108 protein-coding genes, 1 pseudogene and 1 riboswitch (2 of these 110 only partly in view) are annotated in these 115,343 nt (G+C 31.6%); of the genes and pseudogenes, 58 read left to right on the top strand and 51 right to left on the bottom strand.

The genetic code is table 11. The features are described 5' to 3' along the window. The 8 genes from WNY60_RS02475 to WNY60_RS02440 form a co-directional block, all read left to right on the top strand. A protein-coding gene (locus WNY60_RS02475) for a pitrilysin family protein (protein WP_342861395.1) crosses the window boundary here: on the top strand, window positions 1–2,066 show its 3' portion. The gene continues 760 nt to the left of window position 1, outside the view; the window shows 2,066 of its 2,826 coding nt (coding positions 761–2,826); its start codon lies beyond the left edge, outside the window; its stop codon occupies window positions 2,064–2,066. A gap of 177 nt (window positions 2,067–2,243) precedes the next feature. Further along, entirely contained in the window at window positions 2,244–2,567 is a 324-nt protein-coding gene (locus WNY60_RS02470; protein ID WP_339807724.1) for a hypothetical protein, read from the top strand. 3 nt (window positions 2,568–2,570) lie between these two features. Continuing rightward, window positions 2,571–3,002: a PepSY-like domain-containing protein gene (locus tag WNY60_RS02465; protein ID WP_342861394.1), complete on the top strand. Its 432-nt coding sequence runs from the start codon at window positions 2,571–2,573 to the stop codon at window positions 3,000–3,002. Window positions 3,003–3,071: 69 nt separating this feature from the next. Further along, window positions 3,072–3,935 (top strand): YihY/virulence factor BrkB family protein, encoded by an 864-nt coding sequence (locus WNY60_RS02460; protein WP_342861393.1) that lies wholly within the window; start codon window positions 3,072–3,074, stop codon window positions 3,933–3,935. Window positions 3,936–4,111: 176 nt separating this feature from the next. Beyond that, entirely contained in the window at window positions 4,112–4,618 is a 507-nt protein-coding gene (locus tag WNY60_RS02455) for a peroxiredoxin-like family protein (RefSeq protein WP_342861391.1), read from the top strand. A gap of 135 nt (window positions 4,619–4,753) precedes the next feature. Further along, complete coding sequence (locus tag WNY60_RS02450; protein ID WP_342861390.1) at window positions 4,754–6,151, top strand: NAD-dependent succinate-semialdehyde dehydrogenase; 1,398 nt, start codon at window positions 4,754–4,756, stop codon at window positions 6,149–6,151. Between the two features lie 290 nt (window positions 6,152–6,441). After that, window positions 6,442–7,701, top strand: a complete 1,260-nt coding sequence (locus WNY60_RS02445) for a DUF2130 domain-containing protein (RefSeq protein WP_342861389.1) — start codon at window positions 6,442–6,444, stop codon at window positions 7,699–7,701. Between the two features lie 136 nt (window positions 7,702–7,837). Beyond that, a complete protein-coding gene (locus WNY60_RS02440; protein WP_145001677.1) occupies window positions 7,838–8,029 on the top strand; it encodes a cold-shock protein in 192 nt (63 codons plus the stop codon). A gap of 194 nt (window positions 8,030–8,223) precedes the next feature. Here WNY60_RS02440 and WNY60_RS02435 read toward each other — a convergent pair whose 3' ends face one another. From WNY60_RS02435 to WNY60_RS02400, 8 genes are all read right to left on the bottom strand, one after another. After that, window positions 8,224–9,021, bottom strand: coding sequence for a type 1 glutamine amidotransferase domain-containing protein (locus WNY60_RS02435; RefSeq protein ID WP_342861388.1), 798 nt, complete (start codon window positions 9,019–9,021; stop codon window positions 8,224–8,226). Window positions 9,022–9,133: 112 nt separating this feature from the next. Continuing rightward, window positions 9,134–10,291: an iron-containing alcohol dehydrogenase gene (locus tag WNY60_RS02430; protein ID WP_145001678.1), complete on the bottom strand. Its 1,158-nt coding sequence runs from the start codon at window positions 10,289–10,291 to the stop codon at window positions 9,134–9,136. A 19-nt stretch (window positions 10,292–10,310) separates the two neighbouring features. Beyond that, window positions 10,311–11,312 carry an NADP-dependent oxidoreductase gene (locus tag WNY60_RS02425; protein ID WP_342861387.1) on the bottom strand — a complete coding sequence of 334 codons (1,002 nt, stop codon included), beginning with the start codon at window positions 11,310–11,312 and terminating at the stop codon, window positions 10,311–10,313. A gap of 18 nt (window positions 11,313–11,330) precedes the next feature. Next, window positions 11,331–11,963: an NAD(P)H-dependent oxidoreductase gene (locus WNY60_RS02420; RefSeq protein ID WP_145001680.1), complete on the bottom strand. Its 633-nt coding sequence runs from the start codon at window positions 11,961–11,963 to the stop codon at window positions 11,331–11,333. A 16-nt stretch (window positions 11,964–11,979) separates the two neighbouring features. Further along, window positions 11,980–12,645, bottom strand: a complete 666-nt coding sequence (locus WNY60_RS02415) for an NAD(P)H-binding protein (protein ID WP_342861385.1) — start codon at window positions 12,643–12,645, stop codon at window positions 11,980–11,982. A 1-nt stretch (window position 12,646) separates the two neighbouring features. Then, on the bottom strand, window positions 12,647–13,231 hold the full coding sequence (locus tag WNY60_RS02410; RefSeq protein ID WP_342861384.1) for a TetR/AcrR family transcriptional regulator: 585 nt from the start codon (window positions 13,229–13,231) through the stop codon (window positions 12,647–12,649). A gap of 117 nt (window positions 13,232–13,348) precedes the next feature. Continuing rightward, a complete protein-coding gene (locus WNY60_RS02405) occupies window positions 13,349–14,650 on the bottom strand; it encodes a Na+/H+ antiporter NhaC family protein (RefSeq protein ID WP_342861383.1) in 1,302 nt (433 codons plus the stop codon). Between the two features lie 47 nt (window positions 14,651–14,697). Continuing rightward, window positions 14,698–14,796, bottom strand: a riboswitch (SAM-I-IV-variant riboswitch). A gap of 194 nt (window positions 14,797–14,990) precedes the next feature. Further along, entirely contained in the window at window positions 14,991–15,704 is a 714-nt protein-coding gene (locus tag WNY60_RS02400) for a hypothetical protein (RefSeq protein ID WP_342861382.1), read from the bottom strand. A 329-nt stretch (window positions 15,705–16,033) separates the two neighbouring features. Between WNY60_RS02400 and WNY60_RS02395 the strand changes: the two genes are divergently transcribed. Next, window positions 16,034–18,358, top strand: a complete 2,325-nt coding sequence (locus WNY60_RS02395; RefSeq protein WP_342861381.1) for a tail fiber domain-containing protein — start codon at window positions 16,034–16,036, stop codon at window positions 18,356–18,358. Window positions 18,359–18,464: 106 nt separating this feature from the next. Then, the gene (locus tag WNY60_RS02390; protein WP_342861380.1) at window positions 18,465–19,220 is read left to right on the top strand and encodes an amino acid racemase; all 756 of its coding nucleotides are present in this window, start codon (window positions 18,465–18,467) and stop codon (window positions 19,218–19,220) included. A gap of 7 nt (window positions 19,221–19,227) precedes the next feature. On the opposite strand, the gene WNY60_RS02385 is transcribed toward WNY60_RS02390, so the two are convergent. Continuing rightward, complete coding sequence (locus WNY60_RS02385) at window positions 19,228–20,124, bottom strand: AraC family transcriptional regulator (protein WP_342861379.1); 897 nt, start codon at window positions 20,122–20,124, stop codon at window positions 19,228–19,230. A 249-nt stretch (window positions 20,125–20,373) separates the two neighbouring features. Between WNY60_RS02385 and WNY60_RS02380 the strand changes: the two genes are divergently transcribed. From WNY60_RS02380 to WNY60_RS02325, 12 genes and pseudogenes are all read left to right on the top strand, one after another. After that, entirely contained in the window at window positions 20,374–21,888 is a 1,515-nt protein-coding gene (locus tag WNY60_RS02380) for a BCCT family transporter (RefSeq protein WP_342861378.1), read from the top strand. 1 nt (window position 21,889) lies between these two features. Then, entirely contained in the window at window positions 21,890–22,231 is a 342-nt protein-coding gene (locus tag WNY60_RS02375; RefSeq protein WP_342861377.1) for a hypothetical protein, read from the top strand. Between the two features lie 12 nt (window positions 22,232–22,243). Continuing rightward, a pseudogene (locus WNY60_RS02370) lies at window positions 22,244–22,519 on the top strand (alpha-ketoglutarate-dependent dioxygenase AlkB); the annotation flags it as partial. Window positions 22,520–22,737: 218 nt separating this feature from the next. Further along, window positions 22,738–23,397 carry an oxygen-insensitive NAD(P)H nitroreductase gene (gene nfsB, locus WNY60_RS02365; protein WP_342861376.1) on the top strand — a complete coding sequence of 220 codons (660 nt, stop codon included), beginning with the start codon at window positions 22,738–22,740 and terminating at the stop codon, window positions 23,395–23,397. 21 nt (window positions 23,398–23,418) lie between these two features. After that, on the top strand, window positions 23,419–24,426 hold the full coding sequence (locus WNY60_RS02360; RefSeq protein ID WP_342861375.1) for a zinc-binding alcohol dehydrogenase family protein: 1,008 nt from the start codon (window positions 23,419–23,421) through the stop codon (window positions 24,424–24,426). A 20-nt stretch (window positions 24,427–24,446) separates the two neighbouring features. After that, the gene (locus WNY60_RS02355; protein ID WP_342861374.1) at window positions 24,447–24,920 is read left to right on the top strand and encodes a cupin domain-containing protein; all 474 of its coding nucleotides are present in this window, start codon (window positions 24,447–24,449) and stop codon (window positions 24,918–24,920) included. 34 nt (window positions 24,921–24,954) lie between these two features. Further along, window positions 24,955–25,794, top strand: coding sequence for a DUF4437 domain-containing protein (locus tag WNY60_RS02350; RefSeq protein ID WP_342861373.1), 840 nt, complete (start codon window positions 24,955–24,957; stop codon window positions 25,792–25,794). Window positions 25,795–25,908: 114 nt separating this feature from the next. Further along, a complete protein-coding gene (locus tag WNY60_RS02345) occupies window positions 25,909–26,772 on the top strand; it encodes an AraC family transcriptional regulator (protein ID WP_342861372.1) in 864 nt (287 codons plus the stop codon). 133 nt (window positions 26,773–26,905) lie between these two features. Then, window positions 26,906–27,751 carry an enoyl-CoA hydratase/isomerase family protein gene (locus tag WNY60_RS02340; RefSeq protein WP_339807740.1) on the top strand — a complete coding sequence of 282 codons (846 nt, stop codon included), beginning with the start codon at window positions 26,906–26,908 and terminating at the stop codon, window positions 27,749–27,751. 39 nt (window positions 27,752–27,790) lie between these two features. Beyond that, complete coding sequence (locus tag WNY60_RS02335) at window positions 27,791–28,774, top strand: zinc-dependent alcohol dehydrogenase family protein (RefSeq protein ID WP_342861371.1); 984 nt, start codon at window positions 27,791–27,793, stop codon at window positions 28,772–28,774. Between the two features lie 204 nt (window positions 28,775–28,978). Next, on the top strand, window positions 28,979–29,941 hold the full coding sequence (locus WNY60_RS02330; RefSeq protein WP_342861370.1) for a 2OG-Fe(II) oxygenase: 963 nt from the start codon (window positions 28,979–28,981) through the stop codon (window positions 29,939–29,941). Between the two features lie 136 nt (window positions 29,942–30,077). Continuing rightward, the gene (locus WNY60_RS02325) at window positions 30,078–30,869 is read left to right on the top strand and encodes an SDR family NAD(P)-dependent oxidoreductase (RefSeq protein ID WP_342861369.1); all 792 of its coding nucleotides are present in this window, start codon (window positions 30,078–30,080) and stop codon (window positions 30,867–30,869) included. 53 nt (window positions 30,870–30,922) lie between these two features. Here WNY60_RS02325 and WNY60_RS02320 read toward each other — a convergent pair whose 3' ends face one another. After that, window positions 30,923–31,306 carry a helix-turn-helix domain-containing protein gene (locus WNY60_RS02320; protein WP_342861368.1) on the bottom strand — a complete coding sequence of 128 codons (384 nt, stop codon included), beginning with the start codon at window positions 31,304–31,306 and terminating at the stop codon, window positions 30,923–30,925. Window positions 31,307–31,531: 225 nt separating this feature from the next. On the opposite strand from WNY60_RS02320, the gene nfsB (WNY60_RS02315) reads away from it, so the two are divergent. The 19 genes from nfsB (WNY60_RS02315) (at window position 31,532) to WNY60_RS02225 (ending at window position 49,353) form a co-directional block, all read left to right on the top strand. Beyond that, window positions 31,532–32,185, top strand: a complete 654-nt coding sequence (gene nfsB / locus WNY60_RS02315) for an oxygen-insensitive NAD(P)H nitroreductase (RefSeq protein ID WP_342861367.1) — start codon at window positions 31,532–31,534, stop codon at window positions 32,183–32,185. Window positions 32,186–32,208: 23 nt separating this feature from the next. Further along, entirely contained in the window at window positions 32,209–33,990 is a 1,782-nt protein-coding gene (locus WNY60_RS02310; RefSeq protein WP_342861366.1) for an alpha/beta fold hydrolase, read from the top strand. Between the two features lie 29 nt (window positions 33,991–34,019). Next, on the top strand, window positions 34,020–34,643 hold the full coding sequence (locus tag WNY60_RS02305) for an antibiotic biosynthesis monooxygenase (protein WP_342861365.1): 624 nt from the start codon (window positions 34,020–34,022) through the stop codon (window positions 34,641–34,643). Between the two features lie 32 nt (window positions 34,644–34,675). Next, window positions 34,676–35,533, top strand: coding sequence for an acetolactate decarboxylase (gene budA / locus WNY60_RS02300; RefSeq protein WP_342861364.1), 858 nt, complete (start codon window positions 34,676–34,678; stop codon window positions 35,531–35,533). A gap of 7 nt (window positions 35,534–35,540) precedes the next feature. Beyond that, window positions 35,541–37,112, top strand: coding sequence for a carboxymuconolactone decarboxylase family protein (locus WNY60_RS02295; protein WP_342861363.1), 1,572 nt, complete (start codon window positions 35,541–35,543; stop codon window positions 37,110–37,112). Window positions 37,113–37,131: 19 nt separating this feature from the next. Further along, window positions 37,132–37,842: an NADP-dependent oxidoreductase gene (locus tag WNY60_RS02290; RefSeq protein ID WP_342861361.1), complete on the top strand. Its 711-nt coding sequence runs from the start codon at window positions 37,132–37,134 to the stop codon at window positions 37,840–37,842. A gap of 2 nt (window positions 37,843–37,844) precedes the next feature. Next, window positions 37,845–38,069: a zinc-binding dehydrogenase gene (locus WNY60_RS02285; protein WP_342861360.1), complete on the top strand. Its 225-nt coding sequence runs from the start codon at window positions 37,845–37,847 to the stop codon at window positions 38,067–38,069. 25 nt (window positions 38,070–38,094) lie between these two features. Beyond that, a complete protein-coding gene (locus WNY60_RS02280) occupies window positions 38,095–39,585 on the top strand; it encodes an aldehyde dehydrogenase family protein (RefSeq protein ID WP_342861359.1) in 1,491 nt (496 codons plus the stop codon). A gap of 181 nt (window positions 39,586–39,766) precedes the next feature. Further along, window positions 39,767–40,387 (top strand): MarC family protein, encoded by a 621-nt coding sequence (locus WNY60_RS02275; protein WP_339807753.1) that lies wholly within the window; start codon window positions 39,767–39,769, stop codon window positions 40,385–40,387. Window positions 40,388–40,430: 43 nt separating this feature from the next. Continuing rightward, window positions 40,431–41,027 carry an NAD(P)H-dependent oxidoreductase gene (locus WNY60_RS02270; protein ID WP_339807754.1) on the top strand — a complete coding sequence of 199 codons (597 nt, stop codon included), beginning with the start codon at window positions 40,431–40,433 and terminating at the stop codon, window positions 41,025–41,027. Window positions 41,028–41,030: 3 nt separating this feature from the next. Further along, window positions 41,031–42,923 carry a monovalent cation:proton antiporter-2 (CPA2) family protein gene (locus WNY60_RS02265; protein ID WP_342861357.1) on the top strand — a complete coding sequence of 631 codons (1,893 nt, stop codon included), beginning with the start codon at window positions 41,031–41,033 and terminating at the stop codon, window positions 42,921–42,923. Continuing rightward, a complete protein-coding gene (locus tag WNY60_RS02260; RefSeq protein WP_339807756.1) occupies window positions 42,923–43,804 on the top strand; it encodes a helix-turn-helix domain-containing protein in 882 nt (293 codons plus the stop codon). The genes WNY60_RS02265 and WNY60_RS02260 overlap by 1 nt, the downstream gene beginning before the upstream one ends. 102 nt (window positions 43,805–43,906) lie before the next feature. Next, entirely contained in the window at window positions 43,907–44,794 is an 888-nt protein-coding gene (locus WNY60_RS02255) for a nuclear transport factor 2 family protein (protein WP_342861356.1), read from the top strand. 82 nt (window positions 44,795–44,876) lie between these two features. Beyond that, window positions 44,877–45,074, top strand: coding sequence for a hypothetical protein (locus tag WNY60_RS02250; protein ID WP_339807758.1), 198 nt, complete (start codon window positions 44,877–44,879; stop codon window positions 45,072–45,074). A 7-nt stretch (window positions 45,075–45,081) separates the two neighbouring features. Next, window positions 45,082–45,459, top strand: coding sequence for a nuclear transport factor 2 family protein (locus WNY60_RS02245; RefSeq protein ID WP_339807759.1), 378 nt, complete (start codon window positions 45,082–45,084; stop codon window positions 45,457–45,459). 92 nt (window positions 45,460–45,551) lie between these two features. Then, complete coding sequence (locus WNY60_RS02240; RefSeq protein WP_342861355.1) at window positions 45,552–46,403, top strand: SDR family oxidoreductase; 852 nt, start codon at window positions 45,552–45,554, stop codon at window positions 46,401–46,403. A 197-nt stretch (window positions 46,404–46,600) separates the two neighbouring features. Then, complete coding sequence (gene egtB / locus WNY60_RS02235; protein WP_342861354.1) at window positions 46,601–47,749, top strand: ergothioneine biosynthesis protein EgtB; 1,149 nt, start codon at window positions 46,601–46,603, stop codon at window positions 47,747–47,749. A 3-nt stretch (window positions 47,750–47,752) separates the two neighbouring features. Continuing rightward, a complete protein-coding gene (locus WNY60_RS02230; RefSeq protein ID WP_342861353.1) occupies window positions 47,753–48,700 on the top strand; it encodes an L-histidine N(alpha)-methyltransferase in 948 nt (315 codons plus the stop codon). After that, on the top strand, window positions 48,697–49,353 hold the full coding sequence (locus WNY60_RS02225; protein WP_342861352.1) for an aspartate/glutamate racemase family protein: 657 nt from the start codon (window positions 48,697–48,699) through the stop codon (window positions 49,351–49,353). Before WNY60_RS02230 ends, WNY60_RS02225 begins: the two co-directional genes overlap by 4 nt. Before the next feature lie 32 nt (window positions 49,354–49,385). Here the strand turns inward: WNY60_RS02225 and WNY60_RS02220 are convergent, their stop codons facing one another. Further along, window positions 49,386–50,285: an EamA family transporter gene (locus WNY60_RS02220; RefSeq protein ID WP_342861351.1), complete on the bottom strand. Its 900-nt coding sequence runs from the start codon at window positions 50,283–50,285 to the stop codon at window positions 49,386–49,388. A gap of 430 nt (window positions 50,286–50,715) precedes the next feature. On the opposite strand from WNY60_RS02220, the gene WNY60_RS02215 reads away from it, so the two are divergent. After that, the gene (locus WNY60_RS02215) at window positions 50,716–52,578 is read left to right on the top strand and encodes an OmpA family protein (RefSeq protein ID WP_342861350.1); all 1,863 of its coding nucleotides are present in this window, start codon (window positions 50,716–50,718) and stop codon (window positions 52,576–52,578) included. Window positions 52,579–52,672: 94 nt separating this feature from the next. Here the strand turns inward: WNY60_RS02215 and thiE are convergent, their stop codons facing one another. After that, window positions 52,673–53,317: a thiamine phosphate synthase gene (thiE, locus tag WNY60_RS02210; RefSeq protein WP_342861349.1), complete on the bottom strand. Its 645-nt coding sequence runs from the start codon at window positions 53,315–53,317 to the stop codon at window positions 52,673–52,675. A gap of 228 nt (window positions 53,318–53,545) precedes the next feature. Between thiE and WNY60_RS02205 the strand changes: the two genes are divergently transcribed. Both WNY60_RS02205 and WNY60_RS02200 read left to right on the top strand, forming a co-directional pair. Continuing rightward, window positions 53,546–54,556, top strand: a complete 1,011-nt coding sequence (locus WNY60_RS02205) for an LLM class flavin-dependent oxidoreductase (RefSeq protein WP_342861348.1) — start codon at window positions 53,546–53,548, stop codon at window positions 54,554–54,556. A 55-nt stretch (window positions 54,557–54,611) separates the two neighbouring features. Next, on the top strand, window positions 54,612–55,658 hold the full coding sequence (locus WNY60_RS02200; RefSeq protein ID WP_342861347.1) for an ArsO family NAD(P)H-dependent flavin-containing monooxygenase: 1,047 nt from the start codon (window positions 54,612–54,614) through the stop codon (window positions 55,656–55,658). A 128-nt stretch (window positions 55,659–55,786) separates the two neighbouring features. Here the strand turns inward: WNY60_RS02200 and WNY60_RS02195 are convergent, their stop codons facing one another. Continuing rightward, entirely contained in the window at window positions 55,787–56,650 is an 864-nt protein-coding gene (locus WNY60_RS02195) for an outer membrane beta-barrel protein (RefSeq protein ID WP_339807768.1), read from the bottom strand. A gap of 302 nt (window positions 56,651–56,952) precedes the next feature. On the opposite strand from WNY60_RS02195, the gene WNY60_RS02190 reads away from it, so the two are divergent. The 3 genes from WNY60_RS02190 (at window position 56,953) to WNY60_RS02180 (ending at window position 59,007) form a co-directional block, all read left to right on the top strand. After that, window positions 56,953–58,293, top strand: coding sequence for an ATP-binding protein (locus tag WNY60_RS02190; protein WP_342861346.1), 1,341 nt, complete (start codon window positions 56,953–56,955; stop codon window positions 58,291–58,293). Window positions 58,294–58,443: 150 nt separating this feature from the next. Beyond that, a complete protein-coding gene (locus WNY60_RS02185) occupies window positions 58,444–58,608 on the top strand; it encodes a Lacal_2735 family protein (RefSeq protein ID WP_145001693.1) in 165 nt (54 codons plus the stop codon). A 42-nt stretch (window positions 58,609–58,650) separates the two neighbouring features. Further along, entirely contained in the window at window positions 58,651–59,007 is a 357-nt protein-coding gene (locus tag WNY60_RS02180) for a DoxX family protein (RefSeq protein ID WP_342861345.1), read from the top strand. Window positions 59,008–59,010: 3 nt separating this feature from the next. Here the strand turns inward: WNY60_RS02180 and WNY60_RS02175 are convergent, their stop codons facing one another. Further along, window positions 59,011–59,373, bottom strand: a complete 363-nt coding sequence (locus tag WNY60_RS02175; RefSeq protein ID WP_342861344.1) for a DoxX family protein — start codon at window positions 59,371–59,373, stop codon at window positions 59,011–59,013. Window positions 59,374–59,471: 98 nt separating this feature from the next. Here WNY60_RS02175 and WNY60_RS02170 point away from each other — a divergent pair, with 98 nt between their 5' ends. Both WNY60_RS02170 and WNY60_RS02165 read left to right on the top strand, forming a co-directional pair. Further along, entirely contained in the window at window positions 59,472–60,710 is a 1,239-nt protein-coding gene (locus tag WNY60_RS02170; RefSeq protein WP_342861343.1) for an NAD(P)/FAD-dependent oxidoreductase, read from the top strand. Between the two features lie 116 nt (window positions 60,711–60,826). After that, a complete protein-coding gene (locus WNY60_RS02165) occupies window positions 60,827–61,426 on the top strand; it encodes a DUF6642 family protein (RefSeq protein WP_292945418.1) in 600 nt (199 codons plus the stop codon). A gap of 172 nt (window positions 61,427–61,598) precedes the next feature. Here the strand turns inward: WNY60_RS02165 and WNY60_RS02160 are convergent, their stop codons facing one another. Further along, window positions 61,599–62,921 (bottom strand): serine hydrolase domain-containing protein, encoded by a 1,323-nt coding sequence (locus WNY60_RS02160; protein ID WP_342861342.1) that lies wholly within the window; start codon window positions 62,919–62,921, stop codon window positions 61,599–61,601. A 214-nt stretch (window positions 62,922–63,135) separates the two neighbouring features. Between WNY60_RS02160 and WNY60_RS02155 the strand changes: the two genes are divergently transcribed. Further along, the gene (locus tag WNY60_RS02155; protein ID WP_342861341.1) at window positions 63,136–64,113 is read left to right on the top strand and encodes a sensor histidine kinase; all 978 of its coding nucleotides are present in this window, start codon (window positions 63,136–63,138) and stop codon (window positions 64,111–64,113) included. Further along, the gene (locus WNY60_RS02150) at window positions 64,114–64,812 is read left to right on the top strand and encodes a LytTR family DNA-binding domain-containing protein (protein ID WP_342861340.1); all 699 of its coding nucleotides are present in this window, start codon (window positions 64,114–64,116) and stop codon (window positions 64,810–64,812) included. Window positions 64,813–65,569: 757 nt separating this feature from the next. Here the strand turns inward: WNY60_RS02150 and WNY60_RS02145 are convergent. Continuing rightward, window positions 65,570–66,454 (bottom strand): AraC family transcriptional regulator, encoded by an 885-nt coding sequence (locus WNY60_RS02145; RefSeq protein WP_342861339.1) that lies wholly within the window; start codon window positions 66,452–66,454, stop codon window positions 65,570–65,572. A 180-nt stretch (window positions 66,455–66,634) separates the two neighbouring features. Here WNY60_RS02145 and WNY60_RS02140 point away from each other — a divergent pair, with 180 nt between their 5' ends. The 6 genes from WNY60_RS02140 to WNY60_RS02115 are packed head-to-tail and all read left to right on the top strand — an operon-like array spanning window position 66,635 to window position 71,485. Beyond that, window positions 66,635–67,696: an L-dopachrome tautomerase-related protein gene (locus WNY60_RS02140; RefSeq protein ID WP_342861338.1), complete on the top strand. Its 1,062-nt coding sequence runs from the start codon at window positions 66,635–66,637 to the stop codon at window positions 67,694–67,696. A 27-nt stretch (window positions 67,697–67,723) separates the two neighbouring features. Continuing rightward, window positions 67,724–68,014 (top strand): putative quinol monooxygenase, encoded by a 291-nt coding sequence (locus tag WNY60_RS02135; protein ID WP_088696690.1) that lies wholly within the window; start codon window positions 67,724–67,726, stop codon window positions 68,012–68,014. A gap of 56 nt (window positions 68,015–68,070) precedes the next feature. After that, the gene (locus WNY60_RS02130; RefSeq protein WP_342861337.1) at window positions 68,071–68,856 is read left to right on the top strand and encodes a glycine betaine ABC transporter substrate-binding protein; all 786 of its coding nucleotides are present in this window, start codon (window positions 68,071–68,073) and stop codon (window positions 68,854–68,856) included. 18 nt (window positions 68,857–68,874) lie between these two features. Next, on the top strand, window positions 68,875–69,888 hold the full coding sequence (locus tag WNY60_RS02125; RefSeq protein ID WP_342861336.1) for a zinc-binding alcohol dehydrogenase family protein: 1,014 nt from the start codon (window positions 68,875–68,877) through the stop codon (window positions 69,886–69,888). An 18-nt stretch (window positions 69,889–69,906) separates the two neighbouring features. After that, window positions 69,907–70,377 (top strand): cupin domain-containing protein, encoded by a 471-nt coding sequence (locus WNY60_RS02120; RefSeq protein ID WP_342861335.1) that lies wholly within the window; start codon window positions 69,907–69,909, stop codon window positions 70,375–70,377. 1 nt (window position 70,378) lies between these two features. Continuing rightward, a complete protein-coding gene (locus tag WNY60_RS02115) occupies window positions 70,379–71,485 on the top strand; it encodes an L-dopachrome tautomerase-related protein (protein ID WP_342861334.1) in 1,107 nt (368 codons plus the stop codon). A 935-nt stretch (window positions 71,486–72,420) separates the two neighbouring features. Here the strand turns inward: WNY60_RS02115 and WNY60_RS02110 are convergent. The 34 genes from WNY60_RS02110 to WNY60_RS01945 all read right to left on the bottom strand — a co-directional run bounded on the left by WNY60_RS02110 (window position 72,421) and on the right by WNY60_RS01945 (window position 113,954). Beyond that, on the bottom strand, window positions 72,421–73,293 hold the full coding sequence (locus WNY60_RS02110; RefSeq protein WP_342861333.1) for a DMT family transporter: 873 nt from the start codon (window positions 73,291–73,293) through the stop codon (window positions 72,421–72,423). Window positions 73,294–73,372: 79 nt separating this feature from the next. Next, the gene (locus WNY60_RS02105) at window positions 73,373–74,041 is read right to left on the bottom strand and encodes a bifunctional 4-hydroxy-2-oxoglutarate aldolase/2-dehydro-3-deoxy-phosphogluconate aldolase (RefSeq protein ID WP_145001704.1); all 669 of its coding nucleotides are present in this window, start codon (window positions 74,039–74,041) and stop codon (window positions 73,373–73,375) included. Window positions 74,042–74,052: 11 nt separating this feature from the next. After that, window positions 74,053–75,075 carry a sugar kinase gene (locus tag WNY60_RS02100; RefSeq protein ID WP_145001705.1) on the bottom strand — a complete coding sequence of 341 codons (1,023 nt, stop codon included), beginning with the start codon at window positions 75,073–75,075 and terminating at the stop codon, window positions 74,053–74,055. Between the two features lie 127 nt (window positions 75,076–75,202). Further along, window positions 75,203–75,967 carry an SDR family NAD(P)-dependent oxidoreductase gene (locus WNY60_RS02095; RefSeq protein WP_342861332.1) on the bottom strand — a complete coding sequence of 255 codons (765 nt, stop codon included), beginning with the start codon at window positions 75,965–75,967 and terminating at the stop codon, window positions 75,203–75,205. 52 nt (window positions 75,968–76,019) lie between these two features. Next, window positions 76,020–77,321, bottom strand: a complete 1,302-nt coding sequence (locus WNY60_RS02090) for an MFS transporter (RefSeq protein ID WP_342861331.1) — start codon at window positions 77,319–77,321, stop codon at window positions 76,020–76,022. A gap of 141 nt (window positions 77,322–77,462) precedes the next feature. After that, on the bottom strand, window positions 77,463–78,164 hold the full coding sequence (locus tag WNY60_RS02085) for a FadR/GntR family transcriptional regulator (RefSeq protein WP_342861329.1): 702 nt from the start codon (window positions 78,162–78,164) through the stop codon (window positions 77,463–77,465). Window positions 78,165–78,306: 142 nt separating this feature from the next. Then, entirely contained in the window at window positions 78,307–79,212 is a 906-nt protein-coding gene (locus tag WNY60_RS02080) for a polysaccharide lyase family 7 protein (RefSeq protein WP_342861328.1), read from the bottom strand. Window positions 79,213–79,248: 36 nt separating this feature from the next. Next, window positions 79,249–80,106: a PKD domain-containing protein gene (locus tag WNY60_RS02075; RefSeq protein WP_342861327.1), complete on the bottom strand. Its 858-nt coding sequence runs from the start codon at window positions 80,104–80,106 to the stop codon at window positions 79,249–79,251. A 13-nt stretch (window positions 80,107–80,119) separates the two neighbouring features. Beyond that, window positions 80,120–81,550 carry a RagB/SusD family nutrient uptake outer membrane protein gene (locus WNY60_RS02070; RefSeq protein ID WP_145001711.1) on the bottom strand — a complete coding sequence of 477 codons (1,431 nt, stop codon included), beginning with the start codon at window positions 81,548–81,550 and terminating at the stop codon, window positions 80,120–80,122. Window positions 81,551–81,570: 20 nt separating this feature from the next. Continuing rightward, complete coding sequence (locus tag WNY60_RS02065; RefSeq protein ID WP_145001712.1) at window positions 81,571–84,669, bottom strand: TonB-dependent receptor; 3,099 nt, start codon at window positions 84,667–84,669, stop codon at window positions 81,571–81,573. Window positions 84,670–85,042: 373 nt separating this feature from the next. After that, on the bottom strand, window positions 85,043–85,414 hold the full coding sequence (locus tag WNY60_RS02060) for a cupin domain-containing protein (protein ID WP_145001713.1): 372 nt from the start codon (window positions 85,412–85,414) through the stop codon (window positions 85,043–85,045). A gap of 21 nt (window positions 85,415–85,435) precedes the next feature. Then, entirely contained in the window at window positions 85,436–87,724 is a 2,289-nt protein-coding gene (locus tag WNY60_RS02055) for an alginate lyase family protein (protein ID WP_342861326.1), read from the bottom strand. A 6-nt stretch (window positions 87,725–87,730) separates the two neighbouring features. Beyond that, window positions 87,731–90,016, bottom strand: coding sequence for a heparinase II/III family protein (locus WNY60_RS02050; RefSeq protein ID WP_342861325.1), 2,286 nt, complete (start codon window positions 90,014–90,016; stop codon window positions 87,731–87,733). Window position 90,017: 1 nt separating this feature from the next. Next, window positions 90,018–92,321 carry a chondroitinase-B domain-containing protein gene (locus WNY60_RS02045; RefSeq protein WP_342861324.1) on the bottom strand — a complete coding sequence of 768 codons (2,304 nt, stop codon included), beginning with the start codon at window positions 92,319–92,321 and terminating at the stop codon, window positions 90,018–90,020. 34 nt (window positions 92,322–92,355) lie between these two features. Then, entirely contained in the window at window positions 92,356–93,276 is a 921-nt protein-coding gene (locus WNY60_RS02040) for a polysaccharide lyase family 7 protein (RefSeq protein ID WP_342861322.1), read from the bottom strand. A gap of 195 nt (window positions 93,277–93,471) precedes the next feature. Continuing rightward, window positions 93,472–94,782, bottom strand: coding sequence for a DEAD/DEAH box helicase (locus WNY60_RS02035; protein WP_342861321.1), 1,311 nt, complete (start codon window positions 94,780–94,782; stop codon window positions 93,472–93,474). Between the two features lie 3 nt (window positions 94,783–94,785). Continuing rightward, window positions 94,786–96,126: a DEAD/DEAH box helicase gene (locus WNY60_RS02030; RefSeq protein WP_342861320.1), complete on the bottom strand. Its 1,341-nt coding sequence runs from the start codon at window positions 96,124–96,126 to the stop codon at window positions 94,786–94,788. A 176-nt stretch (window positions 96,127–96,302) separates the two neighbouring features. After that, on the bottom strand, window positions 96,303–96,899 hold the full coding sequence (locus tag WNY60_RS02025; protein WP_342861319.1) for a DUF6515 family protein: 597 nt from the start codon (window positions 96,897–96,899) through the stop codon (window positions 96,303–96,305). A gap of 185 nt (window positions 96,900–97,084) precedes the next feature. Further along, window positions 97,085–97,816 (bottom strand): LytTR family DNA-binding domain-containing protein, encoded by a 732-nt coding sequence (locus WNY60_RS02020; RefSeq protein WP_339807796.1) that lies wholly within the window; start codon window positions 97,814–97,816, stop codon window positions 97,085–97,087. A 3-nt stretch (window positions 97,817–97,819) separates the two neighbouring features. After that, window positions 97,820–98,857 carry a histidine kinase gene (locus tag WNY60_RS02015; protein WP_342861318.1) on the bottom strand — a complete coding sequence of 346 codons (1,038 nt, stop codon included), beginning with the start codon at window positions 98,855–98,857 and terminating at the stop codon, window positions 97,820–97,822. A gap of 7 nt (window positions 98,858–98,864) precedes the next feature. Then, window positions 98,865–100,085: an ABC transporter permease gene (locus WNY60_RS02010; protein WP_145001722.1), complete on the bottom strand. Its 1,221-nt coding sequence runs from the start codon at window positions 100,083–100,085 to the stop codon at window positions 98,865–98,867. A gap of 2 nt (window positions 100,086–100,087) precedes the next feature. Further along, a complete protein-coding gene (locus tag WNY60_RS02005; RefSeq protein WP_342861317.1) occupies window positions 100,088–100,831 on the bottom strand; it encodes an ABC transporter ATP-binding protein in 744 nt (247 codons plus the stop codon). Between the two features lie 5 nt (window positions 100,832–100,836). Further along, entirely contained in the window at window positions 100,837–102,045 is a 1,209-nt protein-coding gene (locus tag WNY60_RS02000) for an efflux RND transporter periplasmic adaptor subunit (RefSeq protein WP_342861315.1), read from the bottom strand. Window positions 102,046–102,056: 11 nt separating this feature from the next. After that, window positions 102,057–103,376: a TolC family protein gene (locus WNY60_RS01995; protein WP_342861314.1), complete on the bottom strand. Its 1,320-nt coding sequence runs from the start codon at window positions 103,374–103,376 to the stop codon at window positions 102,057–102,059. A gap of 194 nt (window positions 103,377–103,570) precedes the next feature. Continuing rightward, a complete protein-coding gene (locus WNY60_RS01990; protein ID WP_292945299.1) occupies window positions 103,571–104,629 on the bottom strand; it encodes an NAD(P)-dependent alcohol dehydrogenase in 1,059 nt (352 codons plus the stop codon). A gap of 2 nt (window positions 104,630–104,631) precedes the next feature. Next, the gene (locus WNY60_RS01985; protein WP_145001727.1) at window positions 104,632–105,057 is read right to left on the bottom strand and encodes an OsmC family protein; all 426 of its coding nucleotides are present in this window, start codon (window positions 105,055–105,057) and stop codon (window positions 104,632–104,634) included. A 26-nt stretch (window positions 105,058–105,083) separates the two neighbouring features. Continuing rightward, window positions 105,084–106,178 carry an alkene reductase gene (locus WNY60_RS01980; protein WP_342861313.1) on the bottom strand — a complete coding sequence of 365 codons (1,095 nt, stop codon included), beginning with the start codon at window positions 106,176–106,178 and terminating at the stop codon, window positions 105,084–105,086. 83 nt (window positions 106,179–106,261) lie between these two features. Further along, window positions 106,262–106,840: a Crp/Fnr family transcriptional regulator gene (locus tag WNY60_RS01975; protein ID WP_342861312.1), complete on the bottom strand. Its 579-nt coding sequence runs from the start codon at window positions 106,838–106,840 to the stop codon at window positions 106,262–106,264. Window positions 106,841–106,980: 140 nt separating this feature from the next. Continuing rightward, window positions 106,981–107,862, bottom strand: coding sequence for a carbohydrate kinase (locus WNY60_RS01970; RefSeq protein WP_342861311.1), 882 nt, complete (start codon window positions 107,860–107,862; stop codon window positions 106,981–106,983). Between the two features lie 10 nt (window positions 107,863–107,872). After that, complete coding sequence (locus tag WNY60_RS01965; protein WP_342861310.1) at window positions 107,873–109,357, bottom strand: mannitol dehydrogenase family protein; 1,485 nt, start codon at window positions 109,355–109,357, stop codon at window positions 107,873–107,875. Window positions 109,358–109,370: 13 nt separating this feature from the next. Next, the gene (locus tag WNY60_RS01960; RefSeq protein ID WP_339807806.1) at window positions 109,371–110,339 is read right to left on the bottom strand and encodes an ABC transporter permease; all 969 of its coding nucleotides are present in this window, start codon (window positions 110,337–110,339) and stop codon (window positions 109,371–109,373) included. A 19-nt stretch (window positions 110,340–110,358) separates the two neighbouring features. Continuing rightward, window positions 110,359–111,882, bottom strand: a complete 1,524-nt coding sequence (locus WNY60_RS01955) for a sugar ABC transporter ATP-binding protein (protein ID WP_342861309.1) — start codon at window positions 111,880–111,882, stop codon at window positions 110,359–110,361. 18 nt (window positions 111,883–111,900) lie between these two features. Beyond that, on the bottom strand, window positions 111,901–112,965 hold the full coding sequence (locus WNY60_RS01950) for a substrate-binding domain-containing protein (RefSeq protein WP_342861308.1): 1,065 nt from the start codon (window positions 112,963–112,965) through the stop codon (window positions 111,901–111,903). An 89-nt stretch (window positions 112,966–113,054) separates the two neighbouring features. Continuing rightward, window positions 113,055–113,954, bottom strand: a complete 900-nt coding sequence (locus WNY60_RS01945) for a hypothetical protein (RefSeq protein ID WP_342861307.1) — start codon at window positions 113,952–113,954, stop codon at window positions 113,055–113,057. Window positions 113,955–114,184: 230 nt separating this feature from the next. Between WNY60_RS01945 and WNY60_RS01940 the strand changes: the two genes are divergently transcribed. Next, on the top strand, window positions 114,185–114,922 hold the full coding sequence (locus WNY60_RS01940) for an NUDIX domain-containing protein (protein WP_339807810.1): 738 nt from the start codon (window positions 114,185–114,187) through the stop codon (window positions 114,920–114,922). A 78-nt stretch (window positions 114,923–115,000) separates the two neighbouring features. On the opposite strand, the gene WNY60_RS01935 is transcribed toward WNY60_RS01940, so the two are convergent. Then, on the bottom strand, window positions 115,001–115,343 hold the 3' portion of the coding sequence (locus tag WNY60_RS01935; protein ID WP_090841006.1) for a cold shock domain-containing protein. 113 nt of this gene lie beyond the right edge of the window; only the last 343 of its 456 coding nucleotides appear in the window; its start codon lies beyond the right edge, outside the window; the stop codon is at window positions 115,001–115,003.

Here is a 115,343-nt window from a genome sequence, read left to right as displayed (position 1 = left end):
AGCAAAACTTTGAACCTGTTGTATTAAACGAAACTAAGTCGTTATACTTTGAAGACAATTTTGCTAAACTACCAGAAATAAGACTAGTGTATCCTACAGTTAAAAACTATCATGAAGACACTTATGCTTTGGATATTTTAGGTCAATTACTTAGCGGAAGCAAAAAATCACCTTTATATAATGTGATTGTTCAAGAACAAAAATTAGCACCTAACGTTGGCACTTACCAAAATAGTAGTGAATTAGCAGGCGAGTTTGTTTTTAGAGTACGTGCTAATGCAGGAACAGATTTAGATCAAGTTAAGTCTGCTATTGACGATGGTTTAAAACGCTTTGAAACTACAGGAGTTAATTCGGCAGATTTAAAACGCATTAAAGCTCAATTAGAAACAGATTTATATCAAGGTGTAAGTACTGTGTTAAATAAAGCATTTCAATTAGTTCAGGATAACGAGTTTAATGGTGATCCTAGTTTTATTACAGAACGTGCCAAATTAACTAATGCTGTTACAGAAGCAGATATTATGCGTGTATACAATACTTACTTAAAAGGTAAACATGCTGTAATGACTAGCGTTGTACCTAAAGGGCAATTAGATTTAGCTGTAGCTGAAAGTAAAGAAGCAACGGTTTGGATTGAAGAGGTTAAACAAGACGTCGCTAACGAAGAGGTGAGTCAAGGTGAAGAAGCGGTTTACGAGAAAACACCTAGTAAATTTGATAGAAGCGAACCTGATTTTGGTAAACTTCCGGTATTTAAAGCACCTGCAATTTGGAAAGGTGAGTTAGAAAACGGAATGGCTTTATATGGTATAGAAAATAACGAAGTACCTTTAGTGCAGTTTGATATTACAATTCCTGGTGGACAATTATTAGATCCAAAAGGAAAAGAAGGTGTGTCTAATTTATTTAGCGATTTGATGATGCAAGGGACAAAAACAAAAACTGCTGCAGATTTAGAAGAGGCTATTGGTTTATTAGGTGCTAATATTAATATGTATAGTGCAAATGAGGATTTTCATATTACGGGATCGTGTTTAACTAAAAATTTAGACGAAACTTTAAAACTAGTTAAAGAGATTATTTTAGAACCTCGTTGGGATGCTAGTGAGTTTAGTAGATTAAAACAAGCATTAGAAACCAGTTTAAAGGGTAGCGAAGCTAACCCAAATGCAATTGCATCTAATGTATTTGACCAATTAATGTATGGTAAGGATAACCGTTTTGGAATTAATAGTTCTGGAACCTTACAAAGTACCAAGGACATTACAATGGAGGATTTAAAAACTTATTATAAAAATTTATCTCCTAAAAAGGCATCATTCCATATTGCTGGAGCGATTAACAAAACGCAAACCATAGCTGCTTTAAGTCCTTTAAAAGCATGGGAAGGAGAGACTATAAATGTACCAACATTAGCGGTTCAATCAACTAATACAGGCGGAACACTATATTTTATAGACGTACCTGATGCTAAACAATCGGTATTATATATTGGTAAATTAGCGTTATCTGGAAAAGACGAAAACGCTAACAATCTTGATTTTGCAAACGAAATCTTAGGTGGTGGATCAAGTGGTCGCTTATTTCAAACCCTAAGGATAGGTAAGGGTTATACTTATGGTGCGTATTCTGGTATTACAAATCGTGAAGCTGTTAGTCCTTTTGCTATTAGATCAAGTGTTCGTGCCAATGCAACTTTAAAGTCTCTAGAAATCATTAAAAACATGGTTAAAGACTATAAACAAAGCTTCACAGACACTGAAGTCGAGTTAACCAAAAACAAAATTCTTAAAGGTAATACTAGAGCTTATGAAAGTTTAGGTGCACAATTAGGTATTTTAAGACGTATTAGTAAATACAATAAAGACGACAATTTTTTAGACACAGATCAAGACGAATTATTATCTATGAATCTGGAAAACTACCAAGCAATTATAGACCAATATTTAAACGAGTCTGAAATGGTATATCTAGTAGTTGGTGACAAAGCTACTCAATTTGAGGAAGTTAAAAAATTAGGTAAACCTGTGGTGCAATTAGATATATACGGAAACAAAATATAACCACTCACTATATATAGTTCTTAAAAGCACAATGTAATCATTGTGCTTTTTTTTATGCTTTACAATTACTGTATATGTAAATATTGTAAAGGTCTAAGATAATTGTATAATGGATTTAGTAGTGTTTATATCCATCTTTGTAGTATAACAATTAGTAACCCATTAAACACTAAAATTATGAAGCTAATAAGCATATTATTCAGTCTATTTTTTGCTTCCACAATAGTAGTAAACTCTAATGCTGTTAACACTATGGATGATAGAGGTATTACAAAACAAGTCGTTTATGATGGCTATGATGGAAGAATTTTTTACTTCACAGATATAAAAGATAACACAATTATTATTGAAGATATTAACGCAAGTAAAACCTTAAATAATTATAATCTAGAAGCCAATAAACACGTTGGTAAAGCCTTTAATTTAACTGTAAAACAAAGTACAGAGGATAACATCTACAGCGAAATTGAAGTCGTATCTATTAACCTAATAAATCAATAAATTATGAAAGCATTTAAAAACATAAAATTTGCCCTAATCGCACTTATCGCGTTTAGTTGTCAAAACACAGTTAAAGGACAAACTCCAGAGGTTGTTAAACAAGCATTTGAAGCTAAGTATCCAAACGAAAATAATCCAGATTGGGAAGTTGATGCTAACGGAAACTATGAAGCTCAATTTAAACAAAATGGCGAAAAATATAGAGCAGATTTTAGTCCTAGCGGAAATTGGATTGAAACCGAATCTAGCATTAAAATAGACGACTTGCCTAAAGCTATAAGAGACATTATTAAAAACGAATATGGTAGTGAAGATATTAACGAAGTAGAGCATGTTGATAGTGCGTCAAAAGGCGAATTCTATGACGTAGAGTTTAAGCAAAAAGGTAAAAATAAGGATGTCGAGTTTAGAGCAAACGGAACAATCATAAATTAGTATTGCCTTTAGTTAATAAAGCCCAACTAACCATGTTGGGCTTTTGTAGTTTTATAACCATATACCATCATGACAACCACAATAACATTTAATCTTTCAAGTTTACCAAAACTGTTGTTTACCACAGCTAAGTCTTGGTATAAAAGCGAACCCTTCCAACGTAGCGCAATCGTTGCGTATTACGCCATTTTATCCTTACCAGCTTTAATTATAATTATATTAAATTTAGTAGGATCTGTTTGGGGACGTGATATCGTACAAGGTGAATTGTTAGATGAAATCGCTAAAGCCATAGGTCCTGACACTGCCGAAACCATTCGATTAATGATAGTTGGTCGTGGTAATGAAACCACATCATTGTTTACAACAGTCGTTGGTATAGCAACCTTATTATATGGTGCAACAGGAGTCTTTTTTCAGCTTCAAGCTGCTTTTGACAAAATTTGGGATAATGAAGCGGATTATGCCAATGGATTTATAGCAACCCTTATTAGTCGTTTAAAAAGCTTTGGTTTTATATTAATTATTGGTTTCTTACTGCTAACTAGTTTTTTACTAACTTCATTATTAAGTACGTTTAGCAATCAATTACAACGCTTTCTTCCGGATAATGTCGTGGAATACTTGTTTGCTTTTGATTTTGTAATTTCTATTGGATTTATATATGTATTATTTGCTGCTATGTTTAAGTTTTTACCATCTGCAACCATTTCATGGAAGTCGGTTAGGGTAGGTGCATTGTTAACCACGCTACTTTTCTTATTAGGTAAATATCTATTAGCTATATATTTTAATACCATGCAACCAGGATCCACTTATGGAGCAGCAGGTTCTATAATATTAATCATGCTTTGGGTGTCTTATACTAGCTTGATACTATTGTATGGAGCACATTTTACAAAAACCTATGCTAATACTTTTATTAGGGATTAATATTAGGTATTTAATATTTATCTCATGTGTCAATATTGTAAAGGACAACAATAATTGTGTAACAGGTAAAGCTACCTTTTTTCTGACCTTTGTTTAAAACAAATTCAAACCAATTAATTATAAAACGCTATACAAATAGCAACACGTTTTTGATTAATTATAAAACATAAAAAGCTGTGATTAAACCAAGAGAAAAAGCACCAGAATTACAAATCAAATTAGTAAACAATACAACATGGAAATTAAGCGATCAGTCGCCAGAAAATTTCACTTTAGTATTATTTTATAGAGGTAAACATTGTCCTGTTTGTAAAAGTCAGTTAGAAGAACTTCAAAAAAAGTTAGATAAATTTACAGATAGAGGCGTAAATGTTATTGCCATCAGTTCTGATACAGAAGACGTCGCAAAAGCAACACATAAAGAATGGGACATTTCAAATATTCCGTTAGGCTACGATTTTTCAATTGACGAAGCTAGAAAATGGGGATTATTTATTTCTTCAGGAATTAAAGAAGAACCAGAATTATTTACAGAGCCTGGATTATTTTTAATTACACCAGATCAAACCGTGTATTGGGAATCTATCCAATCCATGCCATTTGGGAGACCAAGTTTTAACGATGTCTTAGGTGGTATTGACTACATTTTAAAAGCGGATTATCCTGCTAGAGGAGAAGCCTAAAACCTTAGGATTAAACAAAATTTGATCCTACAACACGATTAGCCTTTCATTAAAGGCATTTCAAAACACGCTTATTCATATTAAAGTCCGACTTGGACATTGCTAAGCGTATCACTAACTTAAATATAAATTTACATGAGTAATACCACAGATAAAGGATTTACAACTATAAATCCAGCAACAGAAAAAACAATAAAACAATACGATTACATGACAGAAGACCAAGCCATTAAAGCTGTGGACAATTGTCATGAAGCTTTTTTAGAGTGGAAACTAAAACCGTTAGAAGAGCGCGCAACCATTATAAAAGCAGTTGGTAAAGCATTAATGGATGTAAAGGACGAGTATGCCGAATTAATGACTCAAGAAATGGGTAAATTAGTTAGCCAAAGTCATGACGAGATCGAGCTTTGTGCTGGAATTTGCGAATACACAGCAACTGAAGGTATCAAACAACTACAAGACGAAGTACGTACCATGGAAAATGGAGGAAAAGGAATCATCCAACAAGCACCTTTAGGCGTTATTTATGGTATTCAACCATGGAATTTTCCATTATACCAAGCCATTCGTTATGCGATAGTAAATTTAATGGCAGGAAACGGAGTGTTATTAAAACATGCTAAAAACGTAACAGGATCTGCATTAAAGCTTAAAGACGTTTTTGAAAAAGCAGGATTACCTAAAAATCTTTTTACGGTATTAATTATAGATCACGAAACATCTGATAAAATTATCGAACATAAAGCAGTTAGAGGTGTTACGCTAACAGGAAGCTCCAAAGCTGGTGAGTACGTAGCACAAAAAGCAGCTAAAGCATTAAAAAAGACAGTCTTGGAGTTGGGTAGTAATGATGCTTATTTAGTATTAGACGATGCAGATATTGATTTAGCAGTACAAACAAGCATACAAGGACGTACGTATAACAACGGAGAAACTTGTGTAGCAGCAAAACGTTTTGTGGTAGTAGACAAAGTGTACGAGCAGTTTAAAGATGCGTTTGTTAAAGGAATGAAAGACATTAATTTTGGCGATCCTATGGACAAAGACTCAAAATTAGGACCTATGGCTAGAAAAGATTTAAGGGACAAAATTCACCAACAAGTAGAAGACAGTGTTTCTAATGGAGCAACCATATTATGTGGTGGTACAATACCTGAGGTTACAGGATATTATTATCCTTCAACCGTTTTAGGTGACGTAAAACCAGGACAACCAGCATATAGTGACGAGCTATTTGGACCTGTTGCTTCACTAATTAAAGCAAAAGATAACGAAGATGCTATGCGAATAGCTAACGACAGTCGTTTTGGACTTGGAGGCGGAATTTTTAGTAAAGATGAAGACAAAGCCATCCAATTAGCAAAAGACCATTTTGATACAGGAATGATAAACATTAACTCTTATGGATTAGCACATCCAAACATGCCATTTGGAGGAATTAAAGACTCTGGTTATGGACGAGAACATGGTGGATTTGGTATCAGAGAGTTTGTAAATTCTAAATCTATAATGTTGAATAATAGCAAATAAATTATAATAGCGTTACAGCTATTGTATATCAAAGATCAAGTTGAAAAGCTTGGTCTTTTTTTTGTTTTATAGTGTAATTTAAGATAGCATGAATCACTCTCATTTAAAAATTAGAAACAATTAGTTTAAAATTTAATTCAATCCTTTTTGTTTAAATCCCTATGTATTTTGTAGTTTTAATTTTTCTAAACAACTGTAATTATTGTATCATAATTATAGTCTTTTTTAGTGGTTTATAAGTAGAAAAAAATCTCTTTATAGTTCTATTTTAAGAGAAAAATTGAATTAAAATGAAAAACGAAAATCAAATAAAATGTCCTAATTGTGGGACTTCCATAGATGTTCAAGATATTTTATCACATCAATTAGAAGAGGAAATAAAACAAAAGTATCAGTCGCAAATTGCTGCGGAGAAGAAACGATACGAGAGTCAGCAAGAGCAATTAAAACAAGAGAAGTTAGATTTTGAACAAAAGAAAAAGCGCGAGAATGTGTTATTTCAAGAACGTTTAGAAAATCAGCTTAAAGAAGATAAAAAAGAAATTGAAGCGAAGTTAAAGCTTAAGTTAAAGGAAGAGCAATCTGACCAGTTTGCAGCTTTACAAAAAGAGTTAAATGAAAAGTCTGAACAAGTTAAAGAGTTAAACCGCTCTAAAGCTGAAATTGAAAAGCTTAAAAGAGAAAAAAGCGAACTTAAAGAAGCTGCTGAGGCGGAAGCACAAAAAAAGCTTAACGAAATTCTAGTGGCTGAAAAAGAGAAGATTAAAAAATCTGAGGAAGACAAAAACGAATTGCGTTTTAAAGAAATGCAAAAGCAATTGGAAGACCAGAAAAAGCTAACCGAAGAAATGAAACGTAAGCAGGAGCAAGGCTCTATGCAACTACAAGGTGAAGTGCAAGAGTTAGCAATAGAGGAGTGGTTAGCAGCTCAGTTTCCGTTAGATACTATCGAGGAAATTAAAAAAGGTGCCAGAGGTGGAGATTGTATCCAAATTGTACATACTAGAACAGAACAAAACTGCGGTACTATTTACTACGAGAGTAAACGTACAAAAGATTTTCAGCCTAGCTGGATAGAAAAATTTAAAGCAGACATTAGAGATCGTGGAGTCAATATTGGTGTGTTAGTGACTGAGGTCATGCCATCAGATATGGACCGAATGGGTTTAAAGGATGGTATTTGGATTTGTAATTACGACGAGTTTAAAGGGTTGTGTGCTGTGTTAAGAGAAGGAATTTTACAAGTTAATAACGCTATTATCACACAAGAAAACAAAGGTGATAAAATGGATTTACTATATGATTACTTAACTAGTAACACCTTTAGAATGCAAATTGAAGCAATTGTGGAAGGTTTTACACAAATGAAGTCTGATTTAGAGAGTGAAAAACGATCGATGCAACGTATTTGGAAGCAAAGAGAGAAGCAAATCGAGAAAGTGGTGACTAATACCATAGATATGTATGGCTCTATTAAAGGAATTGCTGGAAATGCTATACAATCGGTAAAAGCATTGGAATTGCCTGGTTTTGATGAAGATGACGATTAATTATTTCGTTTTTTTACATAAATATTAAATTTTATTTCACTGAAAATCAAATAATAAATGAGAATTATAACTCATTATCTAATTAATGGCACTATACTTGCATAATATTAAGTATTAATAAATAAATTACATTACAATGAGTAGAGGTACAGTAAAGTTTTTCAACGACACAAAAGGATTTGGTTTTATTACTGAAGAAGGAGTAGACAAAGATCATTTTGTACACATTTCTGGATTAATCGATGAGATTAGAGAAGGTGATGAGGTTGAATTTGACTTACAAGAAGGAAACAAAGGATTAAACGCAGTTAACGTAAAAGTTATCTAAGATATATATTCAGTACAATTCAAGAAAAAGGTTGCCTAAAAAGGCAGCCTTTTTTTATGCGCAAAATTTAAGATCTATTAAAACTAGGGACTGAAAAGGTTTAGACATCTAGGATATTTATTTTGGCATAAAATTACAAACAAAAAAAGGTTGTCCAAATGGACAACCTTTTTTATTAATATATAAAGCGAAGCTTATTTTAAGCTTTCTAATAATTTTTCTGCAACTAACTCAGATGATGCTGGGTTTTGTCCAGTAATTAAATTACCATCTTGAATAGCGTAAGCTGTCCAATCTTCTTTTTTAGAGTAGATTCCACCATTTTTACTTAACATGTCTTCCACTAAAAATGGAACAACCTGTGTTAAGCCAACAGCATCTTCTTCTGTATTTGTAAATCCTGTTACTTTTTTACCTTTAACTAATGGTTCTCCATCTGTTCCTTTTACATTTTTTAATGCAGCAGGAGCGTGGCATACAAATGCTACAGGCTTATCTTGAGTATTAAATTTTTCGATTAAAGCGATTGACGTTATATCGTTTGCTAAATCCCATAATGGTCCATGACCACCTGGATAAAATACAGCATCAAAATCGTCAGCATTCATGTCTGATATTTTATGTGTATTAGCAATTAATGCTTGTGTTGCTTCGTCTTTGTTGTAACGCTCAGTATCTGCAGTAGCAGCATCTGGTGAGTCACTACTTGGATCTATTGGAGCTGCACCTCCATTTGGAGTGGCAATAGTAATTTTAGCACCTTTGTCTAGTAATGTGTAATATGGATTTGCGAATTCTTCAACCCAAAATCCTGTTTTTTTCCCTGTATCTCCTAATTTATCGTGAGATGTTAATACAAATAATACGTTCATAGTTTTTTCTTTTTTAGTTTCTGTTTTTACTTCTAAAACGCTTTCAGAAGTTGTTTTATCTTTACAGCTAGTTGCTGTAACAATGGTTAGCGTTAAGGCTAATGTTTTTATTAAATTCATTTTAATACTACTGAGTATATTTAATAATAATAATATCAGTTTGAGTGCAGTTAAAAACCTTAGAATTTTTGCTGTTATAGCACTTTAACTACACCCAAAAATGATAATATGTTTAGTATGCCATTTTTACAATTTTTTCTGCATCTTCAGGCATTAAAGCTTGACGTTCGCCTAATTTCCAACCTCTAGCTTTAAAACGTTTAGCAACTTCTTCAGCAGTACCTTCATAATCTTTAGTATAGTCAGATAATTTAGTATCAATACCTAACTCATGGAAAAATGCTTCGGTTTTAGCAATAGCTTCATAGGCTTTATCGTCTGTACTACCTTCAGTAATATTCCAAACACGTTCTCCATATTGTGCTAATTTTTCTTTTTTAGCTTCAAAATTATATTTGTAATGACTTGGTGCAATTACAGCTAAGGTACGTGCGTGATCAATTCCGAATAAAGCTGTTAACTCGTGACCCATCATGTGGATTGCCCAATCTCCAGGTACTCCTTTTTGAATAAGTCCGTTTAATGCCATAGTGCAACTCCACATAAAGTTAGAGGCTGCTTGGTAATTTGTAGGATCTTTTAATACTGTTGGAGCTACCTCTACTAATGTTTGTAGTATACTTTCTGCAAAACGATCTTGTAATAAAGCTCCAATTGGATATGTCATATACTGTTCTAAAACGTGTGTGAAAGCATCTGTTAAACCATTTGCTAATTGACGTTCTGGAATAGACGTTATTACTTGTGGATCTAATATTGAAAACACTGGAAATAAACCAGGTCCTCCCATTGCTAATTTTTCTTTAGTTTCTTCACGAGTAATTACTGCTCCAGAATTCATTTCGGATCCTGTTGCTGGTAATGTTAACACAGTTCCAAAAGGCATTCCTTTTTCAGTTCTAACATTTTTAGTTAAGATATCCCAAGGTGTATCACCATCGTAAACAGCAGCTGCAGATAAAAATTTAGTTCCGTCAATTACTGATCCACCACCAACTGCTAGTAAATACGTAATGTCTTGATCTTTAATAACCTTTAAAGCGTCCATTAATGTTGCGTATTCTGGATTTGCAGGAATACCTCCAAACTCAGTAACATTAACGTCTGCTAGAGCGGTTTTTACTTGATCGTAAATTCCGTTTTTCTTAATACTTCCTCCACCATAAAGTAATAATACTTTTGCATCTGCAGGAATTTCATTTTTTAATTGTTCTATTGTATCCTTTCCAAAAATAATTTTGGTTGGGTTTTTAAATTCAAAATTGTTCATCTTCTTTTTCTTTTGGTTATTATATTTTTACTATCATTTTCCCTTTGTTTTTACCTTCAAATAAATCGATAAAAGCTTGAGGAATATTATCGAAACCATCAACGATAGTTTCGGTATAGGTTAATTTGTTTTCAGATAACCAACCTGATAATCTTTGAATGGCTTCTGGGAACTTTTCGGCATAATTACTTACTATAAAACCTTGCATTAACGCACTGTTTTTAACTAAAAACGGTTGTACGCTTAATCCTGTAGGCAATTCAGTATTATTATATACCGAAATGGCACCACAAATAATGATTCTCGCGAATTGATTAATACTAAACATTACAGCATCCGAAATTGGTCCTCCAACATTATCAAAATACACATCAACTCCGTTTGGCGCAGCTTCTGCAATTGCAGATTTCATGTCTTTTGTGGTGTTGTAATTGATACCTTCATCAAAACCGAATTTACTTTTTAGCATTTCGATTTTTTCATCTGTACCAGCAATTCCAATAACGCGTAAGCCTAATATTTTAGCTATTTGTCCAACAACACTACCAACAGCACCTGCAGCTCCTGAGACTACTATGGTTTCGCCTGCTTTAGGCTTTCCTATTTCGGTTAATCCTAAATAAGCAGTTAAACCTGTCATACCTAAAATACCTAAATAGCTACTTAAAGGTGCTTTTTCCGGATCTACTTTATTTAAACCTTCACCATTAGACACTTGTTGTGTTGACCAATTTAGCATGCCAGAAACGTAATCTCCAACTTGGAATTTATCGCTTTTAGATTCTAAAACTTTGGCAACAACACCAGAATGTACAGGCTCATTTAATTTAAAAGGTGGAACGTAAGATTTTGCATCATTCATTCGTCCTCTTAAATAAGGATCTACAGAAACATAAGCTGCTTCTAATAAAATCTCTCCATCAGCTATGGTTAATGTTTTGTCTTCTTCTACAAATTCAAAATTAGAAAGTGTAGGTTGTCCTTCAGGTCTGATTTTTAATACTATCGTTTTCATATTCATTTTCATTTAAGTTTTATACTATTCAATAACGGTTACAATCTCATCCATAGGTCTTCTAACCTTAACAAGATTTACTAACCAATCTTCATCTTCTTTTCTGTAACCAATTGGTAATAATACAGCACTACGTAATCCTTTTTCGCGTAATCCTAAAATTTTGTCTACAGCATCTGGCTCAAAACCCTCTAAAGGCGTTGCATCCACACCTTCAAAAGCTGCAGCAGTTAAAGCCTCTGTAAAAGCTATGTAAGCTTGTTTTGATGCGTGAATAAAGTTTTCTTCTGGATCTTTTTGAGGATACATACCTAATAACATTTGTCGGTAATTTTCCCAACCTTCGTTTTTAAAACCACGAATGTCATTGGTTAAATCAAACATATAATTAATACGCTCTGGCGTATAATGGTCCCAAGCAGCAAAAACTAACAGGTGAGAACAGTCTGTAATTACAGATTGATTCCAAGCAATTGGTTTAATTTGCTCTTTAATATCTTGGTTTTTTACCACAAATATTTCAAAAGGTTGTAATCCTGAAGACGTGGGAGCCAAGCGTGCAGCCTCTAAAATACGTTCTATTTTATCTTCTGCTACTTTTTCGCCATTCATGGCTTTAGCTGCGTATCTCCAATTTAATTTATCTAATAATTCCATATATTTAATGTTTGTTTTAGTTGTTTTTAGTAATGCGTTGAATGGCATCTGATGCTATTATAGTATTAGCATGATTGGTGCTATTAGCTAGGTTTAACATAGCTTGAGCAATAGTTTCTGGTTCAATAATTTTATATTTTTTTAAGGAACCTATAAATAGCGGTTTTAATGCTTCAAAAATTGAGATTCCTATTTTTTCAAGCGTACGTCTTTCTTCACGTTGGCCTCCAATTAATGAAGGTCTTAAAATAAAGGTTCGGTTGATGTCTTGATTTAGGACATCTTGCTCCATTTCGCCTTTAGTTTTATTGTAAAATATGTTGCTTTTTGCATTGGCACCCATTGCAGATATAACTACAAATGTATCTATGCCATTAGCTTTAGCGAGCTTTGCAGCAGAAACCGGAATCCCGTAATCTATTTTTTTGTAAAGTGATTTATCTGGTGTTTTACTTTTAGTTGTACCAATGCAACAAAACACTTGATGTGCAGTAAAATCGTCTTTAAAATCTTCTAGTTTTAATAGATCTCCAATGTATTGAGTTACCTTACTAGGTAAGCCTTCTATTTTAGATCGTGAAAACAATTTTATGCTGGAGTACTCTTTGTCTTCAATTAATTTTTGAAGTAAAAGACCTCCAGTTAAACCTGTTGCACCTAATATAATTGCTGTTTTTTTCATTTTATTTACAAACTTTTATGCTGCTCCAAGCAGATTGATAGGCTTCTTCTAAATGGGCTTTATCTAATTGAAAAACACCACGTTTTTGTGTAATCATTAAAAACGATAATGGGTTTATAGCATAGGCGTACAATAAATAATCAGATAAAGGTTTTATAATACCTTCTTGTCTTCCGCGTTCCCATAGGTCCAGCAGTGGTTGCAAGTGTTTTATACCTTCTTGTCTGCTTATCTCGTCAATCATTGGTGTGTTATCACATTGTGCCAAAAACATAGCGTTTTCACTTTCTTTTAATTTAAAATCTGCAATACGGTTCCAGATTAGTTTAAAGCCAGCTTCAATAGGCATATCTTCTTTATAAGTTTCAAAAGCATATTTTGTGTAGTCTGCTTTAACTTCGACGTAAGTCTTATTTACTAAATCTTGTTTATTTTCAAAATACAAATAGATTGTAGCAGGTGAGACGTTAGCCATTTTTGCTATTTTACTCATTGGTGTCGCATGAAAACCGTTGTTGTTAACCAACTCGATTGTCGCCTTTACCAATGCGTTACGTTTATCTATACTTTTTTGAAGTTTTGCCATTTTTGTTCTAATTCTGATGCAAAGATATACAAAAATGAATGTTCATTCTTTTTTTTAACAAAGATTTAATTTATGATGATTTTATTACAAAACCATAAGATTAAATTATAGTGAACACTAGCGTAAACGTAAAGGCTTAAAGCTAATATAAATGATAGTGTAAATGAACAATAGTGCTAAATACCATGTGTTTGCAACTAAATCTAGATAATCAATTTTACCATTTGCAAAACTTAGTATCATTAAGACTTGTGCACCATAAGGTAAGATTCCTTGAATAATACATGCAAAAATATCTAAAATAGAAGCTGTTTTTTTGTTGTCCAACTGATATTGATCGTTGATTGTTTTTGCGATTGGACCAGCTATTATAATAGAAACTGTATTATTAGCAATTGCCATATTAATTGTACCCACCAATGCTGCGATACCTAGTTGTGCAGAGCGTTTACTTTGAATTAAATTTTTAATTTTACTAAGAATATAGTTTATCCCTCCATTTTTTTCCACTAAAGCAGCTAATCCACCTGTTAATAGAGATAACAAAAAGATTTCAGTCATACTGGTGAAACCGTTGTATGCGATTTTAGTAGACTCTATTAATGTGAAATCTCCATAAATAATTCCTAAAAGTCCACCAGCAATAACGCCTAATAACAATGTTACAAATACATTTATACCAATAATAGATAGTAGGATAACCAATAGATAAGGCGTGATTTTTATAATGGAGTAGGTGTAGCTTACAGCATCTGTCGGCACAGCTTTTAATCCAAAACCTTGTATAATTAAAATACCTATAGTGATTAAAGCTGCAGGCAAAGCGATTTTAATATTTTGCTTAAACTTGTCACTCATTTTACAGCCTAATGACTGTGTTGCTGCAATAGTTGTGTCTGATATTACGGAAAGATTATCTCCAAACATACTACCACCTAGTAATGCACCACATAATATCCCTAAATCTACATTGCTTTTATCTGCAAAACCAATAACAATTGGAGCTAATGCAACTATTGCACCAACAGATGTACCTGTAGATACAGATAAAAAACCTGCTATTATAAACACGCCAAAATAGATGTATTGTATAGCAATATAATCCAGTCCAAGATTTACAATAGCGTCTACACTTCCAGTAGCCTTGGTTATAGTTGCAAATGCACCAGCCAATAAATAGATGAGGCACATGGTTAATATTTTATCATCACCACAACCTTTAAGCAGCGTATTTATTTTAGAGGTTATGGATTGTTTAAACATTAAAAATGCCACAATTATACCTACTATAACAGCAATTGGAGCTGGTAATGCGTAAAAATCGTTTTGATAAATTCCAACACCTAAAAACGTAAATACAAATACGAATAATGGTATTAATGCTGAAAATTTTGGAGTAATTGTTTTTGAATTTGCCATGTTTCCTTTTCATTTTTAAAAGGAAATAGCAGCAAATAAAAGACATATGATTTAACATTTGTTCCAATTACTTGGCTTATCTATTTAGCACCTTGCTTGTTATTGCAGGTTGCTATCTCCTTTTATTGAGATTCTTGATAATTTATTTAAGTCGGCAAATGTATAGCATAAAGCCATACCAAAATATTAAAATACGTTAAAATTTGTAAAAATTTGTAAAAATATAAGCGATAAATTATGTTGAATACCTGATTAAAAACTACTGTTTTTACACGTCCGATTACATGAAGCGATTAGTTAAATAGAATTACATAACAGTTTTAAAAACAGACTATTGCAATTAGAAATATTTACTAGAGATGTCATTGTCTTTGACAACTTTAGTTTTCAAAATAAAGGTCATAAAAAGATAAAGCGACAAATAATGACAAAACAATATTAAAAAGGTGAAAATTTCGTTATACAGAAAATATTCATTGATTGGAGATAAGCCAAGGTTGAAAATTGTGGCAACACCTGAGGCTAACAAAATAGTACCAGTAGCGTAATTATCACTAATATATATCATAGCAAAAGTGATCGCATAAATAAATAAGCACAACGCACAAATAAACATGAATATTATGTTATAATTCGGTATTTGATCAATCAATAAATCTACCACTGCATAAATAACATATCCAACTAAAAAAACGCCAAGTATAACAGATAATGATAGAAAAGATTTTAATTTACTTTTTATTAAATACTTTTTCAAAATCAAGGTAAAAAGTATAAGGTATCCTGAAGTTAATAGGCTTATAGCATTAAAATATTCATTATAATCGTAAAAACTTATTATATTAAGAATGAAAAAAGCTAATAAAGCTAGTAAAAATTTAGGATCGGCTTTCTTTTTAGTTATACTTAAATATTTAAAAATTAATATTAGGATAACTATAGGAGAGATATAAATTAAATCTTTTCTAGACGTAAGTGAGACACTCATAATCAATGCTGCTATTACAGCAATAAAAAAAAGGATATCAAAAAAGGAAGATTTAATTTTAAACATTACAAAATGTAATAGATTACACACAAATATACTTAAATGTTAATCAGCATATACATGTTAAGTTTATTTATAATCAGTCTAAAATTAAATAATTTTAGAGTTTGTTATATTTTTGATGTCAATTACTTTCAAAAATAATGGCAATCAAAGTATGCAAGTCAATGTTATGGGTTTGAGCTATACTATATTCATTCGTATCAATTTCATTTAAACTTAAATTTATATTTTAATTGTTAATTATATTGTAAAATACAAGCTTTAAAATAGATAATCGTTGTATTGTAAATTTTAACGTTTAAATTCGCGCTCTTAAATAATTATCACTAATAATGAAAATCTTAACCTTTTTAATGCTTTTCTGTACCCTAATTTCTTTCGGACAGGTTGGTATAAACACTACAACACCAGATCCTTCATCAATATTAGATGTAACAAGTACAGATAAAGGTCTATTAATACCTAGAATTGCCTTAACATCAACTTCAGATGTTTCTACAATAACTTCACCAAGTATTAGTTTGTTAATATATAATACTGCAACAGTTTCTAGTATAACTCCTGGCTATTTCTATTGGGATGGAACAGAATGGTCAAAACTAGCTACAACTAAAACTGTAAATAGTGCTTGGTCTACTATTGGTAATGCAGGAATCGATGATACCGTTAACTTTATAGGTACAACAGATAACCAAGATTTGGTTTTTAAACGAAACAACATACAAGCAGGTTTGCTAAATTCTAATAATACTTCATTTGGTGTTAACAGTTTACCACTTGCAACAACAGGTACAGATAATGCAAGTTTTGGTGTAAATGCGATGTCTTCTAATACATCTGGAGGACAAAATACAGCTGTTGGACAAAACGCTTTAAGAGATAACCTAAGTGGAGGTAGTAATACCGCAGTAGGTTTTAATACGCTTATTGCAAATACTGCGAGTTCTAATACAGCTATTGGGTCTAGTTCTCTAGTAAATAATACTTCAGGTGCTAATAATACGGCTGTTGGTTCATTAACGTTGAATCAAAACACTACAGGAGGAAATAATACTGCAATAGGTATGCAGTCACTTACTAAAAATACAACCGGAACTAATAATACTGCTAGTGGGCTTTTTTCATTGTTTGATAATACAACAGGAACCCATAACACAGCTAGTGGATCTGAATCTTTAACTTTTAATACCACAGGTGATTACAATACAGCGGTTGGAACTAATGCTTTGTATTCTAATACTGCAGCTAATGAAAACACAGCTGTTGGTTCAAATGCTTTATATGCTAATGTTACTGGGTTTAATAATACTGCTTTAGGCGCAAATTCGCTTAAAGACAATACTGCAAGTAATAATACAGCCATAGGTAAGGATGCATTATTATTAAATACTACAGGAAGTAGCAATGTAGCTGTAGGAGGAAGAGCATTGGCAACTAATAATGGTCATTATAATGTAGCTACAGGAGTAAATGCTTTAGTTGCTAATACGACCGCTAGTTTTAATACTGCAAACGGTTATAATTCTTTAAATGCTAATACAGAAGGAGGTAGAAATACGGCAACAGGCTCAAATTCTTTATTTAAAAATGAAACTGGAGCTGGTAATACAGCTGTAGGATCAAGTTCGCTGTATGAAAATATTCTTGGAGGAAATAATACTGCAATTGGTAGTGGTGCACTAAATAAAAATATAGCAAGTAGTAACACAGGTTTGGGTACTAATGCACTTCATAATAATACAATTGGACAACATAATATAGCTAGTGGTGTAAATTCATTACTTTACAACACTGAAGGATCCGGTAATATAGCTAGTGGTGTAAACGCATTACTTAACAATACTACGGGTAATTATAATACAGGGTTAGGCTTTGGTTCTATGTCAGCAAATACTGAAGGTAATTACAATGTTGGATTAGGTGTTAATTCCTTGAATTCTAATACATTAGGTGGTTTTAACACCTCTTTAGGTGGTTCTTCATCAAATTCTAATACTTTAGGTATATATAATACAGCTGTTGGGTATAATGCATTTCCTTCAAATACAGAAGGAAATAGAAATGTTGCATTAGGTTATAACTCTCTTACCGATAATACTACAGGTGATTATAATATCGGAATAGGATTCAATGCGAATAATTCGGCAAGTGGCAGTGGAATTGGTGATAATAATATAGCTATTGGTTATAATGCTGTTGTTCCAAATACAGATCTTAGTAACCAAGTACGTATAGGTAATACTGCAATAACATACGCTGGCGTACAAGTAGCTTGGACAATAACATCGGATAAACGTTGGAAAAATACTATTGAAGATTCTGATTTAGGTCTAGATTTTATTAACACATTACGTCCCGTTTCATATTTTAGAAACAATGATGAAAATCATAAATTAGAATACGGATTTATCGCTCAAGAATTAAAGGAAGCTTTAAATAAAAGTACTTCAAAAACAAATGGTATTATTACAGAAGACAGCGAAGGCATGCTAAGCGTAAGATATAACGATTTGTTTTCGCCAATAGTTAAAGCTATACAAGAGCAATCTACAGAAATTGAACAATTAAAAGCAGAAAACGAAGCCTTAAAACAGAAGCAATTAGCTTTTGAAAACGAACTTAAAGAGCTTAAAAAGTTATTGTTAAATAAAAAATAATAGCTTCTAAATTTTCTCAAAAAGATTAGTAAAACATTAAGATTAAAAACCAATTAATCGCCTTTAATTTGGCATCTTATTCTTTTATAATTTATAGGAAGAACTTATGATGACAAACAAAATGATTGGTATAGTTGGTGGTGTAGGTAGTTACGCTGGTATTGACTTAATTAAAAAGGTATACGATTTAACAGAAGCAACGTCGGATCAAGACCATTTACCAGTTTCAATGCTTTCTGTGCCTCATAAAATTATTGATAGAACTAAGTATCTTTTAGGTGAAACTGAAATAAATCCTGGTATTGCTATAGCAGAAATTATATCGTCTTTAATCGCTAGTGGATCGTCTATTATTGCTATTCCGTGCAATACAGCTCACGCTAAACCGATTTTAAGCTTAATTGAAAAAAGTATACCAGAATCTTGTGTTTTGGTTAATTTAATAGAAGAAGTTGGGCTATATATTTCTACAAAACATCCAGAAATTACTAAAGTTGGTGTTTTAGGAACTACAGGAACTATTTTAGCAAAAGTCTATCCTGAAGTTCTAGCAAAATACAATATCGAAGTCATTCAACCTTCCGAAGATATTCAGGATTTATTTGTACATCCTTCCATATACGATACATCTTACGGAATTAAAGCATTTTCAAATCCGGTAAACGAAAAGGCGAAAGAAAACCTGAGTATGGCAGCGACCTATTTGTCTAGAAAAGGCGCACAAGCTGTTATTTTAGGGTGTACCGAAATTCCGTTAGCAATCCAATACCAAAAAATTGAAGACAGCTTAATTATTGATGCAACAACCGTTTTGGCTGCTGCTTTAATACGCGAATCTAAAAAAATGGAATTAATAGCTTAATTACTCGTTAAGCTCTAATAGTTGGTGCACAACTTCCACGTTTTAACAACATATACTCACCATTATTTTTAAACTCACGTATAGAAGTCCCAGCATAACGCTTAAACGTTTTAGATAAATGACTTACGTCTGTAAAACCAAGCTCGTCAGCAATTTGTGTTAATGTAAAATCGGAATTTAGCAATCGAATTTCTACAAGTTTCAGCTTCGCTTTAATAATATATTCTCGAAGAGACATATTTACTTGTTTCTTAAAATATTCACTTACATAAGTCGCAGACATCATAAAAACATCAGCTAAATTTTCAACTTTAAGCAATTCGGTTTTATCAATGTTTTCATTAATATAAGTTAGCATTTTTGTTATTCTATCATCCGAATTATTTTTTGGAACTTCAAAATAACTTCCTTTTTTAATATTTCGAATTAACAACTCTAAAACACTCGTCATTAAACTAGTTACTAGGTTAACAGATTCTTCGCCATAATTTCTAGATTCTTGTAAAATCATAGTTACTAGGCTGTTTAAATGGTCTCTATCCATTTCATTCTTAATAATATCTCCTGGTAATTGGTTATAATTAGAGAGTATATAAGCAGCTTCTTTAAACCATTCGTTTCTATCAATTGTAATCCTATTCACATTCTTAAAAAACGAATCTGTAAATTTTAAAAACACAAAACGCGTCGGTTTTTCAATAGTAAAAGAGTGACATTTTAATGGTGGTAGCAAAAACATGCTATTTTTAGTATAAGTGTAATCGTTGTAATTTATACATTGTGTACCTTCACCTTCTTTAATTAAAACCAATTCAAAAAAGTTGTTTTTAACAGGACGCTGTTTCCATTCTGTTAATTCTATTTCTTGTATTTCAAAAGGTTTATATGCTTCTAATACTTGCATTATCTCGTGTTTTATTTAAAATATTCAAACAAATTTATATAAAAAAGAAATAACAACCTGATTTTTCATACTCATAACCTTTATTTATACATTAATATCCAATTAAGATACATTAAAAGGGTTTGTTTGACTAGTTTATTTTAAGTGAAATGACAGAAACGGTAAATTAGAAAACCATACAGTTATATATTAATTAATAGGGATTAGGATTTAAATTCTAATCACTATTTTTACATAAACACATCCAATTTGATTTTTAAATACATTAAAAAACATTCTATTTTATCTATTTCTGTAGGTATCATTTTTATTTGCACTTTAATGGTGTTTTTTGCTACCGAAGCAAGTTATCATGCAATTGAAACTGCTTCATTATGGGTTAGAAATTATTTTGGATATTTCTATTTATACTTAGGTTTTGGTTGTGTTTTAGCATTGTTATTGGTTGCTTTTTCTAAATACGGAAAAATAAAACTTGGTAAACCAAACGCTAAACCGGAGTACTCACTTTGGTCTTGGATTGCTATGTTATATAGTGCAGGAATGGGATCTGGTATTTTATTAAGAGCTGTACAAGAGCCTGTTTTTATGCAACAAAACCCACCTTTTAAGTCTAATTTACCTAATGAAACGCTTGCGCTGGAATTTACGTTTTATCAATGGGGAATTACAGCTTGGGCATTTTACGGACTATTTGCAGTTATTGTTGGTTATGCTTTGCATGTTAAAAAAAAGAAAGTAAGAATTAGTGCCACAATCGAAGATCAAATTAAAAATAAACCTATAAAAAGTAGCGTAGATATTATCACTATTATAACTACCATTTTTGGACTAATAGCAGCAATTGGTTTAGGTACTACACAAATTAATGGAGGATTAAACCATGTGTTTAATGCTGATTTTGGGTTAACTACAACTATAATTCTATGTGTTTTAATATCAACAATCGCTTGTTATTCCGCTTGGCAAGGTGTAAATAAGGGTATCAAAATATTTTCAAAATTAAATATTATAGTCACTCTAGTAATTTTATTATTTATCTTTTTTACTAGCAATACCAAAGAGATTTTAGTTTCCTTTGTAACTGCAACTTATCACTACATTATAGACTTTATTCCAATCAGTTTAGCATTGGGAGATTACAATCCTGGTTTAGAGTTTTTAACCGGTTGGACCTTTTATTACTGGGCATTTTGGTTGGCTTGGGCACCTTTTACAGGTATTTTTATTGCGCGTATTTCTAAAGGAAGAACAATTAGACAATTGCTATTAGGTGTTTTAATTATTCCGTCTATCGGAACCTTCTTTTGGTTTTCGGTTTTTGGAACTTCAGCATTCAATTTAATTGAAACTTGGGGAACATATAATAACGAATTTGGAAATGTATTCTCATCTATTTTTGTATTCTTCGAACATTATCCCTTTGCTACCGTTTTAAACATAACTTCTATATTTTTATTAATTAGTTTTTTAATCACTTCTGTCGATTCTGCTGTATTTGTGTTAAGCATGTTTACAGATAAAGGTTCTAAAAATCCTAACAAAGCACATCGCGTTATTTGGTCTATTTTCATTCTATTAGCCACTATCGCACTCATTCTTCTAGGTAACATTAAGGCTAATGTCAATGTTTTGGAGGCTGTGCAGCGATTATTAATTATAACGTCTTTACCATTTTCATTTTTTATCATTATAATGTTTGGCTTTTTTATACAGGATTTAAGAAAAGAAAGACCTAATAATGCAAATTTAAAAGAACATTAAAATGGACTTATTTAATCAAACAAATTTATTTTCAACAGAAGGAGTCCGTAAAACAGTATACGATTTACCAGAAGCAGATGTTACTTTATTCGAAAATTTCTTCAGCATAGAAGAAAGCAATACGCTATATAAAAGTTTACTAGAAAACACACCTTGGGAGCAAGAACAAATTATTATTCATGGGAAATTAATTGATTATCCCAGATTAACCGCTTGGTTTGGCGATGTTGAAAAAGATATTACATACGCCGAAACTAAGAGTAAAATGCATTTGTGGAATAATGATTTACTTTTAATAAAAAACCGAATTGAAAAAGAAGTCGATGTCAAATTTACACGTTGATTACTCAATTATTATCGCGACGGAAAAGACAGCGTAGATTGGCATCAAGATTATAAAGGTGAGCAACGCAAAAATTCAGTAATCGCATCAGTAACCTTTGGAGCCACAAGACCTTTTCAGCTAAAACACGTATCTCGTAAAGATTTAAACCGTGTCGATATTCCGTTAGCTCATGGTAGTTTATTACTTATGCAAGCTGCTACTCAGCAATACTGGAAACACAAAATTCCTAAAACCAAAAAACCAATTCAGCCGAGAGTCAACTTAACTTTTAGATGGGTTGGCTAGATTTTAGCCTTGTATTAATAAAGGTTTAACGTTTAGTTAATGTATGTTTAAGTGTCATAAAACAGTGTTTTCTACTTGTTTTAGGAAAATTTTAAGAAAAAACCCTTAAAAAACCTTTTTTTGTACCTGCATTACCTTTTTTTGTACACTAAAAAAAGGAGAATACGTATATATATTTGCAATGTAATTATTAATCAACACATAAAAAATACATACAAATGAATTTAAAAGAAATTTTAAACTGGAGATACACAACTAAAGAATTTGACTCAACAAAAAAAATATCTGAAGCAGATATGGCAGAAGTCAAAAATTTATTAAGAATGAGCCCATCGAGTGTAAACTTGCAACCTTGGCACTTTATAGTTGCAGAAACTGCAGAAGGTAAGGCACGAATTGCAAAAGGAACTCAAGGTTTCTTTCATTTTAATGAGCCTAAAGTAACCAATGCTTCAGCAGTCGTTTTATTCTGTTCAAAAATTGATGCAGATGATGCGTATTACCAACATATTGCTGATACTGAAGATAAAAATGGTAGATTCCCAAGTGAAGACATAAAAAATGGATTCCTAGGAGCTGTTAAAGCGTTTGCAGGGATTCATAAATACGATTTAAAAGACCAACAACACTGGATGGAAAAACAAGTTTACTTAAACATAGGAAGCTTTTTATTAGGTGTTGCTAGTTTAGGTATTGATGCAACTCCAATGGAAGGTATAGACGTAAAAGCATTAGATGAAGAATTTGGTTTAAGAGAAAAAGGTTTTACAGCTTTAGTTGCTGTTTCTATAGGTTACAGAGCAGATTCTGATTTTAATTCAACAGATAAAACACCAAAATCTAGATTAGCAGAAAGCGAAATTTTCACAGTAATATAATTTCAAAAACGATTAAGTAAGATGAAAGCAATAGGATACAAAGAGAATTTACCAATTGAGAATGTAAAGTCTTTACAAGATATAACATTAGAAACGCCAAAAGCAACTGGAAGAGATATTCTTGTTGAAATTAAAGCGATTTCTGTAAATCCAGCAGATTACAAAGTACGTGCAGGAATGCCAGTAGAAGGTGACAACTGGAAAGTTATTGGTTGGGATGCAACAGGTATTGTAAAAGAAGTTGGTGAAGACGTTACCTTGTTTAATGTTGGAGATGAAGTTTGGTATGCAGGAGATTTTACGCGACAAGGGAGTTATGCACAATTTCAAATTGTAGACGAGCGTATTGTGGGTGAAAAACCTTCAAGCTTATCTTATGCAGAAGCTGCTGCTTTACCATTAACCACACTTACAGCTTACGAAATGTTGTTTGATAGATTACAAGTTACTAAGGATGATGCCAACAAGTCGATTTTGGTAATTGGTGCTGCTGGTGGAGTGGGTTCTATATTGGTTCAATTGGCTAAAAAGCTAACAAAATTAAATATTATTGGTACTGCTTCTCGCGAAGAAACCACATCTTGGTTAAAAGAATTAGGCGCAGATACGGTTATCAATCACAGAAATAAATTGAGCGAAGAATTTGAAAAATACAACATTCCTGCTCCGGAATATGTAGTGAGTTTAAATGCTACAGAACATCATGTAGATGAAATTGTAAAACTGATTAAACCTCAAGGTAAATTCGGTTTTATTGACGATCCAAAATCGTTAAACGTGATGCCTTTTAAAGGAAAAGCAGTTTCTACACATATCGAATTAATGTTCACACGTGCTATGTTTCAAACGGAAGATATGATAGAGCAACACCATATCTTGAACAAAGCTTCAGAATTAATTGACAACGGAACCATTAAAACTACTTTAGGTGAAAATTTCGGAACCATAAATGCTGAAAATCTTCGTAAAGCACATGCTTTCTTAGAGACAGGAAAAGCTAAAGGGAAAATTGTTTTAGAAGGATTTTAGATTTAATAAATTTTACAAAAATGAAAAACATACTAACAGTAGCATTAACTTTAATTATTTCTATAATTAATAATACAGCTGATGCACAAGTAACAACAATAGATTCTGTAGCCACATCAAAAGTGCAACATTTTAATTTTGATGATATGGCATCGGAAACCATTGGCAAAGGTATAAAACGCAAATGGTTTCATGGTGAAAAAGGACAAATGACCATTTTTAATTTAGAAAAAGATGCGCATATTCCTTGGCATAAACATCCAAACGAACAAATTACTTACATCATGTCTGGTAAGGTTAAAATAAAAACTATTATAGATGGAAAGGAAACATTTGTAGAAGTTGGAGCAGGAGAAGTTATTGTTTTTCCTGAAAATGTACCACATGAGTTTTGGGCTTTAGAAGAAACCGTAGATTTAGATGTGCATGTTCCAGTGCGTCAGGATTGGTTGTCTAAAGAATTACCAGAGTATTTAAAGAAAACGAAAAAATAAAATTGATCAGTATTAAAACTGAATATCAAACGGCATGAAAAAAAATATTTTAATCGCATTAGCACTAGTCGCAGGTATTTTTGCAAACGCTCAAACACCAAAAACAGACAATATTAAGTCTGTAAACGAAGTAGTAACTGCAGATAATGTAGAATGGGGTTGGTTAAATCCGTTGCGAGGAGACAAAAGTCCAGCTGCAGGAAAACTTTGGGGAGACAGAACCAAAAACGAACCTGCAGGTTTTTTAGTGAAATTCAATAAAGGGTTTTCTTCGCCACCACACATTCACAACATTACCTATCGTGGAGTTGTTATTAAAGGTTTATTGCATAATGATGATGAACAAGCCGAAAAGCAATGGCTACCAGCTGGATCTTATTGGCAGCAACCAGCAGGAGAAGCACATATTACTGCAGCAGAAGGTGAAGAAAATATGGCTTTTTTAGATATACAGGAAGGTCCATATTTAGTACAACCAACAGACGAAGCTTTTGATAATGGGGAAAGACCAATTAATGTAGATAAAACCAATTTAGTATGGTTAAACGCTAAGGATATTGAATGGATTTCAGAAAAAAGTAATGTAGAAACTGCTTTTTTATGGGGAAGCCACGAAAAAAATCAATTACGTGCTACACTTTTAAAACTACCAGCTGGTTTCAATGGGAAAATTAAAAATTTAAGTCCAAATTTTAGAGCAGTTGTAATTTCTGGTGGAATTTCACATCAGTTTTCTAAAAAAGAAGATAAAAAAGAATTAAACGCACCATCTTATTTTGGAGCAGAAGAAAATGCTACTTCCATCATTTCAGCAGAAAAAGAAACAGTGCTTTACATTAGAAGCAATGGGAATTACAAAGTGATATCAAAATAACTTATAAATTAAGAATATAGTTGAATCCCTAATTATTGATTAATAGCAAGAAGAAGTCACCATGTTGTGGCTTCTTCTATTTTAAATATTTAGTACCTTTAAAAAAAGATTTACATGCCAAGAACTATTATCGAAAATATCGTCATTGCGCAATACAAAGACCAAACATTTTTTGAGTTTTGTAAATACACTACTATTCGTTTTTTCGAAATTCTTTATTTTGAAAAAGGTACAGGAACCATAAAAATTAATGGTAAAACGGTAAATTACACACCAAATAGTGTCTTTGTTTTTATTCCAGATGATATTTATATCGTTAATGCAGAATCGGCTACAACTACAGTAGCTATAAAGTTTTTAAAGAGTTTTTTTAGAAAAACAAGTTCGCAAAACTCCAATCTTCCAGTAAACGATTGGTTTCGTAAAATTGAAGAAATTCTAAATAGCGAAAGTCACGAACTTCGTGAAATGCAATTCGAAACCGATGCAGACAGATCGCATTTAGTATCCTTAATTAATATGGTGGCTACCGAATATTTAAACAAACAATCTTTCGATATTTTTATTATTGAAAATTCATTATCGGTAATCCTTCATTTAATAGCTAGAAATATTCAGTTTATAAATACTTCAGATTCGGTAAAGGAAGTAAAGTCATCAAAAATTCAACAAATCATCAATTATATTCATTCTAATATTTATAATTCTGAAGTATTATCCACTAAAAGTTTAGCTGAAGAATTTCATATGGCAGATAATTACATCAGCGAATATTTTAAAAAACATACTGATGTGTCGTTAAAAAAATACATCATTAATTATAAATTAAAATTAGTAGAAACAAGGTTGAAGTATACCGATTTGCAATATTCTGAAATTGCTGCAGAACTCGGTTTTACAGATTCTAGTCATTTAAACAAAACGTTTCAAGCCTATAAAGGCACGAGTTTAAGTGCTTTTAAAGCGAGTTTGAACTAGTTTTTAGCTTAGTTTTTTATAAGAAACCTCTTTTTTTACTAATACCACTTTGTTTTCTACCAAATAAAAGCTTGGTGTCTATTTTAAATTTGCAGTGTAATTAATAAACACACAATAATTTAAAAATAACATCATGAACTACAAGAACTTTCAAACATTTACTGCAACACAAAAAGGCGCAATATTAACCGTTGACATTAATTTCGGACCAGTAAACGTACAGGGACAAGAAATGCTAGCAGATTTAAGCAGTCTTTGCTTACGATTGGAACGCGATAGAAGTGTAAAAGTTGTAGTTTTTGAATCGTCTAATCCAGGATATTGGGTTTGCCATTATGATACCGATTTATTAAAAGATTTATCTACAGAAGCTGTTCCAAGAAATGAAATTCAGCTATTAGATTTACAAGCTGTTTTAGAAAGATTAAGTAATGTACCACAAGCAACCATTGCAAAAATTGAAGGTTTTGCTCGTGGTGGTGGACACGAAATGGCATTGGCTTTAGATATGCGTTTTGCAGCCAAAGGAAAAGCCAAATTCATGCAAATGGAAGTAGGTATGGGTATTTTACCTTGTGGTGGTGGCGCATCACGTATGGCTAGACAAGCAGGTTTAGGAAAAGCATTAGAAATTATTTTAGGTGCTAGAGATTGGGATGCAGTCGAAGCTGAAAAATTTGGAACCATAAACAAAGCTTTAAATGCAGATGAAATTGGTCCTTATGTGGATGCTTTGGCAGAACGTATTTCAAAATTTCCTGCAGATTCTATTACAGCATCAAAGCGCGCTGTATATGCATCTATAGATTTACCAATAAAAGACGCTCTAAAAGAAGAGGCATATCAATTATTTCAGGCAACCAGTAAAACACCAGCAGTAAAACGTTTTCAGTATGCAGATGATAATGGTGCTCAATTTGACCATAACAATCAAAAGAATTGGGAGCAAATGGTAATGGATATTCAAGCAGTAAATTAATAAAAAACAATAATTATAAATTAAAAAAGAAAAATAGAAATGAAAGCAATGTTAATTAAAGAATACGGAGAAAACGGAAATTTCGAAGTTTCAGAAATAGAAAAACCAGAAGTAAAAGCGAATCACGTATTAGTAAAAATAGCAGCATCAAGCGTAAATACTATTGATACGATGATTAAAAATATGGGATCAGATTTACCATTATCACCAGCTGCTCCAGCATTATTAGGTATGGATTTTTCAGGAACTGTAGAAGCAGTTGGAGAAGGAGTAACAGGTTATGCTGTTGGAGATGAAGTCTATGGCTGTGCTGGCGGACTTGCAGATTTACCAGGAACTTTAACCGAATATATTGTTGCAGATAGTAATTTAATGGCGCATAAGCCAAACGGTTTAAGCATGCGAGAAACTGCAGCTTTACCACTAGTAGCAATTACTGCTTACGAAGGTTTAACAAGAGCAGGGGTAAAAGCAGGACAGAAAGTATTGGTGCATGGTGGTTCTGGAGGTGTTGGACACTTAGCTGTACAATTGGCTAAATATTTTGGTGCTGAAGTTTTTGCTACAGGTACAGGCGATAATCAAAAAGCTATTATACAAAAATTTGGAGCAACCTTTATCGATTTTAAAACGGAAAAAGTAGCAGATTATACCGCAAAATATACCAATGGTGGTTTTGATGTGGTTTTTGATACGGTTGGTGGTGCAAATCTTACTAATTCTATTGAAGCAGTTGCTTTAAATGGACATATTTCTACTACAGTTTCATTATGTGAGTTAGACTTAACACCATTACATTTTAAAGGTGCATCCTTACACGTAGTATTTATGTTAATCCCAATGTTGCATAATTTTAATAGAGATAAACACGGAAACATTTTGGAAACCTTAGCTGAAATTTCAAACGAAGGACATTTAACACCAATTGTAGATGAAAATCAATTTTCATTAGAACAAGTTGGAGATGCTTATGCACATTTAGCAAGCGGAAAAGCTATTGGAAAAATAGTGGTAGAGCATTAAAAATAAATGGATTTTTTATAAATCCTTTTAAGTTGATTAGTAGTTAAAATGCCTCTTTTTTAGGGGCATTTTTCATTTACATACTGCAAACCTTGTTTTTTACTAAAACTACCATTTTTACTACCAAACACCATCTATCGTTTAGCCTTAATTTTGCTTAAAACAATTACAATAACAGTAGTTATTATTTAAAATATATAAATCATGAAAACAATAACAAATACAAATGCACTAGAACAAGCACGTGCACTTACACAACCAACTCGTGAAGCTTCATTAAAACGTGAACCTTCTGTATCTCATTTTTGGAATAGCAACAAAAAATTACTGGAAGAAGCATGGGCAACATGGGAAATGGAAAACAAAGACAATTTACTAATTCCTGATGAATCGCTGCTTGATCCAAAATTGCGAAAAGCAATAAATGACGCTTGGGAAAACCCAGAAAAAGAAAATGCTGTTGCCGATTTATGGGAAGAAATTATTCCTGGTGTTTATGTTGCACAGTTTTTTGATGTGGAACGCTTAGCGGAATTCCGTAAGTATTTAGAAGATGCAGTAAATTCTGAAATCCCAAAACGTGCACCTTATGGTATTCAATTAAATCGTTATGGAATGATGTTAGATGAGCGTTCTGAAGGTCATTTAGCTGCACCAAGTTTCCAAGCCTTTTATAACGACATGATGGATCGTTTTATGCGTCCAATTGCACGTTTATTGCTTGGTACTTATGGTTACGATAACCAAACTTTTGGTTTTTCAATTCAATATAATCCAGATAAGGATAAAGATTTACATGCACACACAGATGCTTCAGCAGCTACTTTAAATATTAATATTAACTTACCTGATGAAGTATTTACGGGTTCAGAAGTTGATTTCTATGATAAAGCTTCAGGAAAAACAGTGCAAACCATTTTTGAACCAGGAAAAGCAATCCTTCACAGAGGTAATGTGCCACATGCTACACATCCAATTACTAGCGGACAACGTAGTAACTTGGTAGTTTGGTTATACGGTGATCAAATGCAAATTCCTCGTGGTAGTACTAGTAGCTACGGAAATATCAGCAGTAATACAATCAAAGATGTTGCATTAGAAAGCGTTACAGCGCGTCAACGTTGGAGCTTACCTGATGGACCAAAAGATACAGCTGCACCGTTTTAAAAAGAATAAAAAAAATAGAATACATTGCAATAAAAGCAGAACGTCAGTTCGAGTAATTTTTCTTCAGAAGAATTTTTGAAGAAAAATAGTATCGAGAACTTCTCTCTAATTGACATTTCAATAAAACACAACAAAAATGAAAACCATATTAATCACAGGAAGTACAGACGGTATAGGAAAACTTACTGCTCTTAAACTAGCTAAAGAAGGCCATGAAGTATATGTTCATGGAAGAAGCAAAGCTAAAGTAGACAGCGTTATTGCCGAAATTAAAAAAGCTTCAAACAACGAAAATATAAAAGGATTTGTTGCCGATTTTTCAGATTTAAATGCTGTAAAACAACTAGCAGCACAAATTAAAAATGAAGTATCAAGTTTAGATATTTTAATAAACAATGCAGGAATACTTAAAACACCTTTGGAGAAAACAAAAGACGGATTAGATATTAGAATGTCTGTTAATTATTTAGCGCCTTATATTTTAACGGAGTCAATTGTACCTGTTTTAGAAAAAGGTACAAATACAAGAATAGTAAATTTAAGTTCTGCAGCACAATCTACCATTAAAAAAGGTATTTTAACAGGCGATGTATCTATCAGTGCTAACGAAGCTTACGCGCAAAGTAAATTGGCATTAACCATGTGGAGTTTTCATTTTGCAAAACAACACCCTAATATGACCACAATTGCTGTTAATCCTGGTTCTTTATTGAATACTAAAATGGCTAAAGAAGCTTATGGACAACATTGGTCTCCAGCAGAAAAAGGTGTAGATATTCTTTATGATTTAGCCATGTCTGAGGCAAATAAAAACGAGTCCGGTAAGTATTTTGATAATGATAAAGGTGCCTTTAGTAATGCACATCCTGATGCTTATGATGATAGTAAAGTTGAAGAATTATTAAGTATTACCCAAAGTATCATATAAGTTTATTTAATTCGGTATAGAAAAGGTAGCCTATTGGTTGCCTTTTCTTATTTCTATTCCTCAAATAAAAACTCACCTTTGGTTTCGGCAGCGTGTAATCCCCAATCAACAATTAGGTTTAAAATCGGAACCAATGTTTGCCCAAACTCTGTAAGCGTATATTCTACTTTTAAAGGTGGTTTTTTAGTAAACACTTTTCTGTTTACCATTCCATCAGCTTCCAATTGTTTTAACTGTAAACTTAAAGTACGCTCAGTAATACCAGGGATTTCCTTGCGTAATTCATTATAGCGTTTTTTATCGCCTATTAAATGAGTTAGTATGACACTCTTCCATTTACCGCCAATTAATTCCATTGCTGCGCTTGTTGGGCAAAATGATATTTTATCATTGATTTTAATTTTTGGTTTCTTTTCAAACAGTTCTTTTCTGTCCATTTCTTAAATATTAAATGTCTGACAAAGATATAAAGCTTTACTATAGTATGCAACTATACTTTTTATAGTAAAAATATTATTACTTATTGTGCTGTATTACAATGATTTATGATTAAATTTTTATACTATACTTTGTGACCGTTATTGACACGTATCAACTCTATATCTATATTTGTACTATAATTTTGATAGTATTAATAATCAACAAGTTAAATAAATCATAAAATGAATCTAACAGAAATATTAAACAACCGCTACTCAGCAAAAGAATTTGATGCAACTAAGAAAATATCCGATGCAGATTTTCAACAAATAAAAGATGTATTACGTTTAAGTCCGTCTAGCGTAAACCTACAACCTTGGCATTTTTTAATTGCAGATACCCAAGAAGGTAAAGAACGAATTGCAAAAGGCACACAAGGATTTTTCAAATTCAATACACCAAAAGTCTTAGATGCATCTCACGTAATTGTTATTGCAGCTCGTACAGATGCAGACGAAGATTATATGAACAGCATTCTAGAACAAGAAGACCAAGATGGTCGCTTTGCGGCACAGGAGTTTAAAGATCAAATGCACGGTGGTCGTATGCTATTTGCAAACATTCACCGCTATGACCTTAAAGATTTACCACACTGGATGGAGAAGCAAGTGTATTTAAATATGGGCGCACTTTTATTAGGTGCAGCAGCCTTAGGTATTGATGCTTGCCCAATGGAAGGTGTAGATGTAAAAGCCTTAGATGAAGAGTTTGGCTTACGCGAAAAAGGCTTCACAGCGCTAGCAGTTGTGTCTTTAGGTTATGGAAAAGACAGTGACTTTAATGCAAAATTACCAAAGTCAAGGTTTCCTGAAGAAACAGTTATTACTCAGTTATAATCAAATTTAAACCACTAGAAAATATGAAGACGCTTTTAAAAATAATTGGTGGAATTATTGGAGTATTAGTGATTGCTGTAGCGGTCATATACTTCTTTTTTCCAAAGGTACTTGTAGACCAAACCAATGCCAGTTATGCTCGTGCTGCCGGTCTTGAGAAAAAAACGATTGAAATAAATGGCTACACTGTTCATTTCTATGAAAGTGAAGGAAAAGATGATAAGCCAGACTTTGTTCTTGTTCACGGTATGGGAGATGATAAAAGTAGTTTTTTACAAACCGCTAAATTTTTATCAGAAGACTATCATTTAATTCTACCCGATTTAGCGGGTCACGGTGAAAATGAAAGAAAAGAAGGACTTGATTATTCTATAGACGGACAAGCAACTTTTCTGAAGTCCTTTTTAGAAAAATTTGGCGTGAGTCAATTTAACCTTGTTGGTAACTCAATGGGCGGACATACCGCTGCAGCATATGCTATTAAATATCCCAATGACCTTACCAACTTGATCTTACTTGATGCTGCGGGTATTAAAATAGATGACCACGTGGTGTACAGCGGTTTTGGTAAAGAAATTGAGAATAAAGAAGAGTTAAATGCTGTGCTTTCGCGTGTGTTTTACAAAGTACCGGACCTCCCAGATCCAATAGCAGATTATATGATTGAAACGGTTAACAACAGTAAAGATTTTGTTGACGGTTCTTTAATTCCTGCAATTAAAAACGGAAAATATTTCAATCTCAAAGATGATGTACAATCTATAAAAGTACCCACATTAGTCTTGCAAGGTAGACACGATGAAGTGGTAAAGTTTAATGTGGCAGAGTACTACAGAGATCAAATCCCAAATGCGAAGTTAGTAGTTATTGAAAACGCATCGCACTCTCCACAATTAGAAGTTCCGGAAGAAGTAGCCAATGATATTAAAAAATTCATTTCTAAAACTAAATATATTATGAAAACAAACACAAAAATTATTCACGCAGCTATCGTACAATATCACCGTTGGTATCTTTTTTATGAACGTGAAATTGAAAATAAACAGCGACTAGAAAATCAGTTAGAAATTTTAGCAGATGATATAAAAATGAAATCTGCAGCTGGAGAAATGCAAGGCAAAGAAAATTATCCTGAAAGATTAAAAGTTTATAAAGGATGGAAAAATGCACATCATATTCAAAATATAGAAGTTAATAAATTAGAGAACGGTACTATTAATTTAGAAGCTGATATTATTTATCAAAATTTAAAGTCAGACGGTTCTAATGACAGTTATCCTTTGCATTACAGCACATTTTTAAAAGAGGTTCCTGGTGCGCTTTTACCTGTGTTTACAGAAATTAATATTAACCCTACTGGCGAGATTAAAGATCCAACGTTTGAGGATGCGTATCCAGAAAACCGAATGTTATCTCTTATGCATTACTGGCTCTTAAATATGGAACAGTTAGATGGTAATGTCGCGCCATTTAAAGAGGTATTGGCTGATGGTTTTAAACTTAATTTTTCAACAAACAGCGAACCTATTGTTACCATAGAGCAATTAGAACAATGGTTAAACGGAACGCCAAAGCAATTGAAGGAAAGCAGTCATTTTCCAGAGAATTTTACAGTAAAAGTAATTTCAGAAAATGAATATGAAGTCAATGTAGATTTTGTTTGGAAAGGGATAACAAAAGAGGGACAAAAATTAACAGCAACTACTTCTCACCATTGGATTGTAAAGGATAATCCAAATGACAGATTTGCAAAAATAAAAGAGGTTACAATCATTCAAAAAGTACCACTTACTCCATTAAAATAAAAGGTGCTTCAATTATTAAGAACATTATTATGAAAAGTACAATAGTAAAATTTACAGCAAAACCAGAATACAAAGACACGTTTGCAGCAACGCTTAAAAAAGCACAAGCGGCAACACAAAAAGAGGTTGGTAATAAAGAGATTAGAGTATTTGTGTCTAAAGCAGAAGACAATGTGTTTTTTGTTTACGAACGTTGGGCAGACAAAGCTGCTATTACAGCTCACGATAAGGAACCACATACCAAGAAGTTAATGGAAGTAGGACAGACCGCCTTACAGTCGGCTCCTGATTTCTACTTTTTAGGCGATACAAATCCGCTTCCAGACCATTCTAAATCTGCAAATCCTGAAGATGAAGTATTTATTATTTTCTTCATTTTTAAACTAAAAACTGAATTTAGAGAAGCACTTCTCCAACAGTTTGAAGATCACATTACCCACACAAGAAAAGAGGAAGAAGGCAACATCCTTTTTGATTTATACACAGTAGATGATCAAAAGGGTACCCTAGCAGTTTATGAACATTGGAGAAAAGAATCTGATGTTTGGGACATTCACTTTAATCAACCTTATGCAGTAAAAACAGGCAAACTAATGGAAGAAGCTGTCATAGGTGATTTAAAGCAGTATATGAATTTCGTTAAAGAAATTTAAGAGAAATTAATAATCAACTAAAAAGCACTCTTATGAAAAAAGTAATTCTATTAGTTTCCTTGGCGATTTTAGCAAGCTGCGGAAATCAGGACAAAAAAGAAGCAGTCTCAACTACAGAAACGCAGGATCACGAACATCCGCATCCACACAATGTGGATGAAAACGGATTAGCACCACATACAGAAAATACCATTCATCAATATGCGCCAACGGTTGCATTGTTAAATAGTATATATGAAGGTGATTTTACGCCAGAACAAATGGTACAGCAAGGTAATATTGGTATTGGTACCGTAAACCACCTAGCAGGTGAGCTGGTTGCTGTAGATGGTGTGGTATATACTATCGATGCTGAAGGCGGAATTAAAGAGGCTCCGGAAGATTTAGAATCGCCTAATATGACGATGATTAATTTTCAACCTAAAAAAACGGTAACCGTTGAAAACATTACCTCTTATGAAGAACTAAACAAAGAACTTCAAAAATACTCTACTTCTAAAAACAGTTTTTATGCCTACAGAATTAAAGGAGAGTTTGGATATCTAAAAATGGCATCTGCACATAAAGTAGAAAATGAAGATGTTTCTCTATTTGAATATTTAGATACAAGAGTAATGTATACTAGAGAAAATATCAAAGGAACTTTAGTTGGCTTATTTACGCCAGATTATATTGGAAACGTAGTGATACCGGGAATGCACTTTCACTTTTTGTCTGAAGACATAACACTGGGAGGACATTTAGAAGATATCAAGTTTGATAAACTTAAAGTAGAAATTCAAGAAATAAACCAAGTCAATTTGCAGCTTCCTCAAACTGAAAAATTCAGAAACAAAACGTTAAAGCAAGGTGCAGCTCCAAAAGCTACAGCAAAGCAAAACGGAAAATAAGAAGATTATGAAAAAGTACATCATTTTAGTTTTAGCATTGTCTTTCTCTTTTGCAGGTATTGCGCAAAACACAAAAGAAGACAACTATAAAACAGGCGTAAAAATTGTTAATGAGGTTAATGGTGAAGGTGCTGCAAAAGGATTAGAAGCAGCTTTTAAAAGTGTCTCTCCAGATATGGCAGATTATATTATTCGCTATGGTTTTGGAGAAATTTATAACAGAAAAGGCATAGATTTTAAAACCAAAGAATTACTAATAATAGCTAGTCTTACTACACAAGCTAATGCAAAGTCGCAGTTAAAGTCGCATATAAAGGCTGCATTAAATTTAGGGGCTACGCCAAATGAGATTTCTGAAACTATGATTTTGTTAAGCTTGTATACGGGCTTTCCAGCTGCAAATAATGGCATTTTTACTTTAAAGGAAGTTTTAGAAGAAACAAACTATACTGCATCTAATCACATAAATACAACACAGCAATTAGTTAAAAACTGGGAGTTAGATGGCTTTTCTATGCCTGAGTCTATTGTGGCATCACCAACAGAGAATTGGTTATATGTTTCTAACGTAAATCAAAATAACAAAGGGTATATAAGTAGAATTTCAAAGGACGGAAAAGTTGATAATTATAAATGGGTAACTGGTTTAAATTCGCCAGCAGGCTTGGCATTATATCAAGACAAATTATACGTTGGCGATGGTAAGGAGCTTCATATTATCAATGTTAAAAATGGTAAAGTCGTAAATAGCATTACTTCTCCAGATGTTGTGTCATTAAATGATGTCGTGGTTTCTAAAAACGGACAGGTTTTTATTTCTGATATAGCAAGTGGTAAGATTTTCACATTAGTAAATAACAAATTAGAGGTTTGGTTTCAATCCCCTGAAATTAAGCATCCAAACGGACTTTATATTCAAAATGAAGACTTGGTTATTGCAAATTTTGGTGAAGAATTGACTTTAGAAATTTCACCAGATAAGTTTGGCAGTCTATATAAAGTCAACTTAAAAGATAAAACGATAAAACGGTTTAAAAGCAGTTATCAACTAGGAGCTTTAGACGGTTTAACTGGGGTTAATGATGGTTTTTTAGTAACAGGAGGTACGGTTAGTGACTTATTTTATATAAATGAGAATACGCGACAATTAATTGGAAACTTCCCGAAAGGTTTAGCAGATATTACTATAGAAAACAATGTGTTATTTACTCCAATTCTATTTAGTAATTCAATAGCATCTTACACACTTCCATCAACTATTAGTGAAGCCATACCTGTAGATGAAAATTGGAAACGAATAAACACAAAAGAAGAATATTTAAAGTTGGCTGCCGATAATTTCTATGGTGACAAAGACGGACAATCTGTTGCTACTCACGATGGTCAAATATTTGGAGTTTTTGGAGGTAAAGTTTTGACAGGAACTTGGGATTGGAAAAATAATTTCTTCACAAGAACAAGCAAAATCGGAGATATGGATTTAGGGTATGATGAACTTGTAATTGAAGTTACAGATACCAAAATGCGCTTAACACTTAAGCAAGGCAAAGGAATTACCGTTGTCTACCATAAAAAATAATTTAAAAAATAGACACACTATGAAAGCAATAATATTAGAAAAAGCAGGAGGACCAGAAAACCTTCATTTAGCAGAAGTAGCAAAACCAAGCATAAAAGATAACGAAGTATTAGTAGCGGTAAAGGCTATTTCATTAAACCCGGCAGATGTAAAACCAAAGTATCAAGATAAGATGCTGAATATGATGTACGGAGAAAAACGACCTGTAATTTTAGGCTGGGACATAGCAGGAACCGTAACAGAAGTTGGTACTGATGTCACCAATTTTAAAGTAGGCGACAAAGTCTTTGGTATGGTAAACTTTCCTGGTGTAGGTAACGCTTACGCGGAATTTGTTGCTGCACCAGAAGCACATTTAGCTACAATGCCAGACAACGTCTCTTTTGAAGAGGCTGCGGCTACAACCTTAGCTGCTTTAACTGCATTGCAAATCTTAGAAGGAAGGATTAATAAAGGTGATAAAGTACTAATACAAGCAGGTTCTGGTGGTGTTGGTCATTTTGCTATCCAAATTGCAAAAGCAATGGGAGCTTTTGTAAATACTACTGCCTCGGCAAAAAACAGTGCATTTGTTACCTCTATTGGAGCAGATAACGCAATTGATTATCATACTGAAAAGTTTGAAGAAATTTTATCTGATATCGACTTTGTGTTAGATACGCAAGGTAGTCAAGTATTAGAAAATTCAGTAAAAGTTTTAAAAAGCGGTGGTACAGCTTATAAACAGTAGGTATGGACTTAGATGACTTAAAAGCATCAGCCAAAAAGGAGAACAAAACGGTTTCAGACATTTTAGTACACTCTAGCGCTGAAGATATGAACACCTTAAAAGAAATGTTAGAAAACGGTAGCATTAAACCAAACATTTACAAGACGTTTGCTTTTGAAGATATGGCTGCTGCCCATACCGAAGTAGAAAAAGGAAGAACAGTGGGTAAAGTAATCGTGACACTTTAGTATCAACTATTAAAACACAATGAAAATGAAAACACAAGAAGAATTACCGAATTATACGAGAAAAATATTTGTTGGTGGTGAATGGAAAGACGGAAAGGGACCAGCAATCAAGGATATTAACCCTTGGAACCAAGAGGAGTTATTCTCTTTAAATGGAGCTACTACGGATGATGTAAATGACGCTTTTGAACAAGCAGCAGTTGCGCAGAAAAAATGGGCAGCCGTATTACCTCCTGAAAAGAGTAGAATGATGCTAAAACTAGCCGAAGTAGTTAGAAACCGAAAGCAAGAGTTTGCAGAATGGGCAAGAAAAGAAGTAGGAGCAACCTTAGCAAAAGGGTATTTTGAAGCAGAATTGGTAGCAAGTGTTTTTGAAAGCGCTGTGCATTTACCATTACAAGTAGAAGGTAAAATATTACCACAAGATATTGATGGCAAAGAATCTATTGCAGTTAGAAAACCCTTAGGAGTCATTGGTTTAATTTCTCCTTGGAATTTTCCGGGTCAATTAACCGCGCGTACTTTAGGTCCAGCCTTAGCAGTTGGTAATGCTGTGGTCTTAAAACCGGCATCAACGTCTATAGTAACTGGTGGTTTAATTTTCGCTTCTTTTTTAGAAGAGGCAGGTTTCCCGAAAGGGTTATTAAGCGTTTTACCAGGTGGAGGAAGTACTATTGGTACGGCAATTACAAAGCATCCTATTTCAAAACTAATTTCGTTTACAGGCTCAACACCAGTTGGTCGTCAAGTTGGTAAAAATGCTCTGGAAGCAGATATCATTAAAAATATCGAGTTAGAACTAGGCGGTAATAGTCCGTTTGTAGTTCTAGAAGATGCTGATATAGATCAAGCGGTTGAAGCTGCTGCTTGGGGTAAATTTATGAACCAAGGTCAAATCTGTATGGCTATCAACAGAATTATTGTTGAAGATAAAGTCTATGATGAATTTACAGAGAAGTTTATAGCAAAAGTTAAGACCTTAAAACGATTGGATATGAATGATCCGGATACGTTTGTAGGTCCTATTATTGATCAAAACCAGTTTGATACTGTTAAAGGCTTAATAGACGATGCAAAAGAACAAGGTTACAAAATGGCATTAGGTGGAGAAGCTGAAGGTTTACATATGCCGCCACACGTTTTTGTAGATGTAGACGAAAACTGTCCATTATTTCAAAATGAAATTTTTGGACCAGCAGTGTCTATTGCTAGAGCAAAAGATACAGAAGATGCGCTACGATTAGCAAATGCAACAGATTACGGTTTATCTAGCTCTGTATTTACACAAGACGAAGCAAAAGGAATGGCATTTGCACAAGGTATTGAAGCTGGTATGACACATATTAATGATCAACCAGTTAATGATAGTGCCTATGCACCATTTGGAGGAGTTAAAAACTCAGGTCTAGGTCGTTTTAATGGACAATGGGGCGTGAAATCGTTTACCGTAGCACATTGGATAACCATTCAAAAAACACCTAGGAAATATCCTTTTAAAGCAGCTGATTTTCAATAGTAAACAATATCATATTTATTTTAAATGCTGAGATTAATTTTAATTAGTCTCAGCTTTTCTTATATTATAAATATTTTAAAATAGTTGACTTTTTTAAGTTTTAACAGATTAAAAAAAACGCTAAATTACTTTGGTAAAATAGAAGTAATTCAAGTTCTTGCAAGATTAAATTTTATATTACATGGATAACCTAATTACCTTTTCTATTGCTGTTTTTACAGCATTCTTTGCAATAACAAACCCAATTTCAAACATGACGGTTTTTTTATCCTTAACTCAAGGTGCAGATAAAAAAACAAAGCATGATATAAACAGACGTTCAAATTTTATAGCATTTATTATAGTTGCTGTTTTTGTACTTTTAGGTAAGTATATTTTCGAGTTATTTAATATTAGTATTCCTGCTTTTAAAATTACTGGAGGCATATTAATTTTTTTCATAGGTTTTGATATGTTACAATCAAAAATATCCAATGTAAAAACCATAGATAATGTAGATATAGATGAAAATATAGCTGTTTCACCATTAGCAATTCCAATATTAGCTGGACCAGGAACTATTGTAACTGCTATGAATTTTGTCGCAAATGTAGAAACTATACATATAATTTTAGTGATTTCTATTTTTGGTTTAATGAGTTTATTAACTTATTTCACTTTTAGGTTAAGTGATATAATTGTCAAAATTTTTGGTAATAATGTAATTTCTGTTATTGGAAAAATTATGGGATTAATTATAGCTATAATAGGAACGGGTATGATTATTCAAGGTATAAAGTTGTCTTTCAATTTAATTACCTAAATTATTTTAAAAGTATAATTCTAAATTGAAGATATTTCAAAATATGAAAAAAATTCTAATTCTTTTTGCACATCCAAAATTTGAAAAATCTAGAGCTAATTTGGCTTTAATCAACCATATCAAAGATAAAGAAAATGTGACGCTTCATGATTTGTATGATGAGTATCCCGATTTTCATATAGATGTACCAAGAGAGCAGAAACTTTTACAAGATCACGATATTATTATATGGCATCATCCGTTTTATTGGTATAGTTGTCCGCCTTTAATGAAACAATGGATTGATATGGTTTTAGAATTTAATTGGGCTTATGGTCCAGAAGGAAAAGCTTTGCACAATAAAACGTGTTTAAATGCCATAACAACTGGTGGATCAAAAGAAGTATATTGTTCCGCAGGATATAACAGCTTCACGGTTGAGCAATTTTTAAGACCCTTTGAGCAAACTGCAAATTTATGTGGTATGTCCTATTTACCGCCATTTGCAGTAATGGGAACTCATAATCTTTCCGATGAAAAATTAAATGATTACAAAATTAATTATGGTAAATTAATCGATTTGCTTCAAGCCGATTTAACTATAAACGATTTTGAGAAAAAATCATTTATTAACGACATTCCACAACTTAAAATCATTTAAAATATGACTGGAAGTTTACTTTTTGAAGCCATAGTGTTTTTAGCAGGAGCAATTATATGCGTGTCTATTGCCAAACGATTAGGATTAAGTTCTGTTATTGGTTATTTATTAGCAGGTGTATTAATGGGACCTTATGTATTAGGTTTTATTGGTGAAGAAGGTCAAGATATTTTGCATTTCGCAGAATTTGGTGTCGTAATGATGCTATTTCTTATTGGGTTAGAAATTGAACCTAAAAACTTCTGGAATATGCGTAAAACCATACTCGGAATGGGAGGAATACAAGTAGGTGGTACCATGTTATTAACCCATTTACTATTCACCTTTTTGGGATATGAATGGGAAGTCGCATTAGTAATTGCTATGGCTGTAGCATTATCGTCCACAGCTATTGCTATGCAAACTATAAAAGAAAAAGGCTTGATGGATACGACCTTTGGGACTTCGGCATTCTCTATTTTATTATTTCAAGATATAATCGTGATTTTTATGATTGGTGCAATGCCTTTATTGTCTAATTCTAAAACAGAAGCACAAACCAATAATCACAGTGAATCTTTAAGTCTAATAGAGAGTTTACCACTTGGTTTGCAAACAATAGCTATTATTCTATCGGTAGTTGTTATTATTGCTTTAGGACGCTATATAATTGTGCCAATGTTAAGAAAAGTTGCTAAAACAGAGGTAAGAGAATTACTTATAGCTGCAGCATTCCTAATTGTTTTTGGTATATCTTTTATTATGGAATTAGTAGGTATTAGTCCTGCTTTAGGTGCTTTTTTAGGTGGAGTTGTACTATCTAACAGTGAGTTTAAACATGAATTAGAAAGTACATTAGAACCTTTTAAAAACTTACTGTTAGGTTTGTTTTTTATGGCAGTTGGAGCTTCTATTAATTTTATACTAATAGCAAAAAGTCCGCTTACTATTGGAGGCGTTTTAATAGCAATTGTGGTATTAAAAGCAGTCGTTTTATTTATTACTGGTCGTGTTTTTAATCTAAAAATAGATCAAAAATTACTATTAACTTTCAGTTTAGCACAAGTTGGAGAATTTGCTTTTGTATTGTTATCTTTTGCTTTTGGTCTTAATATTTTGGAGCAACAACAAATGGATATGCTATTAGTTATTACAGCTCTAAGTATGGCATTAACACCAATTTTAAGTATAATTAATGAGCGCTTTATACTCCCAAAAGTAGGTACTAAAGAATCAATTAAACGACCTATGGACCATATTGCAAAATCTCAAAAAATTATTTTAGTTGGGTTTGGTAATTTTGGAAGTACAGTTGGTCGCTTTTTAAGGTCTCATGGTGTGGAAGCTACCGTATTAGATCAGGATTCAAATCGTGTTGATTTTTTACGTAAAATGGGATTTGAAGTGTATTATGGCGATGCAACACGTTTAGATTTATTAGAATCGGCAGGAATTGCAGAGGCCAAAATATTAATTATTGCTACCAACAAATTAAGTGTAACTAAAGCTATTAGTAAAATTGTAAACGAAAAATATCCACATATACAACTCATGATTCGGACTAAAAATAGAGAAGATGCGTACGAATTGTTAAACCTTGGACTAGAAAATTTTTATAGAGAATCGCTGGACACTTCTTTATCATTAGCTAGTGATGTATTGCATAAGCTAGGATTTAGAAAATACACCCTTAACAGACAGGTTAAAAACTTTATTAAATACGACGAAACCAGTTTAAGGCGCTTAGCAAAAGGACCTAAACGTGATGAAGATTATATATTTAAAGCAAGAAAAGAGCTTAAAGAACAAGAAGAATTGTTAGATGCAGATTTTAAAAGAGGTATTGTAGATTTTGATAACCATTGGGACAGCGAACATATTAGAAAAGCATTAGAAAATTTTAATACTAAAATGTAATGCCAAAGGATATTCCTCAAATTGTTTTTAATTCTCAAAAGCCAAATAATAGTGGAATTGAAATTTTATCTATTGAAAGTCTTGCTATTAGAAAGGATAACGCTGTAGATCATCATCCGGAAAAAGCACATCAAGTTGCTTTTAATATGATTGTATTATATACTGAAGGTGAAAGCAAGCAATTGGTAGATTTTGTATGGCATTCGGTAAAGCAAAATACCATTATTCATATATCTAAAGGTCAAATTAATGCGTTTCAGTTTACCGAAAATTTAAAAGGCTATATTTTATTATTCACAGAAGATTATCTAAAAAAACAAATAAATGCATTACCAAAAAACGAATTAATTAGATTGTTTAATGCACATTTGTTTTCTCCAATTATTCAAGTGCCAAAAAACTCTAATGTTATTCATTATTTCGAATTATTATTTGAAGAATATAACAGTCAGAAAGAAGATTATAATCAAGAAAACACATATAAATCCTTACATTCTATAATTTTTTCAAAATTAGAACGCTTAAAACAGCATCAAACTTTTCATTTAAAACCATCAAAACAAATTAATACTTTTTTAGCGTTTAAGGCTTTACTAGAAACGCATTATATTACTAGTAGAAATGCCAACTTTTATGCACAAAAACTAAATATAACTTACAAGCACTTAAACTCTATTTGTAAAGAAACTCTTTCAATTACAGTAAAACAATTTATAGATGAATTTATAGTGTTAGAAGCAAAACGACAACTTGTAAATTCAGAAATAAAAAGTACAGAATTAGCCTATGCCTTAGGTTTTGAAGAACCTACAAATTTTGTTAAATACTTTAAAAAGAATACAGGATTCACCCCAAATCAATTCAAAAAAGAACTAAATTAGTATTTAAGGTTCTATATTTACCATTTTTAAGCACATATTTATCTTTAGTTACTAAGGGTTCTATTTTAATTTTGTACTCACAAAAAACATACATAAATTAAAATGAAGAATTATCTTATCGCATTATCGCTAATACTAACTTTAGCGTCTTGCAAGTCGGAAAAAGAAACAACAAAAGCAACTTTTAAAAAGGAAGCTAAAATGAAAACAATCACAAAATTATCAAATAAAGAAAAAACTATAGCTGTATTAAAAAGTATTGAAACAGGAGACAAAAAAGCAATTTCTTATATAAACCCAAAAAAATATACACAACACAATCTATCTGTTGGAGATGGTTTAGATGGGTTTGGAGCTTTATTACAGTTGGCTCCAAAAGATGGTTTTAAAGTAAATACAATAAGAGCTTTTCAAGATGGAGATTATGTATTTACACAAACCGTTTACGATTTTTTTGGACCAAAAGTAGGGTTTGATATTTTTAGATTTGAAAATGGATTAATTGTAGAGCATTGGGATAATTTAATTCCAGTTGCAGACTTAAACCCAAGTGGTCATTCTCAAACAGATGGAACAAAAAGTATTACAGATTTAGAAAAAACACAAGCAAACAAGACAACAGTTTCTAACTTTGTAAACGATATTTTAGTAAATGGTAAAATGGAAAAATTACAAGGGTATTTTAATGGAGACCAGTATATACAACACAATCCCAACATTGCAGATGGTCTATCAGGTTTAGGTAAAGCTCTAGAAGTTATGGCCAAACAAGGTGTTAGAATGGAGTTTGATACAGTGCATAAAGTATTAGGCGAAGGTAATTTTGTATTAACCATAAGCGAAGGTAAATTTGCAAATCAACCAACCTCATATTATGATTTATTTAGAGTAGAAGATGGTAAAATTGCAGAACATTGGGACGTAATGGAAACTATTATTCCAGAAGCAAATAGAAAAAATACAAATGGTAAATTTAATTTCCCTAATTAATAATTCATTCCTTTTTAAATTTTTAATTAATAGCAGAAAAGGCTACAAGATGTAGCCTTTTTTATTTTAAATAATTAACAATATGTCAGACATAAAAACATGCCCAACTTGTGGTGCAAAAGCAAAATATAAAGTTAAAAACACTGTTGAAGTGTATGAAGCAGTTCAAGATGAAGATGCTTTAAAAAAAATAGAACAACTTAAAAAAGCTATGCAAAAATTTAAGGATAAAGCAGAAGCTTTGCAAAAAGAGATAGAAGCATTAAAATTTAAAAACTAAATAACTTATGGATATTCAAAAAAACAAAGAGAATGCTATTGCTTTCTATAAAATGGCCTATGAAGGCAATCCAACAAAAGCAGTAGAACTGTATGTTGGAGAACAGTATATACAACATAATCCTATGGTTGCAGATGGACCTCAAGCATTTATTGATTATTTTAATCGCATGCAAAAAGAATATCCTGTAAAGTCTATGGATTTTGTCAGAAGTGTTGCTGAAGGGGATTTAGTAGCTTTACATACGCATCAAATTTGGCCAGATAATGACCAATACGTCACTATGGATTTTTTTAGATTTAATGCTGAAGGAAAAATTGTGGAGCATTGGGATAGCATTCAGCAAATACCAAAAACATCGGCTCACAATAATACCATGTACTAATATTTAAAAGTAGTTTTAAAACCTTACAATTACCACGTAATTATTATTTTAAGTAGTAAAATAGTAGAAAGTGTTAGCAAAATAAATGTATAATGAAAATAGCAGTAACAAGCGCAAGTGGTAAATTAGGGACTTCAATAATTAAAAATCTTATTCAATTAATAGGAAAGGACAATATTGTAGGTATTGCTAGAACACCAGAAAAAGCAAAATTTTTAGATGTACCAATCAGAGAAGGCGATTACAACAATCAAAAACAGTTTGTAAATGCGTTAAAAGGTATAGATGTTTTATTGCTAGTTTCTGGTATGGATGCACCAGAAAAACGTATAATTCAGCACCAAAATGTTATTGAAGCAGCAAAGCAAAATGGTGTTAAAAAAATTGTTTATACAAGTATTGTTGGTGCAGAAACTGGAAATGCTTTTAGTCCTATCGTACAAACCAATAGACAAACAGAAAAAGACGTGCAAAACTCAGGTTTGGAATGGGTTATTGGTAGAAACGGAATTTACATTGAGCCAGATTTAGAGTATATCGATACTTATGTAAAAGAAGGCAAAATTACTAATTGTGCAGCGTCTGGTAAGTGCACGTATACCAGTAGAGATGAGCTAGGGTTTGCTTATGCAAAAATGTTAACCCAAGACAAACATAATAATAAAATTTACAATCTTGTTGGAGAGGCTATCACACAAAATCAATTGGCATCATATATTAACCAAGTTTATGGCACTAATCTTTTGTTTAACTCTGTTACAGTTGAAGATTATGCTAAAGAAAGAAAAGCAGCATTAGGAAACTTTATGGGAATTGTTATTGCAGGAATTTATGAAGGCATATTAAATGATGCTTACAACGTGTCTTCAGATTACGCTACAGTTTCCGGAAGACCACATAAATCTATACTTTCCATAATTAAAGCGTTTAAATATAATAGTTAAAATTCAAATATTGTGTAAGTAATAACGCTAAAGTCGACTTAAGCACAGTTAATAAGCCATAATGTCCATACTATAAATAGTCTGTTACAATCATTTTATTTAAATTTGAGTATCATGGTAAGATTTTAAATCAGTAATTTAAAATATACGTAGTCACCAAAAGCACAATTCAAAACATCATGATGTATTAAATATATATGAGTATTAAAGCACATTTCACACAGGTCAGATCGCAAACAGTATCGTTTTGTAGTCATTTAAATGTTGAAGACTATTCAATTCAAGTTGCAGCATTTGCTAGTCCTCCAAAATGGCACTTAGCACATACGACTTGGTTTTTTGAAGAGTTTATTTTAAAACCTTTTTTACCCAATTATAAAACGTTTGACGCTAATTATGGCTTTTTATTTAATAGTTATTACAATACATTAGGTACACGTATTTTGCAGTCTAATCGAGGTAATATGTCTAGACCAGTTACTAGCGATATTTTAGATTACAGGAGTTATGTAGATAAAAATGTATTAAAACTTTTAGATCAAAATTCTAGTAAGGAATTAAAAGATTTAATTGTTTTAGGATTAAATCATGAGCAGCAACATCAAGAATTACTGATTACTGATGTAAAATATATGTTTGGTCACAATCCACTATTTCCGGTTTATAAAAAAGATTATAATCTTTTAAAAGATCATAATATAGCTTTGGACACAACCAAAATTAATGAAGGAATCTACCAAGTTGGTTACAACGGAGAGGATTTTTGTTATGATAACGAACTAGGAGTGCACAAAGTGTTTATTAATGATTTTGAAATAAATAATTTTTTAGTCACAAATGGTGATTATATAGCATTTATGGAAGCTGGAGGTTATTCTGATTTTAACCTTTGGTTAGATGAAGGTTGGTCTTGGGTAAACAAAAACAACATAAACGCACCTTTATATTGGTTTAAAATAGATGAAATTTGGCATTACTATACCTTAGCAGGTTTACAACCAGTAGACAAAAATGCTATTTTAAGTCACATTAATTTTTATGAAGCTAATGCTTACGCAGAATGGAAAGGGATGCGATTACCAACAGAGTTTGAATGGGAAGTAGCGTCTAACACATTGCAATGGGGAAAACGTTGGGAATGGACAGCAAGTGCCTATTTACCATATCCTAATTTTGAAAAAGCAAATGGAGCAGTAGGTGAGTATAACGGAAAATTTATGAGTAACAAAATGGTATTACGTGGCGCATCTGTAGCGACATCTCAAAACCATAGTAGGAATACGTACAGAAATTTTTTCAACCCACTAGAGCGTTGGCAATACACAGGAATTAGATTAGTAAAATAATACATGATACAACAATTTAAAGACGCAGTAAACAAAGGTTTAAGCGCACAACATAAAAACTTACCATCAAAATATTTTTATGATAAAAAAGGAGATGCCCTTTTTGTCCAAATTATGGGTTTACCAGAATATTATCTGACTAGAGCAGAGCATGATATTTTTAAAAACCAAACGTCTAATATTATAGCATCTTTAAAATTAAAGAAAGACACTTATTTTGAATTAATAGAGTTAGGTGCTGGAGATGGTACAAAAACCAAAGAGCTCCTTAAATTGCTAAGTCAAGAAGGTTTTGATTACAGTTATCTTCCTATTGACATTTCTCAAAACGCATTAGATAATTTAGAAAGTACCCTAAAAACAGATTTACCTGCTGTGTCTGTTAAGACAAAACAAGGTGATTATTTTGAGGTTTTAGAGTCTTTAAAGCATAGTAAACATCCTAAGGTAATTCTATTTTTAGGATCTAATATTGGTAATATGAATGATGCTATTGCATCAATTTTTATGCAAAATTTAAGCGCTAATCTAAACCTAGGAGACAAACTTTTTTTAGGAGTAGATTTAATTAAATCTGAAGACATTGTTTTGCCTGCTTATAATGACAGTCAAGGTGTAACAGCAGCTTTTAATTTAAATTTATTAGACCGAATTAATAAAGAATTAGATGCTGATTTTAACAGAAACAACTTTATACACACACCAACTTATAATGAAAAAGAAGGTATTGCCAAAAGCTACATAACAAGTACCATAAATCAAGACGTCCATATTAAAGCGATAAATAAAACGTTCAGCTTTATTAAAAACGAAAAAATTCATTTAGAAATTTCGAGAAAATATAATGATGAAATTCTAAATAATATTATCACCAATACTCAATTCAATATAAAAAATAAATTAAGCGATAGTAATAACTATTTTGCTAACTACATCCTTGAAATAGAATGAGCACATTAGGCGTATTGGGACTTGGAAGTTATTCTACATTGTTTTACATAAAAACGCTTAATGCTATGTATAACAAAAAATATGGTGGATTTAGCACATGTCCTTTTAAACTGTTGAATGTAGATTTTGATACAATAAATAAGCTGTTACCAAATACGTCCAATGCCTTAGACACTATTGTAAAAACGCATTTAAATACACTTGACGCTTTAAAAGTAGACAATATTTTAGTTCCAAATATTACCTTACATGAAACTATAGATAGGTTACAAATTAAAACCCATGTAATACATGCTATACAAGAAACGATTTCCAAAATTACAGGAAATAATCATGTTAATATCACCATTTTTGGCACATTATATACCATGCAGTCCAACTACTTAACATCTCAATTTACTGCGCAAAACATTAATATTGTTAAGGCTTCTGATGCAGATATGCAACTAATAGACAATTTAAGAATAGCTGTTTACAATGGTGATACAAATCCTAAGCAATTAAACATATTTAATGATTTGCTTAATAAGTATACCAAAAATGGAATTGTAGTTTTAGCATGCACAGAGTTATCTGTTATTAATACCTCAAATTCTAAGTTAGTTTATGATATGGCTAGAATACAGATACAAGCAGCTATAAAATCGATTTAAAAGTATTATTTTATTATAAACCACTTTTGTTTTTAAGAATATAAAATCAAAAAGACACCTAATAATATCCCAAATAAAGGAACAAGTTTTTTGCGTTTATTATGTTCTTTAAAAACAATCCCTCCAATTACAACTGCAATTATAAGTTGACTTCTTTTTATAGCAGATAATAACATGATTAAGGCATCAGGATCTTGTAGTGCTTTAAAGTAAAAATAATCTGCTGCTTGTAATAAAATACCAACAGCAATAATAGTCCAACGCCATTTAAACGCTTGTCGTTTAGCTTTATACGGAAACCACGTAATAGATAATATAACTATTAAAATTAGTATGGTATACCAACAAAACCAAAATTGTAACGTTTGAGGGTTAAGGCTTAAACTCTGAATCAAAAATTTATCATATAAACCGCTAGAAGCACCTAAAAATGTTGCTCCGATAATAGCGAAAATCCATTTGTTTCTTTTAAATATAATACCTTCTTTTTTACCAATTCTAGAATAGAGGATTACAGAAAATATGATAAGAAAAAAACCTATCCATTGTAAAAACTTAGGCGTTTCGTTATAAATAATTATGGCTCCAATAAAAGTAAAAAAAGGACCTGCGGATCGGATTGGTGTGACAATAGTTATGGGTAAATGTTTTAACGCTTGATAGGCTAATATCCATGACGCAGCCATAATCATTGATTTGATAAATATAAAACCATGCGTTTGCCAAGGAATACTAGTAATATAAAATCCTAAGTTTTTGGTTTCCTCTGGAAAAAAAACAGAACCAATAAAAAACGGAAGTATAAATAAAAAGCCAGATCCAATGGTACCTAAAAGTACAGGAAAAACCTCATTACCTTGTACTGCATGCTTTTTACACAAATTATGTAATCCTAAAAAAAGAGCTGCTAATAAACCTAAATACATCCACATGCTGCGAATATAGTTTTTTAACAGATTTTGAAATACTAAAACTGATATTTTTAAACGTTTTGCACCATCAAAAATTAAATTTTAATCAAAAAACTATATTTTAAATGTGATAAGATTTTTACTACAACGGACTTTTTTACTGTTCATCGTTTGAATGGAATTTCTTACTAATAATGACAACACTTTTTTTCGGTTTTATGACGAATTTAACTTTTATGCATTTACTAGTTAAGTACTAAAAACATTAGACTTAAACCATATTTAAACATAATTAATTAACGATTCTACACTCTAATTCAAAATCATTATTATTTCGATAATTGTGGGTTTTGACAGCTTATTATTTCATTAAAATTTTTGTCTTTTATTGATTTCAATTGTTGTTAATTTGCCGGCTTAATTAATTTTTAAAATAAAAAATAATTTGAATATGAAACAGTATTACAACATTTTATCATTAACACTTATACTAGTATTTAGTATGCAATTTTCTTTTGCACAAAACACAGAAAAGACTTGGTCTTTTGAAACTGGTTTTACTGCAATTGATGTTTATCCTGTCGGAGAAGATTTTCCTCAAGGAGATTATTTAGACGAATTTTTAAATCTAAACGATCATTGGAATTACGGTGTTTATGTTGGGATTACAAGAAACTTTAATAATAACTTATCACTTTCTGCTAGAGGTACTTTTAGCGAAATTAGCAAATGGGGTGATTTAGGTGCTGCAGATGAAAGTGTATTAGTGGATAACCTAAAATATTATGGTTTAGACGCTATGATCAATTATGCTTTTGGTAAAGGTAAATTACAACCTTTTTTAGCAGTTGGTGGTGGTTACACTTGGATTGAAGAAGGTCCATACAATACTTCTTTTGCTGCTAACGGATCAGACTTAGTTGGTGCTGGTACTGTAAATGGAGCTTTAGGATTACGTTATAACGTTACTAATAGATTTGGTATTAACTTACAGACAACATATAAGCACTCATTTGAGGACTATTTAACAAAGCATTGGGCACACAGTTTAGGTTTAGTTTATAGCTTAAATCAAGATACTATTAAGGAAGAAAACAGTGCTGACATGTCAGTTACAGATTCTAAAAATGACAAACGTTGGTCTTTTGAAACTGGTGTAAGTGCTATTGATGTTTATCCTGTTGGAGAAAATGCGCCTCAAGGAGATTATTTTGACGAATTTTTTAACCTTAACGATCACTGGAATTTAGGTGTATATGTTGGTGTAACTAAAAATTTCAACAAAAACTTATCTATTACTGCAAGAGGTACTTTAAATGAGTTAACTAAATGGGGTGATTTAGGTAGTGCAGATGAAAGCGTTTTAGTAGACAACCTTAAGTATTACGGTTTAGATGGTATGATTAACTATGCATTTGGTAAAAACGATTTACAACCATTTTTAGCAGTTGGTGGTGGTTATACTTGGATTGAAGAAGGTCCTTATAATACATCTTATGCAGCAAACGGTTCAGATTTAGTTGGTGCAGGTACTGTTAATGGTGCAGTTGGTTTAAAATATAGCATCAATGATGATTTTGGATTAAACTTGCAAACCACTTACAAACATGCGTTTAAAGACTACTTACCAAAACATTTTGCCCATAGCTTAGGTATCGTGTATAAATTAGGAAATGGAAACGCTAAGGAAGAAGTAAATAACGATATTGATGGAGATGGTGTACCAAACGAGTATGATGTTTGTCCAGAAGTTGCAGGATTAGCTAGTCTTGGTGGATGTCCTGATACTGATGGTGATGGTGTTGCTGATAAAGACGATTTATGTCCTGAAGTAAAAGGTCGTGTTGAATTTGGTGGATGTCCAGATACTGATGGTGACGGTTTCCCTGATAATAAAGATAACTGTCCTGGGGTAAAAGGAACAGATAACGGTTGTCCTGTTGTTGTTAAAGACGTTAAGCCAGTTGCTAACCCTATTGAAGGCGAAAGAAAAGTGTATTTTGCTTATGATAGTGCAGAGCTTGATTTAAATGCTAAAATAATCTTAGATCAATTAACTACAGATATGACTAAAGATGCATCTTACAACGTGTCTATAGTTGGTCATGCAGACAACAAAGGTGGTGTTAACTATAACTACAACCTATCTGTAAAAAGAGCGCAAACTATTAAAGATTACTTAGTATCTAAAGGATTAGCTTCAGATGTTATTACGACTACAGGAGTAGGAGAGACGCAACCAGCAACTACTAATACAACTGCTGCTGGTAGAGCAGAAAACAGAAGAGGTGTATTAACTATTAAGATTAACTAATTAGTTAATCCATAAATTACAACTTATAAAAAAAGCTATCATAATTTTAATTATGATAGCTTTTTTGTTTTATAAAACTTAATGTTATTATAAATTATTCAAAAGTATGACGTTGTTCTGCTATAACAGATGCTTTAAGCAATTGGTTAAATGTTTTTATACTTTCAAAGTTTTTAGTAATTTGACTAGAAACAGCCACTCCAGAAATTCCCGTTTTTAAAATAGCTTCAATATCTGAAGTTGTAATTCCTCCAACACCAATAATTGGCGTTGTTGTATTTAAAACATCCATAATTGCATTATAACCTTCTAAACCTAGAATTGGTCCTACATTGGCTTTAGTATCAGTAAATCTAAAAGGTCCCAAACTAATATAATCAACTTCTTTAGTGATTAAAGTTTCGCAGTCTTCTAAAGTATTAGCAGTACCTCCAATACTTTGCCAAGTATATAAGTGTTTTCTAGCAATAGTTGGACAAGTGTCTGAAGGTCCTAAATGGACTCCATCTGCTTTAATCGTTTTAGCTAATTTATAATGGTCATTTATAATTAATCTTGTCTGATAATGGGATGTTATTTTTATAACCGCTTCAGCCAATTTTAAAAACTTTTTTTCAGACACATTTTTATAACGTAATTGTACTAATTCTGCACCAGAAGTACATGCCTTTTGCACATTTTCTAAAATTTGTTTAGCAGTTTCGCCTTGTGTTATATAGTGTAGTTTAGGTATAATCATGTATTTAATACTTTCTTGTTACAACCGTGTTTTGGATATTAAAACACAAAAATACAACTATTATAAACACTTAAGTCTTTCTTGAAGTGCACAACTATTATAATTTATTAAGAAGGCTTTAGCAAAAGTTTAATAGATACATACAACCTTAGCAGTACTATGTTATGTAACTTTGTAGTTGCAATATTTAAGGTCTAAAACAGACTTATAATAGCACACCTACAAACTATGAAAACTCAAAAAACATCATATTCTATTTTAGATTTAGCGTTAGTGTCTCAAGATCATTCACTAAAGCAAACCTATGATAATGCGTTACATTTAGCACAACAAGCGGAAGACTTTGGTTATAAAAGATATTGGTTGGCAGAACACCATAACTCGCCCAATATAGGTAGTAGTGCCACCTCAATTTTAATTGGTTATGTTGCACAAGGCACCAAAACAATAACTATTGGATCTGGAGGAATTATGTTACCAAATCATTCGCCATTAATAGTAGCAGAGCAGTTTGGTACATTAGCGACGTTATATCCTAACCGTATTGATTTAGGCTTGGGTAGAGCACCTGGAACAGATCGTGAAACAGCTGAAGCGATTAGATCTGATTTTATGGAAGCTGCACACGCATTTCCTAATATGGTAGGACAAATTCAGCAATATTTTTCTGAAGATAATGCAACATCTAAAGTTAGAGCTACAGTTGCAGAAGGCGTGACTGTTCCTATTTACATCTTAGGATCAAGTACAGTTAGTGCTCATTTAGCCTCTAAAAAGGGATTACCTTATGCATTTGCAAGTCACTTTGCGACAACTCATTTATGGGATGCTTTAGATATTTATAGAAATAAATTTCAACCTTCATCAGTGTTGCAAAAACCTTATGTTATTACTGGTGTAAACATTATTATTGCAGATACTGATCAAGAAGCAGAGCGTCTATCTACGTCATTAATTAGCATGATTGTTGGCTTATTTACAGGCAAGAGACAAGCAGTACAACCACCAACAGAGATGACAGAGTATTACAAAGAGGTTTTAAAAAATCCTCAGGTACATCAAATGTTAAAATATTCTTTTATTGGTAGCAAAGATACTGTAAAGCCTAAAATTAAAGCATTTATGGAGCAGACTAAAGCTGACGAGCTTATTGCTGTTACTAATATTTATGATATTAACGACCGTATTAAATCGTATCAATTATTTGCAGAAATTATGGATGAGCTAAATACTGATTAGCACTAATTTTTGTACATTTAATGATGAAGCTTTTCTAATTAATCATTTAGTTTTAATGAAAATATACGAAACACTTGTTATTGGTGGTGGTCAGGCAGGTTTGTCTGTCGCCTATTTTTTAAGACGTTATAAAATTGAATATTTAGTTTTGGACGATCAAGATCAAGCAGGTGGATCATGGACAAATACTTGGGACAGTTTAAAGTTGTTTTCTCCAACACAATTCAGCTCATTATCTGGTTGGGGAATGCCTGAAGGCGAATCCGAATATCCTAGTAAAACGAGTTTTATTGAGTATTTAAAGCAATATGAAATACGTTATAATTTAAATATTAAAAGAAGTACTAAAGTAACCGCTGTACATAAAACAGCGTTTGGCTATAAACTTGAAACAAATACGGGAACGTATTACTGTAAAACCTTAGTTAGTGCTACAGGAACTGCACAAAACCCTTATATACCAACATATCCTAAGCAAGAGATGTTTTTAGGAACCATGATACATTCTTCAGAATATAAAAATGCAGATTCCTATACTAACAAAAGTGTATTAATAGTAGGAGGCGGAAACTCGGGAGCACAAGTTTTAGCAGAAGTTTCTAAAGTTGCAAAAACCCAATGGGTTACTATAACTGAGCCTAATTTTTTACCTGATGGTATTGATGGTCGCTATTTGTTTAATGATGCTACAGATAAGTTTTATGGAAAAACAGGTAATACTAATGCTGGTTTAAAAACATCGTTAAGCGATATTGTCATGGTACAAAGCGTAAAAGAGGCTAGAGGTAGAGGTGCACTAACGTCTAAACGTCCTTTTTCTTCTTTTTACGATAATGGAGTTGTTTGGGACAATGAAGATAAAACTGCATTTGACGCAGTGATTTGGTGCACTGGTTTTAAGGCTAACTTAAAACATTTAGAGACCTTGGGTATTATTGAAAATAATAAAATAGAGACCAGTTATACTAAGTGTAAAAAATTACCAAATTTATGGTTAGTTGGTTATGGTAGTTGGACTGGATTTGCATCTGCGACTATTTACGGTGTCGGCAAAACTGCAAGGCATACTGTTAATAATATAGTTTCGATTTTAAGATCTTAACATTTTAATTATTAATCAACTAATTTTGTATTTCAAATTAAAAACCTTTAAATATTCAGCACAAAAAAAACCTATTAAAATCACGTTTTAATAGGCTTTATTTTTTTTATATGTACTATTTAAAAGACTTATTGTTTTTTAGAACTACTTTTAAATTTATAGGTAATTCCAAAGTTAATTCCGAATGACGAATAAGGTACTTTTTGAGATAATTTTCTTGAAGAATCTGTATTTGTATTAGATAAATTATCAACATAAGTTGTTTCTTTATTATAACCATTTGGTAAATTATCTATATTGTAAAAACCAGCAAATGCAACAGTACCATCAGGTAATACTACATCTGTATTGAATTCAGTAATTTCAGAATCTTTACGCTTTAAGCTAATTCCGTAATACTCAGCTTCAATAAATAAATTTAAATTATCATTTAAATTAAATTTATAACCTAAAGCACCTACAAATCCTAGCGGAAAATGTCCATGAAAATCTTCTTTATAATTTGTCTCAGAATAAGACCCTAAAGGGATTCCAAAAGCATCAGCTTCAGCTTGACTAAGTGTTGACTTATCATAGACTACAGCTTCCGTTTTTCCACCTAATTTTAATAAAGCACCAAAACGACCATAAATATTGTTTGTAAATTTATAGACAATAGATGTTGATGCTCCAAAAGCACGAGCTCTCGCAACAGCATCTATTTCACGATTTGGTACGCTAACTTCAGATACCGTTTGGTCTGTACCATGTAAGTATCCTAAACCTAAATCTACACCAAAAGACTCATTAAAATAATAAGTACCTCTTAATTGCACGTTTGCACCTTCACCATAACTACCATAAGCGTTTTCTGTTTCTGATAGGTTAATAGATTCTCCTAATTTCATTCCAGCACTTCCAACAGCATAACCTGTACTTAAAGAGACTTCTAATTGAGCAAATGATAGACCACTAATTAATAGTGCTGTTAACACTATTCCAAATTGTTTCATAATTGTTTGATTTGAAAATTATTTTTTATAAAAGTAAGATTGAATTTATAGCTATTTTACTTCAATTTCAACCTTTGCAAATATACTTGATTTTTATACAAAGTAGCTTTGAAAATAGTTAATCTCTTGGTGTAAATACGGACTAATTTGCTAATCAAATACTTAAGTCAACTAGCGTCGTTAAAAAGCTTGTAGGAAAAAAAATGTTAATTTGAACATGGATAATATTAGTTTTAAAAATGTAAATATTATATTAGTAAAACCAAACTAACTTAACCGCATTTAAAATTCTGATTAGTGCTATGAAAAATGATTATCAAGACCCTTTAGGAACCCACTCAGAACAACTTAAAACCAATAAATTAAATTATTTAAAACAATTAGAAAAAGATAAAATTATAGAGCGACAAATTCGTTTTCAAGAGTTACTAATCAGTATATCTACACAATATATTAACTCTGATTTATCAGACATTGAAAATTTAATTAATACTTCTTTACAACAAATATGCGAGTTTGTAGAGTCTGACAGAAGTTACATTTTTTCATACAATTTTAAAGACAACACCACGTCTAATACTTACGAGTGGTGTGCACAAGGTATTGAACCAGAATTGGATAATTTACAGCAAGTCCCATTAGATTATTTTCCGCAATGGGTTGAAGCACATAAAAAAGGGGAAGCCTTTTTTGTGGAAGATGTCAGTTTATTACCAAAAGATGGCGAGCATGGTTTACGTGCTGTTTTAGAGCCACAAGGCATTAAAAGCTTAATAACGATACCTAAGTTTAAAAATAAAGAATTGATAGGTTTTATAGGATTTGACTCCGTTAAACAAATTAATAAATTTAATGATCAAGAAAAAGATATCCTTTTTGTATTTGCTAACATGCTAGTAAATATTATTCAACGAAAGGAAAATGAAGAACGTCTTAAGGAGCAAGAGGCTAAAAAAGAAGAATTATTACAGTTTTTATCACGTCAAAATGAAGAGTTAAATGAATATGCTCATGTTGTATCACACGATTTAAAAGCACCATTAATAAATATCCATACGCTAATAAGTTGGTTTATGGACGACCATAAAGATATATTGGAGGATGCTGCATTAACTCCATTACATCAAGTATTGTTTAATGTAGAAAAGATGGATTTTTTAATCAAAGGAATTTTAGATTACTCAACCATAGACAGACTTGAGGCAGAAGATAAATCTATTGATTTTAATGTAATCATAGACGAGGTTATACAAACACTATTAGTACCAACTTACGTTAACATAACAGTACAACCAAACTTACCTAGTATAAATGGTAATGCTTGGCGATTTAAACAAGTGTTTCAAAATTTGATACAAAATGCCATAAAATATGGTAATCCAGAAAAAGGAAGTATACAAGTTGGTTACACAGATCATGATGATCATTATCAGTTTTTTGTCAAAGACAATGGTATTGGTATTAAATCTGATTATTACGACAAAATTTTTAAAGTCTTTACTAAATTAGAAAGTACAGGATCATCTTCTGGTATAGGTTTGTCCATTGTAAAAAAAATTATTACTTACTATAAAGGGACTATTTGGGTTGACAGTCAAGAAGGTGTTGGAACCACTTTTTATTTTACGTTATTAAAAAACTAGCCCAATTTCTTTTTTTAAATAAAATGGATTGAGCAATAAGTGACATTATTACTTGTTAATTTTGTTTAACCTTACACTTGTATTGTTAAACATTTTGTATCTTCACACAATTAAAACTAATAGATACAAAAGACACTAAATAATAACGATATGTTCGGAATATTCAAAAAGAAATCAGAAAAAGAAAAATTACAAGCTAAATATGAAACGCTTTTAAAAGAAGCGCACACGTTGTCTACCACAAACAGAAAACTAAGTGATCAAAAAACGTTTGAAGCTGAAGAAGTTATGAAACAGTTAGAAAAACTTAATTAAGGTTTCTAGCTTTTTTATTAAGCATTTTATAACGTCAATTAAATGAGTCTTTTAAATTTAGCAATACTACTATCTAGTTGTTCCTTTTTATTTTATGGTATTAATTGCCTGTCTTCTCAGAAAATGAAAGACGAGTTTAAAAGATTTGGCTTAGACAAACAAAGAGTCCTAACAGGCATTTTACAAATATTAGGAGCTTTAGGCTTGATTTTAGGTTTTTTCCTGTCTCCAATACTAACATTAATAGCTTCTGCGGGATTAACAATTTTAATGTTGTCAGGTTTTATAGTTAGGATAAAAATAAAAGATAGTATAGCACAAGCCTTACCATCGTTAATATTTACACTTATAAACTTATATATTTGTGTAGAATATTATTACAAAATTACTTCGTATTAGACTTTAAATAAAAGCAATAATTAGGCATAAGGTTAAAAACAACGCTGCAGGAAAAGATTTTATCAATGGATCATTAATCTTAAAATGCATCACAACAGATCCCGATAAAAGTAAAGCTAATCCTAATGCTGCTGGTTGTTTTAAAACAGGAAACCAAATAGCACAAATTAATAAAACAGCAAGAGTTACCTTAAAAAAACCAACGATGTAACACATTTGCTTTGATAGTCCATAAACACGAAACTCTTCTAATAAAGTTTTTGCATTTCCGCCTCGCCATTTTGTTGCTTTATTATATTGTATTAGCCATACGTTAAGTATACTTATACCCACTATAATTTGAAGTGCAATAATTAAATAATTCATGATAATGATGGTTTTATTGATTTATAACTAGATTAGCTTATCTCAAAAATACAAATTTTGTTTATCTTTACGTAAAAATAATTAAACAAAATAGTAAAGTGAAAAAACAGGATTATAAAATACATATAATTGGTGCTGGAATTAGTGGTTTAATTGCTGCAACGGTTTTAGAAAAAAATGGATTATCTCCTGTTATTATTGAAACGACTGATAGGGTTGGAGGCCGAGTAAAAACAGATATTGTAGAAGGTTACCAATTAGATCATGGTTTTCAGGTATTATTAACTGCTTATCCTGCTGCACAAAAATATCTTAATCTTGAAGCCTTGCAATTACAAACGTTTATTCCAGGAGCTTCAATTTTTAAAAATGGAAAACAAAATAGTATTGGAGATCCTCTCAGAGATAAGTCTTTATTATTATCGACTGTATTTGCTAGGGTAGGAACCCTTTCTGATAAATTTAAAATTTTGAAACTTAATAATAAATTAAAGAAAAAATCACTTTCAGAAATATTTTCAAGCAAAGAACAAACCACAAAATCCTATTTAGTAGATTTTGGTTTTTCTTCAAAAATGATACATGACTTTTTTAATCCTTTTTTTAGCGGAATCTTTCTAGAAAACAAATTAGAAACCTCTAGCAGAATGTTTGAATTTGTATATAAAATGTTTGGTCAGGGTGACGCAGCGTTGCCAAAAGGAGGAATGCAAGCCATACCAAAACAATTATCAAATAATTTAAGGCGTACCACGTTTAAATTTAATACAAAAGTGGCAACTGTTAATGATAGCAAAATAATTCTTGAAGATGGGCAAAAGATTAAAAGTGATTTTACCATTATAGCAACAGAACCAAGTAAATTAGTAAACAAACTAAACAAAAAAGTAACAGAATGGCAAAGCTGTGATACTTTGTATTTTGAAACTGAAAGTAAAGTTATTAATAAACCTTTAATTGGTTTAATCCCTGAAAAAGATGCAGTGATAAATAACATTTTTTATCACACTAGCCTTGATTCCGATTTAAAAGGTAACAAAGAGTTACTTTCAGTTACTGTTGTAGATAATCAAAACTTGTCTTCAGAAAAATTGATACAACGTGTTAAAACCGAATTAAAACAGTATTGTGGTATTGATGTAATTAAACTTATCAAGCATTACAAAATCCCAATGTCTTTACCTAAATTACAAAATTTACAATACAACCTTTTACCATCACAAACGCGTTTGACTGATACAATTTTTCTAGCAGGAGATGTACAATTAAATGGATCATTAAATGCTGCTATGATAGCAGGAGAGAAGGCTGCACTTGGTGTTTTGGATAATTTATAGTCATGTGTTTTAAATTTTAAAGGTTTAAGTAGTCTTATGACTAAGTTAAAATCACCTAAAAAACAGAAGATATGTATTATTTTTGTAGTCAATATATTAAGCATAAAAAATAAGATTTGTTAGATAAAAAACAGCAATTACCACAAACACAAGTATTAGATACAGACTATTTTATTTACTGTCTTGAAGCAGTTGAAGATGAAGAGATTGAAACTGTGACAGAAACGCAAAACAAATTAGACCTGTTAACATCACAGTATGGTGTTGCTAGTATTTATAACACATGCGACTCTATTGAAGGTTTAGAATCTAACCTAAATGCATTGGTCTTGGACGATCATAACTTTAATGATTACGAAATAATTTATCTAGTAATCCCAGGCGAAGCTAATAGTATTATTCTAAACGATTATAATTATAGTTTGCAGGAAGTTGCAGAGCTTTTTGAAGGACGATTACAAGGTAAGATTCTACATTTTTCCAATGCTAAAGTGTTAGATTTAGATGAAGAAGAAGCACAATATTTTTTAGATATTACTGGAGCAAAAGCTATCTCTGGTTATGGTTATGAATCCAACGGAATTACCAGCTCAAACCTTGATATAGCCTTTTTTAACTTATTTAAAGAAGATGATAATATGTTTGACGTTGTCGAAGAGCTGCATCAAAGACATTACAAACTATGCAAACTTCTTGACTTTAGATTGTATTATTAAGAATAACAATGTATTATTAAAACAAATAGACGCATTGTCTTAATTTAAAAACCCTAACTAATTTTGCATATAGTTAGGGTTTTTACAATGTTATTTTTGTTTATAAAATCGTGCTACTCTTTAAAGCTAATATCTCTAATATTACTTATTTGGGAATATATAATTTCAAAATTTAACTTTTAGGACTAATTTTATTTATGGTTGTGGTAAATCCATTTTGCGAAAAGGTTAAAGCTTTTTCATTACCATCTATAATCTCTAAAGTTGCACCAACTACAGTGTCATAAAGTGTAGTCTCATTTTTTTGGGTTAATTCACTTTTAACGCCTTGTGCTTCTACTACTAAATACAACTTCGTGTTTTCTTCAATTATTTCTAGTGTTAAATTTGCTTCTTTAAGCAAATATTTACCAGTATATTTTTTAAAGTTTTCAATATTAACGGTCTTAAAGTTTTCAATTTTTTCATTACTCAAATACGCTAATAAATCATCTTTTAAAGTCTTTTCAAACGGTATACTCATGGTATTACTAAACATTAAAAACAAGTTTTTAGTTTTAGGATTATAAGCATTTCTAAAAGCATAGCCTATGTTATTTCCACCATGTCCAAATAATTTTTCGTTAGCATTATTAGATTTCATAATTCCAAAACCATAATTCTCATTCCCTGACGCCATCATTTGTTGTACTGTTTCTTTTTTAAGTAAAATATCCGTTTCAAATAAAGAGGTGTAAAACAATTCCATATCAGATAATGTAGATGCTATACTTCCTGCTGAATTTGCAATATTTGCAAAAAACTTATAATTCAAATACGCTGTAACATCTTTTTCTTGATGGTAAGGTGTTGCTAAATTTGGTAAACCTTTGTGTAAATAAGGGTAAGTATTATTCATTTTTAAAGGAATAATGATGCGCTCTCTAACCAAATCAAAATAACTTTGATCCGTTATTTTTTCAATAATTCTGCCTAATAACAAGTAGTTTGTATTGCAATAATCATACTTACCTATCATTTTTGGATTGTTTTGTTCTATTTGGTTTAAAAGATCAATATTATAAATAGAATCATTTTTAGCATAAAATGCATCTTGGATGTTTTTTCCTATAACTTCATCCAAACCACTCTCATGAGTTAGTAATTGTTGGATAGTTAATCCATTATCTACATTTTTTAGTGGTGTCAAATACATACCTATACTATCACTTAGTTTTACTTTGCCTTTTTCTACTTCTTGAAGCAATAAAATAGCAGTAAAGGTTTTTGATGCACTACCAATATTAAAAACATGATTTTCATGTAAGCTAAAGTTACCAAGACTTAATGCGTTTATCTCATTATCTTTTTTTATTAGTATAGCAACACCTTTATTTTGTTGGGTTAACAAGGGATTAAATTTCTGATCAATAAGGTCTAATTTGTCTTCCTGAGCAAAAGACATACTTTGAATAAGTACAAATAGTAATAGTGTAAATTGTTGTAAAGTTTTCATGTGATATCTATTTTTAAATTATACCTCAAAACTCTCTTAATTCTGCAATATCTAAAAAAAAGAATGACAAACAGGTCTGATAAAATGACAACGGTAAAAAGACCTATTATCATTAAAAAAGAGTGGTTTACACTTATTTAGGCAACTTTCATCATTATAAAACAGAGATGTTTAGATGAAATAGTATTTTTGATTAGATAATTAATGCAATAAAATGTCAAAATTAGAGTCTTGGTTAGATAATAAAATAGTACAAAACCTCTTTATTTGGGTTTTCTTCTTTTTAATTTTACTAACGGTTATATCCAATAGCAATAGGGTAGAAGTTGCACTGTTTTCTATATTACTGTTGGCACCAGCTGTATACATAAACAACCTTGTAATACTGCCTTATTTTAAACAAAATCGTGCGTTATTTCTTTTATTTTTTATTTTAAATACGCTGTGTTTTACCATAATTTCTGTTTTACTTATTAAAACTATAGATAACCAAGAGTTTGAAATAAGAATGTTTATTAACTTTTTTGGAATAATGGTTTTAGCACTAATTTTTGCTTCATCTATAAAATTGGTAAGAGATAATTTTATTAGACGTCATCAGGAAAAAGAAGCCGAATTAAATTTACTTAAAGCACAATTAAATCCACATTTTTTATTCAATACATTAAATAATTTATATGGCTTAGCAGTTGTAAAATCGGATAAATTGCCAAATCTAATGTTGAAATTATCAGACTTATTACGTTATAGTTTATATGAAACAAAAGACACTTTAGTCCCTTTAGAAAAAGAAATTACTTATTTGGAAAACTATATGTCTTTAGAGAAAATCCGATTAGAAGACAAAACCGAAATTGAATTTATAAAATCAGGAGTGATTTCATCAAAAAAAATAGCTCCTATGTTATTAATTGTCTTTGTTGAAAACGCATTTAAACATTTAGGAACCTTGACAAATGGAGAAAGTAAGGTTTTAGTTTCTGTTATGGTAGATGATAAAAAAATAACATTTATATGTAATAATACTTTTGATAAAAACAGCATAAAGCAAAATGATTTTGAAAAAGGAAAGCGTGGTATTGGCTTAAAAAACGCTACTAAACGATTATCTTTAATGTATCCAGAAAAATATCAGCTAACCATTACAGATAATGATAAAAGCTATAATACCAAATTAATAATAAATGTTTAGATGAAAAATTTACAATGTATTATTGCAGATGACGAACCTATAGCACGTCAAATTTTGGAAAATTATATTCAAGCAATTCCTAATTTAGAAATTATAGCGTCTTGTAAAAATGCTTTTGAAGTACTTGAAATATTGCAAACTAAGACTGTGGATATTTTATTTTTAGACATTAATATGCCTAAGCTTTCTGGTTTAAGTTTACTAAAAACCATACAGCAAAAACCGTCTGTAATTATAACGACTGCCTATCCAGAATATGCTATTGAAGGGTTTGAACTTTCTGTAACAGACTATTTATTAAAACCTTTCTCTCTAGAACGTTTTTTACAAGCTGTAAATAAAGTGCCTCAAAAAGAAGTCTCAAAGCCTGAAACTACGACAATAACAAAACAAGAAATTCCACTATCAATATTTGTGAAAAGTGACAAAAAAATTATTAAAATAGATTTTGATCAAATTAATCATATCGAAGCATATGGTAATTATATCAAGATTTTTACAGATACAATGATTTTAACACCACAAACGCTAACGGAATTTTTAGAAAAACTTCCAAATCATTTTATCAGGATTCATAAATCATGTATCATAAATTTTAATCAGTTAAAACTGATTGATGGTAATCAAGTAGTACTTCAAAATAATACAAAGTTACAAATAGGAAAATCTTATCGGAAAAGTGTTTTAGATAGCATTTAAGATTTTCTATCTTTTATTTATATAATAACTCTTGTTTGACTTTATAATATATATTGAGATACTTTTGACCTATGAATAGTCTTTTCCTCGGAATATAACTTGATAGTAATAGCAGTTAACACTCAAGTAGAAGAAGACCGTTTATTGGAAATCACAGAATTATGTAAAATAGAATAAATGTTAAGCATTTTATCATGACTCACATATTTAATTATTTATAGAAACTTTATAAGGAGTTCGTGAATTTTGTAAAAACTCAATTTTATGAATTTAAGCTTTCATGGCAATCCATGAGAATCGCGTATTTAAAAAAACTTGATCATTTGTACAGAATATTAAATTTATCTAAAAACTAAAATGCTAATGCTTCAAAACCGTAGTAAAAAGGTTTGTTATAAAAACAACACATACTGAGATATTTTACATATTATTGAATTAAAGCTACACATCTAAATTATTCTAATGAAACCGAAATTAGCTTGACATAATTACTATCGATATAAGTCTAGAGACGTTATATCTGCAATTATGTCAAATATCGCCCAAAAGCGCTATTATGCTAATTGTTATAATTTGTACTATAATGTACTTGCGTTATGTAACTTGAGCTTTGGGTAAAAGCGAAAGTTGTTACTACAGTTTCTTGAAAAAATTTATTCTATAAGTTTCATTTACAATGTTAATGGAACACTTTTTATCCGACGACGTAGGAGGGAAGCTTAATGTGTGTGGAATGGGATATTATAAAAAAAAACAACTAGCTATCACAAACATTACGTTTTAAAAGCATGTATTCACCATTACTTTTAAACTCACGAATAGAAACACCAACATACTTTTTAAATGTTCTTGAAAGGTGACTTACATCTGTAAACCCCAAGTCATCAGCTATTTCACTTAAATTATAATCAGAATTTAACAACCGAATTTCAACAAGTTTCAATTTCGCCTTTATAATATATTCTCTTAAAGGCATTCTCACTTGTTTTTTAAAAAACTCACTAACATAAGTTGGAGACATTAAAAATACATCTGCTAAATTTTCTACCTTAAGCAAGTTTGTTTTATCAATATTCTCATTAATATAGGTTAACATTTTTGTTATTCTATCATCAGTATTATTTTCTGCGACTTCATAAATGTCTCCTTTTTTAATATTTCTTATTAAAATTTCCAAAATACTGGTCATTAAACTTCTTATTAGAGAAATAGACTCTTTACTATAGTTTCTAGATTCTTGTAAAATCATGGTAATCAGGTTTTCCAAGTATTGCCTATCCACTTCACTTTTAATAATATCTCCTGGTAACTGATTGTAATTAGAAAGAATATAAGCAGCTTCTTTAAACCACTCATCTCTATCAATGGATACTTTGTTGACTCCCTTAAAAAATGAATCGGTGAATTTTAGAAACACAAATTTTGAAGGCGTTTCAATATCAAACTTATGACATTTTAAAGGTGGAAGTAAGAACATACTACCCGAACTATATTCATAATCATTGTAATTAATACATTGTGTCCCGCTACCTTGTTTTACTAGAACTAATTCAAAAAAGTTGTTTTTAACGGCTCTAGGAATCCATTTTGACAATTCTAATTCTTGTATTTCAAAAGGTTTGTATGCTTCTAAAACTTCCATATTTCATTGGTTTTTATACAAATCTATGTAAAATAATATAATTTAAACCGAAAAACTAACTATAAACCTCTATAAATACATAAACAACCATTCGTTGTACAAAGATAGGATTTGATATTGCCTGTAACTTTGCAGTGTAATTAAAAATGAAATTATTAATCAACTTTAAAAATTATAAAAATGAAAAAATTAGTATTAATAACTGCCTTATCTTCATTAGTACTAGTGATGTGCAAATCACCAAATGAAAAAAAGAATGTTCAATCTGAAGGAACAACAACTCAAATCGAAAAAGTTACACATGAAATAAAAACTGCTGAAACCGTATTTTCCAGTCAAGATATTAGACCAGGAAATTTAGCAGTAACAAGCAATGGAAGACTATTCGTTACTATGAACCCTTTGGTTGCACCAACAACTAAAGTATTTGAATTAAACAAAGATGGTAAAAATGTTTCATATCCTAATGATGAATATGCAACTGGAGTCAATTCAATCTTAAAAGCTGTAATTGGTATTAGAGCAGACAGTAAAGACAATCTTTGGTTATTAGATATGGGAGCAAAACAATTTGTGGTTTGGGATACTAAAAACGAAAAATTAGTAAAAACTATTGCCATTCCAGAAGCTGTGATAAAGCCAGCTAGTTTTTTACAAGATTTTATTATTGATGAAAAACACAATCGAGTTATCATTGCTGATATGACTCAAGGCGATTTAAAAAGCGCACCAGAACCTGCTTTTATTGTTATAAACACTGAAAATGGCGAAGCTAAAAGAATGGCACAAAACCATCCATCAATGATGCCAGAAATGGAAGGTGGTTTTGCATTGAATCCAATTGCTATCGATCCCAAGTTTAATTGGGTATATTTTGGAGCATTACATGGAAAAACAATGTACAGAGTACCTGCAAGTAGTTTCAATTCTGATGAAGAATTAGTGAATACCATAGAAAGATTTGGTGTTAAATCTTTTTCTGATGGAATGGCTGTTGATAAAAACGGAAACGTTTATGTAACTAATGTTGTAGATGGTGAAATAGGATTATCCACAAAAGAAGCCTATACAACGCTAGCTAAAATTCCAGAAGGACAATCATGGCCAGATGGTTTATACGTTGCTAACGACGGGTTTATTTATGGTACAGTAGATCAATTAAACAGAACTGCTGCTTTAAACAATGGTGAAGACGTAAGTACTGGACCTTATTTAGTTGTAAAAACAAAACTTTTAAAATAACATAAAAACATTTTAATAATAATAATCATGAGCAAGTTAACAGTTGTAGCCAGAATAGTAGCTAAAGAAGAAAAAAGAGAATTTGTAAAAGCAGAATTATTAAAATTAATTCCAATTACAAGAGCCGAAAAAGGAAATATAAATTATGACCTACATCAAGATAATGAAAATCCAAACCTATTTTTATTTCATGAAAATTGGGAAAGTAGAGAGCTATGGCAAGAGCATATGAATAATGAACATTTAGCTGAATACTTAAAAGTTACTGATGGTGCTGTTGAAGAATTTATCTTAAATGAAATGACCGTTATTGGTTAATAGTTGTACGAGCGTATTCATAATCGGATACGTTTTTACTTTCAATACTAAATATCATGATATCTAATAAAAAAATAACCATTGGCGTAACGAATTTATCTTTTCACAGAATAGCGGCTTCATTAGTAACAAATATTCTCCTGGATATGGGTTTTGAAGTAAATCGTATTTATGAGCACCATGAAAAAAACTTCCAAAACCTAAAAGAAGGAAAAACAGACCTTTTAACATCTGCTTGGTTACCTTCTAGTCATGGTGGATATAGGGCAGAAGTTCAAAAAACGGTTCCACTTACAAATTTAGGACTTCATTATAAACCTTATGCTTTATGGGGTGTTCCAGAATATGTTTCTGAAGAAGATGTAAGTGAAGTTTCAGATTTATTAAAACCAGAAGTATTAGCGAAAATGAATCGTAGAATTCAAGGTATTAATCCTGGAGCTGGTATAAGTCGTTTTTCTGCTCAAATGATTACCGATTACAATTTAGGTGAAGCTGGATACTCTTTTCATACAGGAACAGAGGAAGACTGTTTTAGTACTTTTGAAAAAGCAGTTACTAATAAAGAGTGGATTGTAGTGCCTTTATGGAAACCTCAATTTTTACATTATAAATATAAAATAAGAGAGCTCAAAGACCCAAAAGGTTTATTAGGAGTTGTGGACGAAGCTGTTTTATTAATTAGAGATGATAAAAAAGATTTATTCTCTTCAGAGCAATTAAAAGTTTTAGACAGCCTTTATTTTGGCAATGATGTTATCGCTGAATTGGATTATAAAGTAAGCGTTGATGGTATGGACATAGATAAAGTAACCAAAACTTGGTTAGAACAAAATAGATAATTTAAAAAAAAACATATAATGAAAGCAATAGGATTTAAACAATCATTACCAATACAAGAAGAAAATAGTTTCATTTTATTTGAAACAAAAAAACCAAGTCCAACAGGATTTGACATTTTAGTTAAAGTTCAAGCAAACTCTGTAAATCCAGTAGATTTTAAAATTAGAGCATCTGCTGCAAAAGATGCAGTTTTAGAAACACCAAAAGTTATTGGCTGGGATGCTGTAGGAATAGTGGAAGCTGTAGGTGAAAAAACATCAAAATTTAAAGTAGGTGATGAAGTTTTTTATGCAGGTGACATTACACGAAGCGGAAGTAATGCTGAATTTCAATTAGTCGACGAGCGTATAGTAGGTCGTAAACCAAAAAAACTAACAATTGCCGAAGCTGCAGCAATGCCTTTAACAAGTTTAACTGCTTATGAAGCAATATTTGATAGAATTAAAATTAATCCAGAAAAAGACCAAGGCAAAACCGTTTTAGTTTTAGCAGGTGCTGGAGGAGTTGGTTCTATTGCTATTCAATTGGCTAAAAAGCTAGGAAATTTAACCGTAATTGCTACAGCTTCAAGACCAGATTCAATTGCTTGGTGTAAAGATTTAGGCGCTGATTTTGTGGTAAATCATCACAACTTAAAAGAAGAATTAGAAAAAATTGGGCATTCTCAAGTGAACTATATTTTGGATTTTGTGGACTTAGAAGGCTATTGGGAAACAGCTGCAGAAATTATAAAACCACAAGGACATATTGTTTCAATTACAGAAAGTAGTAAACCGTTAAATTTAAACATTATGAAATCTAAGAGTGTTACTTTTTCTTGGGAATTAATGTACACACGCTCTATGTTTAACACAGAAGATATGGATAGACAACACGAAATTTTAAATCATGTTGCAGACTTATTAGACAATGGAACTTTAAAATCAACTTTAACAACCACACTTGAAGGGTTTACAGTAGCGAATTTAAAGAAGGCACATGAAGTACAAGAATCAAGTAAATCTATTGGAAAAACAGTTATTTTATTTTAATCAAAATAAGTATATAAAATGAGTATAAAAAAAGTATTAGTAACAGTAATCATTTCTTTATTATTTATAATAAATACAAATGGACAGGTAACAACCATTGATTCTGTAGCAACCTCTAAAGTCCAACATTTCAATTTTGATGACATGCCATCTGAAACTATTGGCGAAGGTATCAAGCGTAAATGGTTTCATGGAGAAAAAGGTCAAATGACCATTTTTAATTTAGAAAAAGGAGCACATATTCCTTGGCACAAACATCCAAACGAACAGATTACTTACATCATGTCTGGTAAAGTAAAAATTAAAACCATAATTGATGGAAAAGAAACTATTGTTGAAGTTGGAGCAGGAGAAGTTATCGTGTTCCCTGAGAATGTACCACATGAATTTTGGGCTTTAGAAAAAACGGTTGATTTAGACGTACATGTTCCTGTTCGTCAAGATTGGTTAACTAAAGAATTACCAGATTATTTAAAAAAAAGCAAGTAAAATGAAAAAAAATATAATCACTTTAAGTCTAATAATAACAGTTATGGTAACACATGGACAAACAGCAATAACAGATTCTGAAGTTTTTGCAACTACAGATCAGGCAGTTGGTAATATTACATTTACAAACTCCGGAGATTTAGTATATAGCCATCATCCTTTTTTTGCACCAGAAAACAGAGTCATGATTATGGATGCTAAAACCAAGGAAAGCAAACCGTTTCCTAATAAAGCATGGAATACACCAAGAGACACAGACGATAATTTTTTAAGTAATGTCCTCGGAATAAGAAATGATAAAAATGGCATTGTATGGATGTTAGATATGGCACAACGTAATAATGTAACACCAAAAATTGTAGGTTGGAACACTAAAACTAACCAATTAGAGCGTATATATTACTTACCAAAATCTTCAGTTCCAAAAGAATCACAACCTAATGATATGGTTGTTGATACTAAACATGGATTTTTTATTATTGCTGATGAAGGCATTGGAAATGGAGGAGATGGCAGTAAAGGGGCTTTCATTATTGTGGATATGAAAACAGGTAAAACACGTCGTTTACTGGAAGGTACACGCACAACCTTACCTGAAAACACACCAACAATAATTAACGGAAAACATTTAGCTGTAAATGATAAAGATTTATTAGTTGGTAATGATGGTATTACTGCAGATGCTAATTTTGAATATGTCTACTACGGACCATTAAATGGTACAAAAATCTACAGAATTAAGACCTTAGATTTAGTAAATGAAAACTTAACTGAAGTAGAATTAGACAGTAAAATCGATACCTATTCTGAAAAACCAAACAATGGCGGAATGAGTATTGATACTGTAGGAAACCTTTATCTCACTGCTTTAGAGACTAAAAGTGTAGCTGTAGTTTTGGCAAAAGATAGAAGTGTAAAAACCATGACTAAAGATAAAAACATGGTATGGCCAGATGGTGTAAGTTACAACCATGTAGATGGCTATATGTATGTTTCTGCAGCACAAGTAAACAAAGGTGCAGTTTTTAATAATGGTACAGATCAGTCAACAAAACCGTTTTACATTTTCAGATTTAAGCCATTGGTAAAAGGAGTTTCTTTTAGATAATTATGTAAAATAGAATTCGATTTTAACTCGGCCTCATAAAATTTTGGCAAAATAATAAGGTAAAGTGAGCGTGCATATTTTAGGGGTTTAGTAATACGGTTTCTTAACAGTTTCAATTATACAAGGTATTTCTAAGCGCTGTTAACTAGTTACAATGTTTCCTAAAATATAGCGAATAAGCCGTAAATTGTTTCCAAAAGTTTATGCAGCCTTGAATTTTTGTTTCTTTTGTTTCAAGACAAAAGACAATGAAGCTTTAAAAGAAAACTTCAATTAGTAGATTAAATATAACAAGTGCATGGAATTTTATTTTTCTTAAAATTTATACTCTTGTGGCAAGTTGACGAGAATCGCTTAAAATTTTTTTTGACGTATATTTTGTCGAATACACGATTTTTAAAAACATGGCAAAAGGTTAGCTTTTATAATGCGCTGACAAGCGGCTGGAAATTGAGTTATAAATAAATTGCAATGCAATAAGCAATTTGTATTTATAAAAACAATATGGCGTTACCAGCGGATATTTTACATAACGTCAAATTATAGTTACAAATACTTTAGTATTCACGAACTCAAAAATTTAAAATAATAATACGTGAGTAAATGCAAACAATTCTGCGAAGCAAACCGCTTAATAGTTTAATTGCCCCAAGTTCTCAATAGTCTTTAATAGATGAATGTTTCTTGGGGTATTTTACATAGTATAGAATTATAGCTATCAAATGGACCATTGATGTAAACAGCTATACAAATGCATTTGTATTATAATTTATATTATGTAAAATAGAATATTTCAAAACCTCTTCTATTGTTAGAAATACATGATTAATAGTTTTATTAGGAATTTTAAAACTATATACTATAAATCAATTGCTTCAAATTAAAAAAATATTCATCGACTTAATTTATAGACTATAAAATGTCAATAGAATACTTTATTTAAGTTTCGTTTTTAAAACAATATTTAAAGTTAAACCCAGAATAATTAAAATTATACCAAGTAAGCTAATTAGCGTATAGATTTCTTGTAACCAAATGGCTCCAATTATCATTGTAAATACAACTTCAATATATTTTAACGGTGCAACTTGATTAATTTCGGCATTTAGTAAAGCTTTAGTCATGTATAGTTGTCCAAAATAACCAAAGATTCCTAAGCTTAGCAATAAAACCCATTCCATACCTTGTGGATTTTTCCAATGGTTTATACTTAGCACACCTCCAATGATTGCAGAAATAATCATAAAATAATTTACTACAACTATCGGATGATCATGGCTTCCAATTTTACGGATTATTATATAAACTAAACCAGTAAAAACAGCAGATAATAAAGCATATAACAAACCTAAAGTATCAATGTTATTATCAAAGCCTTTTAAAATAACGACTCCCAAAAATGCTATAAAAAAACATATCCATTGAAAGTATTTGATATGTTCTTTTAGTAAAAATATTGCAAAAAAAGCTGCAAATATGGGAGAAATATACCTAATGGATACTGCAGATCCCATAGATAGATGATTAAGAGACATAAAAAACAAGGTCATAGCAATACAGCCAACTACTCCTCTAGCAATCAATAAACCTTTTTTATTTCCTAAAAAATTTATCTTGTTTTTTAGTAAAAACGGAACAGTAAAAAATAAGGTTCCAATGGATCTAAAAAACACCACTTGATTAACATTAAAATGGCTAGATTGTTTGACTAAAACATTTAATAGTGCAAATCCTAATGCACTGATAGTCATATAAAATATTGCTTTTTTTTGCATACTTTTATTATTTAGACTTTCATATTTAGTCATATATTAAAAGCAGCTTGTTTAGAAGCTGCTTTTTAGTGCAAATATACTTGTAAATGCTAAATTTATAGGTAGTAAAACTTTACTTTTTAAGCGTTTTAATAATATTAATTGCTGTTTTTGTAAGGTTAGTAATGGTGTCTAAATCATAGTTACCATCTTTATCTTTTGCTATTAGTTTTGAGCCTATACCAACACACGTTACGCCTGCATTAAACCAAGATTCCAAACTTTGTTGTGTAGGTTCTACTCCTCCAGTTGGCATAATACTAGTCCAACTACATGGTCCTTTTATTGCTTTTACATAACTTGGATTGTAAGCATTACCAGGAAATAATTTTACTATTTCACAACCTAACTCTTCTGCTCTAGCTATTTCTGTTAATGTTGCACAACCTGCAGACCATAATACTTTTCTGCGATTACATACTAAAGCAATATCCTCTCTTAATACTGGTGTGACAATAAAATTTGCTCCTAATTGCATATATAATGATGCAGCTGCAGCATCTGTAATTGAGCCAACACCTAAAATCATTCCAGGTAAATTAGCAATTGCATATTTGTTTAGTGCTGCAAAGGTTTCAAAAGCAAAGTCTCCTCTACTTGTAAACTCTAAAAGTCTTGCACCACCATCGTAACATGCTTTTAATATTTTTTTACTGACTTCTATGTCTTCATTATAAAATAAAGGAACTAAGCCTGTCTTTTGCATTACTGATGCAACTTCTATTCTTGAATATTGTGCCATGTTATTGTTTTTTATCTTGAAACTTTTCCTGATGAATCACCACTTAATAATTTTTCTATGTCGTTAAGTGTTACTAAATTAAGGTCACCAGATATAGTATGTTTTAAACAGCAAGCTGCTACTGCTATATTTAATGCTTTTTGTTTATCTGTATCGTCATTTACTAAACCATAAATTAATCCACCCATAAATGCATCTCCACTTCCTACCCTATCTACAACTGGAGTTACCTCTTTAACATCTGCATTATAAATTGTTTTTCCGTCATATAATACGCCTCCAATACGTTGGTGCGATGCACTAACTGAATATCTTAATGTAGTCGCTGCAGTTTTTAAATTAGGGCATAATTTAAATAATTGGTCGTATAAAGCTGGCAACGATTTTTCATTTTGATAATTAGGGTCTACTTTATCTTTACCTAACATAAAAAATGCAGTATCAATATCGCCTAAAATTACATTACTATATTTTAAAAGTTCTGGCATGATTTGATCTGGAGTCTTACCATATTGCCATAATTTGGATCTATAATTTAAATCTGAAGAAATTGTAATCCCTAATTTATTAGCAACTTTTAAGGCGATTAAGCACTCATCTGCAGCAGATTGAGATATTGCAGGTGTAATACCGCTCCAATGAAACCAAGTTGCATCTTTTAAGACCGCTTCCCAATCTATGGATCCAGTTTGAATAGTTGACATAGAACTGTGAGCTCTATCATAAACCACATTACTACCACGTGTACCTGCTCCAGTTTCTAAATAATAAATACCTAGACGATCACCTCCATAAATTATGTTTTTAGATTCGACATTAAATTTGCGCATCTCTTTAAGTGCACAAGCGCCAATTTCGTTATCAGGTAATCGGGTTACAAATTCAACAGGAATACCATAATTTGCTAATGATACTGCTACATTAAATTCTCCACCACCATAAGAGGCAGCAAATGTTTTTGCTTGAGAAAATCGCAAATGACGTTCTGTTGAAAGTCTAAGCATTATTTCTCCGAATGTGACAATTTTACTCATTTTATAAATTTGATTACTATTCTATTAATTGTATTAAAAGCCAGATTGTTTTGCTTAAATCTATTGTATTACCGTGAAGATAATCAATTGACAAAACAAAACAATCTGACTTTATAAATTTAGGTTATTAAATACCTAATGCTTGACCACCACCAATTTGGATAGTTTCTGCTGTGATAAATGAAGCATCATTACTTGCTAAGAATGAAATTACACCTGCTACATCTTCTGGCTGACCTAATCTACCTAACATAATATTATTTGCCCAAGATGCAAATACTTCTGGCTTAGTCGCTTTAATTTGTGCATGAAAAGGTGTATCAATTGTACCTGGAGATACAGCATTAACACGTATTCCGTATTCTGCTAAATCTTTAGCCAATGCTCTTGTAATGGCATGCACACCTGCTTTAGACGTACCATAAATTCCTGCTCCTGGTCCACCTGCAGTCCATCCTGCATTTGATGTATAGTTTATTATTGAAGGGTGTTCTCCTTTTTTAAGAAAAGGAATTGCAGCTCTAGAAGCAAAAAATACAGAGTCTAAGTTTAATGCCATTACGTTTCTGTAAAACTCAGTTGTCATTTCTTCAAATCTAGAACGACCACCTAATCCACCTGCATTATTAACAAGTACATCAATACGACCATATTTTTCTCCAATTTTAACGATGTTTTCTGTTACTTGTGCTTCACTTGTAACATCAAAACCATAATATTCTGCAGTGATACCTAAACCTACTAATTCTTTTAGTTTTTCAGCTCCAGCTGCATCATCAATACCGTTTAAGATTACAGTATAGCCATCTTTTCCTAATCGTTTTGCTACCTCAAAACCAATTCCACCTGTGGCTCCTGTTACTATAGCTACTTTTCCGTTTGTATTACTCATTTCTAATTGTTTTTATTGTTGTTATTCTTTATTTAAAAATCTATGTGCTTAATTAATTACTTGGTTTTAAAGGTTCTATTTTAGGACATAATATCCAGATAGCCAATAATGCAATTATTGCTAAAGCGCCTCCTATTAAAAAAGCGGGAGTATAATTACCTCCTGTTGTTATAAACGTTACTAAAAGAGTTAATCCTGCAGCACCTAGTTTTGCTGCCATACCAGCAAAACCTGATAATGTTCCTACTATTTTTCCACCAAACATATCACTAGGTAACGTTTGGATATTTCCGATTGCTATTTGAAATCCAAAAAGTAATACTGCCATAATAATTACTGCAGTTGTAGCAGATCCTGGTGCTTTAAGTAAAAAGAAACAAGGAATCATAATTAAACATCCTAATGTAATTACCATCTTTCTAGTTTTATCCACTGACCAACCTGCTGTTAATCTATTTTGCGCTATAAGTCCACCAGCCCAAGCACCAATCATAGCACCAACGTAAGGTAACCAAGCAGAAAATGCGATTTCTTTAACGTTTAAACCAAAGACTTCAGATAAATATATTGGTATCCATACTATAAATAACCACCATATAGGATCTAATGCTGCTGATGCAATAATTACTCCCCAACTTTCTTTATGTTTAAGAAGTTGTGCAGTTGTTGGTACATAACCATCATCGTAATTTCCATCTTGATCTAAGTCTTGATTTTTTTGTCCAGATAGAATGTATTTTCTTTCATCCTCTGATAACCATGGGTGTGTTTTTGGTCCTGACTTTACAATGTATAGCCAAGGTATTAACCATAATAGCCCAAGAGCACCTACAACTATAAATATAGCTTTCCACTCTAAATAAGCAGATAATAATCCTATAACAGGATAGGCTACTATACCTCCAATTGCAGCTCCAGAATTAAATACGCCTTGTGCTAAAGCACGCTCTTTAGTAGGAAACCACTCTGCATTTGCTTTCGCTGCTCCTGGCCAATTACCAGCTTCAGCTAAACCTAATATTGATCTAAAAATTGAAAAACTTAGCATACCTTGTGCAAATGCATGAAACATAGTTGCTATAGACCATACACCTATTGAAAGCGCAAATCCCATTCTAGTACCAATCCAATCAAAGATTTTACCAAACAATGCTTGACCACCAGCATATGATAATATAAAAACCGTTGATATCGTTCCAAATATTAACTTATGTCCATCTTGATCCATGTCTGGGAATAGATCTTTAGCAATTTCAGGCCAAAGTGCTCCAAAAGCTTGTCTGTCTATGTAGTTAACAACTGCAGCCAAAGCTACAAGTCCAACTACCCACCATCTAAGTCCTTTTAATTTCATGTTTTTTTTTTAATTTAAAAAAATAAAAGTCTAAACCAAATAACAAGTAACTACTCATTATCAGTTGATTAACTTAATTTATATTGTTTTTGATTGAAAATAATTTGAGATTTAACGATCTTAAATTATCATCTGTTTATTTTATAAGTTATAACAGTATTTATACAGTTCGTTAAAATGATTTTTCATTGCCTGTTTAGCTTCAATTGGGTCTTGATTTTTAATGGCTTCAAAAATTAATTCGTGTTCTTTAATTGCTGTTTCAGACAAATTTTTATCACAAACATGATACTTTTCAAAATTTGTAATTATTTCTGGTGTAATAATTAACATAAAAGTATTCATTGTACTGTTTCTACTTGCTCTTGCAATAGCTAAGTGAAATAACAAATCTTCTTGAACTGCATCTTCTTTATTAATTACTTTATTTTTATAAGCATCCAAGGCAGATTTCATTTTTTCTAAATCCTCATCTGTACGTCTTAAAGCTGCTAGTCTAACCGTTTTTAATTCTAACAAAATTCGGGTTTCTACTAACGATTTAAAATCTGGATCCTCTAATCTTAAAATATCTTCTATCATACCATTAAGCGCTATGACTCCAATATTTGCTACAAATGTTCCGCTTTGTGGAATTGATTTTAACAGACCATAAAACTCTAATTTTTGAATGGCTTCCCTTACACTACTTCTAGAAACTTCAAACATTTCTGATAACATACGTTCAGCTGGCAATTTATCTCCAGGTTCAAGATTTTTTTTATTAATTAAATCTCTGATGTTAGCAATTATTGTCTTCTGAATATTAAAATTTTCGTTTTTTGTAAGGATTTCCAATTTCATATAAATAACATTTTATTTATTTAACTTTTCATGTCAAATTTAAGAATTCTGAGTAGACTTTTATTTAATTATTAAGCTAAACTTTAAGGTCTTTTTAATGACCTATAAAGCCTAACTTAACAACAAGACTAATCAAATATTTTTAGTGTTTGACTTCTAAATCATAATATCTAACTTTTGCAAAAGCCCCTTCATCTCTGGTTTGCAAATAGTTTCCTGCTTTAAAATAGTTTTCAAAAATACCCCATTTTTTCATGTGGATATCTTCATAAACTTTGTATTCGTTTTCATTTAAAATAATCACCATTTTTCCGTCAGAAACTTCCACTTCTAAAGTAAATTTTTTGAATCCTACTTCTTGCTCAAAATTAAATCCTTCGTCATCATCCCAAGCATCTTCATGTAACATTTCTTCTTCTGTTGCATCTAAGTTTTTAAGGACTTTTGTTTTTACTCTAATTTTTCCTTTGTCCCAATAAATTTTAAGAATTGGTGGTGCATTATTATCTTTCTCTCCTATTAAATCTCTTTGTTCATTAGTTAATCTACCATGAATTTGCATAATGATAGTGCGATGATATTTACCCTCACTATCTTTAGAAATATCATCTATTGCTAATTTTCCTTTCATATAACCACCTTGCTTAAATGTCCAATTAACATTATTCTCTCCAGATACCATTTGCTCTCTTAGTTCTGACCTAGAGTATTTAGTATTTGCAGTGGTTGCGCTACTTGGAAATGCATAAAAAACAATTGCTCCTTTTGTAGAATCGTTATACATATACGGTTTTAACGATTCATTTGTAGCGTAATCCATAATTTCTGGAGGAGACACTTCTTGTGGCTTTTTACCATCACCAGCAGGAGTTGTTACTTTCCAATGGGTTAAATCTATGTTTGGCAGTTTATATCTATTTCTTTTCTTTTTTTTCTTCTTCTTTTTTGATTCAACTTTAGACTCTGTAACAACCTTATTAGATTGACAGTTAGCATTGAAGACTGAAACAAAAACAAACAAGACTATTAATTTAAGTTTTATACGCATAAGTTTCAGTCTTTAATTTTTATTGATTGTTATTAATTATTGTAAATCAGCTGTAAAATTATCTACTCTAGCTTCTTCACCTTGATTGGTGATGTAAATACTTACTGTGTTATTAGCACCAGAATTAAACATAATGTTTACTGGCGTGTAAGCTTCTGCAGATCCAGTAAAAGATTGTAAGATTGCTGCATCTGTTTCAGCTTGAGTAGTAAATCCTCCACCTGCAAGTATTGCAACTGTACATGATCCACCAGCAGCTTCTAGTCTATATGAGTAAGAAATTACGTAATCTGTGTTTGGAGATACTTCAATTTCTTGGTAACCAATTCTGTCTCCTGCTCCTGGAAATTTAGCTGCTTGTCCACCATCTGGAACAGTACTACTTGTATTAATTTGAATTACTCCACCTAAGTTAGAGTTTTTCCAAGAATCACGACCATCTCCTGAACCATCAGGTAATGTATTATCCTCAAAACTTGGTTCTAGAATAACAGGTATGATAGCTAAAGGCTCTTCTGGTTCAAACACCACAACATCTATTGTTACTGTATCTGATGCACCATTAGCGTCACTTGTTGTTAAAGTTACTGGATAAGTCCCTTCTCCTGCTTCAAATGTATAAGTAGGATCTTGATCCGTTGTTGTTACACCTCCACCAAAATTCCACAAATACATTGTAGATTCTGAGGATAAATCAGAGAAATAAATCTTTTTAAAATCATCTATATCTGCTGCATATGTAAAATTTGCAGTTGGTAAAACAGTGTCTGCTTTTGAATTAGCGTCTGGTAACTCAAACTCAAATTGATCTTCGCAACTTGTAAAAGTGAATGACATAATCATGCTTACAAGTAAAAACGTAGTCGTACGAATAATATTAACTTTGTTTTTCATATTTTTTTATGTTTTAATATCCTGGGTTTTGACTTAAAAGTCCATTACTTATATTAATTTCTCTAGCTGGAATAGGTAGTAATAAATCTCTTGTATTAAAAGTGTAGTCCATCTCTGTAGCATGTGCACTTAATACTGAGTTTGCAATTCCAAATCTTACTAAATCAAAGAATCTATGGTTTTCAAAAGCCAGTTCTACACGTCTTTCATTAATTAAATCTTGTTTAGTAATCGCATCTGGAGCATCTATAGTTGGCATATTAGCTCTTAATCTAACTTCGTTAAAAGAATCTCTTGCTGCTTGTACTGTTGTTTGCGTACCACCTGCCATAATAGCTTCTACATGCATTAATAATACATCTGCATAACGTGATACAATCCAATCGTTTCCTGCTTGACGTGGATTTGGACCATAATTATCTGCCAATCCAAAACCATTAGGTAAAAACTTAGCTACTTCGTAGAAAGAACCAACTGTAATGTAAGATTCTGCTGTTCTATCTCCTCCATATAGTCCAAAGTCCGCAATTAAATTATCGTTAATTACATTTAAGCCATCTTGTCTACCAACAGATGTTGTAAACTCTGATGAGAATCCTTGACTCTCTGCAGTGTTACCTGCTACATAACCAATTGCAAATAGTATTTCATCGTTTAATTCTGAGTAATACACATCATGAAAGTTTGGCATTAATGAGAATTGCATGCTTTGTATTATTGATTCGCATAATTGTTGAGCGCCTAAATAATCTGGTGATTGTTTAGTTAAATATACTTTAGCTAATAATGCTTGTGCAGCTGCAGTAGATGCTCTTGACTTATAAGTACTATTTAAATTTAATATTGCTTCTTGTAAGTCTTCAATTATAACAGTGTAAATAGTTGAAGTACTAACTCTTGTAAAAAGTACATCTGTTTCTTCTGGACCAACTACAGATGTAATTAATGGTACATCACCAAATAAACGTACTAGGTTAAAGTAAGCGTATGCTCTTAAAAATTTAGCTTCAGCTGTGTAAGATGCTCTATTTGCTGCATCTGCTTTTTCAATATAATTTAAAACAGTGTTTGCTCTAAAAATGATCTCGTAAGAACTAGCATAGTAATCCTCTACTTCCACATTATTTGCATCTACTAAATATCTATGAAAATCTGCTTTTGATCCTTCTGTTGTAGCAGATCTAGTATTATCAGTTCTCATTTCTGTTAAAAGATATTCAAACTGTACACCTCTATTATAATTTGAAGAGTTAGTTTCGGTATCTTCATTTACGCCTTGAATAGCATCGTAAATTCCGATAATTCCAGCAAGTACATCGTCATCGTTATTAAAAAACTGATCAACTACTACTACTGAGTCTGGCGTTGGGTTTAGAAAATCATCGTTACAAGAAAATAACATCATTCCTGAAACTAAGACCGCTATATATTTTATATGTTTCATAATTTATATGTTTTTTTTAATTAAAAGTCTACGTTTAAACCAAAAGAGATAGTTTTAAAAATAGGTGTACCTGCTCTTTGTGCACCATATTGTGTTGGTGTATCATCATCTACAAACTCTGGGTTAAATCCATTATACTCACTAGATGTAATGTATAATAAGTTTTGAGCAGTAGCATAAACTCTTAATTTAGATAAACCAATTCTTTCTGTTATGTCATCTGGTAAAGTATATCCTAAGTTGATGTTTCTTAAAGAGAAGTAAGATGCACTTTGTACCACGTCATCTGTTAATACTCTTTCTTGTAAAAATGAAGCATCTGGAATAATTCCTGCATCGACTACTTCTTGCGGACTAGTCGTTGCACCTTGCCAATGTGTTGCAAAATATTGGTCTCCAATGTTTTTAACCTCTGCACCATGACTACCTTGAACCATGAATGAAAAATCAAATTGATCATAACTAAACTCATTAGTTAAACTCCAAACTAATTCTGGGTAAGGATTACCTAAGATTGCTTTATCTTCTTCTGTAATTAAACCATCACCATTTAAATCTTTTACAATTACATCTTGTGATTGTCCATTAATTGGGAAGTATGGAGACTCCCAGTATTGATTTGCTAATTCTGTATCTACTACATAACCATAAAAAGATGATATTGGGTTACCTACTAGGTTTATCCATTGTGAGTTTCTACCAAATGTATCTTCTGGAGTTGCACCATTTGAATCACCATAATCAGTTAATTCATTTTTGTTTGTAGAAGCGATTAAAGTTGTGTTCCATCTAAAGTTTTCTGTCGAAATATTTTTTGTTCTAAACTCTAATTCAAAACCACTATTTACTACTTCTCCTAAGTTTACAATACCTTCAGAAAAACCTGTCGTGTAAGATACTGGGTTGTTTAACAATAAGTCATTACTTGTTCTTTTATAATAATCTAAAGAACCACTAATTTTGTTGTTAAATAATCCAAAGTCAATACCTGGATTAAATTCTTTTGAAGCTTCCCATCTTAACTCTGCGTTTGCAATATTAGCAGGAGAAAAACCTGTAGTAACGTTACCATCTATAATAGCATTTGAGTCGTTTAATAAAGATAAGTATGCGTACCAATCTGTAAGATCACTTCCTGTATCAAAGTTTTCGTTACCTGTAAGACCGTAACTTACTCTTAATTTTAAGTTGTTTACAACATCGCTTTCGCTTAAAAAATCTTCGTTAGATACATTCCAACCTAAAGATAATGCTGGGAAGTTACCCCATTTTGTACTTGCTCCAAATACAGAACTTGCATCACGTCTAAATGACGCTGATAACAAATACTTGTCGTTATATGCATAGTTTACCCTTCCAAAATAACCGATTTTATTTTTTTCGATATTATATTCTCCGTAGCTAGCAATTGTAGTTGCTGCATTAAGATTTTTAATTAAGTCATTAGTATAACCAGAACCTTCTACTGCACTGTTTTCAATTCTTCTATTTTGAACTGTAAAACCTGCAAGAAAATCAAACTCATGGTTTCCAAAATCTTTAGAATATGATAAGGTGTTATCCGATATTATACGTCTAGATTCTCTGTTTTGCAACTCGTAAGATGCTCTACTTGCTCCATTTTGGTGGTGTTTTGTACCATTCCAACGCGTTCTTTTTCTTCCCTCTAACGTAACACCAAGTGATGTTTTAGCTGTCAGTCCGTCTAAAATTTCATAACTTAAATATGTAGAACCTAAAAGCTTATTATTAAATTCATAATGCTCTCTTTCAGCATATTGCGCGTAAGCATTAGCATCTCCAGATGTACGTGGTCTAGTAGAACTACCATCTCCATCTAAATCAAGCTCCATTAAATGATCTTCTAAAAAGTAATCTCCTACTTGAAGATCTGGAAAATAGTAATTTGCAGAAGGGTCGTCTTGATTTACAAATTGAAGCGACTCTTCAGTATGATAAATTGGTAACCAAGGTGACTGTCTTATTGGATTGTGAATTGATGTTGGTAATGCTCTTCTTTTAGAATAAGAAGGAGTAAGACTTGCACCAAATTTTAATTTTTCGTTTAGCTTTGTATCTACTTTTAGTTTAAAGCTATATACTTTATAGTCATCTGTTAATACAACACCTTCATCATGAGAATATCTTAATGCTGTACTAAACTTTGTGTTTTTGTTACCACCTCTAGCAGAAAGCGAATGGCTAGTAATTTTACCTCCATCAAAAAACACATCTTGCCAATCTCTGTCTACACCTAAAGTACTAACTAATAGTTGCATGTACTGTGTTCTTTCTGATAGCTCACCAGTTTCAGCTAATTCTTTTGCAGCCCAATCACTTACGCTTTTTTTATAGTTATCACTATCGTGTGCTTCTTTAAATCCTGTATAAGTGTCATAGCTAAACTTAGTTTTTCCATCCTTACCACTTTTTGTGGTAATAATTATAACTCCGTTTGAACCTTCACTACCATATATTGCTGCAGATGCTGCATCTTTTAAAACCTCAAAAGACTCTACATCGTTCATATCAATACTACCAAGAAAATCAGAACTAACAACAATTCCGTCGACTACTACAGCAGGACCAGAACTAGCATTAATAGATCCTGTTCCTCTAATACGAATGGTTGGTGCAGCTCCAGCCTCAGCAGATGTTGCTTGTATATTAACACCAGACACTTGACCAATTAATGCATCATCAACTCTAGGTACAGCGATTTGATCTAAATCATCATTTACAACCTTAGATATTGAACCCGTTAAATGGCTTTTCTTTTGAGTACCATAACCAATTACAACGACTTCTTCTAAAGTATTAGCATCAACAGTTAAAGATATATTAACTTGTGTTTGCTTATCAATAATTACTGATTGAGCAGCATATCCAATATATGAAAACTGTAAAACGTCTCCAGCTTTAGCATCGATTTGATAATTACCATCAAAATCTGTACTAGCTCCTGTATTGGTGCCTACAATAATAACATTAACGTTAGGTAATGGCATATTGTACTCTGCGTCAACCACTACCCCTTTTACTGTTAACTTTTCTTGCGCAAAAGCTGCAATACACATAAAGAGCATTGCAAATAGTGCCGATTTAGCTTTTAAATTCATAATTAATTTTTAAGTTTTAGTTAATTAATTTGTTTCACTAAAAACATAAATATTAGGCAAGTATCAATATGTTTGTTACTTTTGTAATGTTATGTTTTTGCATAATAACTTCCCGTCAAAGAAGTATTTTTATAAAAAGGATAAGTTTTAAAACTTGTCCTTTTTTTTATTTATTTACTATAATTCAAATTGGTTTACCAATCTGGTTTACCAAATATATATAAAATTTTGTTAATTACAACGTTTTCGTAAAATTTAAATGTTAAAATAGAGGATGTTAGTGTTAAAATAGCAAATAAATGTGCGTTACGCTATTACTATATTTTTTAACTAAAAACCTTCTAACATGTAGATAAATAAGAAATAATAATGCTTATTTATCCGAAAAATACGACGGTCCAACTCCTGTTAAAAAATCTTCTCTTACAGGACTAAAAGTATCTATTAGCTGTCCTTCTTCTAAACAAATTGCACTATGTAATAGATTTGGTTCAATATAAACACCATCACCAGCTTCAACAATTTGCTTAACACCATCAATTTCAAATTCAAATTTTCCAGAAACACAATACGTAGCCTGTGTATGAAAATGTTGATGAGGCGCACCTAAAGCTCCTTTTTCAAACTTTACACTTACCATCATAATTTGATTGTCATAACCTAAAAATTTTCTGGAGACACCACCTCCTAGTGTTTCCCATTCCATGTCTTTTGCGACAATGTACTTTTCGCTAAATCTTTTCATTTTTATCTGTATTTAATTATTTTATTTAAAATAATAAGAACCTGACCATTCGTAATCCTTATCGTTAATTGTAACTTTATGTTTTGCATCTACTAAAGCATTTGTATTAGCTGTTATAAACAATTTAGTAACACCCTTTACATTAGTAATTTGAATAGCTGTATAGGCTTCCGAGTTTAAGACTACGTTTAATTGCTTTATATTACTGTTGGAATTGATAGCAGACTCAGTTACTGGACTGTAACTTCCATGTGCTTCTATAGTGGATACAAAAATGGTGTTTTTAGCATTTTTACGTCTGACCATAAATGCTGCCTCACGTCTTAAATTAAATTCTGGATCATTTGCTCCAATCCTAGTAAACAGCAAGTCATCATTATCTTCTGTCAAAGTTGTTAATGTGTAAAACTTACCTTTATTTAACCATGAAAGTTGACTATTATCATTAGTCGCTTTTGCTGTAGCTTCAACAAATAAATGTTGATATCCATTCTTGCTACCTAATGGATTTAGTGCATTAGGTGTTTTATAATCAAAATTGGTTTGAATTAATTGCCCTAAAAAATAATATGGGAAATCATATTTATTAGGCTTGTTTGAAGTCACCTTCATAATATCTAATACGTATGGTTTTTCAAAATCTTCGTCTTTAATGACTGCCATAGTGCGTAAAAACTCTGTATTTGGATAAGCATTACTATCTTTTGCACTTGCTACTTGTACATTTTTATTATCTGAAGAAAAATAATTTAAAACAGAATGATACTGACTACCAACTTCATATTTTGCTTCAAAGTGAGAGGTTTCATTTTGAGTAATCGTATTATGTGCAATGGTTTGTTTTGCCCAAGTTTTATTTTCTTTTAAGTAATTTCCGCCTCCTTTTTGCTCAATGTTTACATATCTAGCTAAACCATAATCTTGTATAACTTCTTCTCCATTTTCATATAAAGAATAGGATAACTTATCATAATGCCCATGACTTGATCCTTGCGCTGCATATTTAAATACTAATTCTACAGTTTCGTTTCTTAAAACTGCAACACCACCTTGTGTTCCTTCTGGTCCATCAGATAGGTTAATAGATTTTTTAGAAAAAGGTGTTGCTTTGTTGTTTTTAATACCAAGTGCTACAGCTAATCCAGAGTCGTCTAATAAGACACGATCTTGTGCTTTAGCGATACTTAATAATCCAGTATCTTGTGTTCCAAAATGGTACGAAATATCTACTGCTGTGACTAACGCACTTGTGTAATATGACATCCCTTTTTGACCATCATTTAAAGGAAAAAAATCTCCATCTGCATCAGATAAATTTAATAGTGCATTAATTGACTTAAGTAAAACACCATTTTTATATTCAAATATTTTTAACTCTGGTTTTACGTTATGTAATCCTTCAGCAAAAATTAAAAAAGGATACATAGCATAGCGCTGATAATAAGGTCCTTCATTATAATAACCATCTGGTGAAAAAGGCTCTTCAATATTTGCTAAAAAACCAGCTTTTCCATCTTTGTTTAAAAAACCACCATCGTCGTCTTTTTTGTTAGAGTCTAATTTTAAATCTTTAATACCGTATAATGCACGATCTATCAATTCTTGATCATCCATGACTAAACCAATCATTCCTACAGCTGCATTTCCCCAGGTACTGTGATTGTGTACGCGTTGATAAAATTGTGGACTGTCTATAGAGATATGATCTGCAAATGGTCTGAATAAATTGGTTTCCAGCGTATTGCGTTCTTCTTTAGTTAAATAATTATAAATACAATCATAAGCTTGACTTACATAAACTAACCAATTAGAATCATTTAAACATTGCCAAAACAATTTACCTCTAGCATAAGACCTTGTTTTTGGATGTAATGGTAATGTTTTATACAATGCTTCATACTGCATCAACATATCTTTTACATATTTAGCATATTTCTGGTCATCTAAAATTTGATATAAAACACCAGCTTTTTGCATAATAATCATGTTACTTTTATGTTTTACATGAGTATATCCACCAGAATAATCTACTGGAATTGGTGTATCAATACCCAAAGCAATTTCGGCATCAACTTCTTCTTTAACCAGTTGTAATGTTTTATCAAAAATTGGAATGTTACCTAGTTGGGCTCTTATATCTTTTACGCCTTGAGCAGTTAAAATTAATTTTGGATGGCTTTGGATAGCGTTGTAATTATCTTTTTCAACCTTTTTTTGAATTATTGTTGACTCATTATTATTACATGATAACATAATACATACCAACATTAGTGCTGTACTTTTTAAGAATAAGGCTATTTGTTTAGTCATTGTTATTTAATTTAAGGCAATTTCTAGTTGATACACTTGATTTCCATTTACAGGAATTTTAGCAGTTTTATAAGCTTTTTTATTTACAGTCTTTAATGGTTTACCATCAACCAAAACTTGCATATATAAATCATTGTAAGGTTGAGACAGTAATTGTATTGTTATGGTATCATCATTATTAAAAATATAAATATCCGAAGTCTGAGAAAATGAAATAGATATCTGTTTGTTAGTTATTGTTTGCACAGAAAATAATAAAGAAGCCTCTGCCTTAGTCAACGAGACTGCATCATTATTACTAGCTTTCCAGTCAGACTGATTTAATTTCCAATTATTAATATTAGGTATTGCTTCTGTTTCGTCAATACGTTTATCATAGGTTTTAAAAGGAAAAATGACACTTATAAAATTAAATGAGTTTTGATTATTTTTAGAAACGACAGACCATTGTTTACCTCTGGCTCCATCTGTTTTTACTGAATCTATAGTATTTAATTGTAAAATATCTAATCCTGAACCGTTATCAAACGACGCTCGTAGTAAATTTGGTCCATTTTCTTTGGTATAATGTCCTTGCCAAACTTGTTTATAAGTATAATTACTTTCTGATTTAAAATTGTCTTTTACTATCCAAAACTCTTTTTTTATAGCTATCACTTGTCTTACATAATCAACACCAATGTTATTAAACCCATCGTGAGTACCCACAAAAACATCCATTACATCATTATTAAACCATGTAAGTGTTTTAGGTTGCGCTATTTTTTTAAATTTGCCAAAACCACTACCTCCTTTATTACTTGTATATTGCTTTCCTAGTAACTGATCATCCACTAAAGCAACATTTTTAGTCATTGAGTTTTTAAACAATTCTAGGTCTGAAAGTGAATACCTAACTTGATAATTAGGCAAAACTACCTTACCATTAGACATAGCTTGAACACCAAGTACATCTCCATGTTGATGGTCTGGTTTTATAGGGTCTACTCCTGCCGAAATAACCATCATATTATCATGTTTATCCCAACCTTCCCTCATTATATAGTAACCAGTATCTGGAAAATCTAAGGATAAGGCTTTGGGAGGTGATGATTGCTTGTTTTTAAGTTTATCTAACTGAGTTTGACTAGCTGTCCAATAAAATTTAGTACTTAATTGATCTGTTGCAAAATAACCAATCTCAGGATTTTCAAAAAGTAGATACCCTAAAGTCATGGCACCAGAAATATCATTAGTTTCTGCCCAAGGTGTATCTGTATCATCTGACAGTACAGGAGCTGATTTATCTGGAAAAGCAATTTTTGAAAGCGTTGTAAATAAGGACTTTAGTTTACTTTCCCAAACAGCATCTATAGGTAGTTTACTTTTTTTAGCTAATTGGTATACATAATAATAAGTTCCAATGTCGCTAATGTGGTAATGCACTGTGCGCTCAAACTGGAAACCGTCATTATTAATTTCTTTATCTAAATGCGCTCCTAAAAGTGTCATTGCATGATTATACCATTGATCAGCACCTTCAAAATCTTTTAAAATAATGGCAATCATTGCTAAAGCTGTTAGACCTCTAGTTTGGTGATTACCAGATACAAATTCTTGATTATTTTCAAACAAATGTTGAGCGTGTTGCAAAAAAGTAGCTATTGTTACAAGTTGTTCTTGATCAGAATAACCCGATTGACCCAAAAATAAACTATGTAATTGTAACCAATTTATAACACGATAACCTGACCTAAAAGCTTCGTAAACACCATTGCCATCAGGAATAGTTTCAAATTGATTATTAGCTAATGCTAAATTTAATGATGCTAATTGCTGAGTGAAATAATCTAAATATTTTTGGTTTTTATTTTGATAAAAATAGTAGTATCCTATATCTATCATTTTATGTTGTCTAGCCAAATGCCTTAAAGCATAAGCATTTACTGGCTGACCATTTTGATAGTTAAAAGGAAGTTTCCATTGTGCATTTGCTTCAAATTTTGCTAAATGATCTAAAGCACGCTCTGTATGTCCAACTTCCGCTTCGGGATAAATGGTTTGATACTCTTTAAATCGTTCTTCATTTGTCTTCCAATCATAAAAATAACGCTCTGAAAATTTTTCTCTGAAATACTCAGCCAATCTTTGTTCTGATAGGTCACCATTTGCAATAAGCTGTTTTTTTACAGACTCAGTTAAATAATTACTCAGCTCTGGAATAGGTAGTACTTTGTCAGAGGGAATATTTTGAGCACCTAAAAAGTTTACAAAACCTAGGCATATTATTAAATTGAAGCAAAAAACTTTCATATTAATACATTAATTTCAGTTTCAAATTTTGCACAACTTTAATTTCACCAGAATTGGTAATAGTATTATTTTCAGGCTTTTGATCTTTTTCTCCCCAAAGAACAGCTACAATCTTAACTGGATTATTTTTAAAGGTATTATTAGCAAATTCAACATTAACAATACCTCTATTTTTAATCAAGATATTTTCAGTCTCAGATTGTCCACAATTTGTAACCGTATTATCCTTAAATACTAAGTTTCCACCAATGGTAGACTCGTCATAACCACCACGATAATAATTTAAAACATTAGCATCCACATTACTAAAAGTATTATTCGTTACGTAAACAAACTCACTGTTATAATCACCTTTGTCGTTAGTCTCTTTATTTAATTGAATCCCACTCTTACAATTTTTAATAATTGAATTAGCTACCGAAACGGTATCTGCAAAAGACCCTTTTGACACTTCTAATACGCTGTTAAACTCACTAACTTCTGTATTATTAAGCCACAATCCATAAGCGCTACTCATGTTTTTGTCTAAAGTTTTAAAGGCTGCTTGGCTTTGGTTTCCTTTTAAAATAAGGTCTTCGATATGCAATACACCTTTTGGCTGCATTGAAAAAGCTGTAATATTTGATGTAAAACTTATTTCTGCTTTATTATTTTTATCTGTAGATTTTAATGTAATTAATTTAGAAATTGGTAATTCCTTATTAACTAGATATGCTCCAGGTTGTAAGCTTATTGTGTCTCCAGAATTAGCTTTTGCTAAGGCTTCGACCAATTGGACTGACGTGCTAACTTTAATCGTTTTAGCTTCGGTTTTTGCTTTATTTGTATTATACCAATTGGTTCCGTAATTAGATTTATCGTATAATACTTTGTGGTTTCCTGTATTAATAATTGCTCCAACAGTAGTATTGTCTGCAGTTCTTTTATTTCCGAATAGGTCAGTATCAATCGTTTCAAAATCAAAACCTGAATACACATTACCATTTGCTAATTTTGGCACCATTAATTGCGGTGACACTGCTGTAACGTCCATATTAGTAGTAATTAAACCTTCAGGTTTTACTTCACTTTTATTGTCGCTATTAGTGTAATTACTTTTAAATAAAACACCATCTACCTTATCATAATTTTTAATTGGAAAATCAAAAGGTGTTTGATTGTATAAAACATTGTTAGCAATTACCGTTCTAGTTGGTCTAGCAGATCGAATTTCGGATTTTGGTAACACATCACTTTGACTAACATTTGACCCAACACTAAAGTGAAAAGGTGTTTTTGTGTCTATAAAAGAATTATGTGCAATAACAACATCTGTAACTTGATTATAACGATTTAATGGCGATTTAGGAATTCCATTCATTATAGCTAAAGGCGCTCTAAACGTTTCACCTTTAAGGTTATAAAAATAATTATTTGTAATCCAATGTCCTGTATTAATCACTCTAATTCCACCAATAAATTGTGAATTATCATTACCTATAAAAATGTTTCCATCTATTGTAGCATAGTTTCCGTGACGTAAAACTAAAGAGCCTTCGCTTTCAAAAAACACATTATTTTTAAATGTATTATTGTTTGATTTACTAGAGATAATTTCAACTTCACCATTACAACGTTCAAATAAATTATTTTCTACATTGGTATGTGATGGTGTCATAGATGTACCACTGTCTCCTATTTGCATAGTTTCGCCATGTGGACCACCTTTTCTTGGTCTAGGTCCAAAATGATTGTTTATTATTTGATGGTAGTTTTTTACATGTTGGTTACCATCTAATCTTACCATAACGGTTGGACCAAAATTTGATTTTCCGGTTATATAATTATTACTTAACTGATTATGTCTTCCCCAAAATTCTACCCAATGGTCACTAACATCTCTATCTGGTTGTGTAAAAGCATCAATTACACAATTAGTTACTATACTATGGTTAGCAATTAAAGTATCATTAATTTTAAATTGAATAACATTTTCTGAAGGCGTATAACCGTTTTTAAAATGTAGCCCTTCTACTACTAAATAGTCTCCACCAATTTTTAAGTTTGAAATCCCTTCTATACTTACTTTTCCTGGAGTTTCCGCTTTTAGCGTGATTGGCTTATTTAAAGTTCCTTTACCATAAAATTCAATTTCAACATCTTTATATATACCATCTGCTAATACAATGTTATCTCCAGCTTTACTATCCTTAATTGCATTTTGCAATTCTTCAATAGAATTCACCTTAATATTATTAGAAATTTCTGTGTTTCCGCAGGAGACTAATACTATGGTAAGTAGTAAAAATGTTATTATTTTTTTCATCTATATATTGATTAATTTGTTGTTGTTATAATTTTTAATGTATCACGTTTAAACTAAAATATTTAATGTACGCAAAACCGTTTGGGCTGGTAGTACCTAAATAATTTCCAGCTTTAAAGTAGTTATGAAAAGGCCATTTATTTAAACTTACGTCAGTATAAACAAGTGGTTCTTGATTATTTAACTGTACTTCTACTCTACCAGTTGAGGCTAAGATCCTAAAATCAAAAGCTTCAAAGCCAACGTAACCTAAATTGTGTTTAATATCAAACCATGTAGCACTTGAAGTTTCTAGAAGTGCATCACCACAAGTTGTTTGGTCTATTAATGATTTTTTATGTGACCATATGTAACCATCTTTCCAATATATTTTAATTAAAGGAGGTCCATTATTAGAAGAAAATCCATGAATAGCCATATCCTCTTCGGAAATTATACCATGAATCTGCATTACGATTACCTTATGAAAATTTGCACTAGTATCTGCATCTTCTGAAATAGATACCACTTGCAATCTTCCAATCATTTCGCCTCCATCGTTTAAAGACCAATTTTGCTTAGCATTATTTGGATTGATTAATTCTCTTAGTTCTGTTCTGGAATACGAACTATTTGAGGTTGAAACATCAGGAATAGAATAAAACACTAAACTATTGTCTGAAGTATCATCATATAAATATGGTTGAATATCTGTTTCATTTTGATAACCAAAACCTACTAATTGATTTGGTTGAAACTCGTCTGGAGAACCATTATTATTTAAATCGACTGGTAAAGTTAATTTCCAATTTGTAAAGTCTATTATGGGTGTGCTATTTTCAGTATCCAGAATTTGACCAATAGTAGTCGACGTATTGTTATCCTCTGGATTATCAACCGATGAACAAGACATCCATAAACTTAAAAACAAAGCTGTTTTTAATACAAATGCGGTTGAAGAAAAAGCGAATTTCATTATAAAAATATAAAAAATTAGAAATTGGTTTACCAAACTGGTTTACCAAATATAAACGTTTTATATTAATATTAAAATTTTTAACGGTTTTATTAATAAATTGTTAATTATTAGCCTTTAAATTGATTAAACAATAAGTAGTAATAAATTTAAGTTAAATCATATATAATTATAGATTAAAACTAAGTGTAATAATTAAATAGTGTACACTCTTACCTTTTTCTTTTTTAATCTTGTGTTATTAATTGTATCGATAATAATAGTTGCTTTTGTTTTTGGCACAGCTACAAACACACAATCTTGTTTAAGTTCTATAATTCCAATTTCGGATTTATCTAGATTACATTGTTTAAACAACACACCTGCTACATCTCCTTTAGAGATTTTATCTTTACGTCCTCCAGAAATAAATAGTGTAACCCAATCTGTTGTTAAAGTATTAACCGTACCTTTTGGCGTTACTGTATCATCAAATTTAATAAAATCCGGAAGGCGCTCTCCTTCCCATTGTATAACATAAGATGTCCCTTCTGCATTCATACGTGCAGTACGACCATTACGATGTGTAAACTCTTCTGCCTTTAAAGGTAATTGATAGTGAATAATGTAATTTAATTCAGGAATATCTAAACCACGTGCTGCAAGATCTGTGGCGATTATAATTTGATGTGTACCGTTTCTAAATTTAATTAATGCTCGTTCTCTATCAATTTGCTCCATTCCGCCTTGAAAGCAACCATGTCCAATATTATTTTTAGTTAAAAAGTCACTTACAAATTGTATAGTATCTTTATAATTACAAAATATAATACCTGGTTTATTACCTATATCATGTAATAAATCGACTAACGTTTGAAGCTTATTTTTATCTGGAGACAAAACTTGCTTGATTTCTAAATTTGAAACTTTAGTATCAGAATAATCAATAATCAATTCGTTTTCAAGACCTACAAAACGCGGAATTTCCATGTCTTGAGTTGCTGATGTTAGAATCCTCTTTTTAATATGAGGCAAACTAGCTATTATTTCACTCATTTCCTTTTCAAAGCCTACTTCTAAAGACTTATCAAATTCGTCTAAAACAAACGTGTTTATATCATCCACTACAAAGGTTTCACGTCTTAAGTGATCTGCCACACGACCAGGAGTACCTATTAAAATCGCAGGTGTATGTGCTAAGTCGATTTTATCCTTACTAAAATGCCTACCTCCATAAACAGCATTTGCTTTAATACCGGTTCCCATAGTGCGAATAACCTGTTCTATTTGAATTGCTAATTCTCTTGAAGGTACTAATATTAGTAATTGTACATTTTTACAATCTGTATTTAATGCAGTAATGGTAGGCAATAAAAAGGCTAGTGTTTTACCAGTTCCTGTTGGCGATAATAACACTGTGTTTTCAGCATTTGTAATAGATAACAAAGCTTCTTCCTGCATTGGATTAAGTGCCTTGATATTTAATTTATCTAAAATATCTTGCTGTACTTTTAAATAGCTACTCATGGTTTATTTTTTCTTTTTTTTCTTTACAACCTCTTGTTTATCAACAATGGTATTATTTTCTGCTATGTAATTAGATAATATTTTATCTACTAATTCTTCTTTTGTTAAATGATGAAAAATAGTTTTTACTTTTGCTTTAAAATCTTCTGGAATATCTCTGTTTACCTTAGTTTTAAAGATTTTTTTAGCCCAAAGTAATCCATTATTTTCTTCTATACTTTTAGCATCAGCTTTTTGATATTGTTTGAAATTAATACCTAGTTCTGCTTCAAACTCCGGAATGTCTTGTACCTCGTCTTCTTGAATAACACTTAATGCAAGACCATTTGCTCCTGCTCTGGCTGTACGACCACTTCTATGCACATAAGCATCGTAAGTGTCTGGTAAATGATAATTAACTACAAAAGCTAAATCTTTTACATCAATACCACGAGCAGCCAAATCTGTTGCTACAAGTATATTAATGTGACCTTCTCTAAACTGCCCCATAATACGATCTCGAATCCCTTGCGTTAAGCTACCATGTATAGCTCCAGAAGAAAATTTATTTATAGCTAGATTTTTAGCTAACTTGTTAACTGCTGCTTTTGTTTTACAAAAAATAATGCCACGCTGACCATCATTGGCGTTTAAAAAGTGCATTAACACATTTAATTTCTCTATTGGCTCAACCACCACATATTGATGATCTATACCTTGGTGACCAACGGTTTCCATATCAGCTTCAATAGTCAACACTTTTTTAGACAAACTGTTTTGAACCAATTGCTTTATTGTTCCTGGCATAGTTGCAGTAAACAATAACGTTCTTCTGCTTTTTGGTAAAACCTTAATTATAGCATCAAGACCTTCTTTATGTGCACTAACCATTTCATCTGCTTCATCTAAAACAAAATATGAAATCTCTTTTATGTTTATTGCGTTACGCTCTATTAAGTCCGCTAAACGTCCAGGAGTTGCTACAACAATATGAGTGGTTTTTTTAAGTGCTTCGATCTGTGGTTTTATTGGTATACCACCAAAAACACCAGCAATAGACACACTTAATTTAGAGGAATTAAATGCTTCTAAATTTTTAAATATTTGCTGACTCAACTCTCTTGTTGGAGCTAAAATAACTGCTTGAATATGACTTTTATTACTATCTATTAATTGTAATATTGGTAATCCAAAAGCAGCAGTTTTTCCTGTTCCTGTTTTTGCAATAGCAACAATATCGTCAGTTTGGTTTAGTATTACAGGTATTACTTTTGATTGAATATCTGTTGGTTTTGTAATTTGCAAATCTGCTAAAGTGCTTTGCAATGCTGTATTAATACCTAAACTTAAAAATTGTTGTGACATAAAATATAATTTTATACAAATATAGTAGAGTTTTATTGGTTTAATAGATTTATGTCATGCGATTTAGAATCACTTTTAAACAGTTATTTAATTTAATAAATTATATAAATAAAAAAGAGGATAATTTTTCAATTATCCCCTTTTCTCACTATCAACAAACCAAATCAAAAAATCATTTATTCCATTTCTATAATACCAACCACTTCATAAGCTCTGGTACCATCTACTTGTATTTTTTCGTATAATATATTTGCGAATTCGTAATATGTCTCGTCGTTTATAACAACCTTTTCATAATCGTCTGGTAACTCATAAACAATAGTACCAACTTCAGGATCTACCACTTCATATTCATTACCTATTTGAGTATAAAATACACCATAAGCATTGTAATAATTACGATTATTATAACGTACTTTTTTATAATTTACTGGTAAGGTTTTAATCCTGAAACCAACCTTTGGAGCTATTACAATATAACGACCTCTAGACTGTGTATAATACTTATTGTTAGCATAGTAATAGTTTTGTCCTCTATATGTTACGACCGTTCTGTTTGGTACAGTTCTAACCGAAACCACTTTACGTTTTGGTGTTTTATAAGTGACCTTAGTGCTAGGCACACGCGCAGCAACAGTGCGCTTAGTAGTCGTTGTTGTGGTTGTAGTAACTCTTTTATTACTTGTAGTTCTTCTTGTTTGTGCTTCTGTTTGTGTTGCAAATGCTACCAGTAATACTGCTGGCAATATGTATGCTTTTATAAATTTTTTCATAATTTAAAGATTTAAAATTCAACTTTATTTTACTATTAATACTAAGACGTTTTTTAGTATTAATAGTTTAAAGGTATTTGAATTAATTCTGTTAAAAAATGAAAATAGACCGTTAGCTAGAATGTATCTACAAAACTGAGATTTTTATAGATGAGATTATTTTGAAGAAACAAAATCTTAACAAATTAATGCAAAGAATTATTATTAATATACTCTAAAAACTTAGGTTTATATTGCTCTGAAACTGTTATACGTTGGTCGTTAATTATAATTTGACTGCGCTCTATTATATCTATATTTTTTAGTGATACTATAAAAGAGCGATGCACACGCATAAATTGTGTTTCTGGCAATTCTTCTTCTAACGACTTTAAACTCATTAACGTTAAAACTGCTTTAGGATTATCTTTTAACCAGATTTTAATGTAGTCTTTTAAACCTTCAAAATATAAAACATCTGCTAGCTTTATGCGAAGTTGTTTGTATTCCGATTTTACAAATAAAAATTCTTTTTCTTCAGATAATACAGACTGCTTCTTCCCTTTTACCAACTCAAACCAAGTAGCTGCTTTATTGGCTGCAGCTAGGAACTCAGCATAATCAAAAGGTTTTAATAAATAATCTATAGCTTCTACTTTAAAACCTTCTAAAGCATAATGATCAAAAGCTGTAGTGAAAATAACACGCGTATCTTTTGGTAACATTTTAGAAAATTCTAGACCTGTTAAATCTGGCATTTGTATGTCTAAAAACAATAAGTCTACAGGATTGTTTTTTATAAACTCCATAGCTTCAATTGCACTACTACACTTTTGTTTTAGATCTAAAAATGGTGTTTTTTCCACATAACTTTCTACTAAATTTAAAGCCATAGGCTCATCGTCTACAATAACACAAGTTATTTTATTGTTGCTCATAATTTAATTGGTTTCAATTTCTAATTGTGCATAAAAACGGGAGTCTTTTACAAAGGTTTTAAAACTGTTTTTGCTAGGATACAACAATTCTAATCGTTTTTTAATATTAGGAAGTCCTATTCCTGAACCACTTTTATCTTCGGTTTTCTTCGGAAAGTTATGATTTTTTATAGTAAATAAAACCGTTTGATTATCCAAAGTCAGATTAATATCAATAGTACTTGCTTTACTAGCCGAAACGCCATGTTTAAAAGCGTTTTCAATTAATGAAATAAATAATAAAGGTGCAATTTTAATTCCGGTTTCCGCTGATGGAAAACTATAGTTAACAACTGTTTTGTCAGACACACGAAGCTTCATAAGCTCAATATACTTTTTCATAAAATCTATTTCCTTAGTTAAAGCTATAGATTCTTCGCTTGTTTCATATAGCATATAACGCATTAACTTGCTTAAACTATGTATTGATGTTTTGGCTTGTTCTGGTGAAATATCTACCATAGCATAAATATTATTCAACGAGTTGAAAAAGAAATGCGGTTGCAATTGATAATGTAAATGTTGTAATTCAGACTGTAATTTAAAATTAGCAGCTTCCTTACGTTCTGCTTCTGTTTGTACCCAACGTTTTGTGGTTTTTACTGCTATTGAAAACAATAAAGGTGCCATGTAAGATACCATCTGAACGTAAATAAACATCTTAAATGGTGGACCAGAACTATCACTACTACTTGGTCGTTTTTTTGCTATATCCTTAAAAAAAGTATCTTCAACTGTTTCTTTAAAATAAATAAATAACACTATGCAAATCAGGTTAATACCTATAAACCAAATTGTTTTTTTAGTGAATAGAAATTTATCTATTAGTACAAAGTAATTTAAATAAAATAAGACTGCAGATAACGCTAAGGGAATCCAAAAATGAATGACTACTCTATTGATTTCTTGCTCTTGACCATAGGACAATAAGTAAGGCATACTAAACAGTACAAACCAAACTAGAATGTGTGATAATAATGTTATGTTTTTGTTTTTAATCATGAGTTATCTATTCGTAACGTAAAGCGGTTATTGGGTCTAATGCTGAAGCTTTTCTTGCAGGATACCATCCAAAAAAGATACCTGTAATTGCACATACTGCAAATGATATTATTATTGAATACAACGCAACGCTTGTAGGCCAATTTAAGAATTTTTCTATAAAAACTGTAGCTCCAAGTCCTAAGATTACACCAAGTAATCCACCAGTGATACTAATTAAAATTGCTTCAATTAAAAATTGCATTAAAATATCCGATCCCTTACCACCAACAGCCATACGTAAACCAATTTCTTTGGTACGCTCTTTTACAGATACATACATGATATTCATAATACCAATACCACCAATTAATAGCGATATACTAGCTACTGCAACTAATAAAATGGTTAACATTTCGCTAGTAGAGCTAAAAGTTGAAATTAATTCTTCCATAGATCGCACACTAAAATCATCATCTTCATTATCTAATAATTTATGCTCAGTTCTTAAAATTTCTGTAACCTGAGTCACAGCATCTGCAGCATCATCTTCACTAATTGCAGAAGCTATAACTTGATTTAAATAGTCTATTGCTAAAATACGTTTTTGAACCGTTGTATAAGGTGCAATAACCACATCATCCTGATCTTGACCAAAGGTGTTTTCTCCTTTTTCTTCTAAAACACCAATCACTTTAAATGGAATATTATTAAAACGAATCATTTGTCCTACAGGTTCTTGTCCATCTGAAAATACATTATCGACAACCGTTTGCCCAATTACTACAACTTTTGAAGCCGATTGCACATCTACATTTGTAAACATACTTCCGCTTTGCAATCCAACAACTTTAATCTCTAAATAATCTGGATTAACGCCATAAATTGTAGAAGGCCAGTTATTTGAGCCATTAATAACTTGTCCACCACCATTAACGACTGGTGTTACATAGCTTAATAAATCGGCTTGCGCTTTTATGACTTCGTAATTTTGAAGTGTTAATGTTTGTACATCTCCTCCACTACCTCTGGCTGGACCTCTGTCGTCTGCTCCTGGTCTTATGGTAATCATATTTGAACCCATATTTGAAATGGTAGAACGAATACTTTCTTTAGACCCTTCACCAATAGCCAACATAGCAATTACAGACGCTACACCAATGATGATACCTAACATGGTTAGCAAGGTTCTCATTTTATTAAGTACGATAGCCTTAAAAGCAATTTTTATTAAATTTAATAGTCTCATAATTAATCGTCTTGTTTAGGCAGTTTAGCTAATTGGGCTGCTGCAGATTGTACTTTGTGATTTTGATAATCCTGCATTATACTACCATCTTTTAACACAATAGTTCGGCTACTAAAAGTGGCAATATCTGGCTCGTGTGTAACAAAAGTTATAGTAATCCCTTTGGCATTAAGTTCTTGAAACAGCGACATAATCTCGTAGGATGTTCTTGTGTCTAGGTTTCCTGTAGCTTCATCTGCTAGAATCATTACTGGATTATTTACCAACGATCTAGCGATAGCAACACGTTGTTGTTGTCCTCCTGAAAGCTGCGAAGATGTATGATGCAACCTGTCCCCTAAACCAACCATTTCCAATGCTTTTATAGCACGCTCTCTACGTTCTTCTGTAGACACTTTACTGTTATATAACAAGGGTAATTCTACATTTTCTATTGCAGATGTTCTTGCCAATAAGTTATAAGATTGAAATATGAATCCTATTTTTTCGTTTCTTATTGTTGCTAATTCATTTCGGCTTAAAGCCTTAACACTTACGCCATCAATTTCATATTCACCAGAGGTTGGTTGATCTAAACACCCTAAAATGTTAAGCATCGTACTTTTTCCAGAACCACTAGATCCCATTATGGTAACAAATTCGCCTTCTTTTATGTTAAACGAAATTCCCTTTAAGGCATGTACCGTTTCGGTTCCCATGGTAAACTGACGTTTTAAGTCTTCTATTTTTATAATGTCTTTACTCATGGCTTTTATTTTTTCTTGTTTCCTCCTGGACGTTGTGGCATAAATGGACTTTCGTTTACTCCTGCTGGTCCTGATGCTTCTGCTTTTGATACACCTTTTAAACTATATACTAGCTCATCACCTTCATTAACTCCGCTTAATACTTGTACATTTACGCCATCACTAGCGCCTAAGGTTACTATTTTTGGTGTAATGCTTCTATCTTTTTCTAATACCCAAAGTGTAGTTTCTTTTTCCGGAGTTGTACTACCACTGTTTGATAGATTATGATGTGTGTTGTAAGACGCTAATGTTTCAGCTTCTGGAGTAAAGTTTATGGCTTTAGCTTCCGCAGTTAACACATCGTTTAGTTCCAAAGTATAAATAGAAATGGTTGCTGTTAATCCTGGTTTAAGTTTTAAATCTGGATTGTGTGCCTTAATAACCACTGTGTACGTTACTACGTTTGATGTTACTGTTGGGTCTAAACGTACTTGCGTGACTTCACCTTCAAAAGTTTCACCTAAATACGCATCTACCGTAAAGGTTACACGTTGTCCTTCTTTTACATTTCCAATATCTGCTTCATCTACGTCTGCTTCTACTTGCATTTCTTTTAAATCTTGAGCAATTGTAAATAAGGTTGGCGTGCTTAAACTTGCTGCAACGGTTTGTCCTTCGTCTATAGCACGAGATAATACTACACCATCAATTGGCGAATAAATATTAGCATAACCTAAATTTGTTCTAGCCGATTGTAAGTCTGAATAACGTTGAGTTACTGTTCCCTTAGCGGTTGCATAATTAAATGCAGCGTCATCAAAATCTGATTTACTTATAACTTGATTATCAAATAATGTTTGTTGTCTGTCGTAAATTGTTTTGGTGTAATTTCTTTGGCTTACAGCATTATCATAAGCTGCTTGTGCTTGGGTTTTTGCTGCGTTTAGATTGGTTTTATCCAACTCTGCAATAAGCTGACCTTCTTTAACAACGCTATTATAATCTACATAAATTTTCTCGACAACTCCAGAAACTTGGGTACCAACTTCCACTTGTGTAATTGGCTCAATAGTTCCCGTTGCAGTAACCATAGTGGTTACATTTGCTTTTTTAGCTGTAACTGTTTTAGGCTCTATAACTATGGTATCTTCACCATTTATAAAACTGAATGCTACAATAGCAAGTATTACTAATACTACGCTTCCTAATATGATTTTCTTTTTAGATTTCATAATTCTGTTAATTAAAGTTTAATATCGTTTCCTTGGTAAAATTGTAATAACTCGTGGTATAAAATATTTAAGTATTTAGACTGTAAATAGTTTTGCTGCGCATTGGTATAGGTGTTTTGGCTTATTACCAAGTCTGTTGTACTTAATCCACCTAATTCATACTTTTTTTGTGCTAGTTTATAACTTTGTTCTGCTGACACTTTAGAGGCTTCGGCAGCTATAACTTGCTCTTGTGCAGATATTGCATTTTGGTAAGCAGTTTCAACTTTTCGGTACACTTCCTTTTCTGTATTTTGTTTTTGTATTTGCGCTTTATCAATGTTTATTGATGCTGTTTTAACTGCTGCTTTAGTTTGATTTCTATTAAATATTGGAATGGTTAACGATAACCCTAATTTTTGATTGAAGTTGACATCAAACTGATCTGAAAACGTATTATCGTTAATACTTGTGTAACCAGAACCAATACTTCCTGTTAAGGATAAGGTTGGTAAAAAGCCTCCTTTAGCAATGTCAAGTTCTTTCTCGTTTGCTTCAATATTTAAATTACTTGCCTGAATTTCTGGTAGAAAACCAATAGCATTATTATAAAGTTGATTTTTATCGATGTCTAGATTAATTAAATCCATGTTTTCATCAATAGTTTCAATTTGAATATCTTCTAAAGGCGATAATTCTAATAATTGTTTTAGTTGAATAATGTATTGTTGGTAATCGTTTTTAGCCGATATGACATTGAACTTATTAGTGGCTGCTTGACTTTGTGTTTCGGTGTAATCACCTAAAGCAATAGTGCCTGCATCTAATCTTGCTTTTGCTCTTTCAACTTCTTTTTCTGATGCAACAACATTGTTTTCCGCAATAGCGATACTTTCTTTGCTATAAATTGTTTGTAAATACACTTCTAAAATGTTTAAAACAATATTGTTTTTTTCGACTTCTTCTAGAAAAATACTTTGCTCTAATAAAATCTTATTCTGCTTAATTTGATTGCTAAGTTGATTCCCTTGAAATAAAGTCATCGAGCTATTAATACCAACATTTGTACTATGGATTTGATCTGTAACATAATCGCTAGTAATAGGATCTATAGTACTTCCGTTGGAAAAATTTTGCGATGCGCTTCCAAATAAATTAGGTAGTCTAGATGACTTTGCTTTACTGTAATCCACTTCGGCAAGGTTTTTATCTAAAGTGGCATCTTTGATCGTAATATTATGCTCAATTGCATAATCTATGCAATCTTGAAGCGACCAAACTTTAGTTGATGTTTCTTGAGCAAGCGACAGTTGCACAAAAAATAAACTGACTATGATTAAATATAATTTCATTTTAAAAGGTGTTTTAATTCTACACTTCAAAGGTGAAACTATATACTATCTTATTATAAAGCGATAGACGTTTGAGGGTTTTAACTATACGAAATCGGGTAATCTATCGACGAGAATTTTTTGGATTTAGCCTAAAAACAAAAACAGCCTCTAAATAAATTAGAGGCTGTTTTTTATATTATTAAAAAAGTGCTTTAATTTTTAAGCGAATTCATGTCAATTACAAAACGATATTTAACATCGTTACTTGTTACACGATCGTAGGCTTTATTAATGTCTTGCATATCAATAAGTTCAATATCACTAGTAATATTGTGTTCTCCACAAAAATCTAACATCTCTTGTGTTTCTTTTATACCTCCAATTAAAGATCCTGCAATACGTTTACGACCTACTATAATATTTCCACCATGAAAAGGTTCTAATGCTTCAATTGCACCAACTAAAACCATAGTAGCGTCTATTTTAAGCAACCCTAAATACGGATCCATTTTATGACCTACAGGAATGGTATTTAAGATAAAATCGAAACTACCTTGGTGTTTTTTCATGTCGTCTGCATCTTTAGACACTAACACTTCATGTGCGCCTAATCTTTTAGCATCTTTACCTTTTTCTGGAGATGTTGTAATCATAACAACATGCGCTCCTAAAGCATTCGCAAATTTAACTCCCATGTGACCTAAACCACCTAGACCAATAACACCAACTTTATCTCCTTTTTTAACTTTCCAGTGACTTAAAGGTGACCATGTTGTAATTCCAGCACATAATAAAGGTGCTGTTGCTGCCTCGTCTAAATTTTCAGGAATACTTAATACAAATTTTTTGTCAACCACTACTGACGATGCGTATCCACCATATGTTTGTTTTCCTTCAATATGTTTATCTGGACTGTTGTAGGTCCATGTTGCACCTTTTTCGCAAAATTGTTCTAAATCCTGATCACATGATGCGCAAGATTGGCAAGAGTCTACTAAACACCCTACACCTACTAAATCACCAACTTTATAGTTGCTAACTGCTGATCCAACCTCTGTAACACGACCAATAATTTCGTGTCCTGGCACTACTGGATAGGTAGATCCTTTCCAATCGTTTCTAACCGTATGGATATCACTATGGCAAACACCACAATACGTAATATCAATTTTTACGTCGTCTGTACCTACAGCACGTCTTTGAATATCTAAAGGTTTTAAATCTTCGGTTGCCGAAGTTGCACCATATGCTTTTACTGTTGTCGTTGCCATTTTTATGCTTTTTTAAGTGTTACTTTAAGTTCTATCTCTGTATTTAATACTTTAGAAATTGGACATACTTCCTTTGCTTTGTGTGCTATTTGCTGGAATTGTTCGGCATCAATTTTTGGAACATCACCTTCTAGGTCTAGTGTTATTTTGGTAATTGCTCCATCCTCAAAAGTGACCGTAGCATCTACGTCTAAACTTGTTGCTGTAAAATTGTCTTCGTTTAATAAAAAACTTAATTGCATTGCAAAACATCCTGCGTGCGCTGCTCCTATTAACTCCTCTGGATTTGTTCCTTTTTCACCATCTTCAAATCGTGTATGAAACGAATATTGTGTTTTATCTAAAACTTTACTTCCTGTAGTTAGACTTCCTTGTCCATCTTTACCACTTCCTTTCCATTCTGCATTTGCTTTTCTTGTAAATTTCATTTTGTATGTTTTAAGTTAAACTATAATTATTTTGAGGCTGTTGGATAGTCTGTATATCCTTTTTCTCCTGTTGTGTAAAAGGTATCCTCATCCCATTCTGCCAGCTCTAAATTGTTTTCAAAACGCGCTACTAAATCTGGATTTGAAATGAATAATTTACCGTAAGCTACTAAATCTGCATCACCATCCTCAATAACCTTGTTTCCTTTTTCTTGATCAAAACCTGCATTAATCATTAATGTACCATTGTATAATGGTCTAAAATGCTTAGCAATCTCTTTGACTGCATACGGAATCTCTGAAACATCAGTAAAAGGTTCTGATAAATGTACGTATGCTAGATTATAATCATTTAATTTTTTGATAATATATTCAAAAGTTGGTATAGTCTCCTCATCCATGGTCATTCCAAAAAGACCATTTAAAGAAGGGTTAAAACGTGCTCCAATTTTTTCTTGCGGAATTACTTGTTTTATAGCATCTAAAACTTCAAAGAAAAAACGTGTTTTATTTTCTATGCTTCCACCATATTCATCTGTTCTATTGTTAGATGAATTATTAAAAAACTGGTGAAATAAATAACCATTTGATGAATGAATCTCTACACCATCAAAACCTGCTTTTACTGCATTTGCTGCAGCATCTTGAAAATCTTTAACCGTTTGTTTAATCTCTTGAATAGTCATTGCCTTAGGTGTCACAGTATCTTTAAACCCCTCAGGTGTATACGATTTTGCGTTTGGATTTAAAGCTGAAGATGACACAGGTAAATCACCATTATGAAAGTTTGGATGTGACATACGACCAACATGCCATAATTGAATAAAGATTTTTCCGCCTTTATCGTGCACACGTTTAGTTACTTTTTTCCAGCCTTCTACTTGCGCATCTGTATGTATTCCTGCGGTATTGATGTAACCGACAGCTTTTTTTGATACTTGAGATCCTTCTGTAATAATTAAGCCTGCAGAAGCACGTTGCTCATAATATAATCCGTGTAATTGGTCTATTGGTACATTACCATCGTTATTTGCGCGACTACGTGTCATCGGAGCCATAACGACTCTGTTTTTTAAATTTATGTTTTTGTTATATGGTAGTAATAAAGGTTGTTTGCTCATGTAAAAATATGTAATATGTTAATTATTACAAACTTACAAATCACTTCCTTCAATTTAATTGATCTATATCAATTAGGACAGTTTTAACTTTTTAATTGTTTTCTTACTCTGCTTAGGTTTTCGGGAGAAATACCAAGATAATTAGCAATATCATAATTGGGTACTCGGTTTTCAATATTTGGATATGACACGCAAAACTCCAAATACCTTTCTTTAGTTTTTTTTTCAAGCGTCGATAAAATACGCTTACGCTGTGCGATAAAAGCTTGTGTTATTAATACCCTAAAATAACGTTCAAAAACTGGTGCTTTTACATATAACTCTTGCAGCACGTCGTAGTTTATTGCCAATAGTGTGGCGTCTTCAATAGCTTCAATATATAAGATGGATGAACCTTGATTATAAAAAGCATCAAAATCTCCGATCCACCAATTTTCAATAGCAAATTGAACAATATGAATACCACCTTTATCATCAATGTAATATGCTTTTAAACAGCCTTTTACTACAAAGTATTCATGCTTAACATGTGTGCCAGGTTTTAGTAAAAACTGCCCTTTAGATACAGATATTTGATTTAAAGCAGCATTAAATAATTTAATATCCTCCAAACTTGGAGATACGTGATTATTTAAATGTTTTATGATAGCAGAATACATCATACAAAGATGCTAAAAATTTAAATAAATATCAATGGAATTATTGAGCTTTAAATGCATAAAAAAAGGCTTTATGTAAACATAAAAGCCTTATCAACTACTATCAATCAATTCAAAAAAAATAAAAAAAACCGTAAAATAACTTAAGGGTTAATAAACGTATTAATATCTTCCATACTAAATTTAGGATTAGCACCTTGACTTCCCGCAACCAATGCTCCAATAGCGCATGCATAATTAATGGCGTCTTGAGGATTGTCACCTTTAAGTAATTTGCTTATTAGTGTAGCTAAAAATGAATCTCCTGCACCAACAGTATCAACGACCTCTATATGGTAACCACTATTGTAATAAAAAGTATCATTAAAATATAAAATTGCGCCATGACGTCCTTTTGTTACACAAATAGTTTTGGTGTTTGTATGATCCGCTAAAAATTTGATATTTTGCTCTAAAGAATGTGTTTTGGAATTTAATGTTTCTCCTATTTCAAAAATTTCTTCATCATTAAATTTTATAAAATCAGCTTCATTCATTAAATGATTTAAAACCTCTTTTGTATAATATGGCGCTCTTAAATTTACATCAAATATCTTGTACTTTGCATATTTTAAAAGTTGGTATAAAGTCTCTCTGGAGTTTTCATCTCTTGCAACTAAACTACCGTAAATAAAAGCATCAGCTTGTTGTGTTACACTTTTATTAAGGGATGTAATTTGAATATTATCCCAAGCTCTAGGAAACATAATATCATAAGAAGCAGAACCTTTTGCATTAAGCATAACTTTAACCTTACCCGTTTTTAACTTAGCATCCACTTGTAAATTATCGATATTTACACCTTGACTTAAAATGAAATCTTTTATTTTATTTCCTTTATTATCGTCTCCTATACTACTAATAATTGACACATTATTGTCTAAAGACTGTAAGCGTAAAGCCACATTTAAAGGTGCTCCTCCAATTTTTTTATGTGAAGGAAAAACATCCCATAACACTTCTCCAAAACAAACTATATTTTTCATTTATATCAGTTTAAATGTTAGCGTTTAAATCAAATACACATTGCTCCACACCATGCTTTAAAATATCATTATATGCTGTTTTGTAAGCTTCAACAAATGGCTTTGAGTCTTTTAATGAACCAAAAATTGCTTCTATTTCTAAAAATGCTTCTGGATTAGCAGTGCTTTCCAATGCTTTTGCATGTAATACCGATTGCATAGCATCTTTTATTATTAAACCTTTTCCTTTCTCATCTTTACCTAAACTATATATAGCCCAAGCAGCTACAACAAATGCAGCACTAGTAATATCACCTTTATCTTGTAATTGTGCGTTTACTGTCGGTAATATAAAAATGGGAAACTTAGCCGAACTTTCTGAACAAATACGATCAATTTGATCTTTAATATTGATATTTCCGAAGCGCTCTAGCAACGATTTTTTGTAGGCCTCTAAATCTACACCTTCTAAATTCCCTAAAGTTGGCGTCACTTCTTCATCCATATAATGCATTAGAAAAGTTCTGATATTTGGATTATTGACCGCTTCATCAATGGTATTATAACCCATTAATGCACCAAAAATTCCTATTACTGAATGACCAGCATTTAATAAGCTTAGTTTCATTTTTTCATATGGCACCACGTCTTTTACAAACTGCGCTCCAACATTTTCCCAAGCAGGTCTTCCTTCAATAAAATTATCTTCTATAACCCATTGTTTAAAAGGCTCGCAAACTACTGGCCAAGCATCATGAATTCCTGTAGTTTTAATTATTTTTAATATATCCTCTGGTGTCGTTGCTGGTGTTATCCTATCTACCATAGCGTTTGGAAACGATACGTTTGACTCAATCCAATCGATTAAATCTGGCTGAGCTTTGCTAACATAACTTAGTAACATCATTTTTGTCATGTGACCATTACCTTGAATGTTATCGCATGACTGAATAGTTACACCTTTTAAACCTTGTGATTGTCTTAACTTTAATGCTTGTGTGATATATCCAAAAATGGTTTTTGGCACATTTGGATTGTTTAAGTCATGCTGAATTAAAGGATTGGTAAAATCGAATGTTTTATTCGCTTCGTTGTAATTATAACCACCTTCTGTTATAGTTAATGATATAATTTTTACTTCAGGACTTGCCATTTTTTCGATAACCGCTAATGGATTCTCTGGCGCATATATATACTCCACTATAGAGCCAATAATACGATTAGTGTGAGTACCATCTAACTCTTTAACCACTAAAGTATACAATCCATCTTGATCTTTTAGAGTATTATAAATTCTTCTATCAAAATCTAATAATGCAATACCACATATTCCCCAATCCTTATTATTTGGATCATGTAATAATTGGTCTGTATAAAAAGCTTCATGTGATCTATGAAAACCACCAATACCAACGTGTACTATTCCTGTCTTTATGATCTTTCTGTCGTATTGTGGTACTGTAATTCTTTCAGATATATTTGAAAGATTTTCAGCGTTTAATTTGTAATTTTTCATCTTAATAATTTTATTATTTACTCTCAAATCTTTGAAGTAATACTGCAAAAATGATTATGGCTCCTTTAACAACTTGCTGCGGATAAGAAGGCACATTTAGTAAGTTTAAAATGTTTCCTATTAATCCTAAAATAAGTACACCCATTAACGTATTAATAGCAGTTCCTTTACCACCATTTAAACTAGCTCCACCAATCACAACAGCTGCTATAGCATCTAACTCCCAAGACATTCCCATATTTGGTGATCCTAAATTAGTTCTGGATGCCACTATTATTGCAGCAGTAGCAGCTAAAGCACCAGAAATAGCATATACCAAAAACTTATACTTATTAACTTTAATTCCGGATAAGCGTGAGGCCTCTTCATTACTACCAATAGCAATAATTAAACGACCAAATACATTATACCGCAACATAACCATAGTAGCGATTACGATTAAAAAAAAGACTATAGCAATATTTGGAACACCTAATGTGGAGTTGTTTGCAAAATTTGACATAAATACACCTCCTGCAGTTTTAAAAGTAACTGGAGACCCTTTAGAGTAAATAAAACCTAATCCTCTTGCAATAGTCATTAATGCTAAAGTTGCTACAAAAGGAGCCATTTTTTGATAAGCTACCAGATAACCCGAAATACTACCTAAACCAAAACCGATAGCAATGGTAAAAACAATAGCTAATGGAAGTATGATTAAATTAATTAAAATAGCAAACGTAACTGCAAGCAAGGCGACCATGGAGCCAACTGATAAATCAATACCTCCTGTTAATATTACTATTAACATCCCTATACTAATAATACCAATACCAGAGACTTGTTTTAATAAGTTAGACAAGTTTACTGAGGTAAAAAACACATCGGATATCAATGCTGAAAAAATTACCAGTAAAATAAAAATGAATATAGTATTATACTTTACTAAAAACTTAAGAATACCACTTGGACTGCTAAGTTGTTGTTTTAATGTTAAAGCCATAACATGAAATTTTTAATATTTAATTAGATTGTTTTAATGCTTTACCAATCGAGTAACGCAATATGTTTTCTTCAGAAAATTGTTCTTTTTGTAACTCGCCATAAATAGTCCCTTCATGCATGACTAAAATACGGTCAGAAATACCCATAATTTCTGGCATATCAGACGATATTGCAACTACTCCAACTCCTTTTTTAGCGACTTCGTTTATAAGATTGTAGATTTCTATTTTAGCACCAACATCTACACCTCTAGTAGGTTCATCAATAAAAATAACTTTACTATCAATACTTAACCACTTAGCTAGAGCTACTTTTTGCTGATTTCCACCACTTAAGTTTTTAACATCAATCTCTGAACTAGGCGTTTTAATGTTTAATTTATCAATTAAACTTAATACCTTTTTATACTCGCTGTCCACATTAATAAATCCTAATTTTCCTGATATCGAATTAAAATTAGTCACACTAATATTTCTTCTTATGGACAATGGTAAAAAGACCCCTTCTTCTTTTCTGTCTTCAGACACAAAACCAATTTGATGAGAGGCAGCATCTACCGGAGATTTTGTTTTAATCTCTTTACCGTTTAAAATTAATGTTCCAGATTTTTTTTTGTCTGCTCCAAAAATAAGTTTAGCAGTTTCTGTTCTTCCACTTCCTCCTAATCCAGCAATACCAAGCACTTCACCTGGACGTACTGAAAAAGAAACATCATGAACCATGGTGTCTTTTGCAGTTAAATTTTTAACCTCAAAAATAGGTTCTGTTCCTATTTTAGCATCTCTAATGGGAAACAAATCTTTCAATTCGCGACCAATCATTAATCGAATAATACCATCTGTATCTGTATCCTTAATAGCCATACTTCCTGTGTCAACACCGTCTCTTAGTACTGTAACAGAATCTGCTATTTTAATAATCTCGTCTAAATGATGAGAAATGTATATTATTGAAATTCCTTTATCTCTTAATCTAAAAAGGTTGTCAAACAGTTTTTTTGTATCTGTAGGATCAAAAACAGTTGTTGGCTCATCTAAAACCAATACTTTAGTGTCTTCAGATAATGCTTTTGCAATTTCGACTACTTGTTTTTGGACTATACTTAAATTTCTAACTTTTGCTGAAGCGTCAATTGTAAAGCCTAAAGAGTCTATTAAAGCTTGAGCATCTTTAGTAATCTTATCCCAATTCATCCAAAACTTACTTGCTCCTAATTTGTGTAAATAGATGTTTTCGGCAACAGACAAATCATTAACTAAAGACAACTCTTGATACACCACACTAATACCTAAAACCTGACCTTCATGTGTGTTTTTAGGATTAATTTCTGTCCCATTTAAGCGAACACTACCAGAGTCTTTATGATGTACACCACTTAATATTTTTATAAGTGTTGATTTTCCTGCTCCGTTTTCGCCTAATAAAGCATGAATTTCTCCTGGTTTAACTTTTAAAGTCACATCTTTTAATACGGAAACAACACCAAAACTTTTTGATATTCCTGACATTTCAAGACGATATTCATTTTTTAAGTTTTTCATATCAATGGATATTAGCTATTAAAATAAAGCATCAGGATTGTAATATTTAGCAGCGTTTTCTTTTGTAATTAATAAAGGTGCTGTATAAGATTTTTTATCAAAATCACGTTTTCCGTTTATATATTCTATTGCATACTTCACAGCATTTTTACCAATTTGTACTGGACTATTCATTGCAGTACAACCATAAAAATCAGTTTCCATAATGTATTTAATAGCTTCTTTTTGTCCATCAGCACCAGCAACTATTAATATATCATCTGTTTTACCAGCCTGTTCAATAGCTTTAATAGCACCTAACACACACACATCAGACTCAGTGATCACCACATTAATATCTGGATGAGCTACTAAAATATCTTCCATAGCTTTTAAACCACCTGCATAAGACCACTCTGTGTACGCTTGGGTTTTTACATTTAAATTAATTTTTCCTTGCGTACGTAATTGCTCCTCTGTTATGCCTTGTAACAAACCTTGTTTGCGTGTGCGTCCAACAGGGTTTCCTGCGTTACCACTTAACAAAGCAATATTCATTGGTGTGTTACCCATTTTTTTAGCTAACCACTCTCCCGCTAATGCGCCATTTTCCAGATTATTAGATTGAATGGTTGTTACAAAGTCTGCTGAAGAATTTATAGAACTATCAATTATAAAAACCGGAATTCCTGCAGCTTTAGCTACTTTCGTAATTCCAACCAAAGCATCCGGATCTTTTGGATTTAATAAAAGGGCATCAACACCTTTAGTTATTAAATCCTCAACCGCAGCAATTTGCTTGGTGATATCATCTTGACCGTCTGCTGATAGAAAAATCATACCATTTTTTTCTGTAGTAGATTTAATACTTTGTAGCAAAGCTTGGTAGTAAGGCGCATTTAATGATGGTGTGCAATAACCTATTTTTTTACCTGTAAGATCTATAGCACTATTAAAAAGCTCTCCTTCTACCTCTGCACTATTTGTTGTATTTTGACTTGCATCTAAATGCTCTACACAGCTGTATAGCGATAGATTAAATAAGAGAACCAACATTGGTATACTTATAAATTTTAGTTCGAATTTTAAGTTTTTTATTCTCATGATTTTAAATATTACTTAAAGATTTTTTTCTTTTTATGTAAGTTAACACTTTATCGTTACACATTCATTACTAATGATTTAGCTTTAATTTAAAACAATGTTATATCTAATTGTAACACGGTCTTTTCTTGCTCTGGATTCCACATTGCAGTAATATCCACTGGTATATTATAATTACTAATTTTAAGCTTTTTACTAAAGGTAGCACCAACATTAATGATATTACCAGAACCCTTTGTATAAAAAGTTTTATCTGTAATAAAAGACCATGCACCTCCAGCAAATAAAGACAAGCTTGAAGATTTGTTTTGCCACACTTTGCTATTAATTTCAAAATAATGTGTCCACGAGTTTTCTAGGTCACCATTGGATTGCACATGATAATCACCAGAACCTCCATTAATAATTGTTGCTAAATACAATAAGGTATTAGGCGTAATATTGTAACCAAAATTTAAATCCACAAAATTATAACCTTGTGTTTTATCATAACTCCAATAGTGGAGCTTATCTCCTCTTTCTTCTACACCTGTATAATTATTATGTGATACTGCTTCAATAAAAAACTTATCTGAAAAGCGGTATTTGGTATAAATTGAAAACTCTTTATAATATGCACTTTCATTGTCACCAGTAACAATATTCTTAACATCTACAGAAGAAAAACTTGCACCTCCCCAAAAACCGAAAGTAAACTTCTTGTTTTTTGAATTATATTCTAAGTTAGCAGTAAATAATGCTCCTGGATGCACCAAAAAACCATGCCATGTGTGCATATTCTTTACATGTGCACCAATATTAAATGGCTCATAATCCTGCTCTGTATCTTCTACATTATTTTGGTTGTCTTCCTCTAACACCTCTTGATTTTGAGAAAAAACATTTGGAACAACACTAAGCATAAAAAAACCAAACAATAATAGTAGTAGATTTTTATTACCAAGCTTTTCAGACTTTATATTATGTTTGGTTAATTGGCTAATTGTCATTTTATTATGTTTTAAAATTTAGCACATTTTTAAACGTCATAATTACGTTTGTTTTTCAAATGTATCATAAAAAAATTATAAAAACCTAATAATTCGTAAAAAAAATATGTTATATTAACTTTTATATATGCTATATTACCAAAAACTTAAGTATATTGTATTAGAGACATATAAGTTATTTAACGTAGTAAAGACGTTAACCTGCCTATTTTAATAAATGAAATAAATCTATGAGTACAGAAAAAATATTAAACCTATCGGTAGATTGTGTGGTATTTGGGTATGACACCAACACCAAGTCGTTGAATGTCTTATTAATAAACCGATTTTTAAAATCTAAATTAACTGAAGAAATATTGGTTAATGATTTTGTATTGACGGGATATCATGTATATAATAACGAAACTTTGGACGATACAGCCACTAGAGTTTTAAAAGAATTAACAGGATTAACAAATCAATACAAAAAGCAGTTTAAAGCTTTTGGAGATCCAGATCGATTAACAAATCCAAAAGACCTAATTTGGATTGAAAATGAAGCTTTTAATTTAAGAACGATAACAATAGCTTATTACTTTTTACTTAAAACAGAAGATGTTAATTTAGAAAACAACGCCTTCAACCCAAGATGGTTTCCTGTTAACACCTTGCCTGAAATAGGTTTTGATCACGAAAAAATAATATTGGAAGCTTATGAAGATTTAAAAGTTAAATGCTTATCAGAGCCGATTATATTTAAATTACTTCCTGATAAATTTACAATTAATGAAGTGCAAGATCTATATCAATCTATCTTAGGCATTGAAATAGACAATCGCAACTTTAGACGCAAGCTAATTAACAAAAAATACATTATTGCTTTAGATGAAAAGCAAGTTGGCGTATCCAAAAAACCGTCACAACTTTATATGTTTAGTATGGATATATATAATAAAATGTTTAGCAAAAATTATTTGATAAGCATCTAAAATTTATATTGTAATTTTTTAAATAAAAAAACCCATTAAGATTGCTCTTAATGGGTTTATAATTTAAATTATGGTCGATTATATTTTTTTAACCTTAACTGCGTTCATCCCTTTCATTCCTCTTTCAAGCTCGAAAGACACTTTATCATTTTCTGCAATTTGATCTATCAATCCACTAACGTGGCAAAAATATTTTTCGTTGTTTTCTGTATCGATAATAAAACCAAAACCTTTAGATGTATCAAAAAATGATACTTTCCCGTTTCTTACTGGATCTTCTTCCTCTCCTTCAACCTTTTTAGGAACACCTAAAACGATTTCTTCTGCATCAATCTTTTCCTTTAATTCTGGATCTGGTGGAGTATCTACCAAATTACCATTATAGTCTACATATGCAAACTGTATACCATCAGAACCACCA

It is taken from the genome of Olleya sp. AS48 (genome assembly GCF_038900355.1).
Taxonomy (GTDB): domain Bacteria; phylum Bacteroidota; class Bacteroidia; order Flavobacteriales; family Flavobacteriaceae; genus Olleya.
This window is presented reverse-complemented; position numbering and strand designations above follow the sequence as displayed.

Bases quoted from the DNA above. Each gene is read 5' to 3' on its own strand.
- WNY60_RS02360 (WP_342861375.1), top strand. From the start codon at position 23,419: ATGAAAGCAATAGGATACAAAGAGAATTTACCAATTGAGAATGTAAAG.
- WNY60_RS01950 (WP_342861308.1), bottom strand. From the start codon at position 112,965: ATGAGAATAAAAAACTTAAAATTCGAACTAAAATTTATAAGTATACCA.
- WNY60_RS02385 (WP_342861379.1), bottom strand. From the start codon at position 20,124: ATGCAAGTATTAGAAGCATATAAACCTTTTGAAATACAAGAAATAGAA.
- WNY60_RS02345 (WP_342861372.1), top strand. From the start codon at position 25,909: ATGCCAAGAACTATTATCGAAAATATCGTCATTGCGCAATACAAAGAC.
- WNY60_RS02225 (WP_342861352.1), top strand. From the start codon at position 48,697: ATGAGCACATTAGGCGTATTGGGACTTGGAAGTTATTCTACATTGTTT.
- WNY60_RS02060 (WP_145001713.1), bottom strand. From the start codon at position 85,414: ATGAAAAGATTTAGCGAAAAGTACATTGTCGCAAAAGACATGGAATGG.
- WNY60_RS02045 (WP_342861324.1), bottom strand. From the start codon at position 92,321: ATGAAAAAAATAATAACATTTTTACTACTTACCATAGTATTAGTCTCC.
- WNY60_RS02030 (WP_342861320.1), bottom strand. From the start codon at position 96,126: ATGTCACAACAATTTTTAAGTTTAGGTATTAATACAGCATTGCAAAGC.
- WNY60_RS02470 (WP_339807724.1), top strand. From the start codon at position 2,244: ATGAAGCTAATAAGCATATTATTCAGTCTATTTTTTGCTTCCACAATA.
- WNY60_RS02055 (WP_342861326.1), bottom strand. From the start codon at position 87,724: ATGACTAAACAAATAGCCTTATTCTTAAAAAGTACAGCACTAATGTTG.
- WNY60_RS02100 (WP_145001705.1), bottom strand. From the start codon at position 75,075: ATGAGTAAAATTGTCACATTCGGAGAAATAATGCTTAGACTTTCAACA.
- WNY60_RS02195 (WP_339807768.1), bottom strand. From the start codon at position 56,650: ATGAAACAATTTGGAATAGTGTTAACAGCACTATTAATTAGTGGTCTA.
- WNY60_RS02140 (WP_342861338.1), top strand. From the start codon at position 66,635: ATGAAAAAATTAGTATTAATAACTGCCTTATCTTCATTAGTACTAGTG.
- WNY60_RS02410 (WP_342861384.1), bottom strand. From the start codon at position 13,231: ATGGCAAAACTTCAAAAAAGTATAGATAAACGTAACGCATTGGTAAAG.
- WNY60_RS02105 (WP_145001704.1), bottom strand. From the start codon at position 74,041: ATGGCACAATATTCAAGAATAGAAGTTGCATCAGTAATGCAAAAGACA.
- WNY60_RS01980 (WP_342861313.1), bottom strand. From the start codon at position 106,178: ATGAGCAAACAACCTTTATTACTACCATATAACAAAAACATAAATTTA.
- WNY60_RS02260 (WP_339807756.1), top strand. From the start codon at position 42,923: ATGCCAAAGGATATTCCTCAAATTGTTTTTAATTCTCAAAAGCCAAAT.
- WNY60_RS02005 (WP_342861317.1), bottom strand. From the start codon at position 100,831: ATGAGTAAAGACATTATAAAAATAGAAGACTTAAAACGTCAGTTTACC.
- WNY60_RS02065 (WP_145001712.1), bottom strand. From the start codon at position 84,669: ATGAATTTAAAAGCTAAATCGGCACTATTTGCAATGCTCTTTATGTGT.
- WNY60_RS02120 (WP_342861335.1), top strand. From the start codon at position 69,907: ATGAGTATAAAAAAAGTATTAGTAACAGTAATCATTTCTTTATTATTT.
- WNY60_RS02215 (WP_342861350.1), top strand. From the start codon at position 50,716: ATGAAACAGTATTACAACATTTTATCATTAACACTTATACTAGTATTT.
- WNY60_RS02090 (WP_342861331.1), bottom strand. From the start codon at position 77,321: ATGAAATTAAAAGGACTTAGATGGTGGGTAGTTGGACTTGTAGCTTTG.
- WNY60_RS01975 (WP_342861312.1), bottom strand. From the start codon at position 106,840: ATGATGTATTCTGCTATCATAAAACATTTAAATAATCACGTATCTCCA.
- WNY60_RS02050 (WP_342861325.1), bottom strand. From the start codon at position 90,016: ATGAAAGTTTTTTGCTTCAATTTAATAATATGCCTAGGTTTTGTAAAC.
- WNY60_RS02035 (WP_342861321.1), bottom strand. From the start codon at position 94,782: ATGAGTAGCTATTTAAAAGTACAGCAAGATATTTTAGATAAATTAAAT.
- WNY60_RS02080 (WP_342861328.1), bottom strand. From the start codon at position 79,212: ATGCGTATAAAACTTAAATTAATAGTCTTGTTTGTTTTTGTTTCAGTC.
- WNY60_RS02145 (WP_342861339.1), bottom strand. From the start codon at position 66,454: ATGGAAGTTTTAGAAGCATACAAACCTTTTGAAATACAAGAATTAGAA.
- WNY60_RS02110 (WP_342861333.1), bottom strand. From the start codon at position 73,293: ATGACTAAATATGAAAGTCTAAATAATAAAAGTATGCAAAAAAAAGCA.
- WNY60_RS02450 (WP_342861390.1), top strand. From the start codon at position 4,754: ATGAGTAATACCACAGATAAAGGATTTACAACTATAAATCCAGCAACA.
- nfsB (WP_342861376.1), top strand. From the start codon at position 22,738: ATGAATTTAAAAGAAATTTTAAACTGGAGATACACAACTAAAGAATTT.
- WNY60_RS02025 (WP_342861319.1), bottom strand. From the start codon at position 96,899: ATGAAAAAATTTATAAAAGCATACATATTGCCAGCAGTATTACTGGTA.
- WNY60_RS01965 (WP_342861310.1), bottom strand. From the start codon at position 109,357: ATGAAAAATTACAAATTAAACGCTGAAAATCTTTCAAATATATCTGAA.
- WNY60_RS02325 (WP_342861369.1), top strand. From the start codon at position 30,078: ATGAAAACCATATTAATCACAGGAAGTACAGACGGTATAGGAAAACTT.
- WNY60_RS01985 (WP_145001727.1), bottom strand. From the start codon at position 105,057: ATGAAATTTACAAGAAAAGCAAATGCAGAATGGAAAGGAAGTGGTAAA.
- WNY60_RS02205 (WP_342861348.1), top strand. From the start codon at position 53,546: ATGAAAACTCAAAAAACATCATATTCTATTTTAGATTTAGCGTTAGTG.
- WNY60_RS02375 (WP_342861377.1), top strand. From the start codon at position 21,890: ATGGACTTATTTAATCAAACAAATTTATTTTCAACAGAAGGAGTCCGT.
- WNY60_RS02445 (WP_342861389.1), top strand. From the start codon at position 6,442: ATGAAAAACGAAAATCAAATAAAATGTCCTAATTGTGGGACTTCCATA.
- WNY60_RS02420 (WP_145001680.1), bottom strand. From the start codon at position 11,963: ATGGAATTATTAGATAAATTAAATTGGAGATACGCAGCTAAAGCCATG.
- thiE (WP_342861349.1), bottom strand. From the start codon at position 53,317: ATGATTATACCTAAACTACACTATATAACACAAGGCGAAACTGCTAAA.
- WNY60_RS02285 (WP_342861360.1), top strand. From the start codon at position 37,845: ATGGACTTAGATGACTTAAAAGCATCAGCCAAAAAGGAGAACAAAACG.
- WNY60_RS02270 (WP_339807754.1), top strand. From the start codon at position 40,431: ATGAAAAAAATTCTAATTCTTTTTGCACATCCAAAATTTGAAAAATCT.
- WNY60_RS02280 (WP_342861359.1), top strand. From the start codon at position 38,095: ATGAAAACACAAGAAGAATTACCGAATTATACGAGAAAAATATTTGTT.
- WNY60_RS02440 (WP_145001677.1), top strand. From the start codon at position 7,838: ATGAGTAGAGGTACAGTAAAGTTTTTCAACGACACAAAAGGATTTGGT.
- WNY60_RS02180 (WP_342861345.1), top strand. From the start codon at position 58,651: ATGAGTCTTTTAAATTTAGCAATACTACTATCTAGTTGTTCCTTTTTA.
- WNY60_RS02095 (WP_342861332.1), bottom strand. From the start codon at position 75,967: ATGAGTAATACAAACGGAAAAGTAGCTATAGTAACAGGAGCCACAGGT.
- WNY60_RS02150 (WP_342861340.1), top strand. From the start codon at position 64,114: ATGAAAAATTTACAATGTATTATTGCAGATGACGAACCTATAGCACGT.
- WNY60_RS02350 (WP_342861373.1), top strand. From the start codon at position 24,955: ATGAAAAAAAATATTTTAATCGCATTAGCACTAGTCGCAGGTATTTTT.
- WNY60_RS02310 (WP_342861366.1), top strand. From the start codon at position 32,209: ATGAAGACGCTTTTAAAAATAATTGGTGGAATTATTGGAGTATTAGTG.
- WNY60_RS02155 (WP_342861341.1), top strand. From the start codon at position 63,136: ATGTCAAAATTAGAGTCTTGGTTAGATAATAAAATAGTACAAAACCTC.
- WNY60_RS02290 (WP_342861361.1), top strand. From the start codon at position 37,132: ATGAAAGCAATAATATTAGAAAAAGCAGGAGGACCAGAAAACCTTCAT.
- WNY60_RS02255 (WP_342861356.1), top strand. From the start codon at position 43,907: ATGAAGAATTATCTTATCGCATTATCGCTAATACTAACTTTAGCGTCT.
- WNY60_RS01970 (WP_342861311.1), bottom strand. From the start codon at position 107,862: ATGAAAAATATAGTTTGTTTTGGAGAAGTGTTATGGGATGTTTTTCCT.
- WNY60_RS01955 (WP_342861309.1), bottom strand. From the start codon at position 111,882: ATGAAAAACTTAAAAAATGAATATCGTCTTGAAATGTCAGGAATATCA.
- WNY60_RS02295 (WP_342861363.1), top strand. From the start codon at position 35,541: ATGAAAAAGTACATCATTTTAGTTTTAGCATTGTCTTTCTCTTTTGCA.
- WNY60_RS02070 (WP_145001711.1), bottom strand. From the start codon at position 81,550: ATGAAACATATAAAATATATAGCGGTCTTAGTTTCAGGAATGATGTTA.
- WNY60_RS02190 (WP_342861346.1), top strand. From the start codon at position 56,953: ATGAAAAATGATTATCAAGACCCTTTAGGAACCCACTCAGAACAACTT.
- WNY60_RS02185 (WP_145001693.1), top strand. From the start codon at position 58,444: ATGTTCGGAATATTCAAAAAGAAATCAGAAAAAGAAAAATTACAAGCT.
- WNY60_RS02355 (WP_342861374.1), top strand. From the start codon at position 24,447: ATGAAAAACATACTAACAGTAGCATTAACTTTAATTATTTCTATAATT.
- WNY60_RS02415 (WP_342861385.1), bottom strand. From the start codon at position 12,645: ATGAAAAAAACAGCAATTATATTAGGTGCAACAGGTTTAACTGGAGGT.
- WNY60_RS02435 (WP_342861388.1), bottom strand. From the start codon at position 9,021: ATGAATTTAATAAAAACATTAGCCTTAACGCTAACCATTGTTACAGCA.
- WNY60_RS02265 (WP_342861357.1), top strand. From the start codon at position 41,031: ATGACTGGAAGTTTACTTTTTGAAGCCATAGTGTTTTTAGCAGGAGCA.
- budA (WP_342861364.1), top strand. From the start codon at position 34,676: ATGAAAAAAGTAATTCTATTAGTTTCCTTGGCGATTTTAGCAAGCTGC.
- WNY60_RS02430 (WP_145001678.1), bottom strand. From the start codon at position 10,291: ATGAACAATTTTGAATTTAAAAACCCAACCAAAATTATTTTTGGAAAG.
- WNY60_RS02400 (WP_342861382.1), bottom strand. From the start codon at position 15,704: ATGTTTAAAATTAAATCTTCCTTTTTTGATATCCTTTTTTTTATTGCT.
- WNY60_RS02010 (WP_145001722.1), bottom strand. From the start codon at position 100,085: ATGAGACTATTAAATTTAATAAAAATTGCTTTTAAGGCTATCGTACTT.
- WNY60_RS02335 (WP_342861371.1), top strand. From the start codon at position 27,791: ATGAAAGCAATGTTAATTAAAGAATACGGAGAAAACGGAAATTTCGAA.
- WNY60_RS02425 (WP_342861387.1), bottom strand. From the start codon at position 11,312: ATGAATATGAAAACGATAGTATTAAAAATCAGACCTGAAGGACAACCT.
- nfsB (WP_342861367.1), top strand. From the start codon at position 31,532: ATGAATCTAACAGAAATATTAAACAACCGCTACTCAGCAAAAGAATTT.
- WNY60_RS02085 (WP_342861329.1), bottom strand. From the start codon at position 78,164: ATGAAATTGGAAATCCTTACAAAAAACGAAAATTTTAATATTCAGAAG.
- WNY60_RS02200 (WP_342861347.1), top strand. From the start codon at position 54,612: ATGAAAATATACGAAACACTTGTTATTGGTGGTGGTCAGGCAGGTTTG.
- WNY60_RS02460 (WP_342861393.1), top strand. From the start codon at position 3,072: ATGACAACCACAATAACATTTAATCTTTCAAGTTTACCAAAACTGTTG.
- WNY60_RS02020 (WP_339807796.1), bottom strand. From the start codon at position 97,816: ATGAGCAACAATAAAATAACTTGTGTTATTGTAGACGATGAGCCTATG.
- WNY60_RS02015 (WP_342861318.1), bottom strand. From the start codon at position 98,857: ATGATTAAAAACAAAAACATAACATTATTATCACACATTCTAGTTTGG.
- WNY60_RS02160 (WP_342861342.1), bottom strand. From the start codon at position 62,921: ATGAAAACTTTACAACAATTTACACTATTACTATTTGTACTTATTCAA.
- WNY60_RS02465 (WP_342861394.1), top strand. From the start codon at position 2,571: ATGAAAGCATTTAAAAACATAAAATTTGCCCTAATCGCACTTATCGCG.
- WNY60_RS02250 (WP_339807758.1), top strand. From the start codon at position 44,877: ATGTCAGACATAAAAACATGCCCAACTTGTGGTGCAAAAGCAAAATAT.
- WNY60_RS02125 (WP_342861336.1), top strand. From the start codon at position 68,875: ATGAAAGCAATAGGATTTAAACAATCATTACCAATACAAGAAGAAAAT.
- WNY60_RS02175 (WP_342861344.1), bottom strand. From the start codon at position 59,373: ATGAATTATTTAATTATTGCACTTCAAATTATAGTGGGTATAAGTATA.
- WNY60_RS02135 (WP_088696690.1), top strand. From the start codon at position 67,724: ATGAGCAAGTTAACAGTTGTAGCCAGAATAGTAGCTAAAGAAGAAAAA.
- WNY60_RS02230 (WP_342861353.1), top strand. From the start codon at position 47,753: ATGATACAACAATTTAAAGACGCAGTAAACAAAGGTTTAAGCGCACAA.
- egtB (WP_342861354.1), top strand. From the start codon at position 46,601: ATGAGTATTAAAGCACATTTCACACAGGTCAGATCGCAAACAGTATCG.
- WNY60_RS01960 (WP_339807806.1), bottom strand. From the start codon at position 110,339: ATGGCTTTAACATTAAAACAACAACTTAGCAGTCCAAGTGGTATTCTT.
- WNY60_RS02395 (WP_342861381.1), top strand. From the start codon at position 16,034: ATGAAAATCTTAACCTTTTTAATGCTTTTCTGTACCCTAATTTCTTTC.
- WNY60_RS02330 (WP_342861370.1), top strand. From the start codon at position 28,979: ATGAAAACAATAACAAATACAAATGCACTAGAACAAGCACGTGCACTT.
- WNY60_RS02405 (WP_342861383.1), bottom strand. From the start codon at position 14,650: ATGGCAAATTCAAAAACAATTACTCCAAAATTTTCAGCATTAATACCA.
- WNY60_RS02000 (WP_342861315.1), bottom strand. From the start codon at position 102,045: ATGAAATCTAAAAAGAAAATCATATTAGGAAGCGTAGTATTAGTAATA.
- WNY60_RS01990 (WP_292945299.1), bottom strand. From the start codon at position 104,629: ATGGCAACGACAACAGTAAAAGCATATGGTGCAACTTCGGCAACCGAA.
- WNY60_RS02320 (WP_342861368.1), bottom strand. From the start codon at position 31,306: ATGGACAGAAAAGAACTGTTTGAAAAGAAACCAAAAATTAAAATCAAT.
- WNY60_RS02240 (WP_342861355.1), top strand. From the start codon at position 45,552: ATGAAAATAGCAGTAACAAGCGCAAGTGGTAAATTAGGGACTTCAATA.
- WNY60_RS02040 (WP_342861322.1), bottom strand. From the start codon at position 93,276: ATGAAATTCGCTTTTTCTTCAACCGCATTTGTATTAAAAACAGCTTTG.
- WNY60_RS01995 (WP_342861314.1), bottom strand. From the start codon at position 103,376: ATGAAATTATATTTAATCATAGTCAGTTTATTTTTTGTGCAACTGTCG.
- WNY60_RS02275 (WP_339807753.1), top strand. From the start codon at position 39,767: ATGGATAACCTAATTACCTTTTCTATTGCTGTTTTTACAGCATTCTTT.
- WNY60_RS02130 (WP_342861337.1), top strand. From the start codon at position 68,071: ATGATATCTAATAAAAAAATAACCATTGGCGTAACGAATTTATCTTTT.
- WNY60_RS02390 (WP_342861380.1), top strand. From the start codon at position 18,465: ATGATGACAAACAAAATGATTGGTATAGTTGGTGGTGTAGGTAGTTAC.
- WNY60_RS02245 (WP_339807759.1), top strand. From the start codon at position 45,082: ATGGATATTCAAAAAAACAAAGAGAATGCTATTGCTTTCTATAAAATG.
- WNY60_RS02115 (WP_342861334.1), top strand. From the start codon at position 70,379: ATGAAAAAAAATATAATCACTTTAAGTCTAATAATAACAGTTATGGTA.
- WNY60_RS01945 (WP_342861307.1), bottom strand. From the start codon at position 113,954: ATGACAATTAGCCAATTAACCAAACATAATATAAAGTCTGAAAAGCTT.
- WNY60_RS02220 (WP_342861351.1), bottom strand. From the start codon at position 50,285: ATGTGGATGTATTTAGGTTTATTAGCAGCTCTTTTTTTAGGATTACAT.
- WNY60_RS02075 (WP_342861327.1), bottom strand. From the start codon at position 80,106: ATGAAAAACAAAGTTAATATTATTCGTACGACTACGTTTTTACTTGTA.
- WNY60_RS02340 (WP_339807740.1), top strand. From the start codon at position 26,906: ATGAACTACAAGAACTTTCAAACATTTACTGCAACACAAAAAGGCGCA.
- WNY60_RS01940 (WP_339807810.1), top strand. From the start codon at position 114,185: ATGAGTACAGAAAAAATATTAAACCTATCGGTAGATTGTGTGGTATTT.
- WNY60_RS02305 (WP_342861365.1), top strand. From the start codon at position 34,020: ATGAAAAGTACAATAGTAAAATTTACAGCAAAACCAGAATACAAAGAC.